We start from the raw sequence: 114,671 nt of genomic DNA, 5'->3' as shown, positions 1-114,671 counted from the left end.
GGGCTCTTCGCCCACCGACGCACCATCGACCTGCTCGAGGGCGGCTACGCCTCGGTGCACCACGGGCGCAGCCACGACTTCGACGACCTCAGGGCCTACGTCCCGGGCGACGAGGTCAAAGACATCGACTGGAAGGCCACGGCCCGTCACGGCGAGCCCCTGGTCAAGCGGTACATCGCCAGCCGGCGGCAGAACCTCGTCCTGGTGATGGACACCGGTCGCAACATGGCGGCGACGGCCACGAGCGGCGAGTCCAAGAAAGACATCGCGCTGATGGCGGCGGGCGCCCTCGCCTACATCGCCGCGAAGCACGGCGACGTCGTGTCCCTGGTGGCGGGCGACTCGTCCGGTACTCGCGCGCACCCGGCCGGCGCGACCGAGGCCCACCTCGAGACCCTCCTGCGGCAGGTCGACCGACGGGTCGACCTCGACGCCCCGACCAGCGACCTCGCCTCGGTGCTCGAGTGGGTCGCCCGCGGCATCCGACGCCGCTCGATGCTGCTGGTGGTCACCGACGACGTCGCGATCGACGAGCGCATCACCCGCTTGCTCCGACGTCTGCGCGCCCAGCACGAGGTCGTCTGGCTGACGATCGGCGACGCCGACCTGATGACCCGCGCCGGGCACGCCGGTGAGGTCTTCGACGTGCGAGAGATGTCCGGGCTGCCGGCCTACCTCCGCGAGAACGCGCAGCTCCGGCGCGAGTTCGACGAGTCGTCCCTCCGCCGCATGGGCGACACCGAGCGCGAACTCCTGGCCCTCGGCATCAGCAGCCAGCGACTCGGCAGCCAGGCCGAGGTCGTGCCGGGCCTGTTCGCCCTGATCGAGAAGCACCGTCGTGTCGGGCGCTGACGACTTCTTCGGGCCCTACCAGTACCCGCTCTGGGTGCTCTGGCTCGTGCTCGGCCTGATCGGGCTGGCCCTCGTGGTCGCCTGGTACGTCTTCGTGTTCCGTTTCTCGGCACGGCGACTTCCCCCGGCCCAGCGAGCGGCCCAGGCGGCGTCCCGACCGGCTGCCCTCGCCGACACCAAGGCGAAGTACCTCGCCCTGATCGACGAGGTCGAGACGGCCGCGACCTCGGGGCGGCTGAACGACCGCGGGGTGCACTCCCGGCTCAGCCTGCTGTTGCGGTTCTTCGCGCACGAGACGAACGGCGTCGACACGCACGTGATGACCCTCGCCGATCTGCGCGAGTCGAACCTGCCCCGGCTCGCCGGGGCGGTCGAGCAGTACTACCCGCCGGCCTTCCGACTCGAAGAGCCCGGCGACACCGCGCGTGCCGTCGCCACCGCGAGAGACCTGGTGTCGTCATGGGGCTGATCTTCTGGTGGTTGCCGCTGGTCGCACTGGCGGTCGTGGCGGTGGCGGCGTGGCTCTACGTCCGGTGGAGGCGCCGAGACAGGGCGCGCCTCCGTCGTCTCGGCGTCCCGGTCGCGCACGGCGAGCGACTTACCGCGCTGCCCGCCTACCAGCGCGTCGTCCGGCGCTATCGTGCCGCCCTCGCGGTCGTGCTCGTCGCCATGGTGGCGCTGACCGGCCTCAGCGTCCTGCTCGCGGCCCGCGTCTCGAGCACCGACGTCGTCGAACCGCAGTCGTACAAGCGCGACATCATGCTCTGCCTCGACGTGTCGGGCTCCATGACCGAGGTCGACTCCCAGATCGTCGACACGTTCTCGACCCTCTCGCAGGGGCTCGACGGCGAACGCGTCGGCCTCTACCTCTTCGACAGCTCGGCCGTGCAGGCGTTCCCGCTCACCGACGACTACGACTTCGTCCGCACGCAACTCGAGCAGTACCGCGACTCGTTCGACACCATGGGCGAGAACGGCACCCGCTACTGGACGGGCACCGACCTCGGTGACGGTGCCTCGTTGATCGGTGACGGGCTGGCCTCGTGCGTCCTCGGGTTCGGCGACGACGACAGCACGCGACCCAAGTCGGTCGTGCTCGCCACCGACAACTACGTCAACGGCAAGGCCCTGCTCACGCTCACCGAGGCAGCCGACCTGGCGACCGAGCGCGACGTCCGCGTGTACGCGGTGAACCCCGCCGACCATGCCACGGACGCCGTGGCCGACCAGGTCGCGGCCGAACTGCGCACCGCGGCCGAGTCGACCGACGGCGGCTACTACGCCCTCGACGATTCGACGACCGTGCCGCAGATCGTCGACGAGATCGACGCCCGCGAGGCGGGGCTGTTCACGGGGGCTCGACGGCTCGTGGTGACCGATCACCCGCAGGCTCTGGCGATCGCCGCCTTGCTCGTCGCGATGGGCGGGCTCGTGATGCTCTGGCGGGTGCGGCTGTGATCGCCGGCGCGCTGGTCTTCCAGCCCGTGCTGCCCTGGTGGCTCCTCGGCGTGGCCGCCGTCGCCCTGCTCGGGTTCACCGGCTGGCGCGTCGTGGCCGAGCGGGGCCGACGACGGGCCCTGCTCACCTGGGTGCGACGACTGGTGATCGTCGCCCTGCTCCTCGTCGTCGCGGTGCGACCGAGCCTCCCCGGCGGGTCGGCCCAGGCGTCGGTCGCCCAGCTCAACGTCTTCTTCGTGGTCGACACGACCTCGAGCATCGCGGCGGAGGACTGGGGCGACGGCCAGCGTCGTCTCGACGGGGTGCGGTCCGACATCGCCGAGGTCACCTCGCAGCTGGCGGGCGCACGGTTCTCGTTGCTGTCCTTCGACAGCACGGCCGTCCTGCGGACGCCGCTGACCGACGACGCCTCCGCCGTGGTCGCCGCGGCGGACGCCATGAACCAAGAGGTCACCTACTATTCGAGCGGCAGCTCCGTCAGCGAGGCGAACGACCTGCTGGCCGAGCGGTTGACCGAGGCGCGGCAGAGCGCCCCCGAACGAGCCAACGTCGTCTACTACCTCGGCGATGGCGAGCAGACCAGCGGCACCGAGCCCGAGAGCTTCGCGGCCTCGGCCGGTGACGTCGACGGCGGTGCCGTCTTCGGCTACGGCACCGAGCAGGGGGGCAAGATGCGCGTCTTCGACGGCTACGGCGACGAGTACTCGACCAAGGAGTACATCCAGGACCGCACGCAGCCCGGCGATCCCGACGCCGTCTCGACGATCGACGAGGACGCCCTCCGGCGCATCGCCGATCAGCTCGGCGTGCCGTACGTGCACCGCACGGCCGACACGTCCGTGGACGCCGCCGTCGCGGACGCCCGTGACGGGGCCGTCGCCTCGGACGAGGGGCGGGCCGACAGCCTGATCGACCTCTACTGGATCGCCGCCATCCCCGCGTTCCTCCTGCTGTTGATCGACGTCGCCCTCGTGGCCAGGGCCCTGGGCGAGGTCCGCCCGACACGGCCCCAGCGCGACGAGAGTGGGCCGGGCCGGGGGCGTGGCCGTGCTGCGACGTCGGCCCTCGACGCCGCCCGACCCGACAGGGGAGCACGCCCGTGACCGACACCCTCGTCCCGCCGCCCGTCGACGAGATCCGCCGCGCCCGCGAGGCCGAGGCCGGGCCCACCGTCGAGCAGTACCGCAAGCGTCTCCGGCGTCGGCTGCTGCTCTGGTCGGCACCGGTCGTCCTCGTGGTCCTGCTCGTCGCGCTCAAGCTGCTCAGCCTGCCCACGTTCGCCGCCCTGACGCAGTGGTCGTACGGCGACCAGCGGTTCGAACGCAGTGCCTCCCTCTCCGAGCCGCTCGGCGTCGCCAACGTGGTCGAGCCGTGGGTGCACCACTTCGACCGGGGCACCGCCTACGCCCAGATCGGCGTGCTCGACGTGGCTCGGCAAGAGTTCGTCACGGCGCTCGACCTCGCTCCCGACGACGCGACGATCTCGTGCGTCATCCGGGTCAACCTGGTGCTCACGATCGAGGCGCAGGGCGACGCGGCCCTGCTCGAACTGCGCTACGCCGACGCCGAGGCGCTGTACGAACTCGGGCAGAAGACCGTCGACGAGGCGCCCGAGGGCTGTTTCCAGCCGCCGGAGGACCCCCAACAGCCCGACACCTCCCAGCCGCTCGACGACGCCCAGCAGCGCCTCGACGAGAAGGGGCAGCAGGCCCAGGGGGGCGAGGGCGACGAGCAGCAGCCCGGGGGCGACGACGGCAGCGATCCCGGTGCCGGGGGAGACGAGCCCGGCGAGGGCGAGGGGCAGGCCGAGTCCGACGACCCCCTCGACCAACTGCAGCAGCAGGGCGAGCAGAGTCAGCAGCAGCAACAACAAGACACCGACCGCGACCGCTACTACGAGCAGAACCCGGGCGACTACGACGGCAAGCCGTGGTGACCCGGGCACGCCCCTAAGCTGGACGGGTGTCCACTCGTCTCTCCCAGCTCTTCGTCCGCACCCTCCGAGAAGACCCCTCCGACGCCGAGGTGACCAGCCACCGGCTGCTCGTCCGGGCCGGGTACATCCGGCGTCAGGCGCCGGGCGTCTTCGCCTGGCTGCCTCTCGGCCTGCGCGTCAAGGCGAAGATCGAGGCGATCATCCGCGACGAGATGCAGGCCGCCGGTGCCCAAGAGGTGCACTTCCCCGCGTTGCTGCCCCGTGAGCCCTACGAGGCCACCGGCCGCTGGACCGAGTACGGCGACGGCATGTTCCGGCTCAAAGACCGCAAGGACGCCGACTACCTGCTGGCCCCCACGCACGAAGAGGCCTTCACCCTGCTGGTGAAAGACCTCTACTCGTCCTACAAAGACCTTCCCCTGACGCTGTTCCAGATCCAGGACAAGTACCGCGACGAGGCACGGCCCCGGGCCGGCCTGCTGCGTGGCCGCGAGTTCACGATGAAGGACGCCTACTCGTTCGACGCGTCCGACGCCGGGCTCGACGAGAGCTACCAGAAGCAGCGCGACGCCTACGAGCGCATCTTCACCCGTCTCGGCCTCGAGTACGTCATCGTCAAGGCGGACGCCGGGGCCATGGGTGGCTCGCGCAGCGAGGAGTTCCTGCACCCGACCGTCATCGGCGAGGACACCTTCGTCCGCTCGGCCGGCGGCTACACCGCGAACGTCGAGGCCTTCACGACGATCGTGCCCGACACGGTCCCGCTCGAGGGCCTGGCCCCCGCCCGTCGTCTGGCACCCGCCGACACGCCGACCATCGACTCGCTCGTGGCCCAGCTCAACGCCGACGAGGCCCGGGACTCCGGCCCCTGGACGGCCGCCGACACGCTGAAGAACGTCGTCGTCGCGCTCAGCCACCTCGACGGACGCCGTGAGCTCGTCGTCGTCGGCCTGCCCGGCGACCGCGAGGTCGACATGAAGCGGCTCGAGGTCGCCTTCGCGCCGGCCGAGGTCGAGGCCGCCGGCGACGCCGACTTCGTGAAGAACCCCGTCCTGGTCCGCGGCTACCTCGGCCCCCAGGTGCTCGGCGGCGAGTCCGATTCGGGCATCAGGTACTTCGTCGACCCTCGCGTGGTCGAGGGCTCGGCCTGGGTCACCGGGGCGAACGAGAAGGGCGTGCACGTCGCCGACCTGGTCATGGGTCGCGACTTCACCGCGGACGGCACCATCGAGGCCGCACAGGTCCGCGAGGGCGACCCCGCCCCCGACGGCTCCGGCCCGATCGAGACCGCCCGCGGCATGGAGATCGGCCACGTCTTCCAGCTCGGTCGCAAGTACGCCGAGGCGCTCGGCCTCAAGGTGCTCGACGAGAACGGCAAGCAGGTCACGGTCACGATGGGGTCGTACGGCATCGGCGTCACCCGCATCCTCGCGGTGATCGCCGAGGCGAACAACGACGCCAAGGGCCTGATCTGGCCCACGAACGTCGCCCCCTTCGACGTGCACGTCGTGGCCACGGGCAAGGACCCCGTGGTCTACGAGGTCGCCGAGAAGCTCACCGCCGACCTCGAGGCCCACCGCCTTGACGTCCTCTACGACGACCGTCCCAAGGTCTCTCCCGGGGTCAAGTTCGGCGACGCCGAACTGCTCGGCGTGCCGCAGATCGTCGTCGTCGGCCGCTCGGCCGGCGAGGGCGTCGTCGAACTCTGGGACCGCCGCACGGGCGAGCGCACCCCGGTCCCCGTGGCCGAGGCCGTCGCGACCCTCACGGCTCCGCGGGCGTCCTGAGCGCCGGCACCGCGCCTCCTCGTCCCGGTCGGGACGACCCCGAGGAGGCGCGGTGCCGACCCCGGCGAACGGTCCGCCGGGCACCCCGCTCTCGGGTACCGTAGAGCCATGCTGTGCGCGCCATCGTGCGTGCAGCCTGCAGATCTGAATAGTGGAGGCCCTCAGTGGACATCGACCTGAGCGTGCTGCGTCTCATGGAGCGCGAGCGTGAAATCCCCTTCGACGAACTCGTGCGCATCATCGAGCAGGCCATCCTGACGGCCTACCTCAAGCACACGAACCAGCCCGAGAGCCGCATCCCGGCTGCTCGCGTCGAACTCGACCGCAAGACCGGGCACGTCTCGGTCTTCGCCATCGAACGCGACGACGAGGGCGAGGTCGTCGGCGAGTCCGTCGACAGCCCCAGCGACTTCGGCCGCATCGCCGCCTTCGCGGCCAAGCAGGTCATCAACCAGCGCCTGCGCGACATCGGCGACGACAAGGTGCTCGGCCAGTTCAAGGGCCGAGAGGGCGACATCGTCGCGGGCGTGATCCAGCAGGGGCCCAACCCCCGCATGATCCACGTCGACCTCGGCACGGTCGAGGCGATCCTGCCGCCCGAAGAGCAGGTGCCGGGTGAGAAGTACACCCACGGCTCGCGCATCCGCGTGTACGTCACGGGCGTCAGCAAGGGCACGAAGGGGCCGCAGATCACGGTCTCGCGCACCCACCCGTCGCTCGTGCGCAAGCTCTTCGCCCTCGAGGTGCCCGAGATCGCCAGCGGTGTCGTCGAGATCGTCTCGCTGGCCCGCGAAGCCGGTCACCGCACCAAGATGGCCGTCCGCGCGACCGAGCCCGGCGTCAATGCCAAGGGGGCCTGCATCGGCGAGATGGGGCAGCGCGTGCGTGCGGTCACCACCGAGCTGAACGACGAGAAGATCGACATCGTCGACTACTCGAGCGACCTGCCCACCTTCGTCGCGAGTGCGCTGTCGCCGGCCAAAGTCTCGTCGGCCTTCGTGATCGACGCGTCCACCAAGGCCGTTCGGGCCCTCGTGCCCGACTACCAGCTGTCGCTCGCGATCGGCAAAGAGGGGCAGAACGCCCGCCTCGCCGCCAAGCTCACGGGCGCGCGGATCGACATCCAGCCGGACAGCATCCTCGAAGACGACTGAGCGCTCCGACACGACCGTGACACGACGAGGGCGACCGGCCCACCACGCCGTTCGCCTCCGGCGTCTCCCGTCCGACGACCCGAGGGGGTAAGGTGGAACCCGTCAGAACGTGCATCGGTACTCGAGCGCGCGCTCCGCGATCCGCACTCGTGCGGGTCGTCGCCCGAAACGGACGTCTCGTGGTCGATCCGACCGCGACCCTTCCCGGGCGGGGTGCGTGGTTGACGCCGTCGATCGACGCGTTCGAGTCGGCAGTGAAGCGCAGGGCTTTCCGCCGTGCACTCCGCCTCGACTCCGAACCCGACGTCGACGAGCTCCGCGCCTACCTCACGCGGATCACCACTTCACGACCCATCGCCACGACAGAACAGGCTGAACGGCACATGGACAACTAATGAGCAACCACTAATGAGCGGCTCGAAATGAGACCCGTCCAGAACTGAAGGCTCTTCCCGTCTCGGGAAGGGCCCGAGACAGGAGAACTGTGGCTAAACCACGCGTACACGAGATCGCCAGCGAGCTGGGGATCGACAGCAAGACCGCACTAGAGAAGCTCAAAGAGATGGGCGAGTTCGTCAAGGGACCGTCGTCCAGCGTCGAGCCTCCCGTCGCCCGCAAGCTGCGCCAGGCCTTCGCCGGCGCCGCGAAGCCCGCGACCCCCGCTGCCAAGGCCCCCTCGGCCGGTGCCGCCGCGAAGCCCGCGAGCTCGGCACCCAAGCCCGGCGGTCCCCGTCCGGCAGCTCCCAAGCCCCCCGTCGCCGAGCCGACGCCCGCCCCCGTGGCGGCCGAGCCCGACGTCGACGCGGCACCCGCACCCGTCGCCCCGCTGACGGTCGCCGAGCGACAGGCCCAGGCCGAGGCGCAGCGTGCCGCGGCAGCGGCAGCCGCCAAGGACGACGCGGCGGCTCCGGCCGACGACGCCGCCAAGCCCGGTGCCGCCGGTCCCAAGCCCGGCGGCCCCCGCCCCGGTGCTCCGCGTCCCGGCAACAACCCCTTCGCCAGCAACCAGGGCATGGGTCGCCCCAGCGCGCCCCGTCCCGGCGGCTCCGGTGCGGCCAGCAGCATGCCGCGTCCCGGTGGCGCCGCAGGCCCCCGTCCGATGGCCCCGCGTCCCGGTGCTCCCCGTCCGGGCGCCCCGCGTCCCGGTGTGGGTGCCGGTCCCCGTCCCAACGGCTTCGGCCAGCGTCCCGCCGGTGGCGGCGCAGGTCGTCCCGGTGGTGCCGGTGGTGGCTTCCAGCGTCCCGGTGCCGGTGCTCCCGGTGCGGCCGGTGGCTTCCGCCCGGGCTTCAGCGGTCCCCGTCCCTCCGGTGGCGGCGGTCGCGGCCGTGGCCCCGGTGGCGGCACGGCCGGTGCGTTCGGTCGCGGTGGCGGCAAGAGCAAGGCGCGCAAGTCGAAGCGGACGAAGAGGGCCGAGTTCGAGATGCGCTCGGCTCCGTCGCTGGGTGGCGTCAGCGTCCCCCGTGGCGACGGCAGCACCATCGTCCGCCTCCGTCGCGGTGCCTCGATCAGCGACTTCGCCGACAAGATCGACGCGAGCCCCGGCAACCTGGTGACCGTCCTCTTCCACCTCGGTGAGATGGCGACGGCGACCGAGTCGCTCGACGAGGCGACCTTCCAGGTCCTCGGCGAAGAGCTCGGCTACAACATCCAGGTCGTCTCGCCCGAAGACGAGGACAAAGAGCTGCTCGAGGGCTTCGACATCGACCTCGAGCAAGAGCTCGAGGACGAGGATGAGTCCGTCCTGCAGATCCGTCCTCCCGTCGTCACCGTCATGGGTCACGTCGACCACGGCAAGACGCGCCTCCTCGACGCGATCCGCAACGCCAACGTGGTCGCCGGCGAAGCCGGTGGCATCACGCAGCACATCGGTGCCTACCAGGTGTGGGCTCCGCACGAGGGCGTCGAGCGCGCCATCACCTTCATCGACACCCCCGGTCACGAGGCGTTCACCGCCATGCGTGCCCGTGGTGCCCAGGTGACCGACATCGCGATCCTCGTGGTCGCGGCCGACGACGGCATCATGCCGCAGACGGTCGAGGCGTTGAACCACGCCCAGGCGGCCGGCGTGCCGATCGTGGTCGCGGTCAACAAGATCGACAAAGAGGGTGCGAACCCGGCGAAGGTGCGTCAGCAGCTCACCGAATACGGCCTCGTCGCCGAGGAGTACGGCGGAGACGTCATGTTCGTCGACGTGTCGGCCCGTGACAACAAGAACATCGACGCCCTCCTCGAGGCCGTCCTGCTCACGGCCGACGCCGGTCTCGACCTGCGTGCCAACCCCGACAAGGACGCCCGCGGTGTCGCCATCGAGGCCCGCCTCGACAAGGGCCGCGGTGCCGTCGCGACGGTGCTGATCCAGTCGGGAACGCTGCGCGTCGGTGACGCCATCGTCGCCGGCACGGCGTACGGCCGCGTCCGCGCCATGGTCGACGAGAACGGCGACTCGGTCGACGAGGCCTACCCGAGCCGGCCCGTGCTGGTCCAGGGTCTGTCGAGCGTTCCTCGAGCCGGCGATACCTTCCTCGTCACTGAGGAGGACCGCACGGCTCGTCAGATCGCCGAGAAGCGTGAAGCCGTCGAGCGCAACGCGTCGCTGGCCAAGGCCCGCAAGCGCATCTCGCTCGAGGACTTCACCCGTGCTCTCGAAGAGGGCAAGGTCGAGGCTCTCAACATCATCATCAAGGGTGACGTGTCCGGTGCCGTCGAGGCGCTCGAAGAGTCCCTGCTCAAGATCGAGGTGGACGACAGCGTGCAGCTGCGCATCATCCACCGCGGTGTGGGTGCGGTCACCGAGAGCGACGTCAACCTGGCGACGGTCGACAACGCGGTCATCATCGGGTTCAACGTGCGTCCCGACACGAAGGCTCGTGAGCGTGCTGCTCGCGAGGGTGTCGACGTGCGGTTCTACTCGGTCATCTACGCGGCGCTCGAGGACATCGAGAACTCGCTCAAGGGCATGCTCAAGCCCGAGTTCGAGGAGAAGCAGTCCGGTGTCGCCGAGATCCGCGAGATCTTCCGCTCGTCGAAGGTCGGCAACATCGCCGGTGTCATCGTGCGATCCGGAACGATCACCCGCAACGCTCGTGCCCGTGTCATCCGCGAGGGCGTCGTCGTCGGCGACAACCTGGCGATCGACTCGCTGCGTCGTTTCAAGGACGACGTCACCGAGGTGCGGACGGACTTCGAGGCCGGCATCGGTCTCGGCAAGTTCAACGACATCCAGATCGGCGACGAGATCGAGACCATCGAGATGGTCGAGAAGCCCCGGGTCTGACCCGGCGTCATCGCAGTACACGAGGCCCCGCTCCGACTACGGTCGGGGCGGGGCCTCACCCCTCTCGCCACGGCGGCGAGCAGCACGAACAGGAGTGAACAATGGTTGACGCGCAACGCGCCCGCAAGATGGCCGACCGCATCCACGAGATCATCGCGCGGCGTCTCGAACGCGGCATCAAGGACCCCCGCCTCGGCTTCGTCACGATCACCGACGTCAAGGTGACCGGCGACCTGCAGCACGCCTCGGTCTTCTACACGGTCTACGGCACCGACGACGAGCGACGTGACACGGGTGCCGCCCTCAAGTCGGCGACCGGCATGCTGCGCAGCGAGGTGGGCAAGAACATCACCGCGCGGCTCACGCCGAGTCTCGAGTTCATCCTCGACGCCCTGCCCGAGAACGCGGCCTCGATCGACCGCCTGCTGCAAGAGGCCCGTCAGCGCGACCACGAGAGCCAGACCATGGCCTCGTCGGCCGAGTACGCCGGCGACGCCGACCCGTACGTCAAGCCTCGCGACCTCGACGCGGACGACGACCTCGACGACGCCGAGGACGACCTCGACGACGATCTCGCGATGGACGACGAACTCGAGGCCCCGGCCGCGGGCGGCTCGACGGAGCCCGACGGCTCCACCCGCTGACCGGAGCGTCCGTCAGGACGCCCGCCCGCCCGTCTCAGTCGGGCAGGCGATAGCCCTCGTCGGGCGACCCCGTGGCCAGACCGTCGCGGAGCAACCCGGCGAGGGCTCTCGCGCGTTGCGCGTCGTCCGGCCAGATCGTCTCGATCTCGGCCGGGCTGACGGGCACGTCGACTGCCCGCAACTCGGCCATGATCATGCCCCGCACCTGGCGGTCCGACCCCTCGAAACGGGCCTGGGTCCGGAGGCGCGGCCCGGTGTGCGCAGGACGACCCGCCAGCACCCACGCGCACTGCTCGACCAGCGGGCAGACGTCGCACTTCGGCGAACGTGCCGTGCAGACCAGTGCACCCAACTCCATGACGCCCGCGTTCGTGACCCGCGCCTCCTCGAGGTCGTCGGGCAACTGTGACTCCATCAGGGGCAGGTCGCGCGAGGCCTTGGGCGCCCACGGCTCGGCCAGCCCCTCGACGGCACGGGCCAGGACGCGGCGGACGTTCGTGTCGACGACGGGGTGACGACGGCCGTAGGCGAAGACGGCGACGGCACGGGAGGTGTAGTCGCCGATGCCGGGCAGCGCCAGGAGCGACGGGACGTCCTCGGGCACGACCCCGTCGTGTCTCTCGGTGATGGCCACGGCGGCGGCGTGGAGGGCGAGGGCCCGACGCGGGTAGCCGAGGCGTTCCCAGGCCCGCACGGCCTCGGAGGCCGGCGAGGCGGCCAGGTCGGCCGGTGTGGGCCAGCGGTCGAGCCACTGCTCGAGGCGCGGCACGACGCGGGCCACGGGGGTCTGCTGCAGCATGATCTCGCTGACCAGCGTGCCCCAGGCCGTGAAGCCGGGACGCCGCCACGGGAGGTCGCGACCGTTCTCGCGGAACCAGGCGTTCACGGCGGGGGAGATGCTCACCGTAGGAGCCTACGGCGCGTCGACGACGTCCCCGGCGTCGTGTCGGTCGTCGGGCGTACGGTGTCGGCATGACCACCCGATGGGCCCCTGCCAAGAAAGACACGCTGCGCGAACTCGCCACCGAGATCGTCCACAACTACGGCCGCGGCCGCGTGCTCGTCGCTATCGACAGCGACGGAGGCGCGGGTGCGGCCGATCTCGCCGACGACCTCCTCGAGGCCTTCCGCGAGCAGGGGCACGCGGCGTTCCGCGCCTCGCTCGACGGCTTCGAGAAGCGTCCCGGCGGGGCTCCGCTCGACTCCGCTCCCGTCCTGGACGAGAGCCTGTTCCGGCGTGTGCTCGTCGAGCCGTTCCGGCTCGGCGGCAGCACGGGCTGGGTCGACCGGGCCTGGGACGCCGACGCCGACCGTGCCGTCGAGTCCGCCTGGGTCACGGGTCCGGCCGACGCGGTCCTGCTGGTCGACGGCACGGACCTCGCCCGCGCCGGCCTCGCGGGGCTGTGGCACTACCGGGTCTGGGTCACGGCCGACGACTCGCGACTCGACGCCCGGGCCAGGGCCTCGGCCGTCGTCGACAACTCCGACCGCGAGCACCCCCGTCGACGCTTCGACGACGCGTGCTGAGCGCGTCCCCGGCCTCCTCGTGCTCCCGCTGCGCTAACGTCGTCGGGTGAACAGCGGCCTCCTCCTCGTCGACAAGCCGCAGGGCATCACCAGCCACGACGTCGTCTCGCGCGTGCGCAAGGCCGCGGGAACGCGCAAGGTCGGCCACGCCGGCACGCTCGATCCGCTGGCCACCGGACTGCTGGTGCTCGGCCTGAACTCGTCGACGCGACTCCTGACCTTCCTGGTCGGCCTCGACAAGGGCTACGACGCCACCATCCGTCTCGGCGTGTCCACGACCAGCGACGACAGCGACGGCGAGGTCGTCTCGACGACCTCGGCGGGCGACGTCACCGACGACGCGATCGACGCCGGCATCGCCCGGCTGACCGGTCCGATCAGCCAGGTGCCCACCACGGTGAGCGCGATCAAGGTCGACGGCCGGCGCGCCTACGACCTCGCCCGTGCCGGGGTCGAGGTCGAGCTGAAGGCCCGCGACGTGACGATCGCCGAGTTCACCGTGCTCGATCGACGCGACGCCGTCGTCGACGGGGTGCCCGTGCGCGACCTCGACGTGCGGGTCTCGTGCTCGTCCGGCACCTACGTCCGAGCTCTCGCCCGTGACCTCGGAGCCGACCTCGACGTCGGGGGACACCTGACCGCGCTGCGTAGGACGCGGGTCGGGCCGTTCGACGTGACCCGCGCCTCCGTCCTCGAGGGCATCGACGTCGCCCCCGCGCTGCTGCCTCCCGTCGACGTCGCCCGGACGCTCTTTCCGGAGTGGTCCATGACAACGGCCGAGGCCGTCGACCTCGGGCACGGCAAGCGCGTGGCCGTCGAACTCGACGACACCCCCGGGCCGGTCGCCGCCGTCACGCCCACGGGCAGGCTCGCGGGCCTGGTCTCGGTGCGCGCGGGTGCCGCGAAGCCCATCGTGAACTTCCCGACCGACGAGGTGCAGGCATGATCGAATGGTTCACCTGGGTCCAGGTCGTGGTGGCCGTGGTGGCGGGCATCGTCTGCGTGGTCGCCTGTTTCGCGAAGCGTCAGCCCGACGACATCACCGTCGGCACGGGGGCCGTCGTGCTGCTGCTCCTGCTCGTGCAGCTCGTCGTCGCGATCGTGGCGCCGTTCGTCGGCAACGCGCCGACGGGCAACCTCGTCGAGTTCTACATCTACCTGGTCTCGGCCATCCTGCTGCCGCCGCTCGCGACCGTCTGGGCGCTCGTCGACCGCACCCGGTGGAGCAACCTCGTGCTGGCCACCTCGTCGTTCGCGATCGCCGTGATGGTCTACCGCATGTTCCAGATCTGGACCGTCCAGGGCCTCTGACACACCCGGTCGGCGGCGGGCCCGTCGGAGTCCTATCCTTGACGGGATGGTCACTCAGAAGTCAACGCGCGCGGTCGGCCTCGGCCGGGTCCTCATCGCCGTGTACGCCCTCCTCGCCCTCGCCGCCACCGGTCGGTCGGTCTTCCAGATCACGACCCAGTTCTCCGAGGCGCCGCTGGCCTACACCCTGAGCGCGTTGTCGGCCGTCGTCTACATCGTCGCCACCGTGGCCCTGATCGCGCCCGGCCAGGGCTGGTACGCCGTGGCCTGGGCGACCATCAGCTTCGAGCTCGTCGGCGTCCTGATCATCGGCCTCGTCACCGTGCTCGACCCCGAACTCTTCCCGCACGACACCGTGTGGTCGTTCTTCGGGCGCGGGTACGGCTTCGTGCCGCTCGTCCTGCCCGTGCTCGGCATCCTGTGGCTGCGGCGGCAGGGGCGCGCGACCCGGGCCGCGGGTGGCACCGGTGCCGAGGGCGCGGGGGCCGGCGGGTCTCCTCGCGACCCGGGCACGACGAGGTAGCGCGCGTGCAGTTCTACGACCTGGTCGGCGACGTGCCGCCCGACTTCGGGCCGAGCGCCGTCACCATCGGCAAGTTCGACGGGGTCCACGTCGGGCACCGCGCCGTGATCGACATGCTCGAGGGGGTGGCGCGCGACGAGGGTCTCGTCTCTACCGTGGTCACCTTCGACCGGCACCCGTTGGCGGTCCTGCGACCCGACGACGTGCCCACGGCCCTCGTGAGCAACCGGCAGAAGCGCGAGCTGCTCGACGAGGCCGGTGTCGCCGCCACCCTCATGCTCACCTTCGACGCCGAGCTGCGGGCGCTGACGCCGGACGAGTTCGTCGACCGCATCCTGGTCGGGGCCCTGCACGCCCGGGTCGTGTTCGTCGGCGACGACTTCCGCTTCGGCGTGCGCGGCAGTGGCACCGTCGACACCCTGCGCGAACTCGGTGCCTCCCGCGGGTTCCGGGTCGTCTCGATCGACGACGTGCGACCGAGCGGTGGCCGTCGGGCGTCCTCGACCTGGATCCGTGAACTGATGGACGCCGGTGACGTCCGCGAGGCCGGCGTCCTGCTCGGTCGCGAGCCGTCGGTGCGCGGCATCGTCGTGCACGGAGAACAGCGCGGCCGTGAACTGGGCTTCCCGACGGCCAACCTGGCCCGCGACAGCGAGGGTTTCGTCCCCGCCGACGGCGTCTACGCCGCCCGCGTGATGGTCGGCGACACGCTCTACCCGGCGGCGGTCTCGGTCGGCAACAACCCGACCTTCGAGGGGGTGCCGGCCAAGCAGGTCGAGGCGCACCTGCTCGACGTCTCACTCGACCTCTACGGGCTCGAGGTCACCGTCCACTTCGTCGACTGGGTGCGGGGCAACGTGCGCTTCGACGGGCTCGAGGCCTTGATCGCGCACATCCGGGCCGACGTCGTCCGCACGCGCGAGATCCTGGGGCTGCCGACCGCCTGAGGCCCCGCGGGTCTGCTCGGCGGTGACCGGCTGGCGTGCGGTGGCCCGTCGATCGCGAGCCCCTCGAGGAGGCGCGGGTCACGTCGTCGACGCGCCCCGCGCCTCCTCGGCTCGTCAGGTCAGTACGACGTCGCGTCGTCGCCCGCGCCCGAGGCGCGGCCCGTCTCGAGGCGGTGCGCCAGGTCGGCGAGGATCGTGCCACTGGCGCTCGTGCCGAAGCGCGTGACTCCGAGGTCGAGCATCTCGAGCACCGTGTCGAGGCCGCGCACGCCGCCCGAGGCCTTCACCTGGACGGAGTCGGAGACGGCCTCGCGCATGAGGCGCAGGTGGGGGAGCGTCGCACCGCCGCCCGCGAAACCGGTGGACGTCTTGACGAAGGCGGCCCCGGCGCGCTCGGCGGCCTTCGAGCCCGCGACGATCTGGTCGTCGTCGAGGTAGGCCGTCTCGAGGATGACCTTGACGATCGTGTCGCCGGCCGCCTCGACCACGCCGCGCACGTCGGCCTCGACCTCGTCGGTCAGGCCGCTGCGCAGCCAGCCGATGTTGACGACCATGTCGAGTTCGGCGGCGCCGTCGGCGATCGCCTGACGCGATTCGGCGGCCTTCGCGGCCGTCGAGGTCGTGCCGTGGGGGAAGCCGATGACGGTGCCGACGAGCACGCCGGTGCCTTCGAGGCGCTCGACGGCGTGCGCGATGTCGGAGGGGCGCACGCAGACGCTGAAGACGTGGTTCGCGGCGGCGTCGTCGAGGGCGCCGTCGACCTCGGCGCGGGTGAGTTCGGGCTTGAGGATCGCGTGGTCGATCATGCCGGCGACGGCGGAGACGGTGGGGAGCTGCTGGGTAGTCATGATGGGGTCCAGCGTAGCTTGGGCCCATGTCTGCGAACACTCCCGACGGCGTGCCGTCGAGCACCCCCGTCACCAGCGACACCGACCACGCCGTGGCCTCCCGCCGGGTGCTGGTGACCGGGGCGACCGGGTACATCGGCGGGCGGTTGACGCCGCGGCTCGTGGCCGCCGGAGCGGACGTGCGGGTGCTCGTGCGCTCGCCCGAGAAGCTGCGAGACGTGCCCTGGTCGGGCGACGTCGAGGTCGTGCAGGGCGACCTGACCGACCCCGAGACGGTACGTCCCGCCATGGAGGGCGTCGACGTCGTCTACTACCTCGCCCACGCGATGGGTGGCAGAGGCGACTTCGAACGCGCCGAGGCCGACGCGGCTCACACCGTCGCCGACGCCGCGCGCGACGCGGGCGTCAGCCGCATCGTCTACCTCGGCGGACTCCACCCCGAGGGCGACCTGTCGAAGCACCTGCAGTCGCGCAAGGACGTCGGCGACGTGCTGTTGGCGAGCGGCGTCCCGACCGTCGCCCTGCAGGCCGGCGTCGTCATCGGCTCGGGCAGCGCCTCGTTCGAGATGGTCCGCCACCTGACGGACGTCCTGCCCTACATGCCGGCGCCGAAGTGGGTGCGCAACTTCATCCAGCCGATCGCCGTCCGCGACGTGCTGCACTACCTGCTCGGCGCGGCCGACGTTCCCGACGACGTCAACCGCACCTTCGACATCGGCGGCCCCGACGTGCTCCGCTACGGGCAGATGATGAACGGCTACGCGCTCGAGGCCGGCCTCAAGCAACGTCCGATCGCGTCGCTCCCCGTCTTCACGCCGTGGCTCGCCTCGCAGTGGGTCAACCTCGTCACGCCCGTGCCCCGCGCCCTCGCCGTCCCGATCATCGCGTCCCTGCAGTACGACTGCGTCGTGCGCGAGCACGACATCGACGCCGTCGTGCCCCCGCCCGCCGAAGGACTGCTGCCCTACCGCCGGGCCGTGCGCCTCGCCCTGCAGCGTGAGCAGGACGGCGACGTCGAGACCAGCTGGCAGGACTCGTCGGTCGCGGGGGCGCCGAGCGACCTGCTGCCGAGCGACCCCGACTGGTCCGGGCACACCGTCTACACCGACGACCGGCAGACCGACACGAGCGCACCGCCCGCCGAGCTCTGGAAGGTGCTCGAGAGCATCGGCGGCGAGAACGGCTGGTACTCGTTCCCGCTGGCCTGGTCGGCTCGCGGCTGGATGGACCGCATGGTCGGTGGAGTGGGCCTCCGGCGCGGCCGCCGCAGCGCGACGAGCCTGCGCGTCGGCGACGCCCTCGACTGGTGGCGGGTCGAGAAGCTCGAACGCGGCCACCTGCTGCGCTTGCGGGCCGAGATGAAGGTCCCGGGAGGCGCGTGGCTGGAACTCACGGTCGAGCCGCGTCCCGAGGGCGGCTCGCACTACCGCCAACGCGCCGTGTTCTTCCCGCAGGGCCTCGGCGGGCGGCTCTACTGGTTCGCGATCCTGCCGTTCCACGGCGTCATCTTCTCGGGCATGCTGCGGCGCATCACCGCGACGGCCGAGCGGGAGGCGGCCGAGCGGGAGGCGGCCGGTCGGACGGCCGGCGACCGAGCGGCCGGTGCCGGGGGCGGGGCGGCGACCGACGCGACGGCCGTCGCGTGACCGACCCGCGCCTCCTCGTCCTGATGTCGACGCCGGCGCCGCTGTACCCGACGGGCGACGAGGCCATGTCGCCGGTGCCGTTGTGGCTCGGGGTGCTGTTCGGGGTGCTCGTCGTCGTGTCGTCGTTCGTCGTGCTGCTGCCGCGCGTCCGCCACGCGCTCGACCGCGTGTGGTCGAAGAGGCCGCGACGCTTCCGTCAGTGAGGTGCGGGCGGCGGGCACGAGCGCGCCGGTTCGCGGCTCCCAGCGGGTGATGGCACGATGGGGGCACTTCAGCAGACCACCAGGAGGTCGTGATGACACAACGAGAGACCGTCGCCTTCGTCGGCGACAGCTTGACCGAGAACGGCGACTGGGCGGCCTGGCTGCCCGACGAGCAGGTCGTCAACCTGGGTGTCGGGGGCGACACGATCGCCGGCCTGACCGAACGGCTCCACGACGTCGTGGCCGCGAACCCCGACTCGGTGGTGCTGATGATCGGCACCAACGACTTCACCGCGCGACGCTCGGTCGAACAGGTGGTGCGCGGCATCGAGAACCTCATGGTGGCCATGCGCCGCGAACTGCCGGGGACGCGTCTGCTCTTGCAGTCGATCGCGCCGCGGGGGCCTGAGTTCGCGCCTCGCCTCAAGGACGCCAACCGGCACCTCCGCCAGTTCTCGTCAACTGTCCGGGCGCAGTGGCTCGACCTCTGGCCCGCACTGGCCGACGAGTCGGGTGACGCCCTGCGACCCGAGTTCGCGGCCGACCACGTCCACCTCACCGACGCCGGCTACCAGGCCTGGTTGGGCGAGCTGCAGCCCGCCCTCGAGCGCCTGCGCGACGAGCCGCCGATGAGCCGCCCGATCAGCGTGCTCGACGTCGCCTACGACATCGAGTAGGCGGTGCCCACCCCCACCGCCCCCGCGTTCACGCGTCCGGCCCTGGCGCCCGGCTTGATCGCGGCCATCGCGTTGCTCGCCGGGACCGCGTTGCTCGCCTCCGACGTCTTCACCGTGTTCCGGTACGTCGTGTCGATCTTCGCCCTCATCATCCTCGTGTTCGCCTACCGGGGGCGGCTCTGGTGGGCGTTGCCGTTGCTCGCCGCCGTGGCCGTCCTCTGGAACCCGGTGTTCGTGGTGCCCCTCCCGGCCGAGCTCTGGCAGGGGTTGCAGTTCGTGGCCGCCGCGCTCATGATCGCGGTCGGTGTGCTCGTGAAGGTGCCGACCGAGGCCGCGACGACCACGAAGTCCGCCTCGGTCCGGGGTCGCCGCTGAGCGTCAGGGGCAGTGGACACTCCGGGGTGCCGCCGACCCCGTAAAATGCCGAGGGTGCGCCCGCCCGCCCGAGGCCCGCACGGAAGGTTGAGTCTGCATGGCCACGGAGATCCCCGGTACGTCAGAGATGGTCGGCACGTCCGAGAGCCCTCTGCTGACCCCTCGTCACCGAGCCGGTGGTCTCGACCGAGAGGACGTCGTGGTCCGCAAGGGGCAGTTCACGCTCCTGAACGGTCACCTCACGCCCCAGCAGTCGATGATCGAGGACCTCCTCTACATCCGTCGGGTGCTCGACGCCGCCCAGGTGCCCTTCCTGCTCGTGCGCGGCAACGACATCCGCCCCGTGATCGCCGTCGACACGGTGCACCGTGACCGCTTCACCGCCGCCATGGTCGCGGCCTCGGCCACCGAGCCCTTCTACGCCAAGCCCCGCAAGGGTCAGGCGTCCCTCGTCGTCGAGGGCGGGCTCGAGCTCGAGACCGAGCGGGTCTTCCGCGTCTACCGGCCCCGGGTCGAGCCCATCGGCCGCCTCCGCTACGGTGCGGGCACGGCCGTGCAGGTCGAGTTCTGGATCATCACCGACGACGAGATCCTCGCCCCGACCGAGAACGCGCTGATGCGCACCGAACTGCCCCGTGCCGAGGCCGTCGAAGAGACGGTCGAGCGGTACGGCATCGAGTGGCCCACCCTCGAGCACATGTTCGACGACCACGCCACCGACATCACCTTCGACATCGACATCGTCTTCTCCTGGGTCGACGGCAACTCGATCGAGTACCAGCGTGCCCGCGCCGCGCAGGCCAAGCGCCACGTGGTCGGCGAGGGTGACGACTCGGCAGCCCGGTTCCGTCAGATCGACGAGCTCAAGTACGCCCTGCGGTCGGTCTACATGTTCGCGCCGTGGGTCCGCAACATCTACATCGCGACCGACTCGCCCGTGCCCGAGTGGCTGGGCGAGCACCCCCGTGTGCGCGTCGTCCGCAGCGAGGAGTTCTTCAGCGACCTCTCGATGCTGCCGACGCACAACTCACAGGCCGTCGAGTCGCAGCTGCACCACATCGAGGGGCTCAGCGAGCACTTCCTGTACTCGAACGACGACATGTTCTTCGGGCGTCCCGTCGCGCCGAGCATGTTCTTCTCGCCGGGCTCCGTCACGAAGTTCATCGAGGCCGACACGCGCATCGGGCTCGGGCACAACAACATCGACCGCAGTGGGTTCGAGAACGCCGCCCGGGTCAACCGACGTCTGCTGCAGCAGCGTTTCGGGCGCGTCCTCACCCGCCACCTCGAGCACACCGCCGCGCCGCTGCGCCGCAGCGTCCTCTTCGAGATGGAGCACGAGTTCGCCGACGAGTTCGCCGCCACGGCCGGCAGCCCCTTCCGCGCGAAGGAGAACATCTCGGTCACGAACTCGCTCTACCACTACTACTCGCTGATGACGGGCCGGGCGATCGTGCAGGAGAACGCCAAGGTCAGCTACATCGACACCACGATGGTGTCGGGGCTGGCGTCGTTGTCCGAGGTGCTGAAGAAACGAGCGTTCGACTTCTTCTGCCTCAACGACGGCAGCTTCCCCGAGGTCACCGACGAAGAACGGACCGCCTCGGTCACGGACTTCCTCGAGCGGTACTACCCGTTCCCCGCACCGTGGGAGAAGGACGAGATGCAGCGCGTCGCCCTCGAGAACGCCGAGCAAGACCGACGGGCACTCGGTGCCGAGGCGGCTCAGTCGGGCGAGGCGACCGGATCGTCGTCGAACCGGGGGCTCGAAGGCTCGGACTGACACAGGTCGTGCCCGCAGGCGCAGCCCGTTCGGCCCTCGGGGTCGGCGCGGACCAGGGCGGCGCGGCCCATGGTCGGTGTGGCCCGTGGACTCCGTGCGGTCCGTGCCGTCCGTCAGGCCGTCGAGGTGCCGAAGCGGGCCGCCTGTTCGCCCGAGAGGGCTGCGTCGAGACGGCCGAGCATGTCGGCCCCCATCGTCGGCAGGTCGTCCAGCCGGAACCACCGGGCCTCGGTGTTCTCGCCGTCCGCGGGGGAGGGCTCGCCCGAGACGTAGCGCATGACGAAGGTGTGGTCGAGGTACTGCGCGCGGTCGCCGTTCGGGTAGACGACCTCGCCGGTCACCCCGATCGACGCCAGCCGCTCGGGGACGACCTGCAGGTCGGCTTCCTCGAGGGTCTCGCGGACGGCCGCGTCGGCAGGGTGCTCGCCCGGGTCGACGATGCCCGTCACCGGCGTCCAGGCGCCGGTGTCGGCTCGGCGCACCAGCAGCGTCCGGTCACCGTGGACGACCACTGCGGTCACACCGGCCAGCCACAGCGGCGCCGTGCCGATCTTCTCGCGCAGGGACAGGACGAAGTCGGGGGTGGCCATGTCAGCACCCTATCGACGGCCCGCCGTAGGCTGACCGCATGCGACTGCCCTGGACCCTTCACGGCTCGGACGTGCGGCGCATCTCCGACATGGCGGGGGAGTCGGTGCTGTTGGCCGGTGGGGGCAGGGCGATCCTGCTGCAACTGGCGAACCCCGGGGTGGGGCACGGCGTCGCCGAGCACAGCGACTTCGTCGAGCGTCCGTTGTCGCGACTTCACGGCACCATGACGTACCTCTACGCCATCGTCTTCGGCACCCCGTCCGAGGTGGCCCACGTCCGCCGGGTCGTCGGTCGGGCGCACCGTCCGGTACACGGCGGCGAGTCCTCGTCGGTGCGGTACGACGCGTTCGACCCCGGGCTGCAGCTCTGGGTCGCGGCGACCCTCTACGACTCGGCCATGCAGCTGTTCGAGCGGGTGCACGGGCCGATCGACCCGGCCCACTCCGAGACCGTCTACCAGGACTACGCCCTCGTGGGCACGTCGCTGCAGATGCCGCGAGAGCTGTGGCCGGCCGACGTGGCCTCGTTCCGGCGGTACTGGGACGACGCCGTCGAGCAGCTCGTGGTGGACGACGTCACCCGTCGGGTCGCGCACGAGCTGTTGCACCCGACGACGGGGCCGTGGTGGCTGAGAGCGGTGATGCCGCTCGCCAGGCTCGTCACCGCGGGGTCCCTGCCGAGCAGCGTCCGAGCCGACTTCGGGCTGGCGTGGTCGACCGGCGCCCAGCGTCGCTACGACCGCGTGATGCGCGTCACGGCCGTCGTCGTCCCGCATCTGCCCCCGCGCCTCCGTCATGTGCTCCGCGACGGGTACCTGCGGCGGCTGCGTTCGGCGATGGCCGCCGAGGCGCGCACGCCCGCCCGCGGCTGACCCGACCCGTCGCCGGCGTCCGGGTCGGCACCTCCCACCTCCTGTCTCGGTGTTCTCGTCCCTGTCGGCAACGCCTGCCTCCCGTCACGGTGTCTTCGTCCCTGTCGGCAACTCCTGCCTCCTGTCACGGCGATCGCAGGCGGGGGCGTGTCGGCGTCGCCCGAGCGACGTGAAGCAGGAATTGGCGACTCGGTCGGGCCGTGTTCGGGGCGGTCGGTCGTGGTCGGCGTGGTTGCACCGGGACGCGCGTGGGTCGACGGCACCGAGCGGGGGTCGGCAATTCCTGCTCCGTGCTGCACGACGGGCCATGGAAGGCGGCGCAGGAGGTCGCACGCAGCGGGAAGCAGGAATTGCCGACGGTGCGCGAGGCCGGCCACGGCGGGCGGCACCTGGACGGCAGGCGGAACCTGCACGGCAGGCTGGACGGCAGGCGGGACCTGCACGGCGGGCGGGACCTGCACGGCAGGCGGGACCTGGACGGCATGCAGAACCCACCCAGCGGGCGAGTGCAGCGCGGCAGGGCCGGGGCGGTGGCGGGAGGACCCGCGCCGTCAGAGCGTGTCGATCGGCCCCGTCAGCGTGAGGTCTCGCGGCACGACGGGCACCGGGGCCGTGTCGGTCGCCCGGTGGCGAGGGGCGGCCGGGGCGATGCGCACGCCGGCGACCGCGAGCCGTTCGGCCACGACGTCCGCGGGCACGTACTCGCCCACGGTCTCGTAGGTGCCGATCGGCACGACCGAGTGCACGACCGTGCCCTCGTAGACGTGCACCAGGTTGAACGCCTGGGCGCCGTCTCGGCCGCGGGTGCCGCCGCCGGCCACGTTCAGGTCTTGTGTGTAGCAAGTGGCCGACGCGACCGAGACGGGCACGCCCGCGAAGGTGGCGTTCGTCGAGTAGTGCAGGTGCCCGGCGATGATGGAGCGGACGTCGCTGCCCTCGATCACCTCGGCCAGTGCCGCCTGGTCGCGCAGCTCGACGAGCGCCGTCAGGTCTTGCACGCTCGGCACCGGCGGGTGGTGCATGGCGATGATGGTGCCGTCGGGGGCGTCGGTCGAGAGCTCTTCGGCCAGCCAGTCGAGCTGGTCGCCGGACAGTCGGCCGAAGTGGTGGCCCGGAACGGTCGTGTCGAGGGTGATGACGCGCAGGCCGTTGACGTCGTAGACGAGATCGACCGGTCGCTGCGAGGGCAGCTGACCGAAGAGCTCGGATCGGAACGCGCTGCGGTCGTCGTGGTTGCCCATGGCCCAGATCACCTGGGCGCCGAGCCGCTCGGCCACGGGCTCGATCAGGGCGCGGAGCTTGCGGTACGCGTCGGGCTCGCCCTTGTCGGCGAGGTCGCCGGTGAAGACGATGGCCTCGGGTCGCCCGTCGGACGCCTCGATCTCGTCCATGATCTGACGCAGTCGGGCCTCGCTGTCGACCGCGCCGTAGAGGTCGCGGTCGCCGCCGACGAGGTGCGTGTCGCTGAGGTGCAGGATGAAGTGGTTCGGCCTGGGGTGTTCGGCCGTCCGGAGATCCATGGTTCTCTCATTCGATGTCGCCGACGCGGGCTCGGGACGAGACCCTCGTTGTTGATTCGTCACCAGTCCATCACCCGTTTGCCATGAGTGGGGTGAACGTGCGTGCGCGTCTCGGTGAACGGTCGACGAACGGACCGCATTCCCGAGCGACGACGCTAGCCCGGCACACGGGACGACGCGACCCCCAGGAGGCGGGGGTCGCGTCGTCGGCGCAGCGAACGGTCCGAGGCGTCAGGGCTTGAGGACGACCTTGATGCAGCCGTCCTCCTTGTTCTTGAAGACGTCGTACATGGCGGCGGCTTCGGACAGCGGCACCGGGTGGGTGACGAGGTCCTCGGTGCCGAGCGGGTCGGTGGGGTCCTCGACGAGGGGCATCAGCGTGTCCATCCACTTCTGGACGTTGCATTGGCCCATCTTGATGGTGATCTGCTTGTCGAACAGCGTGAGGAAGGGCGTGGGGTCGGCGGTGCCGCCGTAGACCCCGCTGAGCGAGACGGTGCCGCCGCGGCGGACGATCTCGAAGGCGAGGTGCATGGCACCCAGGCTGTCGATGCCGGCCTTCTGCATGACGGCCTGGCCGATGGTGTCGGGCAGGGCGGCGGCGAACTTCTGCACGAGGCCGATGCCGGCGTGCTCGTGGGCCTCCATGCCGACGGCGTCCACGACGGAGTCGGGGCCACGGTCGTCGGTCATGCTCTTGACGACGTCGGCGACGTCCTTCGTCAGGTCGAGGACCTCGATGCCGTGGCGCTCGGCCATGGCACGACGCTCCGGCACCGGGTCGATGCCGATGACGCGGTAGCCGCGGTACTTGCCGATGCGCGAGGCGAACTGTCCGACGGGGCCGAGGCCCAGCACGACGAGGGTGCCACCTTCAGGCACCTGGGCGTACTCGACGCCCTGCCACGCGGTGGGCAGGATGTCGCTGAGGAACAGGTAGCGCTCGTCGGGCAGGTCGGCACCGACCTTGACGAGGTTGAAGTCGGCACGCGAGATGCGCAGCTGCTCGGCCTGCCCACCGGGGACCTGGCCGTAGAGCTTGCTGAAGCCGTAGAGGGTCGCGCCCGAGTCGTATTCGGTGACCTGCGTGGTCTCGCACTGCGAGAAGAGGCCGCGGTCGCACATGAAGCAGTGCCCGCAGGCGATGACGAACGGCACGACGACGCGGTCGCCGACCTTGATGCGGCTGACGTCGGGGCCGACCTGGGTGACGACGCCCATGGTCTCGTGGCCGAGCACGTCGCCCTTGTCGAGGAACGCGCCGAGCGCGTCGTAGAGGTGCAGGTCGCTTCCGCAGATCGCCGCCGAGGTGACCTTGATGACCGCGTCGCCGGGTTCGATGATCGTGGGGTCGGGGACGTCTTCGACGGAGACGTTGGTGACGGACTGGTACGTGAGTGCCTTCATGTGTCCCGTCTACGCCCCTCGGTGCCGTGCCTCCTGAACGAGGGGTACGGGGGCACGGAAAAGCCTCGGGGCGGCCGGGCTTGGGCCCGACCGCCCCGAGGCGGATGCTGCGTGTGGTGTCGCCTAGGCGACGGCCGTCGCGGAGGCGACGATGTTGACGACCTTGCGGCCGCCCTTGTTGCCGAACTCGACCGAGCCGGGGGCGAGGGCGAAGAGGGTGTCGTCGCCGCCGCGGCCGACGTTGACGCCGGGGTGGAAGTGGGTGCCGCGCTGGCGGACGATGATCTCGCCGGCGAGGACGACCTGGCCGCCGAAGCGCTTCACGCCGAGGCGCTGTGCGTTCGAGTCACGACCGTTGCGGGTGGACGATGCGCCCTTTTTGTGTGCCATGTGTTGTCAGCCCCTTAGTTGGTGGTGATCGAGGTGATCTTGACGCGGGTCAGGTCGGCACGGAAGCCCATGCGACGCTTGTAACCGGTCTTGTTCTTGTAGTTCTGGATGACGATCTTGGGTCCGCGCAGGTCGTTGAGGACCTCGCCCTCGACCGTGACCTTCGCCAGGTCGTCGCCCGAGAGGATGGTGTCGCCGTCGACGTGCAGGACGGGGACGAACGAGACGGTGTCGGCGGTCGCGGCCTTGAGGCGGTCGACGGTCAGGATCGTGCCGACCTCGACCTTCTCCTGACGGCCACCGGCGCGCACGATTGCGAAAGCCATGGGAACTCCAAAAAAGTGGGGGATGTGACGCCCGGACTGCCGGACGACGTCGTGGTGCCACGAGGACAACTTGGATAGTCTTTCACAAATGTCACGACCGATCAAACTTCGCCGCCCGCCGCAGTTCACGGCCGAGATCGTCGACGACGCCCGCGAACGCCTGCTCGACCTGCTCGACGACCTGAAGACGCTCACCACCGACCACGCCGACGACATCGAGGTCTGGGGCTCGGCCGTCACGGCGGCCGGCTGGGAGATCGCGAGCCTCGGCCAGTGGCTCGGCCTCGAGGGCGAGGCGGTGCTGCTGCTGGGCGGCGCGTCGTACCCCGAGATCGCCGAGCACCAGGGCACGAGCGCGTCGGCCGTGTACGCCCGGGTCGGCCGGTCGCTCACGCTCGCTCCGTACGCGCACGCCTCGGGCGCCGACGGCGCGACCACCCGCGTCTCGGCCGAGGGTCTCGACCAGGCCCGTGCCGAGTACGACCAGGAGGCGCGGGCCGGCGACCCGACGGACGTCGCCCCGGCGACCGCCCCCGTCGGCGACTCGCTGGCCGACCGCGTGCCCGAGGTGCTGCGGACCGGCGCCCGGCGGACGACCGAGATCGTCGCCGCCCTGCCGGACTACCGACGCAGCAGCGTGCTGTCGACGCTAAGCGTCCTCGCCCGGCAGGGAGTGGTCGAACGGGTGGGGCACGGCGTCTACGCCCTGCCCCACCCGCCGACCGACTGACCCCTCCGGCGTGGGCGTCGCCCTATCGGTCCGGGGCGACGACCACCGCCTCGTGGAGTCCGAACGCCCGCAGCTCGGCGTCGTCGAGCATGCGCGATCGGATCAGGAACCGCTTCCCCTCCGGGCTCTCCACCGAGAACCCGGCCCCGCGGCCGGGGACGACGTCGATCGTCAGGTGCGTGTACTTCCAATACTCGAACTGACTGCGGGACATGTAGACCTCGATCGGGTCGATCCCGTCGACGTGCAGGTCGCCGAGGTGGACGTCGACGGCCCCCACCCGGAAGAAGCCGACGGGGTAGCACATCGGCGACGAGCCGTCGCAGCAGCCTCCCGACTGGTGGAACATCAGCGGGCCGTGCTGGGCCGTCAGGGCGACGAGGAAGGTCGCGGCCTCGGGTGAGACGTCGACCCGGGAGGGGGTGGAGGCGACCGCCCCGGAGGCGGGGGCCGGCGTGACCTCGCCGACCCGCGCCTCCTCGACTGCTGCCGCTGCTGGCGCCCTAGCGGCCGTCTGCTCGGGCGTCATCAGAAGAAGCCCATCGGACCGTCCGCGTAGCTGACCAGCAGGTTCTTCGTCTGCTGGTAGTGGTCGAGCATCATCTTGTGGTTCTCGCGACCGATGCCGGACTGCTTGTAGCCGCCGAACGCCGCCCCGGCCGGGTACTGGTGGTACGTGTTCGACCAGACGCGACCGGCCTGGATGTCTCGGCCGGCCCGGTAGAGCTGCGCGCCGTTGCGGCTCCAGACCCCGGCGCCGAGGCCGTAGAGGGTGTCGTTGGCGATCTTGATGGCGTCGTCGTAGTCGCTGAAGCTCGTCAGGGACAGGACGGGGCCGAAGATCTCCTCCTGGAAGATCCGCATCGAGTTGCGGCCCTCGAAGATCGTCGGGTTGACGTAGTAGCCCTCGGTCAGGTCGCCGCCGAGGTCGGCACGGTCGCCGCCGAGCAGGAGCTTCGCGCCTTCCTGCTTGCCGATGTCCATGTAGCTGAGGATCTTCTCGAGCTGGTCGTTCGACGCCTGTGCGCCGATCATCGTGTCCATCGAGAGCGGGTTGCCCTGCTTCACCTTCTTCACACGCTCGACGCCGTCGGCGGTGAACTGGTCGTAGATCGACTGCTGCACGAGCGCCCGGCTCGGGCAGGTGCACACCTCACCCGAGTTCAGGTTGAAGAACGAGAAGCCCTCGAGCGCCTTGTCGTAGAAGTCGTCGCGTTCGTCGGCGACGTCGGCGAAGAAGACGTTCGGGCTCTTCCCGCCGAGCTCGAGCGTGACCGGGATCAGGTTCTCGCTCGCCATCTGCATGATCAGGCGCCCGGTCGTGGTCTCGCCCGTGAACGCGATCTTGCGGATGTTCGGGTGGCTCGCCAGGGGGGCGCCGGCCTCGACGCCGAAGCCGTTGACGATGTTGAGGACGCCGGCGGGCAGGAGGTCCTTGATCAGGTCCATGAAGACGTGGATCGACGCAGGGGTCTGCTCGGCCGGCTTCAGGACGACGCAGTTGCCGGCCGCGAGCGCGGGGGCGAGCTTCCACACGGCCATCAGCAGCGGGAAGTTCCAGGGGATGATCTGACCGACCACGCCGAGCGGCTCGTGGAAGTGGTACGCGACGGTGTCGGCGTCGATCTCACCCGTCGACCCCTCTTGCGCCCGGATGGCCCCGGCGAAGTAGCGGAAGTGGTCGATCGCGAGCGGCACGTCGGCGGCGAGGGCCTCGCGGATGGGCTTGCCGTTGTCCCAGGTCTCGGCGACGGCGAGCATCTCGAGGTTCGCCTCCATGATGTCGGCGATCCTGTTGAGGATCAGCGCGCGCTGGGCGATCGAGGTCTTCTTCCACGAGTCGAAGGCCCGCCACGCGGCTTCGACGGCCCGGTCGACGTCGGCCGCGTTGCCCCGGGCGACCTCGGTGAAGACCTTGCCGTTCACGGGGCTCGGGTTCTCGAAGTACTGCCCGCTCGCCGGGGCGACGTACTCGCCGCCGATGAAGTGGTCGTAGCGGGCCTCGAAGACCACCTTCGCGTCGGGCTGTCCCGGGGCGGCGTAGGTGTTCGGAGGAGTGGTGACGGTCATGACGGTCCCTTTCGACGACGGTGTCGGGTCGGCGGCGGGGGTCGCCCGCCGGTGGCGGCAGGCTACGTCGGGGGAGGTTGCATCGGGTTGCACGGCGTGGGTCGCGGGCGGCGCGGCCGCGGGGGTCGGGAGGTGCGGGGGTGCTCGTGAGGAGGCGCGGGTCGCGGTGCCGCGTCAGCTCCGGTTCTCGAGGGCCTCGAGGTGCGCGACCAGGTGCGTCCGCCGGGGCGATCCCGGGGGCAGCCGACGCAGCAGCTCGAGCAGCACGCGCACGTCGTCGCGACCCGTGGTCGACTCGGAGTACGTCAGCAGGGTGTCGATCGAGCCCCCCGTGAGGAGCGCGTCCCGGACGGTCGCGGCGACCTCGGCCCGGAGGGCGACGACGCCGGGTGCCGTGGACGAGGGAAGGGCCGGGCCCGTGTCGGCCCGCACGGCCGCGCGGTGGGCGCCGCGGTCGACGAGCCCGACGAGCGTGTCGAGGTCGAGCGTCACCGGGCGGGGCAGTCGGTACGGGCGCGACAGGGGGACCAGCGTCGGGTCGAGAGCCTCGACGACGTGGCGGAGGCGGACCATCTCGGGCCGCAGGGTGGACACGGCGTCGACGTCGCCGTAGACCGCGTCGGCCAACTCGTGGGCCGTGTAGCCGGCGGGGCGGTGGGCGAGCAGGGCCATGATCTCGGAGTGACGGGCACCCAGCGCGATCCGGCCGTCCCCGACCGTGAGGACCGCCTCGTCGCGACCGAGGGTCGTCAGGCCGGCGGGGGAGTCGGGCACGGGGTGGACCGGGAACTGCGCGGTGCGGGCCGGCACGCGACCGACCGCGGCGAACCCCAGGAGCGCGAGATGCGCCTCCACGGCCGCGACCGTCGCCGTGACCAGGGGCAGCGTCAGCGAGCCGGCCGCCCGCTCGTCGCCCGTGATGTCGACGACGCCGATCAGGCGCCCGTCGACCGGGTCGTGGACCGGGACGGCCGTGCAGCTCCAGGCCCGCACGCGGTGGTTCCAGTGTTCGTCGCCACGGATCTGCACGCCCCGGTCGAGCACGAGGGCCGTACCCGGGGCCGAGGTGCCGACCTGCGCCTCCGACCATCCGGCGCCGGCGACGAACAGCATGTCCTCGGCCCGGCGGCGGGCCGTGTGATCGCCCTCGACCCAGAGCAGGCGCCCGTGCTCGTCGCCGATCGCCACGAGCAGTCCCGAGCCCGCGACGTCGTCCACCAGCAGACGGCGCACCACGGGGAGGGCCGGGGCCAACGGGTGGTCGCGGCGCCGGTCGTCGAGGTCGTCCTCGGGCAGCTCGAGCCGGGGCAGGCCGTCGGGATCGAGCCGGCCTCGGGAGGCGCGGTTCCACGAGTCGCGCACCACCCGGCGCTGCGGCCCGGCGTCGCGGGGCGGACGGCTCGCGGTCAGGGGCATCGAGCACCAATCGTCGTCGATCGGGGCGAGGCGGCCGTCGTGCGGCGTCGTCGCCGGGGTGCTGTCAGCGTACGACGGCGCGCGGCCCCGGGGAAGGCCGCCGCGTGGGTGTCTGCTGTGACCTCACGGTCGACGAGCGGCGTCGCGGGTGGCCGCGATCGTCGCGTCCAGCGCCTCGGGCCACGGGGTCGGTCCGATGCCGAGCAGGCGTTCGCTCTCGGACGAGTCCACGACGAAGGGCGAGTCGAACTGGTACTGCATCGCCCTCACCTCGCGGAGGAACGGCACCGTGCGGGTCAGGCCGGCCCACAGCAGCGGGTTCCACGGTCGGACGCGACCGGTCAGGCCGTACCGGCGCCGCGCCTCCTCGGCGATCTCGACCCGGGAGGCGTGGGTGGCGTGCGGTGTGAGCCAGGCGCGACCCCACTCGTCGTGGTCGATCGCCGCCACGAGGGTCGAGACGACGTCGGGCAGGTACGCCCAGGCGTGCGGCTGGGTCACGTCGCCGACCGCGTGGGCGGTGCGGCCCGCGACGAGCGGCCCGAAGAAGTCGCAGCCGAGGTGGGCGTTGCGCCCGGCGCCCGGCCCGAAGTAGTCGCTCGCGCGCACCTCGACGGCCCGGACGCCCCGGTCGGCCGCGGCGAGGAGGCGCTTCCAGCTGTCGGCGCGCACGCTGCCCTTCTTCTCGGCGGAGGCGAGGGGCGTGTGCTCGGTCATCGGCTCGGACACCGGCCCGTGGCCGTAGAGGTTGCCCATCAGCACGATGCCCGCCCCCGTGGCGGCGGCCGTGTCGATCAGGGCCGTGGTGAGGGCGGGCCACTCCGTGCCCCAGGCGGGGTAGGGCGGGTTCGAGCAGACGACGATCGTGTCGGCGCCGTCGGCCGCGCTCGTCAGGGCGGCGGCGTCCTTCGCGTCGAGCGTGAGCGCGGCGGCACCGGCGACCTCGGTGCCGCGGCGGGTGGCGACGCGCACGGTGTCGCCGCGCTCGGCGAGGCGGCGGACGAGGGGAGTGCCGATGGCTCCGGCTCCGACGACGAGATGGGTGGGCATGGGTCCTCCTGGGGATGGCCGACGAGAGCGGTGCTCTCGGATCTGACCCTAGAGCCGGGTGGTCCAATGTGCAAGAGCGGTGCTCTCGTTTGCGTACCGTGCTCTCGGACGACAGGATCGGGCCATGACCACGAACGCAGGGGACGACGATCGTGCCCGGCCCACCGGCGGCGTCCGCGAGCGGGCACGGACCGAGATCGTCGAACGCGCCCTCGCCTCGGCCCACCGGCAGCTGGCCGAGGTGGGCGCGGCCGCCCTCTCGGTGCGGGCCGTCGCGCGCGACCTGGGCATGGCCTCGTCGGCGATCTACCGGTATTTCCCGAGCCGCGACGCCCTGCTGACCCGCCTGATCACCGACGCCTACGTCGACCTCGCCGACGCCGCCCGACGGGCCGAGCAGGCGGTCGACCGCGCCGACCACCAGGAGCGGTTCCGCGCCACGGCCCGCGCGACCCGCCGCTGGGCGATCGCCGACCCGCACCGCTACGCACTGCTCTACGGGTCGCCCGTCCCGGGGTACGCGGCCCCGGTCGACACCGTCGAACCGGCGATCGCGGTGGGTCTGCTGTTGCTCGGGGCGGTCGACGACGCGGCGGCGACCGGAGCCTCGCTGCGGGCGGTGCCCGTGCGGGCCGGCCTGGCCGACGAGTTCGCGCAGCTCGCCCAGGGCCTGGGGGCCTCTGTCGCCCCCGGTGTGCTGGCCGCGGGCATCACCGCCTGGACCTCCCTCTACGGGCACCTCAGCTTCGAGCTCTTCGGTCACCTCACCGACGTGGTCACCGATCGTGACGCCTGGTTCGAGACCTTCCTCGACGAGCAGATCGCGCGGATCTGGGGCTGACGCCCCGGCGACGGCAGGAGGCGCGGGTCACGGCAGAAAACGCGTCGACGGCAGGAGGCGCGGGTCAGCTCGCGCAGTCGATGCAGAGCCGGGCGGTGGGTCGCGCCTCGAGCCGGGCCTCGCCGATCCGGGCCGAGCAGCGCTCGCAACGGCCGAAGGTGCCGTCGGCGAGTCGGGCCAGGGCGGCCTCGGCGTCTGCGGCACGTTCGAGGGCCGACCGTCGGACGGCGTCGAGCTGCGATCGCTCGTAGGCGATGGTCGATCCCTCGGGGTCGTGCTCGTCGTCGACGTTGGCTCCCTCGCGGGCCGCGGCCACCGCCTCCATGTCTCCGAGCAGTCGCGCTGCCAGCGCCTGCGCCTCGTCGCGCGTGACGCGCAACCGGTCGGAGGGATCGATCATGCGGCGGCGCCTCAGGCCGCGACGAGCGGCGGCACCTCTTCGCCCGCACGAGGCGGTGCCGGGGGAGTCCCGTCGCCGAACGGACGGCCGCCGAGCTGCTCGCGCCCGTGCTCGGTGAGCCACCCCGAGGCGTCCGGCCCGACCGGGACGATGCCCGTCGGGTTGATGTCGGAGTGCACGACGTAGTAGTGCGCCTTGATCTGGTCGAAGTCGATCGTGTCGCCGAACCCGGGGGTCTGGAACAGGTCGCGGGCGTAGGCCCAGAGCACCGGCATCTCGGCCAGCTTGTTCCGGTTGCACTTGAAGTGCCCGTGGTAGACCGCGTCGAACCGGGCGAGCGTCGTGAACAGCCGGATGTCGGCCTCGGTGATGGTGTCACCGACCAGGTATCGCTGCCCGGCGAGCCGCTCGGACAACCAGTCGAGCCGCTCGAACAGGGTGCGGTAGGCCCGCTCGTAGCTCTTCTGCGACCCGGCGAAACCGGCTCGGTAGACGCCGTTGTTGACGTCGCGGAAGACCACGGCGTTCACCTCGTCGATCTCGCCGCGCAGGGCCTCGGGGTAGAGGTCGGGGGCGCCCTCACGGTGGAAGGCGGTCCACTCGGTCGCGAAGTCGAGCGTGATCTGCGGGAAGTCGTTCGTGACGACCTTGCCGCTCGGCACGTCGACGATCGCCGGAACGGTGATGCCGCGCGGGTAGTCGGGGGTGCGGGCGAAGAAGGCCTCTTGAAGGCGCTCGATGCCCAGGACGGGGTCGCGACCGTCGGGGTCGAGGTCGAAGGTCCAGCTGCGGGCGTCGTGCGTGGGGCCGGGCAGGCCGAGCGAGATCGCGTCCTCGAGCCCCAGCAGACGTCGCGAGATCACGCTGCGGTTCGCCCACGGGCACGCCCGGGCGGCCACGAGGCGGTAGCGACCGGACTCGACCGGCCAACCGTCGACGGCGTCGCGCGTGATGCGGTCCTCGATGTAGTTGGTGTCGCGGGTGTACTCCTGGCCCGGCTCGACGTAGCTTCCCTTGGCCTGCTGATCGCTCATGGCGCCACCCTACGCACGGGGCGTCGACTATTCCTGGCCGCTGCGACGCGTGCGGGCGATCGGCGGCCCCGGCGGGCGGGGTGGCGACAGGGGTCAGGAGTTGCCGACGGCCAGGGACGAGGAGGCGCGGGTCGCGTTCCAGTCGCGCCACATCGCCTTGAGGTCCCATGCGTTCTCGGCCTCGAGCGAGATGCCGCGCTCGCCGGTGCGACGCGTGCGCCCCTGGATCACCATCAGCTGGGTGCCGAACAGCAGGGAGCCGGCGCGGGCCTGCGCCTCTTCGAAGAAGGTTGAGTCGGAGCAGCCGCTCCCGTCGTCGAGGCTGATGAAGACCACGCGCTTGCCGCTGCGCATCGGCGGGGTCTGGGTCGCGATGCGGATGCCCGCCACGAGCACGGTCGTGCCGTTCCAGTGGTCGCGCAGGTCGGCGGCGCGCACCACGCCCAGGTCGTCGAGCATGGGCCGGTAGCTCTCGATCACGTGCTCGCTGACCTCCATCGACAGGATGTCGAGCTCGTCGGCGACCCGCTGTCGGGCGTCGACGTCGGGCGTGCCGGTCGGCACCGTGTCGGAGTCGTCGATCGAGAAGTCGAGCTGGTTCTCGACGTCGGTGGCCTTGGGGCGGGACGACCGGCCGGTGAGCGTCCGCACCCGGGCCAGGACGTCGCCGCGGGTGCGGCCCGGCCCGGCGACCGAGTCGAGTGCTCCGACCTGCGCCAGGCGCTCGAACAGCGACCGGGACGGCGTCGCCCGCTGCCAGAAGTCGGTGATCGAGTCGTAGGGACGGTTCACGACCACCCGGGCCAGCTCGGCGTCGCTGATGCCGTGCACGTCGGCCAGCGACAGCCGCAGCCCGAGGTCGCCCACCCGGGTCGGCGCGATCGGGGTCGCCGGCGGTCGCAGGCGCTCGACCCGGTAGACGTCGGTCGAGGCGTTGACGTCGAGCGGCAGCACGGGGACGCCCATGCGTCGCGCCTCGGTCAGCAGCAGCCGTTTCGGGTACATGCCGGGATCGTGGGTGAGGATGCCGGCCAGGAACTCGGCCGGGTAGTGGGTCTTCAGCCAGGCGCTCTGGTAGGTCGGCAGGGCGAACGCGGCCCCGTGGGCCTTGCAGAAGCCGAACGACCCGAACCCCTTGAGCGCGGCCCAGATGCGGTCGACCGCGGCGTCGTCGAAGCGTCGCCTCCCGGTCGCGGGGTCGAGGTTGCCCCGGGTGCGCTCGCGGAAGGTGGCTTCGAGCGCGTCGTCGTCGCCCTTGCCCATGTGTCGCCGGATCTCGTCGGCCTCGGCGAGCGACACCTGCATCGTCGCCTCGAGGATGCGCAGCACGTGCTCGTGGTAGATGACCACCCCGTAGCTGTCGTCGAGGAACGACGCGAAGCTCGGGTGCAGGTAGTCGGGCTGCTGGAACCCGTGCTTGGTGTCGAGGAACGGCGCGATCATGTTGCCCTTCATCGGGCCGGGGCGGAACAGCGAGATGTCGGCGATCAGGTCTTCGTAGCGGTCGGGCTGCATCTTGCCGATCAGCTCGCGCTGCCCGGGGCTCTCGATCTGGAACATGCCGAGCGTGTGCGTGGTGCGGATCGCCTCGAAGGTGGGTTCGTCGTCGTGGGGGATCTCGTCGAGCTCGATGCGGCCCTGACGGTTCACGTAGGGGACGTCGACCGGCAGGGCGCCGGCCAGGGCGGCACGCGGGCCGTTCACGCGTTCGATCTCGTCGAGGGCGTAGGCGAGCGAGCTCTGCATGCGGACGCCGAGGACGTCGAGCTTGAGCAGGCCGGCGTCGTTCATGTCGTACTTGTCGAACTGGCTCATCGGCAGGCCGATGCCGCTCGGTTGGACGGGGGTCGTGCTGAGCAGGTCGGAGTCGCCGAGGATCACCCCGCACGGGTGCATCGAGATGTGCCGGGGCAGACGGTCGAGCCGTTCGCTGAGGTCGACGAGCAGGTCGATCTGGTCGTTGCTGCGGGCGAGCTCGGCGATCTCGCGCAGTTCGGGTTTCTCGGCCATCGCGGTGCGCAGGTCGCGGGCGTTCGACCGCCAGACGTTCTTGGCCACGAGGTCGATCTGCTCGTCGTCGAGCCCCAGTGCGAGACCGGCGTCGCGCACCGCACCGCGCCCGCGGTAGGTGGACTGCATCGACATGAGCGTGACCCGGTTGCTGCCGTACCGGTCGAAGATCGCCCGGTAGACCTCGTGCCGCCGGGCCGCCTCGACGTCGATGTCGATGTCGGGCAGGGTCTCGCGCTTGTTGCCGAGGAACCGTTCGAACAGCAGGTCGTGCTCGATCGGGTCGACGTTCGAGATGCGCAGCAGGTAGGTGACGAGGCTGCCGGCACCGGAACCCCGCGCCGCGTTGCGCACCCGCAGGTCGCGCATCAGTGCCGAGACGTCGGCCACGGTGAGGAAGTACCCGGCGAAGCCGAACCCGGTGATGATGCCGAGTTCGTAGCGCATGCGGTCCTCGACCTTGTCGCGCAGGGCCCGGTCGGCGTCGCCGAAGCGTTCGGTGACACCGGCCTGGGCCTGCCGGAACAGCGCCTGGTCGGGGTCGCCGTCGACGCCGATCGCGCTGAGCTCGGGCACCTTCGGGCGGCCCCAGCCGAGGTCGGCGACGGGGTCGAGCCGGCACCGGTCGGCCAGGCGCTCGGTCGCGGCGAGCATCTCGTCGCCGGCGCTGCGGGGCAACGACGAGGCGTCGCTCACCAGACGGGCCAGCCGGCGCATCTCGGCAGGGGCCTTGAGGTACGCCTGGGCGTTCGGCTGCGGCCGGAACGAGCCGAGCGCGGCCAGGTGGCCGGCCGAGTCGAGCACGTCGGCCGTGACGGCCTCGTCGGGGTCGAGGTACCGCACGGCGTTCGTGAGCACGGCGGGCACCCCGACGTGGTCCGCGAGCTCGAGCATGCGTGCCGCGTGCCGGATGCTGCGGCTCTCGCCCGGCTCGGTCAGATGGCAGACCACCTCGACCACCACCCCGCCCGGCAGCGTCGCCGCCCAGTCGGCGAGGGACGCCGCGGCCTCGGTGTGCCGACCCGCCTGGACCAGCCGACCCACGTCGGAGTCGGGCCCCAGCAGCACGGTCGCCGCCGGCTCGGTCTCGCCCTGGACGAAGCCCCGTACCCGGGACCGGGCGATGGTCGCCACGCTGTTGGCACTTCCGCTGGCGCGACGGGTGGCCCGACCGTGCGACGCGCTGATCAGCCGACACAGCGCCGCCCACCCCGCCTTCGCCGGCCCGCCGCCCCGCGCCCCGTGCGCGAGCACCACGATGCGGTCGACCCCGCCGGCAGCACCCCCGCCTCCGTCGGGACCCCCGCCGTCCGCACCACCGCCCACGACCCCCTCGCGGTCGTCCCGGCAGCCCAGCTCGACCCCGACGATCGGGTCGACGCCAGCCGTCCGACAGGCCCCGACGTGCCGGATCGCCCCGTACAGCCCGTCACGGTCGGTGATCGCCGCCGCGTCGGCACCCGCCGCGACGGCGGCGTCGACGAGCGCCTTCGGGTGCGCCGTGCCGTGGTGGGCGCTGAACGCCGACGCGACGCGCAGGTGGGTGAAGCTCATGGTCGGTACCTCGGGCTGCTGAACCCCCGGCCGGGTCGTTCGAACAGGTGTTCGACCAGTGTACGTCGCTCCGATCGTGCCGTCCCACCGCCGGGCCCACCCGCGGCGTCGCGTGGCCTGTCATCATCGGGGCATGCCCGATCGACGCCCCACTCCGCCCGATCGCCGGGCCGCCCTGCGTCGTGACGCCCGCACCGCGACCCACTGGACACGCGTCCTGCTGGCCCAGCCGCGCCTCCTGCTCGCCGTGAAAACGGCGCTCGCCGCGGCCCTCGCCTACTGGATCGCGCCGCGGGTGCCCGGCGTCGCGGCCGACTACCCCTACTACGCGCCGCTCGGCGCCGTGATCGCGATGTACCCGACGATCAAGAGCTCGCTCCGCCAGGGGCTCCAGGTGCTCCTCGGCCTGGTCGTCGGCATCGGCCTCGCCACGGCAGTCTTCGCGCTGCAGGACGGACAGCCCGGGGTGCTCGCCGTGGCACTCGTCGTCGGGGTCGGCGTGCTCGTGGCGGGCATCCGCTGGCTCGGTGCCGGACGCGACTGGGTGCTGACCGCCGGGCTCTTCGTCCTGCTGCTCGGCGGCGCGAACGCCGAGGCGTACTCGCTGGGCTACATCGTCCAGATCGGGGTCGGCGTCGTCATCGGCGTCGTGGTCAACCTGGTGCTCGTGCCGCCGCTCTACGCCTCGCGCGCCGAGGCCCGCCTCACCCGGGTGAAGGACTCCCTCGCCGACCGGGCCGACGAGATCGCCGGCGTCTTCGAGACGCCCTGGCCCCTCGAGGACGACGAGTGGGAGCGACGCGTGGGCGTCCTGCCGAGCACCCTCCGCCGCGTGCGCGAGACCGTCGCGTACGCGGACGAGTCCCGGCACATGAACCCGCGGTGGATGCTCCGCCGCCGCGACCTCGGGCAGGAGTACGCCGACCTCGCCACGTACGAGCGCGTCTCGTTCCACCTGCAGGACGTCGCCGAGGTCTCGGGCATCCTCGGCCGTCGGATCGGCCGCCAGATCGGCATGCCCGACGACCTCGCGCCCGACGTCGCCCACGCCGTGCACGGCGTCGCCACCGTGATCCGGCGCCACGGGACCGAGGACGTCGACGCGTTCACCGACGCCCGGCGCCGCGTCGCCGATCTCTGGGACGCCGTCGACCACCATCGCGACCGCCCGACCACCGACACGAGCGGCGGAGTCTCCATCGCCGTCTCGCTCGGGCGCATCATCGCCGCGCTTGACCCCGACGACACCACGGCACCCCGCCCCGAGGACGACGCCGCCGAGGAGGCGCGCGCGGCGGACGACGACGACACCGGCGGCCGGGTGGGCGGCACCGACAGCACGGGGCCGGTCGACGACGACAGCGCGCCCCGCGACACCGCCCCGCACGACACCGTGCAGGACGGCGACGCCGACCCTGCCCGCTGACCCCGATACGGCGCTCACCCCTGGGGAGCAGTACGGTTGACCGGGCACCGGCGCCGAGACGCGACCCGTGCCCTCCGCGGCCGGGGCGGTCGACGGGAATGCCCGTCCCCCCTGTGCGTTGACACCCGTGGCCCCGAGAACCCCCGCCGCCTGATCGACCAGCGACGACACGATCGCCGCCCTCCCACGAAAGCTGCACTGTGACAGACACCACCACCCTCATCATCCTCGGAGCCAGCGGAGACCTCACCGAGCGTCTGCTGCTCCCCGGCCTCGCGAGCCTGCTCAAGAGCGACCGCGGCGTCGACGTCCAGCTCATCGGCACCGGCCGCAGCGAGCGCAGCCCCGAAGAATGGGACGACGTCGTCAAGACCGCCTTCAACGGCGACGCCGGCAGCGACCTCGCCAAGAAGACGCTGGCGTCGAGCCGGTACATCCAGGGCGACCCGACCACGGTCGAGCACCTGAAGGCCCTGTTCGAGGCCAGCGAGGGCACTCCGGTGATGTACTTCGCCCTGCCGCCCGCGATCAGCACCAAGGTGATCCAGGCGCTCGCCGAGATCGACCTGCCCGACGGCCTGCGTCTCGCGCTCGAGAAGCCGTTCGGCTCGGACGAAGAGAGCGCTCGCGAGCTGAACGCCGAGCTGCTCAAGATCGTCCCCGAAGAGCGCATCCACCGCACCGACCACTTCCTCGGTCGCGCCACGGTCCTCAACATGATCGGCCTGCGCTTCGCCAACCGCCTGTTCGAGCCGGTCTGGAACAGCGAGAACATCGAGAAGGTCGAGATCTTCTACGACGAGGTCCTCGGCCTCGAGGGTCGCGCCCAGTACTACGACAAGGCCGGCGCGCTGATCGACATGATCCAGAGCCACCTGCTCCAGGTGCTCGCCGTCATCGCGATGGACGCCCCGTCGAGCATCGACTCGGTCGAGCTGCGCAGCGAGATCGCGCGCGTCCTGCGGGCCACGTGGGTCAAGGACGCCGACCCGGTCGCCTCGAGCCGTCGTGCCCAGTACGCGGCCGGCACCATCGACGGCAAGGACGTCCCCGCGTACGCCGACGAGGACGGTGTCGACAACGACCGTCAGACCGAGACCCTCGCCGAGGTCGAGTTCGAGGTCAAGACCCGCCGCTGGGCCGGCGTCCCGTTCATCCTGCGCTCGGGCAAGGGCATGACCAAGATCCGCAAAGAGGTGCTCATCACCTTCAAGCCGGTCCCGGCGCTGCCCGAGGGTCTCAACGGCTCGTCGACGCCCGACACGCTGCGCATCGAAATCAGCCCCGAGACGATGGAGCTCGGCGTCACGACCAACGGCTCGGGCAACCCCTTCGACCTCGAGAAGTCGACGATGTCGGTCACCCTGGGCAAGCCCGAGCTCACGCCCTACGGCGAGGTGCTGAGCGGCATCTTCCACGACGACCCGACGCTCTCGATCCGTGGCGACGTGGCCGAGCGCTGCTGGGCGATCGTCGCTCCGGTCATCGAGGCCTGGAAGGCCGACCAGGTGCCCCTCGACACCTACGCCGCCGGTTCGACCGGCCCGAAGGACTGGCCCGCCTGATCCTCCGCCTCACCGTCCACGGCCGCCCCGCTCGTCAGAGCAGGGCGGCCGTCGTCGTGTCGGGCGCCTACGCCGTCGTCGTCGCGGCCTTCGCGCGCGAGATCGCGTCCGCGGCGCGCACCAGGGCCAGGTGCGAGAGCGCCTGCGGGGTGTTGCCGACGTGGCGTCCCGTGGCGACCTCGATCTCCTCCGAGAGCATGCCGACGTCGTTGCAGTATCCGACCAGCCGGTCCATCAAGGTGACGGCGTCGTCGACGCGTCCCGAGGCGGCGTACTGCTCGGCCAGCCAGAACGAGCAGGTCAGGAAGGGGTTCTCGGCCCCGTCGAGGCCGTCGACGCCGCTCTCGGTGCGGTAGCGCATGAGCAGGCCGTCCTGCAGCAGGTCGTGCTCGACGGCGGCGACGGTGCCGAGCATGCGGGGGTCGTCGGCGGCGACGAACCCGACCTGCGACAGCTGCAGCAGGGACGCGTCGACCTCGGTCGTGCCGTAGTGCTGGGTGAAGGAGGCGCGGTCGGCGTTCCAGCCGTGGGTCTCGATCTCGGCGCGCAGCTCGTCGCGCAGACTGCGCCAGCGGTCGAGCGGGCCGTCGAGGTCGAACTGCTCGACCCCCTGGATCGCACGGTCGAGGGCGGCCCAGATCATCACCCGCGAGTGCGTGAAGTGCTGCAGCTCGCCCCGGATCTCCCAGATGCCGTTGTCGGGCCGGGTCCAGTTGTCCTCGACGTACTGCATGAGGGCACGCTGCAGGGGCCACGAGTATTCGCTCTCCTCGACGCCGAGCAGACGGGCCTCGTGCAGGGCGACCATCACCTCGCCGAAGATGTCGCCCTGGTACTGCTTGTACGCGGCGTTCCCGATGCGCACCGGCGAGGCGCCGTCGTAGCCGGTGAGCTGCTCGAGTTCGCTCTCGTGCAGGTACCGTTCGCCGGCCAGGCCGTACATGATCTGCACGTCCGCGGGGTCTCCGGCGATGGCGCGCAGCAGCCAGCCGCGCCACCGGTCGGCCTCCTCCGCGTAGCCGTGCAGGATGAGCGCCTGCAGCGTCATCGACGCGTCGCGCAGCCACACGTAGCGGTAGTCCCAGTTGCGCGAGCCGCCGAACTGCTCGGGCAGGCTCGTGGTCGCGGCGGCGACGATGCCTCCGGTGTCCTCGTTGGTCAGGGCCCGCAGGATCAGCAGCGATCGGCGCACCTCGCGGGTGTAGACCTCGGGTGCCGAGCACCGTGACGACCAGTCCTGCCACCAGGTGACGGTCTCGTCGATGCGCGCGGACACGTCCACGGCGGTCGGCGGTTCGCGGTGCGACGGGTACCAGGTGAGGCTGAGGTCGACCGTCTCGCCGGCGGGGACGTCGAACGTGGCCTCGTGCGTGTGGTCGGTGGCCGTGAGCCGGGGGCCCCGGACGACGACGGCGTCGGGCCCTGCCGTGGCGACGAGTGCGGTGCCGTCGCCCTCGGGGACCTGCCGCACCCAGGGGACGGCCGTGCCGTAGCCGAAGCGGATCGCGAGGTCGACGTGCATCGAGACGGTGCCCGAGACGCCGGTCACCCGGCGGACGACGTCGGCCCGCCGATCGCCGTAGGGCATGAGGTCGGTGACCTCGACCACGCCGGTGGGCGTCGTCCAGCGGGTGACGAGCACGAAGGTGTCGTCCACGTAGCGGCGGGTCGAGGTGGCGTCGGCGTCGGCGGGGGCCACGAGCCACCGCCCGGCGTCGTGGTCGCCGAGCAGGGCGCCGAAGGTCGACGCGGAGTCGAAGCGGGGGAGGCAGAGCCAGTCGATGCTGCCGTCGGAGCCCACGAGGCATCCGGTGTGCAGGTCGCCGATCAGTGCGTAGTTCTCGATGGGCAGGGGCATGCGCTCATCAAACCAGCGCGCCCCCGGTCGGGGTCGGCGTCGCAGGGCCCAGGGGTCAGGGCCCAGGGGTCAGCGTTGCAGCGTCGGGTCGGGCCAGAGCGTCTCGACCTTGGGCTTCTGTCGCCGGGTGCGAGCCCAGACGACGAACCCCGCGAGGGTGAAGGCGCCGTAGAAGACGTACATGAACGCCGACGCGTAGTAGCCGGCGCTGAACAACAGGGGAGTGCCGACGAGGTCGACCGCGACCCAGATCAACCAGAACTCGACCCAGCCCTTGGCCATGCCGTAGGTGGCGAGGAGCGACCCCGTGAAGATCCAGGCGTCGGCCCAGACGGGCTCGTACGACCCCAGCAGGCGGAAGACGGGAGTCAGCAGGGCGGTGCCGCCGACCAGGCCGACGACGATCAGCACCCGGTTCTTCCACCCCGCCCAGCGGGGCTCGACGGCCACGCCGCCGGTGTCGCCGGCGTGCTTCCAGCGGTACCAGCCGTAGATCGACACGACGATTAACATCACCTGGCGTGCGGCCTGCCCGAGCAGGTTCACCGGGTTCGGGGTGTCGAACACCGCGCCGAGGAAGACGGTGAACAGCAGCGCGTTGCCCACGATGCCGATCGGCCAGGCCCAGACCTTGCGTCGCATGCCGCCGAGGGCGCTGAGCAGACCGAAGACGTTGCCCACCACCTCGCGCCAGAGGATCGTCTGGTCGCCGATGTGCAACTGGGCGTCGAACAACCACAGCAACGGATTCATCGGGAGGCTCTCTTCGGTCGGGGAGGCGGGTGGTGCGGGACCACGGCGTCCCCGAGGCGCAGGGCGCCTGGTGCTGCAACGAGTGTGGCACGAGGGCCATTCCCGGGTGGCACAGTCCCGGATGGCACAGCCCCGATCGCACAGCCCCGGTGCCGCCGCCGGGGTCAGGCGAAGAGCTGTTGCTCGACCCGGTCGTCGAACACCCCGAGCAGCAACCACGAGTCGCCTCGGCCGTCGAGCGCCAGGTCGAAGGTGCCGTCGACCCGGTGGGCGCCGTCGGTGAGCGGCACCGCGTCGACCCGCCAGACCGTCATCTCGAGCAGGTGTGCGCTCGCCCCGCGCGGTGCCCGGGTCGCCGACCGCCACCAGTCGGTGCGCGTGACCCAGAGCTCGGGCGAGCTGACGACGCCGTACACGACCCCCCGCCACTCGAAGCGCAGGGGCGCCCCGTCGGCGGTCGTCTCGACCGGGACCTTCTCGTCCACCCTCATCTGCCGACCTCTCGTTCGAATGTGTGTTCGAACGGAGTCTACGAATCCCCACCGACATCGGCCACCCCCTCTGTGGGCGGGGAGCCGAGGCGCCGGGGTCGCACGCGGTCTCACCAGCCGGGCAGCGCCTCCTCGACGTGGGCGACCGCCTCGCGGGGCAGGCCGGCCACGTCGGCGAAGGACCGCCACCGCCGCACCGCGTCACGCACCTCGTCGACGATGCCCGACGCGTCCCGCACCAGGAAGCGGTCGGCCAGGCGCATCACGTCGGCCCGCGAGACGTCGCGGTACGCGCCGTCCACCCCCATGAGGTGCTGGTACGTCCACCGCCCGGTCGGGTTGTGCGCGAACGTCACGTCGTACGCGGGCGACAGCCCCCACGACGCCCCGGGCCCCGCCAGCAGGAACGACGAGTTCTTCGTGTGGTCGTCGTTGTTGGCCGCCAGCACGTTGAAGACCATCCGGCGGAACGCCTGCGCCATCGCCTCGTCGCCCAGCCCCAGGCGACGGACCACGTCGAACAGCTGCCCGTAGTCGTGCGCCTGTCGCTGCCGGAAGTCGAGATGGGCCGCCCCGCACAGCGTCAGGACGTGCGCCTTGCCCTCGACCCGACGGTCGAACCGACGCGTCATGAAGTGCGAGCGCCCGTTCTCGTCGAGCAACCGGCACTCGGCCATGTCGATCCCCGCCGCCCCCGCCATCAGCGAGTACGCGTACTCGACCCGACCGGCGAGGCCGCCCGACCCCAACTCGGAGTCCAGGCCCAACCCGTCCAACTTGATCAACCAGTGCTCGAACCCGTCCGGAGCCGCCAACTGACCCGACCGGATCTCGCCCGTCCCACGGTTCCACGCGACCACCGCCTTCGCCCGCGCCCCACCCGCCGACGTCCCCACCTGGATCAAGGACCGGATCGCCGACTCGGTCTCGTGGTCGTCGCTGAAGCTGGCGTCCAGCACGCTGCGCGCCCCCTCGACGAGCGCGCTCAACTCGAGCGCGCTCGTCGTCCGCTGACGCGGCCCCCTCGAGGGTCGGAACTCCAACGCCCCCATGGCCCGGTCCGCCATGTACGCCAACCGGTCCAGCGGGCTCACCTGCTGCCGCGACACCCCCTGCCGCACCAACCAGGCGTCGATCACCGCGTTGCCGAAGTCGTCCGGCATCGCGTCCGCCAGCACGGCAGGAAGCCGGTGGAACGTCGCCTCGGGCAGCTGCGGGAAGACGTGTCGTCGGGTACGGACCGGCATCGTCAGCGGCGCCAGCTCGATGCCCCGAGCCACCCAGTCCGGGTAGTACTCGAAGACGTACGCCCCGAGACCCGGGTCGAGCGCCACGGCCCCCACCCGCAGGCCCCACGCCGTCACCTCGACCGCCCGGACCGGGACCCAGCTCACGAGCCGTCGCCCGACGATCGTGCGCCCCGCGGGCGGTACACCCGACGTCGCGGCTCGTCGCCCGACGACCGCAGTACGTCGAGCGGGCTGACGGCGCTCGCCGGGGCGATGTTCCCGAGGGCGTCGTCGGCACCCAGGGCCCGCAGGACTCGGACGAGCGAGCGCAGGGTGCTGCCCCGCCCGGCCTCGAGGGACTGCACCGTGCTGGGGGACAGGTCGGCTCGTCGAGCGAGCTCGACCTGGTCGAGCCCCTGGTCGAGCCTCAGGCGACGGACCTGTTCGCCGACCTGACGTTCACGCTCGTCGGTCGAGACGAGCGAGGGTGCGCTCGCGGATGGTGCCTGGTCGTCGTCGAACACGATGCTCCAATCACGGGATGAATCACGATAACAGCAAATATCACCCAGAAGACGGGACTATTCCACTATTCCGGGAACGCCACGACCGGTCAGGGTCGGTCGATCACGCCGTTGTCGAGGAGTTGCTCCCACAGGCCGGCGCCGTCGGGTGCCGACACCCAGACCACGTCGCTGCCCTCGGCGTGCTCCGACCGCGACCGGCCACCGGCCAGCACGGCCTCGCTGGGTGAGAGCTGGCGGATGGCCACGGCGGCGACGTTCTCGGGGTGGTCGTGCAAGAACGTCCCGTACAGCTCTTCGTCGTGCTGCCCGTCGTCGCCGACGAGCAGCCACTTGAGTTCGGGGAACTCGTCGGCCAGGCGGCGCAGGGACTCCTGTTTGTGCTGACGTCCGCTGCGGAAGATCCGGTCGTGGGTGGGGCCCCAGTCGGTCAACAGCAGCGCGCCGCTCGGGTACAGGTTGCGGGACAGGAAGCGGGACAGCGTCGGCGCCACGTTCCAGGCTCCCGTCGACAGGTAGATGACGGGGCACCCGGGGTTCGCCGCGTTCAGGCGTTCGTACAGCACGGCCATGCCGGGCACGGGGCGCCGGGCGTGCTCGTTGAGGACGAAGGTGTTCCAGGCGGCGAGCAGCGGCCGGGGCAACGAGGTGACCATCACGGTGTCGTCGATGTCCGAGACGATGCCGAACCGCGCCTCCGGATCGATGACGAAGATCGGCGCCTCGACCGGCACGGACCCTTCGGTGGTCAGGGTCGCGACGTGCCAGCCGGGTTCGAGGTCGACGGCGATGCGAGCGTCGAGCACGCCGCCGCGGTCGGCCTGGACGCGCTGGACGCGACCGCCGAGCGAGATCTCGACCAGGGCCTTCTCGACGGGCACGCTCGTGAAGCTGCGCCACCCCCGGACGTTGAGGCGGTCGACGCCCGACAGCGTGCCCGTCCGGGTGAGAAGGACGCGCGACAGCACCCGAGCCCATCCCGGGGCGCCGTAGCCGGTGTACGGCACGACCGTGGGGAGGAGTCCACGACGCCGGGCCCGCTTCTCGCGGAAGCGGTGGACCGAGTTCTCGATGCGGGCCGCTCGGTGGAGGAAGGGCTCGACGGCGGCGGGCGGTGCCTTGCGGGTGTCGGGCATCCGCTCAGTCTCGCACGACGGGTCGTCGAACGGGCGGGTCAGTCGACGGGAGCGAGCAGACCGGGGTGGTCGACCGACGACGAACCGACCTCAGGGCCGACCTCGTGGTGCAGCAGGCGCTCGGCGATCTCGTCGCTGAGGCCCGCGATGCCCTGCACCAGGTCGTCGTCGCCCTCGGTCTCGGGGTCGAGCCAGTCGTCCATGACGTCGGTGCCGACGAGCACCGGCATGCGGTCGTGCACCTCGGACACCGGACCCGAGGAGGCGCGGGTCAGCACGGTCGTCGACAGCAGCCACCGAGACGGGGCGCCGACCTCGGCCGACGGGTCGCGCCACCACTCGTAGAGCGCACCGAACAGGACCACCTCATCGTCGGGCAGCCGCACGAGGACGGGGCGTTTCGAGCCGTCGGGCAGGGTCTGCCACTCGTACCAGCCCGTCGCCGGGACCAGGCCACGGCGCGAGACCACGGCGTCGCGGAAGGACGGCTTCTCGGCGGCCGACTCGGATCGCGCGTTGAAGAGTGGGGGACCGGAGTCGGGGCCCGCCGAGCCACCGGGCACGAGACCCCAGCGGGCCGCCGCGAGTCGTCGGACGGGCGGGCCCCCGGCGTCGGCACCTCGAGGTGCCGCGTCGACCAGGAGACTCACCGGCCGAGTCGGAGCGATATTCCAGGAAGGCTCTGGGAGAGTGTCTCCTGATACATCGACGTCGAACAGGGCCACCAGGTCGCTCGAGGCGCGTGCCATCACGAATCGTCCGCACATGCGCTCCATTCTGGTGGCAGCCGCCGACATCCGGTGACCGACACCTCGGTCCCCTTCCGACGTCATCGCACCGTGCCCGACCCCGTCGAGGCATCGCCACGAAACGGAGAAACGTTGCTCGTCACCGACGTCAATGACGCACTGCCCGGGGGTTCACCGCTGCTCAGGAACGAGCCCGTCCAGGCTCGCAGTTCCGCGCGCCTCACCGGACTGCTCGACGCGGCCGCGGCCATCATCGACGAGATCGGCTACGAGCGTCTGACCACGGCCATGGTCGCCGAGCGGGCAGGTGCCTCGATCGGCACGGTCTACCGCTACTTCCCCGACCGCATCGCGGTCGTCGACGCCCTCGCCCTGCGGTCCGTCCAGCGCCTGACCGTCCGGGTCGGCGAGGCCGTGTCCGACGACGCCGTCACCGACTGGCGTCGCGCCGTCGACCTCTTCGTCGACGCCAAGGCCGAGATGTACCGCAGCGAGCCCGGCTTCCGCGCCATCCGCTTCGCCGACGCGCCCGACGTGCGCACGCCCGAGACGCGCCAGTACGCGAGCCCGTTGGCCGAGCAGTTGCTCGCGGTCTTCGTCGAGCACTGCGCGGTCCCGCGCACCGACGAACTCGAGCTCGGCCTCCAGGTGGCGGTCGAGATCGCGAACGCCTTGCTGGCGCGAGCCTTCATCGACGACGCCGAGGGTGACGACCGCTTCGTCGGCCAGTGCCGCACGGTGCTGACGGGCTACCTCGAGCCCCTCGTCGGCACGCACTGACCTCGCGGGCCGTGTGACGGCCGGCGTCAGGGGCCCCGGCGGGGTCGATGACACATCGTCGAGATCTGTGGTTGGGTGAACGCCCTGGCAAGTGTCGATTCGTGCTGCCCACGAGGAATGAGCCACCCATGATCGAGTTCCGTTCCGTGACGAAGCAGTACCCCGACGGCACCCTGGCGGTCGACGACTTCAGCCTCGTGATCCCGTCGCGCAAGACCACGGTCTTCGTCGGGTCCAGTGGGTGCGGCAAGACGACGATCCTGCGGATGATCAACCGCATGGTCGACCCGACGTCCGGCGTCATCGAGATCGACGGCGAGTCCATCGGCGATCTCGAGCCGGTGCGACTGCGCCGCAGCATCGGCTACGTCATGCAGAACTCGGGCCTGTTGCCGCACCGCAAGGTCGTCGACAACATCGCCACCGTCCCGGTGCTCAAGGGCACGTCCAAGAAGGCCGCCCGCGACCGTGCCCTCGAGCTGATGGACACGGTCGGGCTCGACCGCGACCTGGCCCAGCGCTACCCGAGCCAACTGTCCGGTGGGCAGCAACAGCGCGTCGGCGTCGCCCGCGGCCTCGCCGTCGACCCGAACATCCTGCTGATGGACGAGCCCTTCGGTGCCGTCGACCCGCTCGTCCGGTCCGACCTGCAGCAAGAGCTCATCCGGTTGCAGCGCGAACTCGACAAGACCGTCGTCTTCGTCACGCACGACATCGACGAGGCCTTCTACCTGGGCGACCAGGTCGTCATCCTCGAGAAGGGCGGCCAGATCGCCCAGCAGGGCACTCCCGCCGAGATCCTCTCGGCTCCGGCGACCGACTTCGTCGCCGAGTTCATCGGTGCCAACCGGGGCAAGCGAGCGTTGCACGTCGAACAGACCCCGACCGGTCAGGTGGTGGTCGACGGCGACGGACGCACCGCCGGTGTGCTGACCGAACCGGTCCGAGGTGGGCGGACGTCGTGAACTGGATCTGGTCCAACAGCGACTACATCCTCGACAAGACGATCGTGCACCTGGGCCTGAGCGTGCCGCCGGTCATCCTGGCGTTCGTCATCTCGCTGCCGATCGGCTGGTTCGCGAACCGGTACCGGGTGTCGCGGGGCATCCTCACGGTCGCCGGTCTCTTCTACGCGATCCCGTCGCTGCCTCTCCTCATCGCCCTGCCGGTGGTCTTTGGCACCTCGTTGCGCAGTCCCGTCAACATCGTCATCGGGCTCACCCTCTACGGCATCGCACTCATGGTGCGATCGGTGGCCGACGCCCTCGCCGCCGTCGAGGCGGATGTCACGCAGTCGGCGACGGCCGTGGGCTACTCGTCCTGGCAACGGTTCTGGCGGGTCGAGTTCCCCCTTGCGGGTCCGGTCATGCTCGCCGGCTTGCGGGTCGTGGTGGTGAGCACGGTGAGCCTGGCCACCGTCGGCGGCGTGCTCGGCGTGAACGGTCTCGGGCTCCTCTTCATCGACGGTTTCCAGCGCGACATCACCGCCGAGATCGTGGCGGGGATTGTGCTGACCATCGTCATGGCCCTCGTGCTGGACTTCCTGCTCGTGCTCCTCGGGCGCGTCCTCATGCCCTGGAGCCGCAAGGACGCCCGGCTCAAGCCGGTGGCTCCCTCGCGGACCCGCCAGAAGGTCGTGCTGCCGTGAACTTCTTCGTCGAGGCGTTCGCCTGGCTCGCTGACCCGGTCCACTGGACCGGTGCCGACGGCATCCCCACGAGACTGGGCCAACACCTCTGGTACAGCGCTCTCTCGGTGGTGATCGCCTCGGTGATCGCGATCCCCGTCGGTTACCTCATCGGACACACCGGCCGTGGTCGGTCGATCGCGGTCTCGATCTCGGGTGGCGCGCGAGCCCTGCCCTCCTTCGGCGTCATCACCCTGATCGCCCTGTCCGTCGGCATCGGCCTCACCGCGCCGATCATCTCGTTCGTCATCCTGGCGATCCCGTCCGTGCTCGCCGGTGCCTACTCGGGGTTCGAGGCCGTCGACCGCAAGACCGTCGACGCGGCGCGGGCTGTCGGCATGACCGAGTGGCAGATCATGGCGAAGGTCGAGGTGCCCCTGGGGCTGCCCCTCCTGATCGGCGGCATCCGGTCGGCCGTCCTCCAGGTCGTCGCGACGGCGACCCTCGCGACCTTCGTCGGCGCAGGTGGTCTCGGCAGCTACATCATCACGGGCCTGCGGGCGAACGACTACCCGAAGATGCTGGCGGGCTCCATCCTCGTCATCGCCCTCGCGGTCGTCCTCGAGATCCTCTTCTCGATCGTCCAGCGCCTGGTCGTCCCCGCCGGGGTCACGGCCGGACGTCCCTCCGACACCCGTTCCAAGGCCGTCCGGCCCGGGGCGGTCACGGCAACACCCCTCACGAAAGGCACACAGTGATCACAGCGAACAAGAAGGGCCGGCTCACCGTTCTCGGCGCAGTCGCGATCGGGGCCATGGTGGCCCTGGCAGGGTGCGCGTCGAGCGACCCGCTGAGCTCCGGCGACTCGTCCGCGTCGGGCGACGGCGACACGCTCGTCATCGGCTCGCAGCAGTACTACTCGAACGAGATCATCGCCGAGCTCTACGCCCAGGCGCTCGAGGCCAAGGGCTACAAGGTCGACCGTCAGTACCAGATCGGTCAGCGCGAGGTCTATCTGCCCGAGCTCGAGTCGGGCAAGATCGACGTCTTCCCCGAGTACACCGGCAACCTGCTGCAGTACTACGACAAAGAAGAGACCGCGAAGTCGCCCGAAGAGGTCGAGACGGCCCTCGCCGCCGCCCTGCCCGACGGTCTGACCGCGTTGAAGGCCGCCGCGGCGTCCGACCAGGACAGCTACAACGTGACGAAGGAGTTCTCCGAGGACAACGACATCTCGAGCCTGGCCGACCTCAAGAACTACTCGGGCACGCTGACTCTGGGTGCTCCGCCCGAGAACGCCGAGCGCCCCTACGGCCCTCCCGGCCTGAAGAGCATCTACGGCGTCGACGTCACCTCGACCCCGATCGACGACGGCGGTGGCCCGTTGACGGTCAAGGCCCTCACCGACGGCAGCGTCCAGCTCGCCGACATCTACACGGCCAGCCCGTTGATCGCCGAGAACGACCTCGTCACCCTCGAGGACCCCGAGAACATGATCCTGCCGCAGAACGTGGTCCCGATCGTGTCCGACAAGGTCGACTCGGACGCGCAGGACGTCATCGACAGCGTCGACGCGGTCCTGAGCGCCTCCGACCTGCAAGAGCTTAACTCGAAGAGCCAGACCGACAAGGAGTCCTCGGCCACCATCGCTAAGGACTACCTGACCGAGAAGGGCCTGCTCGACAGCTAGGCACCCTCGTCGAAGAGCCCCGTTCCGTCCGCGGAGCGGGGCTCTTCGTCGTCCTGGGCCCCGCCCCGAGGGCGAGCACGAGGAGGCGCGGGTCAGGACGCGTCGTCGCTCGCGTCCCCGGCGGGGTGCGCCATGTGGCGCTCCTCCCGGCGGTGCAGGACCTTCTTCACGACGACGACGAGCAGGACGAACACGGCGATGATGCCGACGAAGACGTAGCCGGCCTGGTGGAGGCCGTCCGCGAGCTCACGGTAGCTGCCCGCGGCCGCCGCGCCGACGGAGACGTAGGCGAGCGCCCAGAGGATGCAGGCGGGGGCCGTCCAGGTGAGGAACGTCCGGTAGCGCATCGGACTCGTACCGACGGTCAGCGGGATCAGCGAGTGCAGCACCGGCAGGAACCTCGACACGAAGACGGCGATGCCTCCCCGTCGGGCGAGGTAGTTCTCGGCCCGGACCCAGTTCGCCTCGCCGAGGCGTCGGCCGAGCGCGCTCGCCCGGATCTTCGGTCCGAAGAAGCGGCCGAGGGCGAACCCGACGCTCTCGCCCACCAGGGCGCCCAGGACGAGGGCGACCACGAGCGCCCCGAACTCGAACGGTGACGCCACCGCCGTCGCCGACACGATCGCCACCGTGTCGCCCGGCACGATCAGGCCGAGGAGCACCGACGTCTCGAGCACCATGGCGATGCCGGCCAGCACCGTCCTCAGCACGGGGTCGACGGACTGCACCAGGTCGAGCAGGGTCGTCAGCACGTCGTTCACCCGGCCGAGCCTATTCACAGCGAGTGCACGGCGCCCGGATGCCATAAACGACAGGTGTCGTGTATCTACGGATCTATGCTCGTCACGTCCCGACGGTGCGACGCACGACCACCACCACCACCATCCGAGGGAGAAGGCGCATCCCGATGAACGAGCTGCTCGACCCGCTGCTGTTGTCCCGCTGGCAGTTCGGGCTCACCACGATCTACCACTTCCTGTTCGTGCCCCTCACGATCGGCATGGCGTTCACGGTGGCGGTCTTCCAGACGGCGTGGGTGCGCACCGGCCGCATCCACTACCTGCAGCTGACCCAGTTCTTCGGCAAGATCTTCCTGATCAACTTCGCCATGGGCGTCGTGACCGGCATCGTGCAGGAGTTCCAGTTCGGCATGAACTGGTCCGACTACTCGCGCTTCGTCGGCGACGTGTTCGGCGCCCCGCTCGCCCTCGAGGGCCTGCTCGCGTTCTTCCTCGAGGCGACCTTCATCGGCATCTGGATCTTCGGCTGGGACAAGGTGCCGCCGAAACTGCACCTGCTGAGCATCTGGGGCGCCACCGTCGGCAGCATCCTCTCGGCGTACTTCATCATCGCCGCGAACGCCTTCATGCAGAACCCGGTCGGCTACGACATCAACGAGGAGAAGGGTCGGGCCGAGCTCACCAGCATCTGGGAGGTGCTGACCAACAAGGTGGCCCTCGCCGCGTTCCCGCACACGATCTTTGCCTGCTTCATGGTCTCGGCCGCGGTCATCGTCGCGGTCGCCGCCTGGCACCTGTCCCGCAACCAGCACCTCGAGACGATGCGTCCGGCCCTGCGCTTCGGCCTCTGGACGATGGTCGCCGCCGGCGCGCTCACCTTCATCACGGGCGACCAGCTGGGTCTCGCCATGGTCGAGACCCAGCCCATGAAGATGGCGGCCGCAGAGGCGCTGTACAAGACCAGCACCGGCGCCGACGCCTCGTTCTCGATCTTCACCCTGGGCACGCCCGACGGGGTGCACGAGCTCTTCAGCATCCGCGTGCCGTACCTGCTGTCGTTCCTGTCGACGCACACGTTCGACGGCACGGTCGAGGGGATCAACGACCTCCAGGAGCAGTACGTGCAGCTCTACGGTCCGGGCGACTACACCCCGATCATCTGGGTCACCTACTGGTCCTTCCGCTGGATGATGGGCCTCGGCATGGTCAGCGTCCTCGTCTCGCTCGTCGGCCTCTGGATCACCCGCAAGGGGCGCCTGCCGCAGAACAAGTGGGTGTGGCGGGCCGCGGTCTTCAGCTACCCGATGCCCCTCCTCGCGATGATCGTCGGCTGGGTCTTCACCGAGATGGGTCGGCAGCCCTGGCTCGTCTTCGGGCTGCTCAAGACCGAGGACGGCGTCTCGCCCGGGGTCACCGGCCTGACGGTGCTCATCTCGCTCGTCGCCTTCACCCTGATCTACGGCACGCTCGCGGTCGTCGAGTTCAAGCTCATCGTCAAGGCCGCCCAGCAGGGGCCGGCCGACGCCCCCGAGCCCGACCCCGTGTCGGGCGAGATCCGCCACGAGGCGACGGTCTACTGATGCCCACGACCCCCACCGAACCGACGCGAGAAAGGCTCTGACCATGGACCTCCCCACCCTGTGGTTCGTCATCCTCGGCTTCTTCTTCGTCGGCTACTTCGTGCTCGACGGCTTCGACTTCGGGGTCGGCATGTCGCTGCCCTTCCTCGGGCGCGACGACACCGACCGGCGAGTGCTGATCAACACGATCGGGCCGGTCTGGGACCTTAACGAGACCTGGGTCATCGTCGCCGGCGCGTTCCTGTTCGCCGCCTTCCCCGAGTGGTACGCCACGCTGTTCAGCGGCTTCTACCTCCTGATGCTGCTCATCCTGCTGGCCCTGATCGCGCGGGGCGTCTCGTTCGAGTACCGCCACCAGCGCCCCGAGTCCTCGTGGAAGCGCCGTTTCGACCTCATGATCGTCGTCGGCTCGGCCGTGCCGGCGTTCGTCTGGGGCCTCGTCTTCGCCAACGTCGTGCAGGGCGTGCCGCTCGACGAGGGGCACAACTACACCGGGACGTTGCTCGACCTGCTCAACCCCTACGCCCTGCTGGGCGGCCTCACGACCCTGCTGCTCTTCTTCACGCACGGCGTGGTGTTCGTCACGCTCAAGACCGAGGGCGAGATCCGCGGTCGGGCCCGGCGTCTCGCCACCCGAGCCGGGGTCGTCACGATCGTCGTCGCCGCGGCCTTCCTGGCCCTGACGTCGCTGATGCACGGGACCCTCGTGTCGGTCGCCCTCTCGGCCGTGGCCGCCGTCACGTTGATCGCGTCGTTCGTGGCGAACCTGCGCGGGCGGGAGGGGCGGTCCTTCGGTCTCATGGCCGTCACGATCGCCCTGGCGGTGTCGAGCCTGTTCGCGGCGCTCTTCCCCGGGGTGATGCCGGCGAGCAACGATCCGGCGAACAGCCTCACGATCGCCAACGCGTCGAGCTCGACCTACACCCTGACGATCATGAGCTGGGTCGCCCTCGTCTTCGTCCCGCTCATCCTCGGCTACCAGGGCTTCACCTACTGGATCTTCCGCAAACGGATCACCCGTGCGGCGATCCCGGCCGCGCACTGAGCCGGCGACCGTGAAGCCGCTCGACCCGCGCCTCCTGCGCTACGCCTCCGCCGCTCGGGTGTTCCTCGGGCTCGGCGCCGTGCTCGGCCTCGCGCAGACGGTCGCGATCGTCGGCGTGGCCTGGTTCACGACGACGGCCGTGGTCCAGGTCGTCGAGGGGAGCACCTCCGGGCTCTCGACCGCCCTGCTGGGGCTCGGCGTCTCGGTGGCGGCGCGGTCGCTCGTGGCGTGGGCGCTCGAGGTGACGGCCGCGCGGGCCGCGGCGCAGGTCAAGAGCCAGCTGCGGGGCCGGGTCGTCCGGGCGGTCGCCGACCGGGGGCGCGCCTGGGTCGACCGGCACTCCTCGGCGCGCGTCGCGACCCTGGTCGGCCCGGGGCTCGACGCCCTCGACGAGTACTTCGCGCGCTACCTGCCCCAACTGGTGCTCACGGCCTTCGCGACGCCGCTGCTGATCGTCGTCATGGCGCTGCACGACTGGTTGTCGGCCCTGATCGTCGTGCTGACGTTGCCCTTGATCCCCGTCTTCATGGTGTTGGTCGGGTGGACGACCCGTGCCGCCCAGAACCGGCAGTGGGACCGTCTGACGCACCTCGCCTCGTCGTTCGCCGACGCCGTGGGCGGGGCGTCGACCCTCAAGGCGTTCGGTCGTGAGCGGCGCCAGGTCGAGCGGATCGGCCGCCTCACCGACGACTACCGGGTCGAGACGGTCAAGGTGCTGCGCGTGTCGTTCCTCAGCGGCTTCGTGCTCGAGCTCGCGGCGTCGTTGTCGGTCGCGCTCGTCGCCGTGTCGATCGGCATCCGGCTCGTCGAGGGCTCGATGGGGCTGACCGCCGGGCTGTTCGTGCTGCTGCTCACCCCCGAGGCCTATTTGCCCCTCCGCCAGGTCGGTGCGAACTACCACGCCGCGGCCGACGGGGTCGCGGCGGCGGAGGACGTCTTCGAGCTGCTGGACGACGAGCCGGGCGACGTCGCGCCCCGGGCGACCGGGTCGACCGGGTCGACTGGGTCGACCGGGTCGACGACCGTCGCCGATCGGGCCGAGCCCCGCGTCGAGGCCGACGCGCTCGTCGTCGACCGGGTCTCGGTGAGCCGAGGAGGCGCGGTGCGGCTGGCCGAGACCTCGTTCGTCGCCGAGACGGGTCGCGTCACCGCAGTCGTCGGCCCGAGCGGCGCCGGGAAGTCCACCCTGCTCGACGCGGTGCTGGGGCTGGAACCGTGCGAGGGCCGGGTGGTCTGGCGTTCGTCGGGCCGTGCCCCCGCCCGCCACGAGATCGCCTGGTCGGGCCAGTCGCCGATGCTGTCGTCCGGCACCGTCGCCGAGAACGTTGCCTTGGGCGACGCGGGTGAGCCCGACACCGAGGCCGTCGTGCGCGCTCTCGACCTGGCCGGCGCGGCCGGCCTCGACCCGGCGCTCGTGCTCGGGGCCGGCGGCCAGGGGGTGTCCGGCGGCCAGGCGCAGCGGGTGTCGGTGGCCCGGGCGCTGTACCGGCTCGACCGCGTCGGGGCGCGCCTCCTGCTGGTCGACGAACCCTCGTCGGCGCTCGACCGCGTCACCGAGGCCCGGGTCGTCGAGGGCCTCCGTCGCATCGCGGCCTCGGGCGTGGCCGTGGTGGTCGTCACGCACCGCCGCGCCGTGAGCGACGCCGCCGACGTCGTCGTCCCGATCGGAGGCCTCTCGTGACCCGCTCGTTGCTCCGCACCGCCCAACCCGGTCGGCGCCGGGCCGCCCCCGGCATCGTCTTCGGGTCGCTCAGTGCCTTGTCGGCGGTGGCGTTGCTCGCGGCGTCGGCGTACCTGATCACGCGGGCCGCCGAGCAGCCGCCGATCCTCTACCTCTCGCTCGCCGTCGTCGGCGTCCGCGCCTTCGCCCTGACCCGGGCGGTCTTCCGCTACCTCGAACGGTTGTCGAGCCACGACGCGGCCTTCCGCCAGCTGGCGGTGGTCCGCACCGAGCTCTACCGGCGACTGATCCGCGTGGCCCCGGCGGGTCTGGGCCGCACGGATCGCGGCGACCTGCTGGCGCGCGTCGTCGGCGACGTCGACGCCCTGCAAGACCTTCCCCTGCGGGTCGTGCAGCCGCTCGTGGTGTCGGGTCTGACCTCCGTCGTGGCGGTCGTCGGCGTCGCCCTCGTGTCCCCGGCGGCGGCGGTCGTCCTGGCGGGCGCACTCGTCGTCGCGTTCGTCGTCGGCTGCGTCGCCGCCGACCGGCTCGCCCGCCGCAGTGAGCGCACCCTCGCCGACCGGCGCGGGGCGCTCTCGGCCGCCGTGGTCGACCTCGTGCAGAACCTCGACGTGCTCGTCGCCTTCGAGGCGGTGGACCGCCAGCTCGGCCGGGTCGCGGGGCTCGACGACGACCTGCGCCGCGCCTCCTCGCGTCGGGCCCTGACCGGGGGCGTCGTCGCCGCCGTGCTCTCGGCGCTGTCGGGTGCCGCCGTGCTCGCGACGATCCCCGTCGTCGCGCCCGACGTCGCCTCGGGCGGGCTGACCGGCCCGGCCTTCGCGTTGGTCGCCCTCGTGCCCCTCGCCGTCTTCGAGGTCGTCGGAGCCGTCCCGACGGCCGTGCTGGCCTGGCGTCGCGTCCGGGCGAGCGGCGACCGCGTCGAGTCGGCGGTGCCGGTCGAGGTGCCGGCCGGCGTCGTCGACGACGAGGCCGTCGGGGGGTCGGACGTCGGCACCCTCGAGCTCGCCCGGTCGGACGGCTCCGCCGTGTCGGCCCCCGCGCCCGCCCTGCGTCTGCGCGGCGTCTCGGCGACGTGGCCGGGGGCGGCCGGCCCCGCGCTCCGCCGCGTCGACCTCGACGTGGCCGTGGGCGACCGCCTCGTGGTCGAGGGCCCGAGCGGCGCCGGCAAGACCACCCTGGCCTCGGTGCTGGCCCGGTTCGTCGAGCACACGGGTCGCTACGAGGTCGGGGGAGTCGACACCGCCACCCTCGCCCCGGCCGCCGTCCGGGCCACGGTCGGCCTGATCGAGCAGACGCCCTACCTCTTCGACGAGTCCCTGCGCCAGAACCTGCTCTTCGCCCGCGACACGGCCACCGACGACGACCTCCGCGCGGTGCTGGACCGCGTCGGACTGGGTCGCTGGGCCGCCGAGCGCGGCGGGCTCGACGCGCCGGTGGGCGAGCGGGGCGTCCTCGTCTCGGGCGGCCAGGCCCAGCGCATCTCACTGGCCCGTGCCCTCCTGCGGGGGTTCCCGGTGCTCGTGCTCGACGAGCCCACCGCCGGACTCGACCCCGAGACCGCCCGTCGGCTCGTGCGTGACGTCCTCACGACGGCCCGCGACGACGGCTCGACGGTCATCGTGATCTCGCACGTCGAGGTGCCGGCCGAGCTGGTGACGCGTCGCGTGCGCATCGAGGCGGGCCGGCTGAGCGAGGTCGAGGTCGAGCCCGACCTCGAGTCCGGCGTCTCCCTCGACGACGACGCCTGACGGCTCGACGTCGCCGCTCGACGTCGCCGCGGGCGTCGGGCCGCCGTCGTCGGGCTGCGGTCAGACGCCGATCGGTCGTCGCAGGCGGTCGAGTCGGCCGCGCCAGAGCGCGAGGCGCCCGGGTTCCTCGGCCGGGGCCGGGCCGTCCACCCAGCCGGTGACGATGCGGATGCCGTGCAGTGCGCTGAGGCTCCACACCTCGAACCCGTCGAGCTCGTCCGGCCGCGTGTGGTCGTGCAGCACGTCGACGCCGAGGACGGCGGCCAGCGTCGTCAGGCTGCGGACCGTCACACCCGGAAGGCGGGGCAGGTCGTCCGCCGGCAGGCAGAGGGCGTCGCCGCGCCACCAGACGATCGAGCTCCAGGCGCCCTCGACGACGTGCCCCTCGGGCGAGAGCAGCACGGCCTCGTCGGCCCCTCGGGACCGGGCGTCGGCGACGAGCGATCCGAGGGCCGCGAGGTCGGGGCCCTTGACCGTGGGCTGCGTGCGGGGGTCACGATCGGCCGTCGCAAGGACGACCGATCGGCGGCGCGGGGGAGCGGGCCGGAGGCGCAGCCGCAGCCGTGCCCGTCCGTCGTCGTCGGTTCCGTCGTCGGTGCCGTCGCCGGCGACGAGCTCGGCGCGCGGGAACCAGGCACCCGACCGGGGCAGGGCCCCCACGGCCGCCGTCCAGAACGCCGAGACCTCGTCCGCGTCGGGCCCCCCGGCCACCTCGGCGACCGAGCCGGCGAACCGGTCGCGGTGCACGTCGAGCGCGAGCGTCGAGCCGTCGTCGACCAGCCACGAGTCGGCCACGAGGAGGCGCGGGTCGGCCTCACCCGTCGCTCCGTCCCGGCGCGTCGTCAGCTCGTCGCCCTGCCAAACGTGCAGCACGTCGCCTCCCGGCCGCTCGGCACTCATCGGGTCGGGGCTCCACTCATAGGATCAAGGGTATGCGCCCTGCGGTCGTCCGATCTTCCCTGCCGTGGCGCGACCCCGAGGCCGTCGTCCGGCACCTGGCCGCGACCGGCGACGTCGTCTGGCGCGACGCCGGGGTGGACGCCACCCGGGGCCGGTCCGTCGTCGGGTGGGGCCCGGCCCGGACGGGCGACGTCCGCGACGGTGGCGCCGACCGGCTCTGGCACGAGGTCCGCGACGACCTGGCCGACGTCGAGCCCGACAGCCACCCGCTCGGCTGGGCCGGCTGGCTCGGCTACGGTTTCGGCTGTCGACTGCTGGACCGTGACGCCACCGAGGGGCACCGCCCGGCGGCCACCGCCTCGACCGTCGCCGCCGAGGGAGACCCCGCCGACCTCGCCCTGCTCGACGTCGACCGCGCCCTGGTCTTCGACCACGCCGCACGCTCGGTCGAGGCCGTCGCGCGGGCCGGCGACCCGTGGCCCCTCTCGGTGGCCGAGGCCTGGGCCGACGTGCCGCCGGAGCCCCCGGTGCCCGGGGCGACCCGCGCCTCCTCGGTGGGCTCCGCCCCGCCCTCCGTCCGCTGGCGGCACAGGCCCGACGAGTACCTCGCCCTGATCGAGGGCTGTCGGCGGGCCATCGCGGCCGGCGAGGCGTACCAGCTCTGCCTGACGACGGCGGTGGACGTCGACGGGCCGGTGGACGCGCTCGAGGCCTTCGCGCGCCTCCGTCGGTCCTCGCCGGCTCCGCACGCCTCGTTCGTGCGGATCGGCGAGGTGGCCGTCGTCGGGGCGTCGCCCGAGTCGTTCGTCGAGGTGACGATCGACGGCCGGGTGTCGTCGTCGCCGATCAAGGGCACGCGACGCCGCGGGTCAGGCGCCGACGACACGGTGCTCGCGCGCGAGCTCGTCGAGAGCGAGAAGGAGCGCGCCGAGAACGTCATGATCGTCGACCTGGTCCGCAACGACCTCGCCCGGGTGGCCCGCCTCGGCACGGTCGAAGTGTCCGAGCTGCTCGCCGTGCACTCGTTCGAGCACGTCCATCAGCTCGTCAGCACGGTCCGGGCCCGACTCGGGGCGGGGTGCACCGCGGCCGACGTCGTCGAGGCGGCCTTCCCGGCCGGGTCGATGACCGGCGCGCCGAAACGTCGGGCCGTCGAACTGCTCGCCGACCTCGAGGGGGCACCCCGGGGGGTCTACTCGGGCGCGACGGGCTGGCTCGGACGGGACGGCTCGGCGAGCCTCGCGATGACCATCCGCTCGATCGTGGTGCACGGCGCCCGGGCGGCGAGTGCGGGACGGCCCGCGCGACCGGCGGGTGCGCGCGTCGGCGTGGGCGGCGGCATCACCATCTCGTCGGTGCCGGTCGACGAACGCGACGAGGTCGAGCTGAAGGCGTCGGCCCTGCTCGCCGTGCTCGGCGTCCGTGCCGCCGACGGGGCTCCGGTGCGCATGTCGTGACGGGGCGCGCCGTTCGGTAGCCTTGGCGAGGATCGCTGAGCCCAGCGCACGTCGCCGTGCCCTCGCGCGGGCGATCCGCACCCACCGCACCGACTGCCAGCAGTGAATGAGAGCCCCGTGGCACACGAGCACGACACGACCGCGACCGACGCCTCCTCGGCCACCCCGCCCCACGACGGTGTGCCCGAACGCGAGTACGACGTCGCCCGCCTGCAAGAGAAGTGGCAGGCCCGGTGGGACGCCGAGCAGCCGTTCGTCGTCGACCCCGACGACAAGCGCCCCCGCAAGTACATCCTCGACATGTTCCCGTACCCCTCGGGCGACCTGCACATGGGTCACGCCGAGCAGTACGCGCTCGGCGACATGGTGACGCGGTACTGGCGCCAGCAGGGCTTCAACGTGCTGCACCCGATCGGCTGGGACAGTTTCGGCCTGCCCGCCGAGAACGCGGCCATCAAGCGCGGCGTCGACCCCCGCGAGTGGACCTACGCCAACATCGCGCAGCAGAAGCAGAGCATGAAGCTCTACGCCCCCTCCTTCGACTGGAGCCGGGTGCTGCACACGAGCGACCCCGAGTACTACAAGTGGAACCAGTGGTTGTTCCTCGAGATGTACAAGAAGGGTCTGGCCTACCGAAAAGACAGCTGGGTCAACTGGGACCCGGTCGACCAGACCGTGCTCGCCAACGAGCAGGTGCTGCCCGACGGCACGAGCGACCGGTCGGGTGCCGTCGTGGTCAAGAAGAAGCTGACGCAGTGGTACTTCAAGATCACCGACTACGCCGACCGCCTGCTCGACGACCTCAACCAGCTCGAGGGCCGCTGGCCGACCAAGGTCCTCAACATGCAGCGCAACTGGATCGGCCGCTCGATCGGTGCCGACGTGCACTTCACGATCGAGGGCCGTGACGAGAAGGTCACGGTCTTCACCACGCGTCCCGACACCCTGTACGGCGCGACCTTCATGGTCGTCGCCCCCGACTCCGACCTCGCGGCCGAGCTCGTGGCCGACGCGACGGACGACGTCAAGGCGACCTTCGCCGAGTACCTCGTCGAGGTGCAGAAGGCGACCGAGATCGAGCGCCAGTCGAGCGAGCGCCCCAAGACCGGCGTGCCGCTCGGCCGGGTCGCGGTCAACCCGCTCACCGGTGACCCGATGCCGGTCTGGGCCGCCGACTACGTGCTGGCCGACTACGGCCACGGCGCGGTCATGGCCGTGCCCGCGCACGACCAGCGCGACCTCGACTTCGCCCGCAAGTACGACCTGCCGGTGCGCGTCGTGGTCGACACGAACGCGCCCGTCACGGGTGTGATCCCCAAGCTCGAGCTCGACGAGGACGGCCAGGCGATCCTGCCCGACGACCTGCCCGACCTGAACCCCCGCGAGACCGGCGTGGCCCTCACCGGCGACGGCCGACTGATGAACTCGGGCGCCCTGACCGGCCTCAGCAAGTCGAACGCGATCAAGCGCGTCGTCGAGCTGCTCGAAGCGTCCGGCGACGGCAAGGCGGCCAAGACGTACCGCCTGCGCGACTGGCTGATCTCGCGCCAGCGTTTCTGGGGCACGCCCATCCCGATCGTGCACGGCGCCGACGGCGTCGAGGTGCCGGTGCCCTACGACGAGCTGCCGGTCCGGCTGCCGTCGACCGAGGGGCTCGACCTCAAGCCCAAGGGCAGCTCGCCGCTCGGTGCCGCCGAGGACTGGGTGAACGTGCCCGACCCGCGCGACGGGTCGCCGGCGCGCCGCGACGCCGACACGATGGACACGTTCGTCGACAGCTCGTGGTACTTCCTGCGGTTCCTCGACCCGACCGACTCCGACCGGGCCTTCGACCCGGCACAGGCCAGCAAGTGGGCCCCGGTCGACCAGTACGTCGGAGGCGTCGAGCACGCCATCCTGCACCTGCTCTACGCGCGCTTCATCACCAAGGTGCTCTTCGACCTCGGCCACGTCGACTTCACCGAGCCCTTCAGCGCGCTGCTGAACCAGGGCATGGTGCTGCAGGACGGCGCGAAGATGAGCAAGAGCAAGGGCAACGTCGTCAGCCTCTCCGACGAGATCGACAAGCACGGCGTCGACGCCATCCGCCTGACGATGGCCTTCGCCGGCCCGCCCGAGGACGACATCGACTGGGCCGACGTCTCGCCCGCCGGCTCGGCCAAGTTCCTGGCTCGGGCGTTCCGTCTCGCGAGTGACGTCGACAGCTCGCGCGACGTGGTGTGGGCCGACGGCGACCAGGCCCTGCGCCGCGTGACGCACCGGTTCCTCGCCGAGGCCCCGGGGCTCAGCGAGGCGTTCAAGTACAACGTCGTCGTCGCGCGCCTGATGGAGCTCACCAACGCCGTTCGCAAGGCGATCGACTCGGGTCCCGGCGCGTCCGACCCGGCCGTGCGCGAGGCGACCGAGACCGTCGCGCTGGGGCTGTCGTTGTTCGCTCCCTACACCGCCTCCGAGATGTGGGAGAAGCTCGGCTACGACGGCGGTGCCCTCGCCACGTACGGCTGGCGGAAGGCCGATCCGACGCTGCTCGTCGAGACGAGCGTCACCGCGGTCGTCCAGGTCAACGGCAAGGTGCGCGACCGGCTCGAGGTGTCGCCCAAGATCGGCTCCGACGAGCTCGAGGCGATGTCGCGCGAGTCCGCGGCCGTGCAGCGCGCGATCGGTGACAAGCAGATCGTCAACGTCATCGTGCGGGCGCCGCGCCTCGTGAACATCGCGGTGAAGTAGCCGTCCGGGGGCGCGTCTCGTCCCCACCCCGCAGACGGCCGTCCTGGTTCCCCAGGGCGGCCGTCGTCGTCCGTGCCGGCGGTCGCGCGCTCGTACCGTGACGGGTCATGACCGTCAGCTTCCGCACCGCCGTCGACCCGTCCGAGCCGGGTGGTCCGCGATGGCGCGTGGGGCTCGGCGCGGTCGTCGTCCTGCTCTTCGTCGTGCTGGCGGTGAGCGTCGCCGTGTCGGCGTTCGCCACCCGAGGAGGCGCGGCGGACGAGCTCGTGACCGTCGAGCCGAGCACCGGGGCCGAAGCCGGCGCAGGGGCCGGCACCGCGCCTCCCGGGGGTGCCTCGGTCGTCTTCGTGCACGTGCACGGCCGGGTGGCGGCGCCCGGCCTCTACGAGCTGCCGCACGGCGCCCGCGTGGTCGACGTGGTCGCCGCGGCCGGCGGGTTCACGGCCGAGGCCGACCAGGCGGCCGTCAACCTCGCGCGGGTGCTCGTCGACGGCGAGCAGCTCCGGGTGCCGGCCGTGGGCGAGAGCGTGGACGACGGGGTGGCGGGCGGTGGTGACGCGGCGGCGGGTGGACCGGCGGCCGGGGGTGGGGCGGCACCCGGTGGTGGGGGAGCGGTCGATCTCAACCTCGCGGACGACGCGGCGTTGCAGACCTTGCCCGGGGTGGGCCCGGCGACGGCGGCGGCCATCCTGGCGTGGCGCGACGAGAACGGGCGCTTCCGCAGCGTCGACGACCTGCTCGGCGTGCCGGGCATCGGTCCGAAGACGCTCGAGACGCTGCGCGACCGGGTGCGGGTGTGACACCCGGTCGCGTCCTCGACCTGCGGCTCGGGGTGCCCGTGGCCGTGGCGTGGGTGGGGCTCGCGGTCGGCTCGACCCGGCCCGGGCTGCTGCCCGTCGTGACGGCGGTCGCCCTCGTCGTCTGCGTCGTCTCGGTCGGACTCGTGGTCGTGGCGCGGGTGGGCGTCCTGGCCGCCGGGCAGGTGCTGCTGGTGGTCGCCCTGAGTGCCGGGGCGTGCGCCGGACTCACCGGCCAGGCGGCGGTGCGCGACGACCGCCGCCACCCGTCGGGGCTCACGACCTCGGTCGGGCACGCGGTCACCGTCGAGGGGCGACTGCTCGACCGGATCGAGGGGCGGGCCGACGTCCTGACCATGTCGGTCGACCGCCTCGACGTCGGCGCGGGGACCGTGGCGCTCGGGGCTCGTGTGCCGGTGCGGGTGTTCGGGGCGCGACTCGACGGTGGCGGCTCGGTCGAGATCGGGGCCGGCGTCTCGGCCCGGCTCGTGCTGGCCCCGGTGAGGTACGGCGAGTCGGTCGCGTTCGAGGGGCGTGCGGTCGAGCCGCTCGGCGTCCACGCCGAGCCCGGACGGGCGTCGTCCTGGTCGAACGGGCTCCGGTCGGCCTTCCGCGCCGTGGCCGCGGGTCTGCCGGGCGACGGCGGGGCCCTGCTGCCCGGGCTCGCCATCGGCGACACGTCGGGTGTGCCCGACGACCTCGACGACGACATGAAGCAGGCGTCGCTCAGTCACCTGACGGCCGTGTCCGGGTCGAACTGCGCGGTGCTCGTCGCGCTCGTGGTGCTCGTCGGGTCGTTGCTGAAGGTCCCGCGGTTGTTGCGGCTCGGGGCGGCCGTCGTCGTGCTCGTCGCGTTCGTCGTGCTCGTCACGCCCGAGCCGAGCATCGTCCGGGCCACCGTCATGGCGGTGCTCGTCCTCGTGCACCTCGCCGTCGCCCGACCGATCGCCGGCGTGCCCGTCGTCGCGCTGGCGGTCGCCGGGCTGCTGTTCACCGACCCGTGGTTGGCCCGCGACCTCGCCTTCGTCCTGTCGGTCCTCGCGACGTCGGGGCTGGTCGTGCTCGGCGGGCCGCTGACCGCCCTGCTGGCGCGCCTCGTGCCCGAGCCGGTGGCGGCGGCCCTCGCCGTGCCCACGGCCGCGCAGCTCGCCTGCCAGCCCGTGCTGCTCGCCCTCGAACCGAGCATCGCCCTACACGGCGTCGTCGCGAACGTGCTCGCCGGCCCGGCGGCTCCGGTGGCGACCGTGGGCGGGCTCGTCGTCTGCGTGCTCGCGCCCTGGGTGCCCGGGGCGGCCACGGCCGTCGCCTGGGCCTCGTGGCTGCCGTCGTCCTGGGTGGCGGCCGTCGCCCGGTCGGCGGCGAGCTGGCCGGGCACGCGACTCGGGTGGGACGCCTCGGCGCTCGGCGTCGCCTCTCTGGTCGGCCTCACGGCCCTCGTCGTCGTCGCCGTGGTGGCCCGGGCCCGGGGGCGCACGCGAGCCGTGGCGGCGACGCTGCTGGTGGGCGTCCTGGTGGCGACCGTCGGTGTGGTGGGTGGGCGCACCGTGGTGACCCGCGCCTCCGTGCCCGACGACTGGGTCGTGGCCCAGTGCGACGTGGGACAGGGCGACGCCGTGCTCGTGCGCAGCGGACCGGCCGTCGCCCTGATCGACGTGGGCGACGACGAGGCCGCCCTCGACCGATGCCTCTCGACGTTCGGCGTCCCGCACGTCGACCTGCTCGTGCTCACCCACTTCGACCGCGACCACGTCGGGGCGATCGACTCCGTGGTCGGTCGGGTCGGCACGGCTCTCGTCGGGCCCGTGGGGCGCTCGGACGACGCCGGGGTCGTGACGGCGCTGCGCGACGGTGGTGCCGAGGTCCAGGAGGCGCGGGTCGGCACCCGAGGGCGTCTCGGCCAACACACGTGGCGGCTGCTCTGGCCGCCGGCCGACATCCCCGCCGGCAACGACGCGAGCCTCGTGCTGCGCGTCGACCCCGGCGCGGCCTGCCGGGTCGGATGCCTCTCGCTGCTGGCCCTGGGCGATCTCGGCGAGACGGCGCAACGCCGCCTGGCCTCGTCGCCCGACGGTGAGGAGGGGCTCGGGAGAGTCGACGTCGTGAAGGTCTCGCACCACGGGTCGGCGGACCAGCACGCCGAGCTGTACGAGCGGGTGGCGGCCCGCGTCGGGCTGATCGGCGTCGGGGCCGACAACTCGTACGGGCACCCGACCGACGTCGCGCTCGACCTGGTCCGGCACGGCCGGGGAGTCGTGGTCCGCAGCGACGAGGCCGGTCAGGCCGCGGTCACGCCCGTCGACCGTGGGGACGGCGACGTCGCCCTGCGGATCTGGCGGGAGCACGCGGGGCCCCGGGACCGTGACGACACGTCGGGCACGTCGGTGGCGTCCTCTAGCATCGGAGGTGGCGCGGCGGGCCCCGCGTCCGTGGGACGACGTCCGAGAGGCAGCATGGCAGCGCGAGCGAGTGGCAAGACGGCGAAGAAGGCCTCGGTCGCGATCGACCAGGTGGGGTGGGACAGAATCCGACCCGCGGCCGTCGTGCTGGTGAGCGGGCCCGAGCAGTTCCTCGCCGATCGTGCCTCGCGCCAGCTTCGCGACCAGCTCGCCGCCGAAGACCCCAGCCTCGAGGTGCACGACCTCGAGGCCGACCACTACCAACCCGGCGAACTCGTGACACTGGCGAGTCCGTCGCTCTTCGCCGAGCCGCGTCTCATCCGCGTCTCGAACGTGGAGAAGTGCACCGATGCGTTCCTCACCGAGACGCTGCGCTACCTCGAGACGCCCGCCGACGACACGACGCTGGTGTTGCGCCACGGGGGCGGGGTCCGCGGCAAGAAGCTGCTGGACGCCGTCCGGGGCGGCACCGGCGGCGGCCTCGAGGTCGTCTGCGCCGAGCTCAAGAAAGACACCGAGAAGCTCGCGTTCGCGGCCGCCGAGTTCGCCGCCGAGCGACGACGCATCTCGCAGGGGGCCCTGCGGGCACTGGTCACGGCCTTCAACGACGACCTGGCCGAGCTCGCCAGCGCCTGCCAGCAGCTGATCAGCGACGCCGCGGCCGAGATCACCGAGGCCACCGTCGAGAAGTACTACTCGGGCCGGGTCGAGACGAACGCCTTCAAGGTGGCCGACGCGGCCATCGCCGGTCAGCAGGGCGAGGCGCTCGTGCTGCTCCGCCACGCGTTGTCGACCGGGGCCGACCCCGTGCCCGTGGTGGCGGCGTTCGCGATGAAGATCCGCACGATGGCCAAGCTGCAGGGTTCCTACGGCGGCTCGGGTCAACTCGCCTCACGCTTCGGGCTCGCCCCGTGGCAGGTCGAGCGGGCGCAACGAGACCTCCGTGGCTGGTCCGAGGACGGGCTGGGTCGGTGCATCGAGCTGCTCGCCGAGACCGACGCGGCCGTCAAGGGCGCCGAACGCGATCCGGTGTACGCACTCGAGCGGATGGTGACCATGATCTCGACGCGCGGTGCCCTGCTGTCGTGAACCGCGCCTCCTGACCGTCCGGGCGTCGATCCCGCCGGCGTCCGGGTACGACGAAGGCCCCGTCTCGATCGAGACGGGGCCTTCGTCGTCGAGCCCGGGGGCTCGGGGGAGGGGAGCCTAGAGGGCGCCGACCTGCTTCGCGATGGACGACTTGCGGTTCGCGGCCTGGTTCTGGTGGATGACGCCCTTGCTGGCGGCCTTGTCGAGCTTCTTCGACGCGAGGAGCAGAGCCGAGGTGGCCTTGTCCTTGTCGCCGGCGGCGATGGCCTCGCGGGTGGCGCGGACGGCGGTCTTGAGCTCGCTCTTGACGGCGCGGTTGCGGTCCTGGGCCTTCTTGTTGGTGCCGATGCGCTTGATCTGCGACTTGATGTTTGCCACGTGAACTACTTTCTGGATTCTGTGTCTCGGACGGGTGTGCGCCAGCCGAGCGTCCGACCGACGTGAATCGGTGGACCCGGTGCTGCCGCCGGTGATGGCCACCGGAGCGGCTCTCGGCTGCGATCGCGTTCCGCCACTGCAGACGTAACGCGCAAGCCAACAGGCAACGTTACCAGCAGCAGGCCCGACTCTCAACGAGCGTCGGCCCGACGGCGTGCCGTGTCGTGCGTAGTACCGTGCCATCATGCCCCAGCTCGCGCCCCACATGACCACCGTGCCCGCGTCCGGAATCCGTCGGGTGTTCGAGCTGGCGGCGCAGCTCGACGGTGTCGACATGCTCGTGGTGGGCGAGCCCGACGTTCCCGTCGCCCGCCACATCGCCGACGCCGCGCGCCGCGCCTGGGCCGACGACCGCACCGACTACACGCCGAACGGTGGCATCCCCGCCCTGCGCGAGGCGCTCGTGGCCAAACTCGCCCGCGAGAACGACGTGCACGTGGACCTCGAGCAGGTCTGGGTCACCGTCGGCGGGACGCAGGCCCTGCACCAGACGATGGGACTCCTGCTCGCGGCGGGTGACGAGGTCCTCGTGCCGGACCCCGGCTACACGACCTTCACGATGAACGCCCACATGCTCGACGCCGTGCCCGTGCCCTACACGCTGGCGCCCGACCTCGACTTCCGCCCCGACCTCGACGAGCTCGAGAACCTCGTCGGGGACCGCACTCGCGCCCTGATCGTCAACAGCCCGTCGAACCCGCTCGGCGTCGTCTACCCCGAAGAGACGCTGCGGCGCCTGCTGGACTTCGCCCGCCGACACGACCTCTGGGTGATCAGCGACGAGGTCTACGAGTACTTCACCTACGGGCTTAAGCACGTCAGCCTCGCCTCGCTCGACACCGACGACCGGGTGTTCAGCGTCTTCTCGATGAGCAAGACCTACGCCATGACGGGCGTACGGGTCGGCTACCTCGTGACGCCGAAGGGCCTCGCCGAGACGATGCGCACGGTCCAGGAAGCGGCCATCAGCTGCGTCGCCGAGCCCGACCAGCACGCCGCCCTCGCCGCCGTCACGGGGGATCATCAGCCCGTGGCCGACGCCCGCGAGCACTACCGGAGCAACCTCGACCTCGCCACGGCGCTGCTCGCCGAGCGGGGCATCCGGTACCTCGAACCCAGCGGCGCCTTCTACCTCTGGATCGACGTGAGCCACGCCTCGCAGGGCGACGTCGCCGGGTGGGCCGAGCGGTTCCTGCTCTCGGAGCGCGTTGCGGTCGCACCGGGCAGCGCGTTCGGCCGCAGCGGCGAGGGGTGGATCCGCGTGTGCCTCGCGTCGTCGCCCGAGGTGATCACCCGCGGTCTCGGCAAACTGCCCGCGCCGGGCGACCCCCGCTGAGATCCGGGGGTCAGCCCCCTGGGGTCGCGGTGAGGGGCTTCCTAGGCTCGGAACATGACGAACCAACCCGTACACACCACCGTCTCCGCCTCCACCACCGGCGTCCGCTCGCCCCTCGCCGTCTGGAGCCTCGTCCTCGGCCTCGCCTCGATCGGCTTCGGCTTCACCTTCGTCGTCCCGATCGCCGGCCTCGTCCTCGGCATCCTGTCCCGCCGTCGTGAGCCCGAGCGTCGCACCATGGCGCTCGTCGGCATCATCTCGTCCGCCGTCATGCTCGTCGGCACGCTGATCGCCCTGTTCATCGGCCTGGCCGTCGTCGGCGGCGCGGGCGTCATCGCACTCCTCCCCGGCACCGCCGCCTGACCCGCGGCCCCGCCGACCGGTCCGCTCCGCCCCCGCCGACTCCGCAGCCCGGCCCGCCCCTCCCGCGTCGGCAACTCCTGCCCGCCGTCGCAGCCCGAGCGGCGGATCGGGGAGGCGCGGTGTCGTCCGCGGCACCGGGCAGGAGTTGCCGAGGGGCGGGCTCCGCGCGGCCCGACGCCCGATCCGTCGCCCGGGCGTGGGAGAATCGTGCGGTACCCCCGCCCACCACCCCCAGAGGATCGTGTGAGTCCCCAAGCAACCCGCGCACTCGAGCCGGCGTCGACCGAGCCCGAGTCCCTCCGCAACTTCTGCATCATCGCGCACATCGACCACGGCAAGTCGACCCTGGCCGACCGCATGCTCGGCATCACCGGCGTGGTCGAGTCGCGCGCGATGCGTGCCCAGTACCTCGACCGCATGGACATCGAGCGCGAGCGCGGCATCACGATCAAGAGCCAGGCCGTGCGCATGCCGTGGGAGCGCAACGGCGAGACGTTCGCGCTCAACATGATCGACACCCCCGGCCACGTCGACTTCAGCTACGAGGTCTCCCGCTCGCTGGCCGCCTGCGAAGGCGCGATCCTGCTGGTCGACGCGGCGCAGGGCATCGAGGCCCAGACCTTGGCGAACCTCTACCTGGCACTCGAGAACGACCTCGAGATCATCCCGGTGCTCAATAAGATCGACCTCCCGGCGGCCGACCCCGACAAGTACGCCGCCGAGCTGGCGGGCCTGATCGGCGGCGACCCCGCCGACGTCCTGCGGGTGAGCGGCAAGACCGGCATGGGCGTCGAGGAGCTCCTCGACCGCGTGGTCGATCGCATCCCCTCGCCCGTCGGCGTCAAGGACGCACCGCCCCGCGCGATGATCTTCGACTCGGTCTACGACAGCTACCGCGGCGTGGTCACCTACATCCGCATGATCGACGGCACCCTGCACCCGCGCGAGAAGGTGCAGATGATGTCGACGAAGTCGACGCACGACATCCTCGAGATCGGCGTCTCGTCGCCCGAGCCCGTCCCCAGCCAGGGTCTGTCGGTCGGCGAGGTCGGCTACCTCATCACCGGCGTGAAGGACGTCCGCCTCTCGAAGGTGGGCGACACCGTCACGACGTCGGCCAAGCCCGCGACCGAGGCCCTCAGCGGCTACACCGAGCCGCTGCCCATGGTCTTCTCGGGGCTGTACCCGATCGACGGCAGCGACTACCCCCTCCTGCGCGAGGCGCTCGACAAGCTCAAGCTGTCCGACGCCGCGCTGGTCTACGAGCCCGAGACCTCGGTGGCCCTCGGCTTCGGCTTCCGATGCGGGTTCCTCGGCCTGCTGCACCTCGAGATCGTCACCGAACGCCTCGACCGCGAGTTCGGCCTCGACCTGATCACGACAGCGCCGAGCGTCATCTACGAGGTCACCACCGAAGACAAGAAGACCGTCACGGTCACCAACCCCAGCGAGTTCCCGGGGGGCAAGATCGCCAGCGTCAGCGAGCCCATGGTCAAGGCGGGCATCCTCGCGCCCAAGGACTACGTCGGCGTGATCATGGAACTCTGCCAGCAGCGCCGCGGCACCCTGCTCGGCATGGAGTACCTCGGTGAGGACAGGGTCGAGATCCGCTACGCGATGCCCCTCGGCGAGATCGTGTTCGACTTCTTCGACAGCCTCAAGTCGAAGACCGCGGGCTACGCCAGCCTCGACTACGAACCCATCGGCGACCAAGAGGCCGACCTGGTCAAGGTCGACATCCTGCTGCAGGGCGAACAGGTCGACGCGTTCAGCGCGATCGTGCACCGCGACAAGGCCTACGCCTACGGGGTCCTCATGACGGGTCGGCTGCGCGAGCTCATCCCGAGGCAGCAGTTCGAGGTGCCCATCCAGGCCGCCATCGGTGCCCGGATCATCGCCCGCGAGAGCATCCGCGCCATGCGCAAGGACGTCCTGGCCAAGTGCTACGGCGGCGACATCTCGCGCAAGCGCAAGCTCCTCGAGAAGCAGAAAGAGGGCAAGAAGCGCATGAAGACCATCGGTCGGGTCGACGTGCCCCAAGAGGCCTTCATCGCCGCCCTCAGCGGCGACGTCGAGAAGAAAGACAAGAAGTAGGGCGCATGCGTCGAGCCACCCACACCGAGACCCGCACGACCTACGGCGAGGTCGGGGCGACGCAGGCCCCCGACCTCATGCAGTACCCGCCGAAGGGCTTCAAGCCGGCCGAGTACCGTGCCCGCGTCGGCCACGGCGACGCCCGCTTCGCCGCGGCCTGGATCGCCACCATGACCTGGCAGATCCAGGAGCGCAGCGGCATCCGCGTCCGGGTCGACAGCGTGCCGCCGGCCGACGAGAGCGAGTACACGCCCGTCCAGTTCGACGAGCACGGACAACCGGTCGACGCGGCCGAGTGGGCGACCGCGCGCGACGAGTCGCGGTACTCGCCCGACGGCACGCCCTTCCTCACGGCGGGCACGACGGCCACGCTCAGCATCGAGGCCTACGGGCGCACGGTCGAGGCGCCGGTCCGCGTCGTCTACGTGATCGACGAACCGAAGCGCAAGGGCTTCGCGTACGGAACCCTCGACGGCCACCCCGAGAGCGGCGAGGAGTCCTGGATCGTCGACCAGACCGACGACGGTTCGGTCTGGCTGTCCATCCGGTCGTTCTCGAAGCCGTCGAGCGCGAAGTGGCGCCTCGTGGCCCCCTTCCTGCGGCGCACGCAGGCGCAGTACACGAAGCGGTACCTGCGGGCCCTGAGCCTCAACGACAAGGGCGAGCAGACCGACGAGGTCGTCGTCGTCGAGGACACCGAGGCCGGGGTCGGCGATCCCCGCGGTGACGACCGGCCCCCGACCGGCCCGCGCGGCGACGCTTCGGGAACCGGCGCCTGACGGTGCCCGGAGCCCTTCCCCTCGGCGATCCCGCCCCCGCCGACGGCCGTCTGCCCGAGACCGTCGCGGTCGGCGCGCACGACCGCAACTTCGGGGTCTACCTGCACGTCCCGTTCTGCCGCGTGCGCTGCGGGTACTGCGACTTCAACACGTACACGGGCGACGAACTGCGGGGCGCACGCCGGGACGATTACGCCGGGCAGGCCGTCGCCGAGATCGAGCTCGGGGGCCGGGTGCTGCGCGAGGCGGGGCTGCCGCCGCGCCGCGCCTCCTCGGTGTTCTTCGGCGGGGGCACACCGACGATGCTGCCCTCGGGCGACCTCACGTCGATGCTGCACGCGATGGTCGACACCTGGGGTCTCGAGCCGGGTGCCGAGGTGACGACCGAGGCGAACCCCGACTCGGTCGACGCCGTGTACCTGCAGCAGCTCGCCGACGCCGGGTTCACGCGCGTCAGCTTCGGCATGCAGTCGGCCGTGCCGAGCGTGCTCGCCACCCTCGAGCGCACGCACGATCCCGAGCGCATCCCGTTCGTGGTGCGCTGGGCCCGCGACGCCGGGCTGGACGTCAGCCTCGACCTCATCTACGGCACGCCCGGCGAGACCCTCGACGACTGGAGGCGTTCGCTCGACGTCGCCCTGGAGCAGCAGCCCGACCACCTCTCGGCCTACTCGCTGATCGTCGAGGACGGCACGAAGCTCGCCCGCCAGATCAAGCGCGGCGAGGTACCGATGCCCGACGACGACACGGCGGCCGACATGTACGAGATCGCGGACGACCGGCTCGCCGCGGCCGGGTACGACTGGTACGAGGTGAGCAACTGGTCCCGTGGTCTCGAACACCGCTCCCGACACAACCTGGCCTACTGGCAGGGCCACGACTGGTGGGGCGTCGGCCCGGGCGCGCACAGCCACGTCGGCGGCGTCCGCTGGTGGAACGTCAAGCACCCGGCCGCGTACCAGCAGCGCATGGCCGCGGGTGAGTCGCCGGCCGCCGGTCGCGAGACCCTCGACGACGAGACCCGTCGGGTCGAGCGTGTCCTGCTCGGGGTGCGCATCCGCGAGGGGCTGCCGACCTCCGAGCTCGACGACGACGGTCGCCAGGCGGTCGCCGGACTCATCGCCGACGGCTGGGTCGAGGGGCGCCCGGCCCTGCAGGGTCGCGTGGTGCTCACCCGCGAGGGTCGCCTGATGGCCGACGCCGTCGTGCGACGCCTGCTGCCCGACTGACCGCGCGCTCTGATCGAGTCGCGCTCTCGATCGGCGTCCCGAGGTGGCGGACCGAGGAGGCGCGGGCCGGGAACGCCGGAGGCGCGGCTCCCGGGGGAGTCGCGCCTCGCGTCGTGCCCGTCCGGGCCGGTCGACCGTCTACTTGATGAACTCGATGGTCAGCGGGTACTTGTACCACTGGCCCTTGTTGGCCGCGACGGCGGCGATGATCGAGAAGATGATGACGAGGATGCCGGCGACGAGTGCCAGCACGCCTCCGATGACGATGACCGACAGGATCGCCGAGATCACGTAGACGATGGCCATGGTGATCTGGAAGTTCAGCGCCGTCTTGGTGTGCTCCCGGATGAACGGGCCGCGGTCCTTCAGCACCAGGTAGCCGACGAGAGCCGGGACGAACGCGAAGATGATGCCGCCGAGGTGGATGAGCGTGGCCCAGAGCTTCTCGTCCTCGGGGCGCATCGCCTGCACGGGCTGCGGCTGGTAGCCGGGCTGCTGGCCGTAGCCGGCGCCGGGCTGCTGGCCCTGACCGTAGGGCTGACCGGGCTGCTGGCCCTGGCCGTAGGGCTGGCCGGGCTGCCCGTTCTGGCCGGGTCGACCGTTCTGCGGGCCGTTCGGCTGGGCGGGAGGGGTCTCGGTCATGGCTGCACCTGTTCGTGAGTGTCCTGCGGATGTCCCCGCCACCCTAGGGCAGCCGGGCGCGGCGCGAGTAGGCCTCGCGACGGAGGTGTCGTACGATTGGCAGTCCGGCACGTCGAGTGCCAGGCCCGGTCGCCCGGCGTGCGGACGACCCGGGGGGCGTCGAGCGAAGAGAGGTGCGACATGGTCTCCGAACGCGGTCTCGAAGTGCTGCGCGTCATCGTGCATGACTACGTCGCGTCCCGCGAGCCGGTGGGGTCGAAGTCCATCGTCGAGCGACACCAGTTCGGCGTCTCGGCGGCGACGATCCGCAACGACATGGCGCTGCTCGAAGAAGAAGAGCTCATCGCGGCCCCGCACACCTCGTCGGGTCGCGTGCCGACCGACAAGGGCTACCGGCTCTTCGTCAACCAGCTCGCCGACCTGCGACCGCTCAGCGCCGCCCAGCGTCAGGCCATCGAGACCTTCCTCGGCGACTCCACCGACCTCGACGAGGTGCTGGGGCGGACGGTCCGACTGCTGTCGCAGCTCACCAACCAGGTGGCGCTGGTGCAGTACCCCACCTTCTCCCGGGCCCGCGTGCGTCACGTCGAGCTGGTCAGCCTGGGCGACGACCGCGTCATGACGGTGCTCATCACCGACAGCGGCCAGGTCGAACAGCGGGTCGTCGACATCCGAACCGCCGTCGACGAGTCCTTCCTGTCCGAGTTGCGGGCCGCCATCAACGCCGCGGTCGGCGGACGGCCCCTGGGCGAGGCCTCCACGGCCCTCACCGACCTGCCGACGCGCTTCCGCCCCGACCTCGCGGCGATCGTCGGCGTCGTCGTCGCGAGCCTCACCGAGCAGATCGCCGCCGGACGCCAGGACCGCCTGGTCATGGCCGGCGCGGCGAACCTGGTGCGCACGGGCGACGACTTCAGCGGCGACCTCTTCCCGGTGCTCGAGGCGATCGAAGAGCAGGTCGCCCTGCTGCGGTTGTTCGGCGAGATGCAACTCGACGCCGTCGACGTGGCCGCGAGCATCGGGCGCGAGAACGCCTCGTTCGGGTTGTCGCAGGCGTCGGTCCTGGCCAGCGGGTACTCGACGCAGGGCAGCGAGATCGCGAGGCTCGGCGTCCTCGGGCCCATGCGCATGGACTACTCGACCAACATGGCGGCCGTGCGTGCCGTCGCCCGCTACCTGTCGTCGCTGCTCGCCGAGCGGTAGCCGACCCCGACGGCCCCGGCCGTCCCACGACCCCCATCCCCGTCCCGGTCCGCCGGGCCCGGCCCCGCCGGGAAGACCACCACACCACACCAGAGGCAGACGAGAACCAGTGGCAGATCATTACGACGTCCTCGGAGTCGACCGTCAGGCGACCCCGGAAGAGATCAAGAAGGCGTACCGCAAGCTCGCCCGCGAGCTGCACCCCGACGTCAACCCCAGCCCCGACGCGTCCGAACGCTTCAAGGACGTCACGCACGCCTACGACGTGCTCAGCGACCCGCAGCAGCGTGAACGCTACGACCTCGGCCCGCAGCCCGGTTTCGGCGGCGGGGGAGGCGGGGCCGCCGGCTTCGGCGACATCTTCGACGCGTTCTTCGGCGGCGGCGGCCAGGGTCAGCGCCAGGGCCCTCGGTCCCGGCGCGAGCGCGGGCAGGACGCCCTGCTGCGCCTCGAGGTCGACCTCGAGGACATCGTCTTCGGCACCCAGCGCGACATCGAGGTCGACACGGCCGTCCTCTGCGACACCTGCAGCGGCTCGTGCTGCGCACCCGGCACCTCGCCGCAGACCTGTGACATCTGCGGTGGTTCCGGGCAGATCCAGCGCACCGTGCGCTCCCTGCTCGGCAACGTCATGACGTCGAGCCCGTGCGGCACCTGCCGGGGCTACGGCACCGTCATCCCGAACCCCTGCCCGACCTGTCAGGGGCAGGGCCGCGTGCGGGCCCGTCGCTCGATCCCGATCGACATCCCCGCGGGCGTCGACACGGGCCTCAGGCTCCAGCTGCCCGGTCAGGGCGAGGTCGGCCAGGCCGGCGGCCCGAACGGCGACCTCTACCTCGAGGTCAAGGTGCGCCACCACGACACCTACAGCCGCAACGGCGACGACCTGCTGGCGACGCTCGAGGTGCAGATGGCCGACGCCATCCTCGGCACGTCGACGACGCTCACCGGGCTCGACGGCGAGATCGAGGTCGAGATCAGGCCCGGCACCCAGAGCGCCGACATCATCACCGTGAAGGACCGCGGGATCACGCGTCTGCGCGGAACGGGTCGCGGCGACCTCAAGATCGGCGTGCAGGTGGTCACCCCGACCAAGCTCAGCCACAAGGAGCGCGAGCTGATCGAGAAGTTCGCCTCCGGCAGGCGCTCCCCGGCTCCCGAGCTGTCGCACTTCCAGCAAGGCCTGTTCGGCAAGTTGCGCGACCGCTTCCTGAACTTCTGATCGTGGCGCACTTCTACCTGGTCGACGACCTGGTCGCCGCCGAGGTCGGTTCGACCGTCGAGCTGACCGGTTCCGAGGCGCGGCACGCGGTCACGGTCAGCCGCGTGCGGGTGGGCGAGGCGCTCACCCTCGGCAACGGTCGGGGCTTGGTCGTCCAGGGTGAGGTGACCGAGGCGGCTCCCGAGCGCTTGGTGCTGCTCGCGACGCGGGTGGTGCGGCACGAGCCGCCGACGACGCGGCTGGTCCTCGCCCAGGCCCTCGCCAAGGGCGACCGCGACGAGCTCGCGGTGCAGGCCGCGACCGAGCTCGGCGTCGACGAGATCGTGCCGTGGGCCGCGGCCCGCAGCATCTCCCGGTGGGAGGGCCCCAAGGTCGCCAAGGGGCTCACCCGCTGGTCGACGATCGTGCGCGAGGCGACCAAGCAGTCCATCCGTCCCTGGGCACCCGAGGTGTCCGGGCTCGCGACGACGCGGCAGCTGGCCGAGCGCGCCTCCCGCGATCTCGTGCTCGTGCTCGAGCCGTCGGCCGAGCAGGCGCTCACGGCGGTCGACCTGACCGCAGGAGGCGCGGTGCCCGACCGTGTCGTCGTGGTCGTCGGTCCCGAGGGCGGGGTGTCGCCCGCCGAACTGCAGCAGCTCGCCGAGGCGGGTGCCCGCGCCGTGCGCCTCGGGGACGCCGTCCTGCGCACCTCCACGGCCGGCCCCGCCGCGCTCTCCGTCCTGAGCGCGCGTCTCGGCCGCTGGTGACCTCGACGCCCCCGTGGGCCGTGTCGGCGGTCGTCGCTACGATGGGCAGCATGTCCGAGACCTCCGACGAGCCCACCGTCTTCAGCCGCATCGTCGCGCGCGAGATCCCCGCCGACATCGTGTTCGAGAGCGACACGGTCATCGCCTTCCGCGACATCGCGCCCCAGGCACCCGTCCACCTGCTCGTGGTGCCCAAGACCCAGGCGTACCGCGACGTAGTCGAACTCGCCGCGGGCGACCCGGCGCTGCTCGCCGAGCTGGTGGCGACCGCCTCCCGGCTCGCGGCCGACCCGGCAGCGTTCGGGGAACACTCCGGGTCCGAGTTCCGTTTGATCTTCAACACCGGCGCATCCGCCGGGCAGACCGTGTTCCACGTGCACGCCCATGTGCTCGGCGGACCCCTGGAGGAAGGCACCCTTGCCCACTAGCGACACGAACGCCACCGGCCCCTCGACACCGACGACGGGCGACGACGTCCGGCGCGTCGACGTCACCGTCGACGGCGTCGCCATGGTCCAGCTGCTGGGCCCGCAAGACCGCCTGCTCCGCGCGGTCGAGAAGCAGTACCCCGAGGTCCGCGTGCTCGTGCGCGGCAACGAGGTCACCCTCGAGGGGCCCTCGTCCGCCGTCGGCCGGGCCGAGGGGCTCGTCGACGAGCTCGTCTCGATGGTCCGGGGCGGCCACGACCTCGGCCCGGCCGAGGTCGCGACGTCGGCCCGTCTGCTCGACTCGGGGCAGGGCAGCCCGTCCGAGGTCTTCGGTCAGCCCATCGTCACCAGCCGCGGCAAGGGCGTCCGGGCGAAGACACCGGGTCAGAAAGAGTACGTCGACGCGATCGACCAGCACACCATCACGTTCGGCATCGGCCCGGCCGGTACGGGCAAGACGTACCTGGCCATGGCCAAGGCCGTCCAGGCGCTGCAGCGCCGCGAGGTCCAGCGGATCATCCTGACGCGTCCCGCGGTCGAGGCCGGCGAGCGGTTGGGGTTCCTGCCGGGCACGCTCACCGACAAGATCGACCCGTACCTCCGCCCGCTCTACGACGCGCTCAACGAGATGATGGACCCCGAGATCGTGCCCAAGCTGCTCGCGGCCGGCACCGTCGAGGTGGCCCCTCTCGCCTACATGCGCGGTCGCACCCTCAACGACGCGTTCGTCGTCCTCGACGAGGCGCAGAACACGACGCCCGAGCAGATGAAGATGTTCCTCACCCGTCTCGGCTTCGGCTCGCGCATGGTCGTGACGGGCGACGTCACCCAGGTCGACCTGCCCACCGGGGCCAGCGGCCTGCAGCTCGTCACGACGGTGCTCGACGGGATCGACGACATCCACTTCGCCCGTCTCACCAGCGACGACGTCGTGCGACACACGCTCGTCGGCCGCATCGTCGACGCGTACACGACCTACGACGCCGAGCGTCAGGCCCAGCAGCACCGCCGTCACGAGGCGGCCCACGACCAGGCCGAGTCGGGCAACCGCGCCGAGCGCCGAGCCGACACCCGCGACCGCCTGCCGAAGAGAGGAACCCGGTGAGCATCGAGGTCGCCAACGAATCCGCCGTCGAGGTCGACGAGGCGACGATCCAACGTCTGGCCACCTTCGCGCTCGACCAGATGCACGTGCACCCCGAGGCCGAGCTCGCGATCGTGTTCGTCGACGAAGCCGCGATGGAGCAACTCCACGTCCAGTGGATGGACGAACCCGGCCCGACCGACGTGCTGAGCTTCCCGATGGACGAACTGCGTCCGGGGACCGAGGACGAGCCGACGCCGGCCGGCCTGCTCGGCGACATCGTCGTGTGTCCCCAGGTGGCCGTCGCCCAGGCCGCCACGGCGGGGCACACCCCTCTCGACGAGATGCTGCTGCTCACCTGTCACGGCATCCTGCACCTCCTCGGGTTCGACCACGCCGAGCCCGACGACGAGCGCGAGATGTTCGGTCTGCAGCGCGAGATCCTCGCGGCCTTCGCCGCGGCCGACACGAGTCGGTGACGCCGTGATGGTCACGGTCTTCGTCGTCGTGGCGGTCTTCCTGGTGGTCTTCGGCGGTCTGTTGGCCGCGGCCGACTCGGCACTCGGCGTGCTCAGCCGCCAGGACCTCCTCGACGAGGCCGACGACGATCCGCGTCACGCGACGGCGCTGACCGCCATCGCGGCCGACGTGGGGGCGCACGTGAACGCCGTCAACTTCGTGCGCATCCTGGCCGAGACGTCGGCGGCCGTCCTCGTGTCGTTGTCGTTCGCGTTCTCGGTCGAGCCCTGGTGGCTGGCCCTGCTGCTCTCGGCACTCATCATGACGGTCGTGTCCTTCGTCCTCGTCGGCTCCAGCCCGCGGAGCGTCGGTCGCGCCCACGCCCGTGGTCTCGTGCGGCTCACCTCGGGGCTCGTGCGGTTCGTCCGGGTCGTCCTCGGGCCCCTGGCCGACGCCCTGGTGGCCGTCGGCAACCGGGTGACCCCCGGCCGTCCGCGCAGTGCGTCGTTCTCGTCCGAAGAGCAGTTGCTCAGCATGGTCGACGAGGCGACCGAGCTCGACGTCCTCGAAGAGGACGACCGCGAGCTCATCCACTCGATCTTCGAATTCAGCGACACCGTGGTCCGCGAGGTCATGGTGCCCCGCACCGACATGGTCACCCTCGACGCCACCGCCTCGGTCGGATCGGCGATGAGCCTCTTCCTCGGCCGGGGCGTGTCCCGGGTGCCCGTCGTCGGCCGCGATTCCGACGACGTCCTCGGCATCGTCTACCTGCGCGACCTCGCCCGACGGTTGCACGAGCACAGCGGCGACGACTCCGCTCCCGTCACGACCCTCGCCCGCCCGGCGGTCTTCGTGCCCGAGTCCAAGAAGGCCGACGACGCGCTGCGACAGATGCAGGTCGACAAGAACCACCTCGCGATGGTCGTCGACGAGTACGGCGGCATCGCCGGCCTCGTCACGCTCGAGGACCTCATCGAAGAACTCGTCGGGGACATCAGCGACGAGTACGACCGTGAGGTCGCCCCGCAGCGCGAGGTCTCTGCGGGTGTCTTCCGGGTGAGTGCCCGTCTCCCCGTCGACGAGCTCGGCGACCTCTTCGGCCTCGAGCTCGACGACGACGACGTGGACTCGGTGGGCGGGTTGCTCACCAAGGTCCTGGGGCGACTGCCCGAGCAGGGGTCGGTCGTCCGCGTGTCGGGCCTCGTCCTCACGGCCGATCGCACCGAGGGTCGTCGGCACGATCTGCAGACGGTGCTGGTCGAGCGTGATGCCGACCTCGCGGACGCCCAGGCCGCGTTCGCCGACGCCGCTCGCGACGACTGAACGCCGGGTCGTCGCGACCCTCCACCTCCCACCCGTTCCACCACGTTCACGAAAGGCCCCCATGTCGACCACCGGAGACGACCTCACCCCCTCGGCCGCGCCTCCTCGGGGGTCGACCTACCGAGCCGGGTTCGTCTCGTTCGTCGGGCGGCCCAACGTCGGCAAGTCGACGCTGACCAACGCCCTCGTGGGCCAGAAGGTGGCCATCACCTCGTCGAAGCCGCAGACGACCCGCCGGGCCATCCGGGGCATCGTGCACCAGGCGTCCGGTCAGCTGGTCCTGGTCGACACCCCGGGCATGCACCGTCCGCGCACGCTGCTCGGCGAGCGGCTCAACGACATCGTCCAGACCACGCTCGGCGACGTCGACGTGATCGGGTTCTGCGTTCCGGCCGACGAGAAGCTGGGCCCGGGCGACCGGTTCATCAACGAACAGCTCGACCAGTACCCGCGGGCCAAGAAGGTCGCGATCGTGACCAAGACCGACGCGACGTCACGGCCCGCGGTCGCCGAGCAGCTGCTCGCGGTCAGCCGACTGCGCGACTGGGAGGCCATCATCCCGTTGTCGGCCGTCAGCGACGTGCAGCTCGACGTGCTCACCGCCGAGCTCATCAAGCTCATGCCGGTGTCCCAGCCGCTCTACCCGTCCGACGCGGTCACCGAAGAGGGCCTGACCGACCGGGTGGCCGAGTACGTCCGCGAGGCCGCGCTCGAGGGAGTGCAGGACGAGCTGCCGCACTCGCTCGCCGTGACGATCGACGACATGGTCGAGCGTGACGACAAGGACCTCCTCGAGATCTACGCCAACCTCTTCGTCGAGCGGGACAGCCAGAAGGCCATCGTCATCGGCAAGGGCGGTCAGCGCCTGCGCGAGGTCGGCGAGCGGGCCCGGGCGCAGATCGAGCCGCTCGTCGGCAAGCAGGTGTTCCTGTCGATCCGCGTGAAGGTCGCCAAAGACTGGCAGCGCGATCCGAAGCAGCTCGGACGGCTGGGGTTCTGACCCGTTCTCCCGGTCGTCCGGCCTCGTCCCTCTCGGGCGGGTCGGTCTCGTCCCTGCGGATGATCGTGATGGTCCCGAGGTCGTTCGCGTCCGCCGGCCGGCCCGGACGGGCCGCCGTAGGTCGTACGGTGGTCGGGTGATCTTCCGACGCCTCGCGCCCTACCAGGTCGCCGTCGACCTGTCGGCGGCGTTCCTGCTCGGTGTGGTCGGCCTGGTGTTGAGCGACGGCGTCACGACGACCCCGTTCGTCGTGCTGGGCATGACGGTCACGTTCGCCCTGCGTCGACTGTCGCCCGGGCTCGCCCTGACCCTCGCCTGGCTGGTCGCCGCGTCCCAGATGATCACGGGCAGCACGCCCGGTGTCACGAACCTCGCGATCTGCGCGGTCCTGTACTCCACGGCCGCGTACGGCACCGACCGGGTCAAGTGGTCGGGCTTGATCTCCGTGGGCGTGGGTGCCTTCCTGGGCACGTTCTACCTCTCGTTCGTGCAGCAGAGCCTGTTCGGCGTCGACTACGACATCTACGCGGTGACCGACGTCGTCCGCATCCTGCTGCAACTGGGGATCAGCCTCCTCGGGTTCCTCGCCCTGCTCGGCCTTCCCTGGGCCGGGGGACTGCTGGCCCGAGCGCGATGGTCCGAGCGGCTCAGCCGTGAGGCGCGGCTCATCGCCGAGCGCGAGACCGCCCGTGCCGAGAACGATGCCGCCCGGGCCGAACGCGAGGCCGCCCGAGCCGAGCGTGACATCGCCGTCGAGCAAGAACGCAACCGGATCGCCCGGGACATGCACGACGTCGTCGCCCACTCGCTGGCCGTCGTGATCGCCCAGGCCGACGGGGCCCGTTACGCCGCCCGGGTCGACCCGACCTCGGTCGACGGGGCGCTCACCACCATCGCCACGACGGCTCGAGAGGCCCTCGGCGACGTCCGCGTGCTCCTCGGTCAGCTGCGGCACAGCCAGGGCGAGGCGCCGCAGCCCGCCCTCGGTGATCTCGACCGTCTGCTCGACCAGATGCGCGGCTCGGGCCTCACGATCGACCTGCGCGTGACGGGCGAACCCCAGGTGCTCGGGACCAATCGGCAGCTCGCCGTGTTCCGCATCGTGCAGGAGAGCCTGACCAACGTCCTCCGGCACGGTGCCGTCGACCAGCCCGTCGGCCTCCACTTCGACTGGCGCTACGAGGCGCTGCACCTGGTGATCTCGAACGTCGTGCGGCCGCCGACACGTCCGGTCGACACGACCGGCGACGAGCGGCGGGGCGGCCACGGGCTCGACGGCATGCGAGAGCGTGCCACCCTGGCGGGCGGCTCGCTCACCACCCAGAACGCCGACGGACGCTTCGTCGTCCACGCCATCGTGCCGACCCTGGCACTGACCCAAGAGGTACGCATCCGATGATCGACATGCCCGGCCGCTCGACGGCTCCCATCCGCGTCGCGCTGGTCGACGACCAGGCCCTGTTCCGTGCGGGCATCAAGATGCTGGTCGGCTCGCAGCCCGACCTCGAGTTCGTGGGCGAGGCCAGCAACGGCGACGAGGGCGTGGCCATGGTCGCGCGCACCACGCCCGACGTCGTCCTGATGGACATCCGCATGCCCGTCATGGACGGCATCGCCGCCACCACCGCCGTCCTGGCTCAGGCCGAGGCGGACTCCCGTCGTCCGCCGCGCATCATCGTGCTGACGACGTTCGACCTCGACGAGGCCGCCACCCGGGCCATCCGAGGAGGCGCGAGCGGTTTCGTCCTCAAGGACGCCGACCCCGAGTTCCTCCTCGCCGCCATCCGCACCGTGCACGCGGGCAACGCCGTGATCGCGGCGTCCGCCACCCGTGAGCTCTTCGAGCACTTCGACGGACGCGCCTCCCGCGCCCGGGCCGTCCCCGAGTCGTTCGGCACCCTCACCACCCGAGAGCGCGACATCTTCGACCTCGCGGCGCGGGGCCTCAGCAACTCCGAGATCGCGTCGCGGGAGTTCCTCAGCGAGGCGACCGTCAAGACCCACATCAGTCGTGTGCTGTCGAAGCTGTCCCTGCGCGACCGGGTGCAGCTCGTGGTCTACGCCTACGAACACGGGCTCGCCGAGTAGGCCCGGGCCGGCGACGGGACACGGTCGGTCGTCGACGGTGCGTCGTGCGATCGACCTGCGGGTGCCGTGTGGACGCTGACCGCACCTGATGAGACTGCTGTGATCGAGCGGCACGGCTCGTGTCGACCGGCTTCGTGGCAGCAGAGTGTCACCTGGGTGGTCACCACCCCGACACTCCGCTGAAAGAAGCCCTCGCATGAACTGGTTGCTGTCGGTCCCGTTGCTGTCGTCGACGGTGCTGCTGGTGGTCGACGTCGTCGCCGCCCTGGTCGCGATCGGACTCCTCGTCCGTCCGCGGACCCGCCGGACGTGGTGGCGGTGGATCGCCCTCGCAGTCCTCGTCGGAGCCGCCCTGGGCGCCGTCCTCACGTGGTGGCTCGGCGACGTGCGCGACGTGCTGGGCCTGTCGCCGACCTGGGTGGACCGCCTCTGGGTCGCCGCGGTGGTCGCCGGCCTCGGGGTCGTCGTCGTCAACCTGTTCCGCACCCGCTGGTGGCGGAAGGTCGTGGCCGTGCTGGCGGTCCTGGTGTTCGCCCTGGCCGGGGGCCTGGCGCTGAACCGCGACGGCAGCGTGTACCAGAACCTGCCGCAGGCGCTCGGCCAGGACGAGGTGCCGGCTCTCCCGGCGACCGCCACCGCGCCTCCGTCCGCGGCCCCTGGCTCGACGGAGTTCGACCCGACCCTCTGGTCGACCTGGAAGGCGCCGGCCGACCTGCCGGCCACGGGCCGGTACGGCAGCGTGTCCATCCCCGGGACGGTGTCGCACTTCCCGGCACGCGACGCCGTCGTCTACCTGCCTCCGGCGGCCCTCGTGGCGAACGCCCCCGCCCTCCCGGTGATGATCATGATGTCGGGGCAACCGGCCGAACCGAGCTCGGTGGTCACGGCCGGCCACCTCGTCGAGACGCTCGACGCCTTCGCGGCGAAGAACCACGGTCTCGCGCCGATCGTCGTCGTGCCCGACCAGCTGAGTGCCGACGCGCACAACCCGATGTGCGTGGACGGCGCCCTGGGTAACAGCGCCACGTACATCACCACCGACGTGGTCGACTACATGACGAGCCACTTCCACGTGGCCTCCGGCCCGAGGGCGTGGACGATCGGCGGGTTCTCGCAGGGGGGCACCTGCTCGATCCAGTTCGCCGCGGCGCGACCCGACCTGTTCGCGACCTTCATCGACGTGTCGGGTGAGCTCGGCCCGTCGATCGGCGACGAGAAGACCACGATCACCCAGGGCTTCGCCGGGAACCGAGCCGCGTACGAGGCCGCCCAACCCCAGGCGATCATGGCGGAGCACGCGCCCTACGCGGACACCGCGGCGTTCTTCGCCGTCGGTTCCACCGACGCTCGGTACGGTCAGTTCATGACGGCGAACTCGGCGGCGGCGGCGAAGGCGGGCATGTCGGTGACGCGGTACGTGTCACCCGGCAGCGGACACGACTGGACGACCGCGACCAACGGCTTCGCCCACGGCATCGGGCAGTTCTACCCTCGCCTCGGCCTGAGCGCGGCGGTGCAGACCCCGTGAGCGCCGACGTGACCGTGGCCGGCCCGGACGCACCGACTCCGCCCGACCCCCACGAGCCGGGGCGGGCGCGACAGGTCGCCGAAGGCATCGGCACCCGTGTGGTGGCGTTCGTCCGCGTCCGTCCCGTGAGTCTCGCGCTCGCGCTGCTGCTCGTCGTGCTGGCCCTCGCCTCGGGCAGCCTGACGCACGCTCCGAGCGAGCGACTCCGGGACCTCGTCGGCGCGGGTCTCGACCCGTTCGAGGACCGCACCTCGTGGCTGCTCGTCTTCGGCTCGGTGTTCTTCGCCGGCGGTCCCGCCCAACTCGTCCTGGCCGTGGTCGGCGTCCTCGTGCTCGTGGGCGCCGCCGAGCGCCGCATGGGCTGGCGCCGCACGGTCGCGGCCTACCTCGTGACGGCCGTCGTGGCGACCGGCGTCGGCGTCGCGGTGCAGGCCCTGGGGCAGGCGGTCGGCGAGACCTGGGCCCTCGAGGTGGCCGCCGAGTCCACCCTCCACCCGCTCACGCCCGCCCTCGGCACGATCATGACCGCCAGCGCGTTCTTCGGGCCGCTCTGGCGCCGCCGCATCCGGCTGGTCGGCTTCTCGTTCGTGTTCGCCTTCGTGCTGTACGACGGGCATCCCTCGGGTCTCTACGCGCTCCTCGGCGCCCTCGTCGGGCTCGTGTTCGGGGTGGTGTCGGCCGGCCCTCCCGCCGAGCGCGGATGGCTGCGCAGCTCGCACCACGAGGTGCGCCGCCTCGCGTCGACCATCGTCGCGGTGACGGCGGTCGGTCCCGTCCTGACCCTGCTCACCCGCAGCCCCATCGGGGCGCTCTCGCCCCTCGGCATACTGTTCCGTGACGTCCTGCCGGGGCGGTCGCTCTCGGCCGCCTGCGCGGCCGCGGGACAGGGCGCACCCGACCGGCACGCGCCTCCGATCGGGGCCTGCGCGCGGGCCGCGGCCCTCGCGGGCATCGACGGCGTGCCGACCGTCCTGCTCAGCCTGCTGCCGCTGGCCGTCCTGCTCGTGTGCGCCTGGTACCTGCGGCGGGGTCGTCGCCTCGCCCTCGACGTGGCCGTCGCGGTCAACGGACTCCTCGCCGTCTTCGCCGGCCTCTACTACGTGGTGCTGCCCGTCACGACCGACCCGGTTGTCGACCAGCCCCGTCACGTGGTCGAGAGGGTGGTGCTCGCCGTGGTGGCGGTCGCCGTTCCGGCCGCGGTCGCCGTCGGGCTGTTCTTCCTCCGCCGTCACTTCGGAGTCGGGGCCGAGGGGACGCGACGGCCGCGGTTCGCCCTCGTCGTCGTGCTGTCGGGTCTCGTGCTGGCCGTGACGTTCGCCGTCCTCGCGTGGCTGGGACGCGCCTCCTTCGTCCCGGCGATCGAACCGTGGACGCTGCTGCTCGACGTGCCCGAACGCTTCGTGCCGGTCGGGTTCGTCGGGCTCACCCGCATCGGGCCGGTGCCCGACGGCGGGGTCGTCCGGGCCGCGTTCGAGTGGGTGGGGCCGCTCTGGTGGCTCGTCGTGCTGGTCGGGCTCGTGGTGGGTGCGACACGGCCGGGTGACGTCCGCCCCGACGCGGCGCGTGCCCAGGTGCGCGAGATCGTCCACCGGGGGACGCCGGGCACGCTGTCGCACATGGCGCTGTGGGAGGGCAACCGATACTGGTTCACGGCCGACGGTCGCGCTGCGGTCGCCTACCGCGTCGTCACGGACATCGCCATCACCACGGGTGAGCCGCTGTGCCCGGCCGACCGGCTCCCCGAGGTGACCCGCGAGTTCGCCCGCTGGTGCGACGACCAGGGCCTCACCCCGGTCTTCTACAGCGTGCGGGGCGAGCTCTCGCCCCTCTACGCCGAGATGGGCTGGGCGACGCTGCCCGTCGGCGAAGAGACCGTGCTCCACCCGGCCACCTTCGCCATGACGGGCAAGAAGTGGCAGGACGTCCGGTCGAGCATCAACCGCGCCACGAAGAACGGGGTCCGCGCCGAGTGGACCCGCTACGCCGACCTCCGTCCCGCGGTCGCCCGCCAGATCGGCGAGATCAGCGAGCAGTGGGTCGCCGAGAAGAACCTGCCCGAGATGGGCTTCACCCTCGGCGGCGTGGACGAGTTGCGCGACCCCGACGTGGCGCTGATGCTCGCCCTGGACGAGGACGACTCGGTCCAGGCCGTGACGAGCTGGTTGCCCTCCTGGCGCGACGGCGAGGTCGTCGGCTGGACGCTCGACTTCATGCGCCGTCGACCGGACAGCATGAACGGCGTGATGGAGTTCGTCATCGCCTCGTCGGCCCTGGCCATGAAAGAACAGGGCGTCGAGTTCCTCAGCCTCTCGGCGGCACCCCTCGCGACCAGTGCGCCGTCGGACGGCCCGGCGACGCAGACCGAGCGCGTGCTGACCTTCCTCGGGCGCGTGCTCGAGCCCGCCTACGGATTCCGGACCCTGCTGACCTTCAAGAAGAAGTTCCAGCCCGAGTTCGTGCCGCTCGTCATGGCGTTCCCCGATCCCGTGCAGCTGCCGGCCATCGGCACGGCCCTCGGCCGCGCCTACCTGCCCGACCTCTCGGTCGGAGCCGTCGTGCGGCTCGTCCGCACGGTGGTCTGATCGGGCGGGGGAGCCGAGGAGGCGCGGTGCCGGTCCGCGACGACCCGCGCCTCCTCGGTCGGTGCTAGCCTCGACACGTGTTCACCGGCCTGCTCCTCCTTAGCTGCCGCGGCGAGTCCTGAACCAGGCCCCCCTCGTCGCGGAGTTCGTCGTCGGCCGACACCCCCGCGAAGAGCAGCCCCTCGAGGGCGAGAGAGACCACAGGACATGAAGAACGCACAGCAGCCGTCGGCCATGCCGATCCACAAGTACCGGCCCTTCCACGAGCAGATCGCGGTCGACCTGCCCGACCGCACCTGGCCCTCGAAGCGCATCACCGAGGCACCGCGCTGGTGCGCCGTCGACCTGCGCGACGGCAACCAGGCGCTGATCGACCCGATGAGCCCCGAGCGCAAGCGCATCATGTTCGACCTGCTGGTCGGCATGGGCTACAAAGAGATCGAGGTCGGCTTCCCGAGCGCCTCGCAGACCGACTTCGACTTCGTGCGCAGCCTCATCGACGAGGGCGCCATCCCGGACGACGTGACGATCCAGGTGCTGACCCAGGCGCGCGAGCACCTGATCGCGCGCACCTACGAGTCGATCGCCGGCGCCAAGCAGGCCATCGTGCACCTGTACAACTCGACGAGCGTGCTGCAGCGCGACGTCGTGTTCCGCACCGACCGTCAGGGCATCGTCGACATCGCGCTCGAGGGCGTCCGGCTGTGCCTCGAGGCCGAGAAGACCATCCCCGAGACGGCCGTCTTCTACGAGTACTCGCCCGAGAGCTACACCGGCACCGAGCTCGACTTCGCGCTCGACATCTGCAACCAGGTGATCGAGGCCTTCGACGCGACGCCCGAGCGTCCCGTGATCGTCAACCTGCCGGCGACCGTCGAGATGGCGACCCCCAACGTCTACGCCGACTCGATCGAGTGGATGCACCGTCACCTGGCCCGTCGCGACAGCGTCATCCTGTCGCTGCACCCTCACAACGACCGGGGCACCGGCATCGCCGCCGCCGAGCTGGGCTACCTGGCCGGCGCCGACCGCATCGAGGGCTGCCTCTTCGGCAACGGCGAGCGGACCGGCAACGTCGACCTCGTCGCGCTGGGCATCAACCTGTTCACTCAGGGCATCGACCCGCAGATCGACTTCAGCGACCTCGACATGGTCAAGCGCACGGCCGAGCACTGCAACCAGCTGCCCGTGCACGAGCGCAGCCCGTGGGCCGGCGACCTCGTCTACACGGCGTTCTCCGGTTCGCACCAGGACGCCATCAAGAAGGGCTTCGAGGCCATGGCCGCCACCGCGGCATCGCGCGGCGTCGACGTCGACGCCCTCGAGTGGGCGGTGCCGTACCTGCCGGTCGACCCCAAAGACCTGGGACGCAGCTACGAGGCGGTCATCCGTGTCAACTCGCAGTCGGGCAAGGGCGGCGTGGCCTACCTGCTCAAGGCCGACCACGCGATCGACCTGCCGCGCAAGCTGCAGATCGAGTTCAGCGGCGTCGTCCAGTCACGCACCGACGAAGAGGGCGGCGAGATGACGAGCGCCCACATCTGGTCGATCTTCCAGGACGAGTACCTGCCCGCCGACGAGGCCGACGACAAGTGGGGTCGCTTCGAGCTGACCCGGACGAGCACCTCGAGCGACATGTCGGGCGAGACCGTGCTCGACGTCGACCTGCGGGTCGGCGAGACCGTCGAGTCGACCTCGGCCCGAGGCACCGGGCCCATCGCGGCGTTCATCGCCGTGCTCGCCGAGCAGGGCGTCCAGGTCAAGCTGTACGACTACGTCGAGCACACCCTCAGCGCGTCGGGCGACGCGCAGGCCGCTGCCTACGTCGAGCTCGACGTCGACGGCACCCGGCTCTGGGGCGTCGGCATCGACGCCGACATCTCGACGGCCTCGCTCAAGGCCATCGTCTCGGCCGTGAACCGCGCCATCCGCACGACGACCGACGTGCGCGAGCTCGCCTCGGTCTAGTCGGCCTGCCCCGACCCGCCGGTCTCGACCCGCCCCCGGTGCCCTCGGCGCCGGGGGCGTCGTCGTGCCGCCAGAGGTGTCGGTAAATCCTGCCTGCGGTTGTGCGCGGGTGCGGGTGTGCGGCGTGTCGGGGTCCGCTGGCGCAGGGAGCAGGAGTTGCCGACACGGGCGGTGCGCCCGACGTCAGCGGGGCCGACGCCAGCGGGGGAGCCGGCTGAGGGCGCGCTGCTCGGGCAGGGTCCAGCCGAACCGGACCGCCAGCATGCGGATGACCAGCGTGATCGACGTGCCCGCGATGGCGGAGACGGCCACGGGTGCCCCGAGCGACACGGCCACGACCAGCACGACGGTGCCCCCGGCCGCCGCCACGGCGTAGAGCGACCCCACGTGCATCATCGCGATGGTGAGGTTCATCAGCAGGTCGCGGAGCACCGAGCCGCCGACGGCGGCGATGACCCCGACGAACACGGCGGGGATCTCGGGCAGTCCGAGCGAGAGCGCCTTGGTCGACCCGATCGCGCCGAGCAGGCCGATCGTCAGCGCGTCGAGCACGGTGATGACCCCGGCCAGGCGGGTGAAGACCCGTTGCAGAGCCATGCCGACGATCGCGGCCGCGACGGCGACGAGCAGGTACCAGTTGCTCGTCATGGCCCGGGGCACCTCGCCGAGCAGGACGTCGCGCAGCACGCCGCCGCCGAGTCCCGTGGCGATGCCGATGATGGCGATGCCGAGCAGGTCGAGACGGCGGTCCTTGTACTCGGAGGCGAACATCGCCCCCTGCAGGCTGCCGATGCCGACGGCGAGGAGGTCCACCCACAGGGGTACGGCGAAGGCTGTGGCGTGCACCTGACGTTTGTACCACGCGTGCGATGCTTGGTCGGTGCCCGTCTACCGTGATGAATGCGTCGTGTTGCGCACCCACAAGCTGGGTGAGGCCGACCGCATCCTCACGATGCTCAGTCGCAACCACGGCAAGATCCGAGCCGTGGCCAAGGGCGTCCGACGGACGGCCTCGAAGTTCGGCGCGCGCCTCGAGCCGATGATGGTCGCCGACCTGCAGCTCTACGAGGGCCGTTCGCTCGACATCGTGCAGCAGGCCGAGTCGCTCGGCTCGTACGGTGCCGTGATCGCGGCCGACTACGAGAGCTACACGGCCGGCAGCGTGATGGTCGAGACGGCCGACAAGCTGACCGAGGCCGAGGCGGGTCTGCAGCAGTACCTCCTGCTCGTCGGGGCCCTCCGCTCGCTCGCGCGCCACGAGCACGCCCCCCAGCTCACGCTCGATTCGTACCTCCTGCGTGCGCTCAGCATCGCGGGCTGGTCGCCGAGCTTCGGCGACTGCGCCGTCACCGGTGCACCCGGGCCGCACTCGGCCTTCGTCGTGCAGCTGGGTGGCGTGGTGGCCGACTCGCACGCGCCTCCCGGCGCTCCGCGGTTGACGCAGGAGGCGCTGGCCCTGTTGGGCGCGCTGCTCACGGGGGACTGGGGCCACGCCGAGGACGCGCCCGACGCGACCCGCAACCAGGCGAGCGGCGTCGTCGCCGCCTACACGCAGTGGCACCTCGAACGGGGACTGCGATCGCTGCAGCACGTCGACCGGGTGCCCGGAAAAGAGAGACCGTGAAGAAGACCCACCGCGACGCCGCCGACTTCCGCCCGCTCGACTGGACCGGCGTCCACCCGCCGGCGATGCCGAGGGGCGCCGTGCCCGAGCACGTCGCGATCGTCATGGACGGCAACGGGCGCTGGGCCAACGGGCGTGGGCTCACCCGCGTCGAAGGGCACAAGGCGGGTGAGATGTCGCTGCTCGACGTGGTCGCCGGGGCGATCCAGATCGGCGTCAAGCACCTGAGCGTCTACGCGTTCTCGACCGAGAACTGGAAGCGCTCGCCCGACGAGGTGCGATTCCTGATGGGCTTCAACCGTGACGTGCTGCACCGCCGTCGCGACCAGCTGAACGCCTGGGGAGTGCGGGTCCGCTGGGCCGGGCGCAAACCGCGGCTGTGGGGGTCGGTCATCAACGAGCTTCAGTTCGCCGAAGAGCTGACGAAGGGCAACGACGTCCTGACGCTGACGATGTGCGTCAACTACGGCGGGCGGACCGAGATCGCCGACGCGGTGCGGTCGATCGCCGACGACGTCGCGGCCGGGCGACTCAAGCCCTCGGCCGTCGGTGAGAAGCTGATCCAGAAGCGGTTGTACGCTCCCGAGCTGCCCGACGTCGACCTGTTCGTGCGCAGTTCGGGCGAGCAGCGCACGAGCAACTTCATGCTCTGGCAGTCCGCCTACGCCGAGATGGTGTTCCTGGATCGGCTGTGGCCCGACTTCACCCGCACCGACCTGTGGGAGGCCGTCGAGACGTACGCCTCGCGCACCCGACGATTCGGGGGAGCGGTGGACACCCCGACCCCGGCCTGATCGGACGCCCGTCAGAACTGGATGTTCGCGCCCAGGAAGATCCGCTCGGCCGGCCACAGGAACTGCAGCGTCAGCGGGCCGTCGCTCGCCCGGTGGAACCAGGCGTTGGCGAAGACGGTCGACTCGCCGGGCAGCAGGTACCAGTTCGCGCTGTCGGCCGGGAACTTCGACTCGAGCGAGGTCTCGTAACCCATCTGGGTCAACAGGTCCTGCCCGGCGAAGACGTCCTGCGTGGCGAGGTCGTTGCCGTACGACGAGTAGTCGGCGCTCAGGTCGGTCAGGTCGAGCCGACGCTGCGAGTTGTTCGTCAGGACGTAGGCCGTGACCTCGACGTCGGTGCCCGCCGGGTAGGGGTCGGTGCCGTCGGGGCGGGCGTAGATCGAGGGTGCCGTGGTCGTCAGCTCGCCGACGCCGTAGACGTAGATGGTGAGGTCCTTGTAGTTGACCTGGCCGAGCAGCGTGCCGCCGGGGGCGAGGGCGTCGGGTTGCGACCCCCCGCCGCCTCCGGTGCCGGGGGCGCCGGTCACCTGGGGTTGCGGCGCGCCGCTGGCGCCCGGGCCCGAGGTCGCCGCCGACCCGTCCGCACCGACGGGCGTGAGGTCGTCCAGGCTCGGGAAGCAGCCGGTCAGCCCGACGAGGGCCAGCACCGAGACGGCGATGCCGACGGTCAGTCTTCTGCGCACGACCTGCACCTCTCCTGGTTCGTCGGACCAGCCTAACGCGGCGCCACCGACGGCTCGCCCCGTCGGACCGGCACGAGGCCCAGCGCGTCGCCGTCCACCTGCTCGAAGGCGTCCAGGACCGCACGCACGCTCGGTACGCGGTCGCCGCCGCGCCCGTGGACGACGTGCACCACCCGGGCGAGGCCCTCGTCCAGGCCGACCACGCGCACCCCGGGAGGCACGGCGGCCGACACCAACGACAGCCCCGGCAGCAGCGCGACGCCGAGCCCCGCCGCGACGAGACCGAGCACGGCCAGGGCGTTGTCCGTCTCGAGCACGATCTCGGGCTCGAACCCGGACGCGGCGCAGGTCGCGAGCAGATGGCCTCGGCAGCGCGGGCAGCCGCCGATCCACCTCTCGTCCGCCAGGCCGGCGAAGTCGTCGCCGCGGGCGAACGGGTGCGCCGTCGGCAGGACCAGCACCGTGCGATCGACGAAGGAGGCGCGGTGCAGCAGCCCGTCGAGGTCGCGTTCGCCCCCGGATTCGGCGCCGTGGCGGAAGGTGACCGCGACGTCCGCCGAGCCGTCCCGGAGTCGTGCCAGCGCCTCCGGGGGTTCCGCCTCGACGTAGTCGACCGTCAGGCCGGGGTGCCGGTCGCGCAGGCGTGACAGCACGTCGGGGACGATCGTGGACGATGCGCTGGGGAAACCGGCCAGCGTGACGCGGCCCGTGGCGACGCCGCCCAGGGCGTCGAGGTCCTGCCGGGCGGCGTCGAGGGCCGCCTGCACGTGGACGGCGTGGGCCGCGAGCCTCTGCCCGGCCTCGGTCAGGGCGACGCCGCGTCCCGCACGCAGCACGAGCGGCTGACCGACCTGGCGTTCGGCCCGCCGGAGTTGCTGGCTGACGGCGGGTTGGCTGTAGCCGAGCTGGGCGGCGGCCGCCGTGATCGTGCCGGTGTCCGCAACGGCACGGACGACACGCAGTGACGCGAGGTCGAGATCGTCGGTCATGCTCGAATCATAAGCCGGGGTGATGGATGACCTCAGACACTGGCGGTTGTCCTGCGATCTCGACGGGAGGAGCCTGAGGGCATGACCGAGCCCCGTCCCGACCTCTTCGTCCCCGCCCCGGGCTACCTCGCGGCCTGCACCATGGGCCTGCCGATGCGGTCGACGGTCGAGGCCGTGCGAGCCGACCTCGACCGGTGGTCGTCCGGTCAGGCCGGTCCCGTCGCCTACGGCGCCGTCGTCGAGGAGGCGCGCGCGGCCTTCGCCCGGCTGGCCCGGGTCGACGTCGGCCGCGTCGCCATCGCGTCCCAGACGTCGGCGATGGTCGCGGTGATCGCGGCCTCGGTCCCGGACGGTGCCGAGGTGCTCGTGCCCACGGGCGACTTCAGCTCGATCGTCTACCCCTTCGTGGTGCAGGAGGCGCGGGGCGTCCGGGTGCGGAGCGTCCCGCTCGACGAGGTGGCCGGCTCCGTCGGGCCCGACACGCACCTCGTGGCCTGGTCGGCGGTCCAGTCCGCCACGGGCGAGGTCGCCGACGACGCGGCCATCGTCGCCGCGGCGGCCCGTCACGGGTCACTGACGCTGTGCGACCTGACCCAGGCCGCCGGCGTGCGACCCGTCGACGCCTCGCGGTACGACGCCAGCGTCACGCACGCCTACAAGTGGTTGTGCTGCCCGCGGGGCGTGGCGTTCCTCACCCTGGGGGAGCGGCTGCAGCGCGTCATGGTGCCCGCACAGGCCGGCTGGTACGCCGGCGACGACGTGTGGGGCTCGTGCTACGGCCCCGAGATGCGGCTCGCCGCGGACGCCCGCGCCTTCGACGTCTCGCCCGCCTGGCAGGCCTGGGCCGGGGCGCTGCCCGCGCTCCGAACGTTCGCCGGGCTCGACGCCGACGAGACCTGGGCGCACGCCGCCGGGACGGGCGACGCCCTCTGCTCGCGGCTCGGGATCGAGGCGCAGGGCCGCGCGATCGTGACCTGGGCCGATCCCGACGGACGCGACCAGCGCCTCCTCGGCGACGCCGGTCTCGTGGTGTCGGGGCGCGCCGGTCGCGTCCGCGTGGCGTTCCACCTCTGGAACGACGAGAGCGACGTCGAGGCCGTCGCCGCCGCGCTCGGCCGGTGACGCACCGCCGCTAGAGTTGCCGGGTACCTCGACCGACCGGGCACCCAGCTCGGGCCTCAACTCATCGGAGCATCACACGTGGCAGCACCCAACCGTCTCGATTCCGTCATCGCCTTGGCCAAGCGCCGCGGCTTCGTCTTCCAGTCGGGAGAGATCTACGGCGGTTCGCGCTCGGCCTGGGACTACGGGCCCCTCGGCGTCGCCCTGAAGGAGAACATCAAGCGCCAGTGGTGGCAGACCATGGTGCAGGGCCGCGACGACGTCGTCGGCCTCGACTCGGCGGTCATCCTGCCGCGTCAGGTGTGGGAGGCCTCGGGCCACGTCGAGGTCTTCAGCGACCCGCTGGTCGAGTCGCTGCACACCCACAAGCGCTACCGCGCCGATCACCTGCTCGAGGCGTACGAGGCCAAGCACGGCCACCCGCCCGAGAACGGCCTGGCCGACGTCCGCGACCCCGACACCGGGCAGCCCGGCTCGTGGACCGAACCGCAGAACTTCTCGGGCCTGCTCAAGACCTTCCTCGGTCCGGTCGACAACGAGCAGGGCATGGCCTACCTGCGACCCGAGACCGCGCAGGGCATCTTCACCAACTTCGACAACATCCTGCAGTCGTCGCGCATCAAGCCCCCGTTCGGCATCGGCCAGATCGGCAAGAGCTTCCGCAACGAGATCACGCCCGGCAACTTCATCTTCCGCACGCGCGAGTTCGAGCAGATGGAGATGGAGTTCTTCGTCGAGCCCGGCACCGACGAAGAGTGGCACCAGTACTGGATCGACCAGCGGTTCCAGTGGTACGTCGACCTCGGCATCGACCCCGACAACCTGCGCCTCTACGAGCACGCCGCCGAGAAGCTCTCGCACTACTCGAAGCGCACCGTCGACATCGAGTACCGCTTCCGCTTCGCCGGCGGCGAGTTCGGCGAACTCGAAGGCATCGCGAACCGCACCGACTACGACCTCAAGACCCACGCCGCCGCCTCGGGCAAGGACCTGACCTACTTCGACCAGGCCAAGAACGAGCGCTGGACGCCTTACGTCATCGAGCCCGCGGCCGGCCTGACCCGCTCGCTCATGGCGTTCCTCGTCGACGCGTACACCGAAGACGAGGCACCGAACGCCAAGGGCGGCGTCGACAAGCGCACCGTCCTGAAGCTCGACCGGCGCCTGGCCCCGATCAAGGTCGCCGTCCTGCCGCTCAGCCGCAACGAGCAGCTGTCGCCCATGGCCCGGGGGCTCGCCTCGGACCTCCGCAAGTACTGGAACATCGACTTCGACGACGCGGGGGCCATCGGCCGCCGCTACCGCCGCCAGGACGAGATCGGCACGCCGTTCTGCGTCACCGTCGACTTCGACTCGCTCGAGGACGACGCCGTGACCGTGCGCGAGCGCGACACCATGGCCCAGCAGCGCATCCCGCTGGCCGGGCTGCGGGCCTACCTGGCCGAGCAGCTGCTCGGCGCGTAGGCGTACGGATCGACGCCCCCGACGGGCCCTCCTCGTGCACCCGCTGCACGACGAGGGCCCGTCTCTCGTCGTGCGTCGGCCCCACGTCGTTCCGTCACGTGTCTGCAACTCCTGCCTGCCGCGCGTGCTCGGGCCGCGGGGCCGCAGGAACTGGCGGCTCGCCGCACCGGGCCGACGCGGGAGGCAGGAGTTGCCTACAGGGGCAGGCGGGTGAGGGCGACGCGCGAGGGGGCGCCGGGGCGACGGGGCGAAGCGCGACGGGGCGCCGGGGCGACGGGGCGACGGGGCGACGGGGCGACGCGCGAGGGGCGCCGGGAATGGGAAGGCCCGGGCGCGAGTTGGGCCTGCCGTGACCGCAGACTCCGCCATCCCGTCCGCGACCGTCAAGGTCGACATCTGGTCCGACATCGCCTGCCCGTGGTGCTTCATCGGCAAGCGCAAGTTCGAGGAGGCCGTGCGACGCTTCGACGGCCCCGTCGAGGTCGAGTACCACTCGTTCGAGCTCTCTCCCGACACCCCGGTCGACTTCGAGGGTGACGAGGTCGACTTCCTCTCGAAGCACAAAGGCATGCCCGCCGACCAGGTCCGCGGCATGCTCGACACCGTCGCCGGCATCGCGTCCGAGGTCGGCCTCGCCTACGACTTCGAACACCTGCAGCACACCAACACGGTCAAGGCGCACGAGCTGCTGCACTTCGCGAAGGCGAACGGTCGTCAGACCGAGATGAAGGAGCGCCTCCTCCACGCCTACTTCGAGGAGGGCCGCCATGTGGGCCGCGTGGACGATCTCGTCGCGCTGGCCGGCGAGGTCGGCCTCGACGAGCAGGAGGCGCGCGAGGCCCTCGCGACCGGACGTCACCTCGACGACGTGCGGGCCGACCAGGCCCAGGCGCAGGCCTTCGGCATCACCGGAGTCCCGTTCTTCGTCCTCGACGGCAAGTACGGAATCTCGGGCGCGCAGGCTCCCGAGACCTTCGTGCAGGCTCTCGAGCAGGTCGCCTCCGAGGTGGCCCGATGACCGAGCCCGTCGAGGTCGGGACGCCGTCCGTGCCCTTCACCATGCTCGGCGCACCGGACGCCGCCGCCTGCGAGGGCGACTCCTGCCTCGTCGTCCCGCCGAGCACCGCCCGTGCGTCCTCCGACCGGACCTCGGACGACGAGCCCGGGAGGCGCGGCGTCAGTCGCTGATGTCGGCCACGGTCGCGTCGTACCCGGCGATCAGGTCGTCGGCCTCGACGAAGGCGCTGAAGCCGTGGGCTCCGGCACCCAGGGCGACGCGCCTCCCCACGATGCGGGAGTCCGCGACGACCGGCCACGCGGTCGAGCTGCCCAGGGGAGTGATCGTGCCCCGCTCGTACCCGGTGGCTTCGAGGGCGACGTCCGCGCTCGGCATCGACAGCTTGTTGACGCCGACGACCGCTCGGAGCTTCGCCCACGAGATCTGCCGCTCGCCCGGGACGAGCGCGAACAAGAACGAGCCGTCGTGCCGCTTGACCACCAGGCTCTTCACGATGTCGGAGGGCTGCAGTCCGAGCGACGCCGCAGCGGCCTCGAGCGAGTCGGCCGCCGGACGCGCCACGATCTCGACCGCGAGACCGTGTGCCGCCGCGTCCGTGCGCACCCGCCCCGTGCCGTCGACCCGCCCCGGGTCGACCCCGACGTCCGCGTCGTCCACACCACTCGTCAGCCCGCCGTCGCTCATGGGAGAATCGTAACGATGTCCACCACCACCCTGCCCTCGCGCGGCCTCTCGATCGGTCCGATCGACGTGGCCTCGCCGGTCGTGCTCGCCCCCATGGCCGGCATCACCAACACGGCCTACCGTCGCCTCTGCCGCGAGTACGGTGCCGGCCTCTACGTCAGCGAGATGATCACGAGCCGGGCGCTGGTCGAGCGCACGCCCGAGTCGATGCGCCTCATCCAGCACCACGAGTCAGAGACCCCCCGCAGCATCCAGCTCTACGGCGTCGAGCCCAACACGGTGGCCGAGGCGGTCACCCTGCTCGTCGCCGAGGACCGCGCCGACCACATCGACCTCAACTTCGGCTGCCCGGTCCCCAAGGTCACCCGCAAGGGCGGCGGTTCGGCCCTCCCCTGGAAGATCGGCCTCTTCCGCGAGATCGTCGAGGGTGCGGTCAAGGCCGCCGGTGACATCCCGGTGACCGTCAAAATGCGCAAGGGCATCGACGACGACCACCTCACCTACCTCGAAGCCGGTCGTGCCGCGCAGGGCGCAGGCGTGGCGAGCATCGCCTTGCACGCGCGCACGGCGGCCGACTTCTACTCGGGCACCGCCGACTGGTCGGCCATCGCGACCCTGAAGCAGACGATCACCGACGTGCCGGTCCTCGGCAACGGCGACATCTGGTCGGCGGCCGACGCGCTGCGCATGGTCGACGAGACCGGCTGCGACGGCGTGGTCGTCGGCCGGGGCTGCCTCGGCCGCCCGTGGTTGTTCGGTGACCTCGCCGCGGCTTTCCGCGGTGAAGACCTCAAGGCCGAGCCGACCCTCGGCGAGGTGGGCCGCGCCTTCCGCCGTCACGCCGAGCTCATGGTCGAGTTCTGGTCGGGCGACGAGGGGCGGGCCTGCCGAGACATGCGCAAGCACGTCGCCTGGTACTTCAAGGGCTACCCCGTGGGCGGTGAGGTCCGGGCGGCTCTCGCGCTGGCCGACTCGTTGCAGCAGATCGACGACCTGCTCGCCACGATGGACCCCGACGAGCAGTACCCGGGCGAGGCGGCCGAGGGGCCGCGGGGTCGTGCCGGCAGCCCCAAGCGTCCTGCCCTGCCCGACCGGTGGCTCGAGAGCCGAGACCTCGACGAGGCCTTCAAGGCCGAGCTCGCCGCCGCCGAACTGCACCACAGCGGCGGCTAGGCACGCCCGTCCGCGACATCCCTTCCCGTCCCGACCGAGAGGCCCCGGTGTCCACCGAAGCCCTGCCGAGTGCTGCCCCCGGGTACGACCCCGCCGACTCCGAGCGTTGGTTGCCCGAGCAGCACTCCAACCGGCGCAGCGACTTCGCCCGCGATCGGGCCCGTCTGTTGCACTCGAGTGCGCTGCGTCGCCTGGCGGCGAAGACGCAGGTGCTGAGTCCGACCGCCGGCCTCGACTTCGCCCGCAACCGGCTGACGCACTCGCTCGAGGTCGCGCAGGTCGGTCGTGAGCTCGCGACGAGCCTGGGCCTCGACCCCGACGTCGTCGACACGGCCTGCCTCGCGCACGACCTCGGCCACCCGCCGTTCGGGCACAACGGCGAGCGGGCCCTGAACGAGTGGTCGTCCGACATCGGCGGCTTCGAGGGCAACGCGCAGACCCTCCGGCTGCTGACCCGCATCGAACCGAAGGTGATCGACGCGACCGGGCGGAGTTTCGGGCTGAACCTGACCCGCGCGAGCCTCGACGCCAGTTGCAAGTACCCGTGGCCGGCAGCCCAGGGCATCCCGGACCCGGGCGGTCGGATGAAGTTCGGCTTCTACGACGACGACACGGCCGCCTTCGAGTGGCTGCGCCGGGGCGCCCCGCGACGGCGACGGTGCGTCGAGGCCCAGGTGATGGACCTCAGCGACGACATCGCGTACTCCGTCCACGACTTCGAGGACGCCGTCGTCAACGGGTACGTCGACGTCGCGGCCCTGGGGGCCCGGGTCGACCACGACTCGCTCGTCACGGCCATGCACGCGTGGGTCGGCGGCGAGCTCAGCCGCGACGAGCTGACCGAGGCCTTCGACCGGTTGCAGGCACTGCCGTTCTGGCTCGAGTCGTACGACGGCAGCCGGTTCGCGCAGGCCCGCCTCAAGAACCTCACGAGCCAGCTGATCGGCCGGTTCGCCGGCTCGGCCACGCAGGCGACCCGCGACTCGTATCCCGGTGACGCCCTGATGCGCTTCGGGGCTTCGGTCGTGGTCGCCCCCGACGTGATCGGCGAGATCGCCGTGCTCAAGGGCATCGTCGCGGCCTTCGTCATGACGAGTGACGACCGGCAGCCGATCTACCTGCGGCAGCGCGAGGTGCTCACCGGCCTCGCCGACGCCCTCTGGCAGGCGGGCCCTTCCGAACTCGACCGGGGCTTCGCGGCCGACTGGGCCTCGGCCGACGACGACGCCGCGAGGCGTCGGGTCGTGGTCGACCAGGTCGCCTCGCTGACCGACCAGAGCGCCATGGCCTGGCATGACCGGCTGACCGCCGGCCGCTAGGGGCGACCCCCCCCGAGGAGGCGCGGGTCCTCCCCAGCCCCACCGCGCCTCCTCGTCCTCCCGCGGTCGGCCCACCGGGTCGGTGCGGTCGGTGGCGCGATCTAGAATCGACACGTGCCCGGCCTGATCAAACGCAACGACATCGACGAGGTCCGGTCGCGCACCAACATCGCCGACATCGTCGGCGACCACGTCACGCTCAAGGGTGCCGGCGTGGGGTCGCTCAAGGGCCTCTGCCCGTTCCACGACGAGCGCAGCCCGAGCTTCCACGTGCGGCCCCAGGTGGGTCGATACCACTGCTTCGGCTGCGGTGAGGACGGCGATGTCTTCAGCTTCGTGATGAAGACCGACCACACGACCTTCCAAGAGGCGGTCGAGCGCATGGCGGCGCGCATCGGCTTCGAGCTGCACTACGAAGACGGCGGTCAGGCCAGCGACCACGGCAACCGGGCGCGACTGATCTCTGCGAACGAGGCCGCCCGCGAGTTCTTCGTGGACCACCTGACGGCCGCCGACGCCGAGCCCGCCCGGCGCTTCCTCGGCGAACGGGGTTTCGACCCGGCCGCGGCCGAGAGGTTCGGCGTCGGCTTCGCTCCGAAATCGTTCGACGCCCTGCGGTCTCACCTCAAGGGGCTCGGCTACCGCGACGAAGAACTCGTCACCGCGGGGCTGCTGAGCCAGGGCGACCGCAGCCCCTACGACCGCTTCCGGGGGCGGCTCGTGTGGCCGATCCGCGACGTCACGGGGTCGACCATCGGGTTCGGCGCCCGTCGACTGCTCGAGGACGACAAGGGCCCGAAGTACCTCAACACCCCCGAGACGCCGATCTACCACAAGTCCCAGGTGCTCTACGGGCTCGACCTGGCCCGTCGTGACATCTCGAAGGGCAAGCAGGTCGTCATCGTCGAGGGCTACACCGATGTCATGGCGTGCCACCTGGCCGGGGTGACGACGGCCGTGGCGACGTGCGGGACGTCGTTCGGCGTCGACCACATCAAGCTGCTGCGTCCGATGCTCGGTGACGTCAGCGGGGCCGACACGTCGACCGGCGGCGAGGTGGTGTTCACCTTCGACCCCGACGAGGCGGGCCAGAAGGCGGCGTCCCGCGCGTTCGCCGAAGAGCAGCGGTTCGCCGCACAGACCTTCGTCGCCGTCGCTCCCGACGGGCTCGACCCGTGCGACCTCAGGCTGAACCGTGGCGACGACGCCGTGCGTCGGCTGATCTCGACCAAACGTCCGATGTTCGAGTTCATGATCCGTCGGCTCATCGACGGGCACGACCTCGAGACGGTCGAGGGTCGCGTGTCGGCGCTCCGGGCGGCCTCCCCGGTGGTGGCCGGCATCCGTGACCGGTCGATGACGCAGGGCTACGTGCGGTCGCTGGCGGGTTGGCTGGGGCTCGACCCGGCCGACGTGGCGCGGTCCGTCGACGACGCAGGTCGCGCCTCCTCGGCCCAGAACGCGCTCGAGCGGTCGCAGCCCAAGAGCGTCACCGACGGCCGGCAGTCGATCACGAGCCTGCCGCCGGTGCCCGACGAACCGGCCGGCCCGAGCCTGCTGACGCTGCCGGGCGACCTGACCACCCGGACCGAGCGCGACGCGCTCATGGCGATGCTGCAGCACCCGGCGACGGTCGGCTTCGAGCTCATGCAGCGGGCGGCCCGGGCACGCATCGAGAACAGCGCCCTGGCGGTCGTCCGCGACGCGATCGGGGCGAGCCTCGACCGCTTCGACTCGGCCGACTGGCTCGACGTCGTCCTCGGCCAGACCCCGTCGCCGTTCGACGCCCTCGCCAAAGAGCTCGCCGTCGCCCCCATCCCCGAGCGTGAGGGGCGCGAGATCACGACCTACTGTCGCGGCATCGTCGTCTCGATCGTCGAACGCGACCTGATCCGTGAGAAGTCCGAACTGCTCGGGCAGTCCTTCCGCACCGACGTGAAGTCCGAGCCCGAACGCTGGCGCGAGATCCAGGTGCGCATCGCCGCGGTGGAGGCCGAGCGCCGGTCCATCCGTCAAGAGTGACGCCGTCGGCCGTGTCTCCGGTCTCGGTTTCTGAACGCGCATACATCGCGTGCGCCCACCAGCGGGCCCGACCGGACCAGCTGGCAAGGGTTCGTTGCGGGCCTGTAAACAGTTGCGCGATGAGTCCGTCTCAGGCTCACGTGTGTGTTACCAATGGACGTTCCCTGAAACGGCCGCGTCCACAGCACGGCCCGGGGCTCCTTGCACACAGAGAAAGAGGTAACCGGATATGACATCCGACTCCACGCTCGCCCGACGCGCTCTCGCCGTCGTCGGTGGCGCCGCTGCCACCGCACTCGTCCTCTCGGGCTGCGCCTCCGGTGGTGACGCGACCGACGCCCTCGACGGTCTCAGCATCGGCACGACCGACGTCATCACGTCGCTCGACCCGGCCGGTTCGTACGACAACGGCTCGTTCGCCGTGCAGAACCAGGTGTTCGGCTTCCTGACGAACGCCCCGTACGGCAGCCCCGACGTCGAGCCCGACCTGGCCGAGTCCGCCGACTTCACCAGCCCGACCGAGTACACGGTCAAGCTGAAGGACGGACTGACCTTCGCGAACGGCAACGCGCTCACCTCGAGCGACGTCAAGTTCAGCTTCGACCGCCAGCTGGCCATCGCCGACCCCAACGGCCCGTCGTCGTTGCTCGGCAACCTGGCGAGCACCGACGCCCCGGACGACACGACCGTCGTCTTCACGCTCAAGTCGGCCGACCAGACCTGGCCCCAGGTGCTCTCGAGCCCCGCCGGGCCCATCGTCGACGAGGACGTCTTCTCGGCCACCGGGCTGACCGACGCCGACGACATCGTCAAGGGCAACGCCTTCTCGGGCCAGTACACGATCACCGACTACTCGCAGAACGAGACGATCGCCTACGCGGCGAACGACGCCTACGACGGCGTGCTCGGTGCTCCGAAGACCGACTCGGTCACGGCGACGTACTACACCGAAGAGACCGACCTGAAGCTCGCCGTCCAGAACGGCGACGTCGACGTCGCGAACCGCAGCCTGAGCCCGACCGACCTGGCCGACCTGGCCAAGGACGACGCACTCACCGTGCACAACGGCCCCGGCGGCGAGATCCGCTACCTGGTGTTCAACTTCAACACCATGCCCTACGGCGCCACGCAGCCCGACGCCGACCCGGCCAAGGCCCTGGCCGTGCGTCAGTCGGTGGCCGACACGGTCGACCGTGCCGCCCTCGCCAAGGACGTCTACAACGACACCTACACGCCGCTCTACTCGGTCGTCCCCGACGGCCTGACCGGCGCGACCAAGCCCCTCGAGAGCCTCTACGGCGACGGCCAGGGCGGCCCCGACGTCGACAAGGCCGCCGCGGCCCTGTCGGCCGCCGGCGTCAGCACCCCGGTGTCGATCGACCTGCAGTACAGCCCCGACCACTACGGTGCGTCGAGCGACGAAGAGTACGCACTGATCAAGTCGCAGCTCGAGGCGAGCGGCCTGTTCACCGTGAACCTGCAGTCGACCCTCTGGGACACCTACAGCACCGAGCGCCGCGAGGACGCCTACCCCGTGTACCAGCTGGGTTGGTTCCCGGACTTCTCGGACGCCGACAACTACCTGACGCCGTTCTTCAGCGCGGACAACTTCGTCGGCAACCACTACGACAGCCCGACCGTCCAGGGTCTGCTGACGCAGGAGATCGGCGAGCAGGACGCCTCGGCCCGTGAGGCGACCATCGGCCAGATCCAGGACGCCGTCGCGGCCGACCTGCCGACGCTGCCGCTGTTGCAGGGCACGCAGGTCGTCGTCTCGCAGTCCGACGTGAAGGGCGTGGACGACACGCTCGACGCGTCGTTCAAGTTCCGTTACGGTGCGCTGAGCCGCTGACGCGCCTCCCCGTCTCCTGAGCCCCGCCGGTCCGCCGGTCGGTCTCGGGGGCCGGGGGACTCCGCACCACGGCCGTACGCCGAGGGGGCGACCCGCGACACCGCGGGGCGCCCCCTCCGGTCTGCGACCGGCACCACACCATCGAAAGGCCCAACGACGTGACCCTGATCACCGACGGCTCCCTCACGGCGCCGCCCACCTCCAGCCCCGGGAAGTCCCGAAGTTCCGGGGGCGGCGGCCTCGGACGCTACATCGTGATCCGCGCGATCCTGATCGTGCCCACCGTGTTCATCCTCGTCACGCTCGTGTTCTTCCTGATGCGCGTGGTCGGCAACCCGATCACGGCCTCCGTCGGCGGCCGTCTCACCGAGGCGCAGCTGCAGGAGCGTCTCGCCGCCGCCGGCTACGACCGCCCGGTGATCGTCCAGTACCTCGAGTACCTCGGCCAGATCGTCCGGGGCGACTTCGGCACCACCGCGACCGACAACCGCGAGATCAGCGGCATCCTGCTCCAGTACGGCAGCGCCACCATCGAGCTCGTCTTCTACGCGTTGATCGTCGCGCTCGTGCTGGGCATCCCCCTCGGCATGCTCGCCGCCTACGTCCGCGACCGCTGGCCCGACGCCATCCTGCGCGTGCTGGCGATCCTGGCCTACGCGACCCCGGTCTTCTTCGCCGGCCTGCTGCTCAAGCTGACCTTCTCGGTCTGGCTCGGCTGGCTGCCCCTCGGCGGTCGTGCCAGCACGCGCGTCGCGATCGCGCTGGGTCGCATCGACAACCCCACGGGCATCTACATCGTGGACGCCCTGCGCACCGGCAACTCGACGATCATCGTCGACGTCCTCTCGCACGCCGTGCTGCCCGCCCTCGCGCTCGGCGTCCTGACCGCCGGCATCTTCCTGCGCCTCGTGCGCACCAACGTCATCGGCACGCTCGGGTCCGAGTACGTCGACGCGGCCCGGTCGCGGGGCGTCAGCGAGTTCCGGCTCGTCCGGGCGCATGCGCTCAAGCCCGCCCTCATCCCGATCATCACCGTCATGGGCCTCCAGATCGCGATGCTGCTCGGCGGCTCGGTGCTGACCGAGACGACCTTCGGCTGGCGCGGGCTCGGCTTCCAGCTGCAGCAGTACCTGTCGGCCCGCGACTTCATCGCCGTGCAGGGCATCGTCGCCGTGCTCGCCGTGATCGTCGCCGTGACCAACTTCGTGGTCGACGTGATCGCCGCCCTGATCGACCCCCGCGTGAGGTACTGACCATGACCGATGCAGCCGTCGCGGCCGACCGCCGCGAACCCCTCTACAAGCGCCTCCCCGTCGTCGCCCAGATCCGCCGCTCGGTGGGACTGCAGCGCGGCATGCTGCTGACCGGCGTCGTCATCGTCGCCGTGTTCGTGCTGCTGGCGATCTTCGCCCCGCTCATCGCCCCCTACGGCTTCGGCCAGCTGCGCGGTGCCACCGAGGCCTTCCCGCGCCAGGCGCCGCCCTCGGCCGAGCACCTGTGGGGCACCACGGTCGGCGGCTACGACGTGTTCAGCCGTGTCATGTGGGGCACCCGCACCGCCGTGGCCGTGGTCATCGTGGCCGTGGTGCTGTCGATCACGATCGGCGTGACGCTGGGCCTGATCTCGGGCTACCTCGGCGGGTGGCTCGACCGGGTGCTCGTCGTCATCGCCGACGCGGTCTACGCGTTCCCGTCGCTGCTGCTCGCCATCGTCGTCTCGATCGTCATCAGCGGCGGCCAGTCGAGCCTCTGGGGCGGCATCGTCTCGGCGGGCATCTCGATCACCGTGGTCTACGTCCCGCAGTACTTCCGGGTCGTCCGCGCCGAGGCCACGAGGCTCAAGGCCGAGGCGTTCGTCGAGTCCGCCAAGGTGAACGGCAGCAGCACGGGCCGCATCATGTTCAAGCACGTCCTGCGCAACGCCACGCGCAGCCTGCCCCTGATCCTCACGCTCAACGCGTCCGAGGCGATCCTGACCCTGGCGGCCCTCGGCTTCCTGGGCTTCGGCATCGGCCCGACCGCGGCCGCCGAGTGGGGCTACGACCTGAACCGCGCCCTGTCCGACACGGCCAGCGGCATCTGGTGGACCGGCGTGTTCCCCGGTGCGGCGATCGTGCTGATGGTGCTCGGCATCACGCTGATGGGCGAGAGCCTGAACGACCTGGCCGACCCGCGCCTCCGGACCCGCCGTCGCGCGAAGCGCAAGACGAAGGCCACCCGAGGTGCCGAGCAGGCCCCGACCACGACGAACGACGAGGTGACCGCATGACCGCCGACACGACCACGACCGGCCGACCGGCGGCTCCGCGCGACGAGCGCCCCGTCGCCGTCGGCATCACCGACCTCGAGGTGACCTTCGCGACCGACGGTGGCGACGTCGCCGCCGTGCAGGGCGTCACGCTCGACGTCCGCGCCGGCGAGGTGCTGGCGATCGTCGGCGAGTCCGGCAGCGGCAAGACCGTAACCGCCAAGACGATCCTGGGCCTGTTGCCCGAGACGGCGGTCGCCACCGGTGCGGTGCTGCTCTCGGGGCAGAACGTCCTCGAGGTCGGCCCGAAGAAGGTCCGCGAGCTGCGCGGCACCGACGTCGCCATGGTCTTCCAGGAGCCGTCGACCGCGCTCAACCCCGTCTACACGGTGGGCTGGCAGATCGCCGAGGGCCTGCGGGCCCACGGCAAGGTCGGACGCAAGGAGGCGCGGGTCAAGGCGATCGACATCCTGCGTCGCGTGGGCATCCCCGACCCCGAGACCCGCGTGGACTACTACCCGCACCAGTTCTCGGGCGGGCAGAAGCAGCGCGTGGTCATCGCGATGGCGCTCGTGCTCGACCCGTCGGTGATCGTCGCGGACGAGCCCACCACGGCCCTCGACGTGACCGTGCAGGCCGAGATCCTCGACCTGCTGCGCCGCTGCCGCGACGAGTTCGGCACGGCCATCGTCCTGATCACGCACAACATGGGCGTCGTCGCCGACCTCGCCGACCGGGTCGCGGTCATGTACCTCGGCAAGGTCGTCGAGCAGGCCCCGGCCGTCGAGCTGTTCGCGAACCCGCAGGACGACTACACCAAGCGCCTCCTCGGCTCGGTGCCGAAGCTCGAGGCCCGCGGTCACACGCAACAGGAGCAGCCCGCCGACAGCGAGGTCGTCGTCCGCGCCCGCGGACTCGAGATCGAGTACCCGGGCCGCCTCGGCCGCGGCGGCTTCCGGGCCGTCAAGGGCGTCGACTTCACGATCGCCCGCGGCGAGGTCCTCGGCCTGGTCGGCGAGAGCGGTTCGGGCAAGACCACGATCGGGCGGGCCATCGCCGGGCTGACGAAGGTCACCGGCGGGTCGCTCGAGGTGCTCGGCATCGAGATGAACGGGGTGCACGAGCGTGACTTCAAGCCGAAGCGCGCCGACATCGGCTTCGTCTTCCAGGACCCCGCGTCGAGCTTCAACCCGCTGCTGACGATCGCCGAGTGCGTGGCCGAGCCGCTCATCGTGCACGGTCGTGCGAAGGACGCCCGGGCCGCCCGTCCGCGTGTGGACGAACTGCTCGAGGCGGTGCAGCTGCCGAAGTCGTTCGCCGACCGCTACCCCCACGAGCTCAGTGGCGGGCAGCGCCAGCGGGCGAGCCTCGCCCGGTCGCTCGCCCTCGACCCGACGTTGCTGATCGCGGACGAGCCCACCAGCGCCCTCGACGTGTCGGTGCAGGCCCGTGTGCTCGAGCTCTTCACCGAGCTGCAGGCACAGCTGGGCTTCGCCGCCCTCTTCATCAGTCACGACCTCGCCGTCGTCAACATGCTGGCCGACCGGATCGGCGTGCTGTTCCACGGTGACCTGATCGAGAGCGGACCGAACGACCAGGTCCTCGGCGCACCCGAGCACCCCTACACGCAGCGCCTGCTGGCGTCGTTGCCGGTGCCCGATCCGATCGAGCAGGCCTCGCGTCGTGAGCGGTTGGCCGCCCTGGACCGCCGGGCGGCGGACGACGCCGCCCTCGGCACCGCCACCGACGGGGCGGCCTGACGGTGTCGGGTCGCGAGCTCGACCTCGACCAGCCGGTCGTCACCGACGACCTGTCGTTGCTCTACCCGGCGCGGGCGGGCCACCCGGCCGTGCGAGCCGTCGACGGTGTGACCCTGCGGGTCGAGCCGGGAGAGATCGTCGCCGTGCTCGGCGAGAGCGGCTCGGGCAAGTCGACGCTCGCGATGGCCCTGGCCGGACTGACCGGCACGGGACGCGTCGACGAGGGGCGCCCGCGTCTGGTCGGCGGTACCGCGCGCGTCTTCGGCCAGGACGTCGGCAAGCTCTCGGGCCGACGGCGCGACCGGCTCTCGGCCATGGTCGGCTACCTGGCGCAGGACGACGGCGAGCGGCTGAGCCCCGACCTGACCGTCGGCGAGGCCATCGCCGAGCCGATCTACCTGCGCGACCGGAAGTTCGACCGCACCGAGGCCGGGCGCATCGTCGCCACGCTCGTCGACGGCGTGCACCTGCCGCTCGGCACCATGCTCAAGCAGACCTGGGAGCTCAGCTCGGGTCAGCGCCAGCGCGTCGCCCTGGCGCGCAGCCTCGTCCTCGAGCCGCCCCTGCTGATCGCCGACGAGCCCGCTCGCGGCGTCGACGTGCTCGTCCGCCAGGCCGTCCTCGACGTGATCAAGAACCTGCACGAAGGGCGTCAGTTCTCGGCGCTCGTGGTCACCTCGTCGGTCGCCGAGGCGCGGGCGATCACCGACCGAGTCGCCGTCATGCGGGGCGGTCGTCTGGTCGGGCTGGGCGACATCGACGACGTGCTCCGGACCGGCATCGACCCGTACGTCAAGGTGCTCTCGCAGACCACGCCGATCGACATCATCCGCCCCGAAGAACGCGAGTCCGGGCGTCCCCTCGACCCCGACGCCGAGCGCCGCGGCGACCAGGCGCCGTGACCACCGAGCCGGCCTCCGGCCCCGCCCTTGCGGACGACGCCCCCGCCGCGGCGGACGACGCCCGCGAGACGAGCCCAGGAGGCGCGCGCGGCCACCGTGCGGTCGTCACCCCGGGCCCCGTCCTCGCGCCGGGGCGTCGCCCGACCCCGGGCGCCGTCTCGGTGGCCCCCCGCCCGACCCCGGTCTTCGTCGACGCCGTGCGCGCCGGGGGAGCGGAGATCGTCCCGCTCGGCCCGGACACCCGTGGACTGGTCTGGCTCTCGTACCGCGACCCCGACGGCCTCGCGCGGGCCCTGGACGAGAACCCGGGCGTCGAGTGGGTGCAGCTGCCCTACGCCGGGGTCGACGCCTTCGCCGAGGTCATCGCCGCGCGCTCCGATCGCCCGCTGCCGCTCTGGACCAGCGCCAAGGGGGCGTTCGCCGAGCCCGTGGCCGAACACGCCCTCATGCTGGTGCTGTCGTTGCTGAGGGTCGTGCCCCAGCGTGTGCGCGCGACGTCCTGGGCCACCGAACAGCAGGGCCGCTCGCTCTACGGTCGGCACGTCGTCGTCGTCGGCGCCGGCGGCATCGCGATCGAGTTGATGCGCCTCCTGGCCCCGTTCGACGTCCGCGTGACGATCGTGCGCCGGTCGATCGAGCCCGTGCCCGGGGCCGACCGCACGCTCCCCGTCGAACGCCTGGACGAGGTGCTGCCCACCGCCGACGTCCTCGTCCTCGCCGCTGCGGCCACGCCCGGCACGTCGGGCCTCCTCGACGCCCGTCGGCTCGCCCTGCTGCCCGAGACGGCCGTGCTCGTGAACGTCGCGCGGGGCAGCTTGGTCGACACGGACGCCCTGGTCGACGCGGTCCGCGCCGAGCGCCTCTGGGGAGCCGGGGTCGACGTCACGACGCCCGAGCCGCTCCCCGACGGTCACCCGCTCTTCGGCGAGCCGCGCGTCATCGTCACGCCGCACCAGGCGGACACCCCCGAGATGACGGCCCCGTTGCTGGCCGAACGCATCCGGCACAACGTCCGGGCGTTCCTCGGCGACGGCGAGTTCGTCGGGGTCGTCGACCCGCACGACGGGTACTGACGTCGGGGTCGCAGGCGTCCGACGCGCCGCCTCGCCACCGTGGTCCGTCGGGGCCTCAGATCTTTGCTAGAGTTGTATCCGCTGTCACGGACGAAAGTCCGGGGCGGTTGCCATTCCTCGATAGCTCAATTGGCAGAGCAGCCGGCTGTTAACCGGCAGGTTGTTGGTTCGAGTCCAACTCGGGGAGCGAAGGCCCAGAGGCTCCACCCTCTGGGCCTTTTCTCTTTCCCGGTCCGTCGCAGGCTTTCTTCTCTCGCCCGTTCCGTCCCAGGGCCGAACGCGACGGAGGCGCGTCCTGCGGTTCGCAGGACGCGCCTCCTTCGTCTCGGGTCGGCTCGGTCCGAGGTCAGTCCTCGAGGTGGTCGACGCCCGGCAACCAGGTGCTGCCCGGCTGGCCCCAGCCCTTCTTGCGGACGGCCTTGGCGGCCGCCTTGTGGAACGGGTGCTCGAGCCGGTCCGCGTAGAGGATGCCGTCGAGGTGGTCGTACTCGTGCTGGAAGATGCGGGCGAGCCAGCCCCAGGCCTCGATCTCGACCTCGTCGCCGTCGAGGTCGGTGGCCCGCAGCACGACGCCGTCGGCGCGGCGCAGCGGGAACCTCTCGCCCGGCAGCGACAGGCAGCCCTCGGACTCGGAGTCGTCGTCGAGCGGCTCGATCGAGAGCGGGCTCTGCCAGAGCGTCGGGTTGATCGCGACGCCCCGCCACAGCTCGCCGTCGTCGTCGGTCCACGAAAAGACGAACAGGCGCTTGCCGACGCCCACCTGAGGGCCCGCGAGGCCGACGCCCGGGGCGGCGTCCATCGTCTCGAACATGTCGGCGACGAGCGCGCGCAGCTCGTCGTCGACGGCGGTCACCTCGGAGGCGGGGGAGTGGAGCACGGGGTCACCCGTGATGGAAATGGGTCGAACGGCCATTCGTCCAGACTATCCAGCGCCACGGCGCTAGCGTGGACGCCGTGACGACGGACATCGGGGAGCTCACCCAGCAGGTATCCCTGACCCCCTACCAGGCGCTCGGTATCCCCATCGCCCTGATCGGCGCCGTGTTCCTCTCGATCGGTGCGCAGCTGCAACACCAGGGCGTCGCCAAGGTCGAGCGGCGGATCGGTGCGGCCAAGAGCGGCATGAACGTGCGCCAGGTGCTCGCCCTGGTCGGCCGCCCCTCGTGGGTGCTGGGCACGCTGATGCTCGGCCTCGCGATCCTGTTCCAGCTGACCAGCCTGCGCATCGCCCCGTTGCTCGTCGTGCAGCCGCTCGGTGCGGTGGCGCTCGTGATCACGGCGGTCCTCAACTCCCGGTCCACCGGGCGACGGCTCGACCGTCGCGCCAAACGGGCGATCCTCTTCTGCGTCGGCGGGGTCGGGCTCTTCGTCACCGTGGCGGCCTTCACGGCCATCGAACCCGAGATCACGACCCGGCAACTCGTCACCGTGCTCGTCGTCCTCGCCGTCGTCGGAGCCGTGCTGGGCGTCGCCTTCGCCCTGCTGCGTCGCCGCCGCAGCGCGCTGTTCTACATCATCGCGGCGGGAGTGCTCTACGGCTTCGTCGCCACCCTCGCGAAGGTCGTCCTCAACCGCGTCTTCGCCGGCAACTTCGACTGGTTGACGATCGTCTGCATCGTCTTCCTGCTCGCCGCGGGCCTGCTCGGCGGGTACTTCGTGCAGAACGCCTACTCGTCCGGGCCGCCCGACCTCGTCATCGCCGGCCTCACCGTCGTCGACCCGCTCATCGCGGTCGGCATCGGCATCGTCGTGCTGGGCGAGGCGCAGAACGCCCCCGCGATCGCCGGGGTCTTCTTCGTCATCGCAGCCGCGATCGCGGTCTACGGCGTGTTCCAACTCGCCAAATACCATCCCCAGACCCGAGCCTGAGCTACCGTGGGGTCGTCTCGTCCGTCGGTCTCCCGACCGTTCGGATGCCTGACGCGACGCACACCTCACCGAGCACGAGAAGGACGCCACGACCCGTGACACCTGCCCCGACGCCCTCGGAACCCGGCCGACCCGACGACGCGACGTCGGACGCCGACGCGACCCGCGCCTCCTCGGGGCCGTCCGACCGGCTGACCGTCCTGATCGCGGGCGACACGTTCCCGCCCGACGTCAACGGCGCTGCCAACTTCACCGAGCGGCTCGCCGTGGGCCTGGCCCAGCGCGGCCACGACGTGCACCTCATGGTGCCGGCGGCCAGCCGCCACCACGGCACCTTCCTCGAGCAGCACGGCGGCGTCACGTTGACCGTCCACCGGCTGTACTCGACCCGCTGGCCGCTGCACGACTGGTTGCGCTTCGCGACCCCGTGGCGGGTGCAGGAGCACGCCGAGAAGATCTTCGACGAGATCCACCCCGACGTCGTGCACATCCAGTCGCACATCGTGATGGGCCGAGGCGTGGCCCAGGTCGCCGAGCGCCGGGGCGTGCGCATCGTCGCGACGAACCACTTCATGCCCGAGAACCTGCTCGAGCACACCGGCCTGCCCAAGGGCCTCCGGGCGAAGGCGACCCAGATGGCGTGGAACGACGCGAGCAAGACGTTCCGCAAGGCCGCGGCGATCACGACGCCCACGCAGAAGGCCGCGACGTTCCTCGAGAAGTCGGTCGCGGTCACCGGTGTGCTCGCCGTCTCGTGCGGCATCGAGGCCGGCCACTACACCGCCCTCGACACCCGTCCCGAAGAGAACCGCATCGTGTTCGTCGGCCGGGTCACGGCCGAGAAGCAGATCGACGTGCTGCTCAAGGCCATGACGTTGCTCGACCCGGCCCTCGGTGCGACGCTCACGATCGTCGGTGGCGGCGACCTCTTCAAGCAGCTGCAGGCGACCAGCCGTGACCTGGGTCTGGCCGACGTCGTGACCTTCGTCGGGTACCTGTCCGACGACGAGTTGCGCCACACGCTCACCGAGTCGACGGTGTTCGCGATGCCGTCGATCGCCGAGCTGCAGAGCATCGCCAGCCTCGAGGCCATGGCCTCGGGCCTGCCGATCGTGGTGGCCGACGCGATGGCCCTGCCGCACCTGGTCGACGAGGGCGAGAACGGCTACCTCTTCCGTCCGGGTGACAGCCGCGACCTCGCCGACAAGCTCACGACGGTGCTGACCGCACCCGACGACGAGTACCTCGCCATGCGCCGGGCCAGCCTGAAGATGATCGAGGGGCACGACATCGAGCGCACGCTGAGCGTGTTCGAGAGCCTGTATCGTGGTCAGCCGGTGGTCCCCTCCACCGACGCGGCGTCCGACCGCGCGCACTGACGGTCGACCGCGGCACCGCCCCGGCCGACCCCGGTTCGCACCGATGGGCCGTCGCGAGGGGCGGTAGCTCAGCCGGTTAGAGCAGTCGACTCATAATCGATCGGTCACGGGTTCAAGTCCCGTCCGCCCTACTCGGCGTCTTCGGGCGCGATTCGTCACCGCCCTGTCGGCCCTACCGGCTCGTGCGGGCGCCGAAGCACACGGCTTGCCCCGCCGGCGCCGGCTCGGTCAGCCCCTCGCAGGGCACGGGCCTCCGGGCCTGCTGTGAGCGCGGCCGCGTCGTCGCGTGGTGCGCGCCGTGCGTGGCACGATGTCGTCCATGTTCACCAAGCGGCCCCGACGGCCGGAACCCGAACCCGACGCCTGGGGCGGCGATTCCTCCGACGACGAGGGTCGATCCGGTCCGGCGCGCATGGGGGTGGGGGCGCAGGTGTACGTGCTCGACTCGGACGAAGACCCGGCGACGCCGTTCCCGTACGGCCCGACCGGCATCGTGGTCCGGGCCGGCGGCAGCGCGTGGCAAGGTGTGTCGGCGATCGGCGGATCGGCCCGCACCTGGTGGGTCGAGTTCGACTCGCCCCAGATCGACCGCGACGGCGACGGACCCGTCTCGCAGGCGCAGGTCGCGGAGCGCTGGCTGCGCCTCGCCCCCCTCGCCTGACCGCCGCCCCCGCCGCACCCCTGCGCCGTCGGACCCCCGCACCGCCGGACCGCCCTCCGCTCCGCACGGCCGCCCGGCTCGCACGGCCTCTCGTCCCCCGCCAGCCTCACCCGTCCTTCCCGCACGACCTTCCCTCCCGCGCACCCCAGCCCTCCGGCCCCTCCCGCTTCGGACCCCGTCGGGTGGTCGGCAACTCCTGTCTCCTGTGGCACCGGTCGCCGTGGGTCCTGTGTTTCCGGGCCTGGGCTTTGTCGGTGCAGCGCGAGTCCGGAGTTGCCGACACGGGCCGGTAACTCCTGTCTCCTGCGGCACCGGCCGGCGCAGGGCCCGAGTTTCCGGGCCAGGGTGTTGGCGGTGCAGCACCCGTCCGGAGTTGC

104 protein-coding genes, 2 tRNA genes and 1 pseudogene (1 of these 107 cut by a window edge) are annotated in these 114,671 nt (G+C 71.4%); 77 read left to right on the top strand and 30 right to left on the bottom strand.

The genetic code is table 11. The features are described 5' to 3' along the window. From BIV04_RS02655 to rbfA, 10 genes are all read left to right on the top strand, one after another. On the top strand, window positions 1-852 hold the 3' portion of the coding sequence (locus BIV04_RS02655; protein WP_071253882.1) for a DUF58 domain-containing protein. 36 nt of this gene lie to the left of the window's left edge; the window shows 852 of its 888 coding nt (coding positions 37-888); its start codon lies beyond the left edge, outside the window; it ends in the stop codon at window positions 850-852. Further along, window positions 839-1,321, top strand: coding sequence for a hypothetical protein (locus BIV04_RS02650; RefSeq protein WP_071253880.1), 483 nt, complete (start codon window positions 839-841; stop codon window positions 1,319-1,321). Before BIV04_RS02655 ends, BIV04_RS02650 begins: the two co-directional genes overlap by 14 nt. Further along, window positions 1,312-2,310 carry a VWA domain-containing protein gene (locus BIV04_RS02645; protein ID WP_054145764.1) on the top strand — a complete coding sequence of 333 codons (999 nt, stop codon included), beginning with the start codon at window positions 1,312-1,314 and terminating at the stop codon, window positions 2,308-2,310. Before BIV04_RS02650 ends, BIV04_RS02645 begins: the two co-directional genes overlap by 10 nt. After that, the gene (locus tag BIV04_RS02640) at window positions 2,307-3,413 is read left to right on the top strand and encodes a VWA domain-containing protein (RefSeq protein ID WP_255364120.1); all 1,107 of its coding nucleotides are present in this window, start codon (window positions 2,307-2,309) and stop codon (window positions 3,411-3,413) included. Before BIV04_RS02645 ends, BIV04_RS02640 begins: the two co-directional genes overlap by 4 nt. Next, window positions 3,410-4,246, top strand: a complete 837-nt coding sequence (locus BIV04_RS02635) for a hypothetical protein (RefSeq protein WP_071253878.1) — start codon at window positions 3,410-3,412, stop codon at window positions 4,244-4,246. Before BIV04_RS02640 ends, BIV04_RS02635 begins: the two co-directional genes overlap by 4 nt. 26 nt (window positions 4,247-4,272) lie before the next feature. After that, entirely contained in the window at window positions 4,273-6,033 is a 1,761-nt protein-coding gene (locus tag BIV04_RS02630) for a proline--tRNA ligase (protein WP_071253876.1), read from the top strand. Window positions 6,034-6,197: 164 nt separating this feature from the next. Then, complete coding sequence (gene nusA / locus BIV04_RS02625) at window positions 6,198-7,187, top strand: transcription termination factor NusA (RefSeq protein ID WP_054145760.1); 990 nt, start codon at window positions 6,198-6,200, stop codon at window positions 7,185-7,187. Window positions 7,188-7,279: 92 nt separating this feature from the next. After that, window positions 7,280-7,582 (top strand): YlxR family protein, encoded by a 303-nt coding sequence (locus tag BIV04_RS02620; protein ID WP_071253874.1) that lies wholly within the window; start codon window positions 7,280-7,282, stop codon window positions 7,580-7,582. Window positions 7,583-7,671: 89 nt separating this feature from the next. After that, a complete protein-coding gene (gene infB / locus BIV04_RS02615) occupies window positions 7,672-10,461 on the top strand; it encodes a translation initiation factor IF-2 (protein WP_071253872.1) in 2,790 nt (929 codons plus the stop codon). Window positions 10,462-10,562: 101 nt separating this feature from the next. Further along, window positions 10,563-11,105 (top strand): 30S ribosome-binding factor RbfA, encoded by a 543-nt coding sequence (gene rbfA / locus BIV04_RS02610; protein WP_071253871.1) that lies wholly within the window; start codon window positions 10,563-10,565, stop codon window positions 11,103-11,105. A gap of 34 nt (window positions 11,106-11,139) precedes the next feature. On the opposite strand, the gene BIV04_RS02605 is transcribed toward rbfA, so the two are convergent. Beyond that, window positions 11,140-12,009, bottom strand: coding sequence for an A/G-specific adenine glycosylase (locus tag BIV04_RS02605; RefSeq protein ID WP_071253869.1), 870 nt, complete (start codon window positions 12,007-12,009; stop codon window positions 11,140-11,142). 68 nt (window positions 12,010-12,077) lie between these two features. On the opposite strand from BIV04_RS02605, the gene BIV04_RS02600 reads away from it, so the two are divergent. The 5 genes from BIV04_RS02600 to BIV04_RS02580 are packed head-to-tail and all read left to right on the top strand — an operon-like array spanning window position 12,078 to window position 15,413. Further along, on the top strand, window positions 12,078-12,632 hold the full coding sequence (locus BIV04_RS02600) for a hypothetical protein (protein WP_071253867.1): 555 nt from the start codon (window positions 12,078-12,080) through the stop codon (window positions 12,630-12,632). A 46-nt stretch (window positions 12,633-12,678) separates the two neighbouring features. After that, complete coding sequence (gene truB, locus BIV04_RS02595; protein WP_071253865.1) at window positions 12,679-13,578, top strand: tRNA pseudouridine(55) synthase TruB; 900 nt, start codon at window positions 12,679-12,681, stop codon at window positions 13,576-13,578. Further along, window positions 13,575-13,943, top strand: a complete 369-nt coding sequence (locus BIV04_RS02590) for a hypothetical protein (RefSeq protein ID WP_043596125.1) — start codon at window positions 13,575-13,577, stop codon at window positions 13,941-13,943. The genes truB and BIV04_RS02590 overlap by 4 nt, the downstream gene beginning before the upstream one ends. Before the next feature lie 46 nt (window positions 13,944-13,989). After that, window positions 13,990-14,466, top strand: a complete 477-nt coding sequence (locus BIV04_RS02585; RefSeq protein ID WP_071253863.1) for a hypothetical protein — start codon at window positions 13,990-13,992, stop codon at window positions 14,464-14,466. Between the two features lie 5 nt (window positions 14,467-14,471). After that, entirely contained in the window at window positions 14,472-15,413 is a 942-nt protein-coding gene (locus BIV04_RS02580) for a bifunctional riboflavin kinase/FAD synthetase (protein ID WP_071253861.1), read from the top strand. A gap of 119 nt (window positions 15,414-15,532) precedes the next feature. On the opposite strand, the gene deoC is transcribed toward BIV04_RS02580, so the two are convergent. Next, window positions 15,533-16,261, bottom strand: a complete 729-nt coding sequence (deoC, locus tag BIV04_RS02575) for a deoxyribose-phosphate aldolase (protein ID WP_071253859.1) — start codon at window positions 16,259-16,261, stop codon at window positions 15,533-15,535. A gap of 26 nt (window positions 16,262-16,287) precedes the next feature. Between deoC and BIV04_RS02570 the strand changes: the two genes are divergently transcribed. From BIV04_RS02570 to BIV04_RS02550, 5 genes are all read left to right on the top strand, one after another. Beyond that, entirely contained in the window at window positions 16,288-17,907 is a 1,620-nt protein-coding gene (locus BIV04_RS02570) for an SDR family oxidoreductase (RefSeq protein WP_083396072.1), read from the top strand. Continuing rightward, a complete protein-coding gene (locus tag BIV04_RS02565; protein ID WP_071253855.1) occupies window positions 17,904-18,110 on the top strand; it encodes a hypothetical protein in 207 nt (68 codons plus the stop codon). The genes BIV04_RS02570 and BIV04_RS02565 overlap by 4 nt, the downstream gene beginning before the upstream one ends. 92 nt (window positions 18,111-18,202) lie before the next feature. Then, complete coding sequence (locus BIV04_RS02560; RefSeq protein ID WP_071253853.1) at window positions 18,203-18,787, top strand: GDSL-type esterase/lipase family protein; 585 nt, start codon at window positions 18,203-18,205, stop codon at window positions 18,785-18,787. A gap of 3 nt (window positions 18,788-18,790) precedes the next feature. Further along, entirely contained in the window at window positions 18,791-19,162 is a 372-nt protein-coding gene (locus BIV04_RS02555; RefSeq protein ID WP_071253851.1) for a DUF6804 family protein, read from the top strand. Between the two features lie 127 nt (window positions 19,163-19,289). Continuing rightward, window positions 19,290-20,945 carry a stealth family protein gene (locus tag BIV04_RS02550; RefSeq protein ID WP_255364151.1) on the top strand — a complete coding sequence of 552 codons (1,656 nt, stop codon included), beginning with the start codon at window positions 19,290-19,292 and terminating at the stop codon, window positions 20,943-20,945. A gap of 113 nt (window positions 20,946-21,058) precedes the next feature. On the opposite strand, the gene BIV04_RS02545 is transcribed toward BIV04_RS02550, so the two are convergent. Continuing rightward, window positions 21,059-21,535: an NUDIX domain-containing protein gene (locus tag BIV04_RS02545; protein WP_071253849.1), complete on the bottom strand. Its 477-nt coding sequence runs from the start codon at window positions 21,533-21,535 to the stop codon at window positions 21,059-21,061. Between the two features lie 38 nt (window positions 21,536-21,573). On the opposite strand from BIV04_RS02545, the gene BIV04_RS02540 reads away from it, so the two are divergent. Then, window positions 21,574-22,407 carry an oxygenase MpaB family protein gene (locus BIV04_RS02540; protein ID WP_071253847.1) on the top strand — a complete coding sequence of 278 codons (834 nt, stop codon included), beginning with the start codon at window positions 21,574-21,576 and terminating at the stop codon, window positions 22,405-22,407. Between the two features lie 551 nt (window positions 22,408-22,958). On the opposite strand, the gene BIV04_RS02535 is transcribed toward BIV04_RS02540, so the two are convergent. The 4 genes from BIV04_RS02535 to rplU form a co-directional block, all read right to left on the bottom strand. After that, on the bottom strand, window positions 22,959-23,927 hold the full coding sequence (locus BIV04_RS02535; protein ID WP_043596140.1) for a phosphodiesterase: 969 nt from the start codon (window positions 23,925-23,927) through the stop codon (window positions 22,959-22,961). Between the two features lie 231 nt (window positions 23,928-24,158). Continuing rightward, window positions 24,159-25,334 carry an alcohol dehydrogenase catalytic domain-containing protein gene (locus BIV04_RS02530; RefSeq protein ID WP_071253845.1) on the bottom strand — a complete coding sequence of 392 codons (1,176 nt, stop codon included), beginning with the start codon at window positions 25,332-25,334 and terminating at the stop codon, window positions 24,159-24,161. A gap of 123 nt (window positions 25,335-25,457) precedes the next feature. Further along, window positions 25,458-25,724: a 50S ribosomal protein L27 gene (gene rpmA, locus BIV04_RS02525; RefSeq protein WP_043596143.1), complete on the bottom strand. Its 267-nt coding sequence runs from the start codon at window positions 25,722-25,724 to the stop codon at window positions 25,458-25,460. A 14-nt stretch (window positions 25,725-25,738) separates the two neighbouring features. Beyond that, window positions 25,739-26,050, bottom strand: coding sequence for a 50S ribosomal protein L21 (rplU, locus tag BIV04_RS02520; RefSeq protein WP_054144935.1), 312 nt, complete (start codon window positions 26,048-26,050; stop codon window positions 25,739-25,741). Between the two features lie 88 nt (window positions 26,051-26,138). On the opposite strand from rplU, the gene BIV04_RS02515 reads away from it, so the two are divergent. Then, the gene (locus BIV04_RS02515; protein WP_071253843.1) at window positions 26,139-26,780 is read left to right on the top strand and encodes a hypothetical protein; all 642 of its coding nucleotides are present in this window, start codon (window positions 26,139-26,141) and stop codon (window positions 26,778-26,780) included. A 22-nt stretch (window positions 26,781-26,802) separates the two neighbouring features. Here the strand turns inward: BIV04_RS02515 and BIV04_RS02510 are convergent, their stop codons facing one another. From BIV04_RS02510 to BIV04_RS02495, 4 genes are all read right to left on the bottom strand, one after another. Then, a complete protein-coding gene (locus BIV04_RS02510) occupies window positions 26,803-27,309 on the bottom strand; it encodes a DUF779 domain-containing protein (protein WP_083396070.1) in 507 nt (168 codons plus the stop codon). Next, complete coding sequence (locus BIV04_RS02505) at window positions 27,309-28,850, bottom strand: aldehyde dehydrogenase family protein (RefSeq protein WP_071253841.1); 1,542 nt, start codon at window positions 28,848-28,850, stop codon at window positions 27,309-27,311. The genes BIV04_RS02510 and BIV04_RS02505 overlap by 1 nt, the downstream gene beginning before the upstream one ends. A 174-nt stretch (window positions 28,851-29,024) precedes the next feature. Continuing rightward, on the bottom strand, window positions 29,025-30,266 hold the full coding sequence (locus BIV04_RS02500; protein WP_071253839.1) for a GAF domain-containing protein: 1,242 nt from the start codon (window positions 30,264-30,266) through the stop codon (window positions 29,025-29,027). A gap of 123 nt (window positions 30,267-30,389) precedes the next feature. Continuing rightward, window positions 30,390-31,316, bottom strand: a complete 927-nt coding sequence (locus tag BIV04_RS02495) for an NAD-dependent epimerase/dehydratase family protein (RefSeq protein ID WP_071253837.1) — start codon at window positions 31,314-31,316, stop codon at window positions 30,390-30,392. 124 nt (window positions 31,317-31,440) lie between these two features. Here BIV04_RS02495 and BIV04_RS02490 point away from each other — a divergent pair, with 124 nt between their 5' ends. Beyond that, complete coding sequence (locus BIV04_RS02490; RefSeq protein WP_071253836.1) at window positions 31,441-32,157, top strand: TetR/AcrR family transcriptional regulator; 717 nt, start codon at window positions 31,441-31,443, stop codon at window positions 32,155-32,157. Between the two features lie 64 nt (window positions 32,158-32,221). Here BIV04_RS02490 and BIV04_RS02485 read toward each other — a convergent pair whose 3' ends face one another. The 3 genes from BIV04_RS02485 to BIV04_RS02475 all read right to left on the bottom strand — a co-directional run bounded on the left by BIV04_RS02485 (window position 32,222) and on the right by BIV04_RS02475 (window position 37,155). Further along, window positions 32,222-32,557 (bottom strand): TraR/DksA C4-type zinc finger protein, encoded by a 336-nt coding sequence (locus BIV04_RS02485; protein ID WP_143048512.1) that lies wholly within the window; start codon window positions 32,555-32,557, stop codon window positions 32,222-32,224. Between the two features lie 11 nt (window positions 32,558-32,568). Then, window positions 32,569-33,591, bottom strand: coding sequence for a glutathione S-transferase family protein (locus BIV04_RS02480; RefSeq protein ID WP_071253834.1), 1,023 nt, complete (start codon window positions 33,589-33,591; stop codon window positions 32,569-32,571). A gap of 93 nt (window positions 33,592-33,684) precedes the next feature. After that, a complete protein-coding gene (locus tag BIV04_RS02475; RefSeq protein WP_071253832.1) occupies window positions 33,685-37,155 on the bottom strand; it encodes a DNA polymerase III subunit alpha in 3,471 nt (1,156 codons plus the stop codon). A 133-nt stretch (window positions 37,156-37,288) separates the two neighbouring features. Here BIV04_RS02475 and BIV04_RS02470 point away from each other — a divergent pair, with 133 nt between their 5' ends. Both BIV04_RS02470 and BIV04_RS02465 read left to right on the top strand, forming a co-directional pair. Next, complete coding sequence (locus BIV04_RS02470) at window positions 37,289-38,581, top strand: aromatic acid exporter family protein (RefSeq protein ID WP_071253830.1); 1,293 nt, start codon at window positions 37,289-37,291, stop codon at window positions 38,579-38,581. Between the two features lie 200 nt (window positions 38,582-38,781). Continuing rightward, window positions 38,782-40,146, top strand: coding sequence for a glucose-6-phosphate dehydrogenase (locus BIV04_RS02465; RefSeq protein ID WP_071253828.1), 1,365 nt, complete (start codon window positions 38,782-38,784; stop codon window positions 40,144-40,146). A gap of 67 nt (window positions 40,147-40,213) precedes the next feature. On the opposite strand, the gene BIV04_RS02460 is transcribed toward BIV04_RS02465, so the two are convergent. The 7 genes from BIV04_RS02460 to BIV04_RS02430 all read right to left on the bottom strand — a co-directional run bounded on the left by BIV04_RS02460 (window position 40,214) and on the right by BIV04_RS02430 (window position 46,886). Then, window positions 40,214-42,004, bottom strand: a complete 1,791-nt coding sequence (locus BIV04_RS02460; RefSeq protein WP_071253826.1) for a glycoside hydrolase family 15 protein — start codon at window positions 42,002-42,004, stop codon at window positions 40,214-40,216. Between the two features lie 69 nt (window positions 42,005-42,073). Beyond that, complete coding sequence (pnuC, locus tag BIV04_RS02455; protein ID WP_071253824.1) at window positions 42,074-42,757, bottom strand: nicotinamide riboside transporter PnuC; 684 nt, start codon at window positions 42,755-42,757, stop codon at window positions 42,074-42,076. Window positions 42,758-42,921: 164 nt separating this feature from the next. Further along, the gene (locus BIV04_RS02450; RefSeq protein WP_055972315.1) at window positions 42,922-43,248 is read right to left on the bottom strand and encodes a DUF6504 family protein; all 327 of its coding nucleotides are present in this window, start codon (window positions 43,246-43,248) and stop codon (window positions 42,922-42,924) included. 110 nt (window positions 43,249-43,358) lie between these two features. Beyond that, window positions 43,359-44,642, bottom strand: coding sequence for a type II toxin-antitoxin system HipA family toxin (locus BIV04_RS02445; protein WP_071253821.1), 1,284 nt, complete (start codon window positions 44,640-44,642; stop codon window positions 43,359-43,361). Continuing rightward, complete coding sequence (locus BIV04_RS02440) at window positions 44,639-45,001, bottom strand: helix-turn-helix domain-containing protein (protein ID WP_071253820.1); 363 nt, start codon at window positions 44,999-45,001, stop codon at window positions 44,639-44,641. The genes BIV04_RS02445 and BIV04_RS02440 overlap by 4 nt, the downstream gene beginning before the upstream one ends. An 89-nt stretch (window positions 45,002-45,090) precedes the next feature. Continuing rightward, a complete protein-coding gene (locus BIV04_RS02435; protein WP_071253818.1) occupies window positions 45,091-46,137 on the bottom strand; it encodes an App1 family protein in 1,047 nt (348 codons plus the stop codon). Window positions 46,138-46,175: 38 nt separating this feature from the next. Continuing rightward, window positions 46,176-46,886 (bottom strand): SOS response-associated peptidase, encoded by a 711-nt coding sequence (locus BIV04_RS02430; RefSeq protein ID WP_071253816.1) that lies wholly within the window; start codon window positions 46,884-46,886, stop codon window positions 46,176-46,178. 132 nt (window positions 46,887-47,018) lie between these two features. On the opposite strand from BIV04_RS02430, the gene BIV04_RS02425 reads away from it, so the two are divergent. The 5 genes from BIV04_RS02425 to BIV04_RS02405 all read left to right on the top strand — a co-directional run bounded on the left by BIV04_RS02425 (window position 47,019) and on the right by BIV04_RS02405 (window position 50,983). Then, window positions 47,019-47,666, top strand: coding sequence for a TetR/AcrR family transcriptional regulator (locus BIV04_RS02425; protein WP_071254679.1), 648 nt, complete (start codon window positions 47,019-47,021; stop codon window positions 47,664-47,666). Between the two features lie 128 nt (window positions 47,667-47,794). After that, window positions 47,795-48,631 carry an ABC transporter ATP-binding protein gene (locus BIV04_RS02420; RefSeq protein ID WP_071253814.1) on the top strand — a complete coding sequence of 279 codons (837 nt, stop codon included), beginning with the start codon at window positions 47,795-47,797 and terminating at the stop codon, window positions 48,629-48,631. Then, window positions 48,628-49,314 (top strand): ABC transporter permease, encoded by a 687-nt coding sequence (locus BIV04_RS02415; RefSeq protein ID WP_071253812.1) that lies wholly within the window; start codon window positions 48,628-48,630, stop codon window positions 49,312-49,314. Before BIV04_RS02420 ends, BIV04_RS02415 begins: the two co-directional genes overlap by 4 nt. Beyond that, a complete protein-coding gene (locus BIV04_RS02410; RefSeq protein ID WP_071253810.1) occupies window positions 49,311-50,051 on the top strand; it encodes an ABC transporter permease in 741 nt (246 codons plus the stop codon). The genes BIV04_RS02415 and BIV04_RS02410 overlap by 4 nt, the downstream gene beginning before the upstream one ends. Continuing rightward, window positions 50,048-50,983: an ABC transporter substrate-binding protein gene (locus tag BIV04_RS02405; protein ID WP_071253808.1), complete on the top strand. Its 936-nt coding sequence runs from the start codon at window positions 50,048-50,050 to the stop codon at window positions 50,981-50,983. Before BIV04_RS02410 ends, BIV04_RS02405 begins: the two co-directional genes overlap by 4 nt. Window positions 50,984-51,075: 92 nt before the next feature. On the opposite strand, the gene BIV04_RS02400 is transcribed toward BIV04_RS02405, so the two are convergent. After that, window positions 51,076-51,744 carry a DedA family protein gene (locus BIV04_RS02400; RefSeq protein WP_071253806.1) on the bottom strand — a complete coding sequence of 223 codons (669 nt, stop codon included), beginning with the start codon at window positions 51,742-51,744 and terminating at the stop codon, window positions 51,076-51,078. A 146-nt stretch (window positions 51,745-51,890) separates the two neighbouring features. On the opposite strand from BIV04_RS02400, the gene BIV04_RS02395 reads away from it, so the two are divergent. The 4 genes from BIV04_RS02395 to cydC are packed head-to-tail and all read left to right on the top strand — an operon-like array spanning window position 51,891 to window position 57,777. Further along, the gene (locus BIV04_RS02395; RefSeq protein WP_071253804.1) at window positions 51,891-53,303 is read left to right on the top strand and encodes a cytochrome ubiquinol oxidase subunit I; all 1,413 of its coding nucleotides are present in this window, start codon (window positions 51,891-51,893) and stop codon (window positions 53,301-53,303) included. A 43-nt stretch (window positions 53,304-53,346) separates the two neighbouring features. Further along, window positions 53,347-54,348: a cytochrome d ubiquinol oxidase subunit II gene (gene cydB, locus BIV04_RS02390; RefSeq protein ID WP_056226153.1), complete on the top strand. Its 1,002-nt coding sequence runs from the start codon at window positions 53,347-53,349 to the stop codon at window positions 54,346-54,348. Window positions 54,349-54,358: 10 nt separating this feature from the next. After that, complete coding sequence (gene cydD / locus BIV04_RS02385) at window positions 54,359-56,029, top strand: thiol reductant ABC exporter subunit CydD (RefSeq protein ID WP_071253802.1); 1,671 nt, start codon at window positions 54,359-54,361, stop codon at window positions 56,027-56,029. Then, a complete protein-coding gene (gene cydC / locus BIV04_RS02380) occupies window positions 56,026-57,777 on the top strand; it encodes a thiol reductant ABC exporter subunit CydC (protein WP_071253800.1) in 1,752 nt (583 codons plus the stop codon). Before cydD ends, cydC begins: the two co-directional genes overlap by 4 nt. A 60-nt stretch (window positions 57,778-57,837) precedes the next feature. Here cydC and BIV04_RS02375 read toward each other — a convergent pair whose 3' ends face one another. Beyond that, window positions 57,838-58,677 (bottom strand): aminotransferase class IV, encoded by an 840-nt coding sequence (locus BIV04_RS02375; RefSeq protein WP_071253798.1) that lies wholly within the window; start codon window positions 58,675-58,677, stop codon window positions 57,838-57,840. Window positions 58,678-58,709: 32 nt separating this feature from the next. On the opposite strand from BIV04_RS02375, the gene BIV04_RS02370 reads away from it, so the two are divergent. The 5 genes and pseudogenes from BIV04_RS02370 to holA all read left to right on the top strand — a co-directional run bounded on the left by BIV04_RS02370 (window position 58,710) and on the right by holA (window position 67,143). Continuing rightward, window positions 58,710-60,134: an anthranilate synthase component I family protein gene (locus tag BIV04_RS02370; protein ID WP_071253796.1), complete on the top strand. Its 1,425-nt coding sequence runs from the start codon at window positions 58,710-58,712 to the stop codon at window positions 60,132-60,134. Window positions 60,135-60,314: 180 nt separating this feature from the next. Further along, the gene (gene leuS / locus BIV04_RS02365) at window positions 60,315-62,861 is read left to right on the top strand and encodes a leucine--tRNA ligase (RefSeq protein ID WP_255364149.1); all 2,547 of its coding nucleotides are present in this window, start codon (window positions 60,315-60,317) and stop codon (window positions 62,859-62,861) included. Between the two features lie 107 nt (window positions 62,862-62,968). Next, on the top strand, window positions 62,969-63,661 hold the full coding sequence (locus BIV04_RS02360) for a ComEA family DNA-binding protein (protein WP_071253793.1): 693 nt from the start codon (window positions 62,969-62,971) through the stop codon (window positions 63,659-63,661). Between the two features lie 353 nt (window positions 63,662-64,014). Further along, window positions 64,015-65,442: pseudogene (locus BIV04_RS17375) on the top strand (ComEC/Rec2 family competence protein); the annotation flags it as partial. Window positions 65,443-66,108: 666 nt separating this feature from the next. Next, on the top strand, window positions 66,109-67,143 hold the full coding sequence (gene holA, locus BIV04_RS17370) for a DNA polymerase III subunit delta (protein ID WP_071254676.1): 1,035 nt from the start codon (window positions 66,109-66,111) through the stop codon (window positions 67,141-67,143). A 117-nt stretch (window positions 67,144-67,260) separates the two neighbouring features. On the opposite strand, the gene rpsT is transcribed toward holA, so the two are convergent. After that, on the bottom strand, window positions 67,261-67,521 hold the full coding sequence (gene rpsT / locus BIV04_RS02350) for a 30S ribosomal protein S20 (protein ID WP_043596189.1): 261 nt from the start codon (window positions 67,519-67,521) through the stop codon (window positions 67,261-67,263). Between the two features lie 244 nt (window positions 67,522-67,765). Between rpsT and BIV04_RS02345 the strand changes: the two genes are divergently transcribed. The 5 genes from BIV04_RS02345 (at window position 67,766) to hemW (ending at window position 73,382) form a co-directional block, all read left to right on the top strand. Further along, window positions 67,766-68,917, top strand: coding sequence for a pyridoxal phosphate-dependent aminotransferase (locus BIV04_RS02345; protein WP_071253790.1), 1,152 nt, complete (start codon window positions 67,766-67,768; stop codon window positions 68,915-68,917). Window positions 68,918-68,971: 54 nt separating this feature from the next. Continuing rightward, entirely contained in the window at window positions 68,972-69,280 is a 309-nt protein-coding gene (locus BIV04_RS02340) for a DUF4190 domain-containing protein (protein WP_071253788.1), read from the top strand. 243 nt (window positions 69,281-69,523) lie between these two features. Continuing rightward, window positions 69,524-71,374, top strand: a complete 1,851-nt coding sequence (lepA, locus tag BIV04_RS02335; protein ID WP_056045691.1) for a translation elongation factor 4 — start codon at window positions 69,524-69,526, stop codon at window positions 71,372-71,374. Between the two features lie 5 nt (window positions 71,375-71,379). Continuing rightward, window positions 71,380-72,153, top strand: a complete 774-nt coding sequence (locus tag BIV04_RS02330; protein ID WP_071253786.1) for a DUF1990 family protein — start codon at window positions 71,380-71,382, stop codon at window positions 72,151-72,153. A 2-nt stretch (window positions 72,154-72,155) separates the two neighbouring features. Further along, window positions 72,156-73,382, top strand: coding sequence for a radical SAM family heme chaperone HemW (gene hemW / locus BIV04_RS02325; RefSeq protein ID WP_071253784.1), 1,227 nt, complete (start codon window positions 72,156-72,158; stop codon window positions 73,380-73,382). Window positions 73,383-73,520: 138 nt separating this feature from the next. Here hemW and BIV04_RS17365 read toward each other — a convergent pair whose 3' ends face one another. Next, entirely contained in the window at window positions 73,521-74,024 is a 504-nt protein-coding gene (locus tag BIV04_RS17365) for a DUF4870 domain-containing protein (protein ID WP_255364119.1), read from the bottom strand. Between the two features lie 180 nt (window positions 74,025-74,204). Here BIV04_RS17365 and hrcA point away from each other — a divergent pair, with 180 nt between their 5' ends. The 13 genes from hrcA (at window position 74,205) to leuA (ending at window position 89,658) form a co-directional block, all read left to right on the top strand. Next, window positions 74,205-75,227, top strand: a complete 1,023-nt coding sequence (hrcA, locus tag BIV04_RS02315) for a heat-inducible transcriptional repressor HrcA (RefSeq protein WP_071253782.1) — start codon at window positions 74,205-74,207, stop codon at window positions 75,225-75,227. Between the two features lie 109 nt (window positions 75,228-75,336). Continuing rightward, a complete protein-coding gene (gene dnaJ / locus BIV04_RS02310) occupies window positions 75,337-76,449 on the top strand; it encodes a molecular chaperone DnaJ (protein ID WP_071253781.1) in 1,113 nt (370 codons plus the stop codon). 2 nt (window positions 76,450-76,451) lie between these two features. Next, window positions 76,452-77,195, top strand: coding sequence for a 16S rRNA (uracil(1498)-N(3))-methyltransferase (locus tag BIV04_RS02305; protein WP_071253779.1), 744 nt, complete (start codon window positions 76,452-76,454; stop codon window positions 77,193-77,195). Between the two features lie 50 nt (window positions 77,196-77,245). After that, window positions 77,246-77,623, top strand: coding sequence for a histidine triad nucleotide-binding protein (locus BIV04_RS02300; RefSeq protein ID WP_055976874.1), 378 nt, complete (start codon window positions 77,246-77,248; stop codon window positions 77,621-77,623). An 82-nt stretch (window positions 77,624-77,705) separates the two neighbouring features. Further along, complete coding sequence (locus tag BIV04_RS02295) at window positions 77,706-78,728, top strand: PhoH family protein (RefSeq protein ID WP_255364148.1); 1,023 nt, start codon at window positions 77,706-77,708, stop codon at window positions 78,726-78,728. Then, window positions 78,725-79,186: an rRNA maturation RNase YbeY gene (gene ybeY / locus BIV04_RS02290; RefSeq protein WP_071253776.1), complete on the top strand. Its 462-nt coding sequence runs from the start codon at window positions 78,725-78,727 to the stop codon at window positions 79,184-79,186. Before BIV04_RS02295 ends, ybeY begins: the two co-directional genes overlap by 4 nt. A gap of 7 nt (window positions 79,187-79,193) precedes the next feature. Next, window positions 79,194-80,492 (top strand): hemolysin family protein, encoded by a 1,299-nt coding sequence (locus BIV04_RS02285; RefSeq protein ID WP_071253774.1) that lies wholly within the window; start codon window positions 79,194-79,196, stop codon window positions 80,490-80,492. Between the two features lie 61 nt (window positions 80,493-80,553). Then, on the top strand, window positions 80,554-81,492 hold the full coding sequence (gene era / locus BIV04_RS02280; RefSeq protein WP_071253772.1) for a GTPase Era: 939 nt from the start codon (window positions 80,554-80,556) through the stop codon (window positions 81,490-81,492). Between the two features lie 136 nt (window positions 81,493-81,628). Then, a complete protein-coding gene (locus tag BIV04_RS02275) occupies window positions 81,629-82,891 on the top strand; it encodes a sensor histidine kinase (protein ID WP_255364118.1) in 1,263 nt (420 codons plus the stop codon). Continuing rightward, window positions 82,888-83,580: a response regulator gene (locus BIV04_RS02270; protein WP_369825259.1), complete on the top strand. Its 693-nt coding sequence runs from the start codon at window positions 82,888-82,890 to the stop codon at window positions 83,578-83,580. The genes BIV04_RS02275 and BIV04_RS02270 overlap by 4 nt, the downstream gene beginning before the upstream one ends. 196 nt (window positions 83,581-83,776) lie before the next feature. Next, entirely contained in the window at window positions 83,777-85,108 is a 1,332-nt protein-coding gene (locus tag BIV04_RS02265) for an esterase family protein (RefSeq protein WP_071253770.1), read from the top strand. Continuing rightward, complete coding sequence (locus BIV04_RS02260) at window positions 85,105-87,690, top strand: DUF2156 domain-containing protein (protein ID WP_083396064.1); 2,586 nt, start codon at window positions 85,105-85,107, stop codon at window positions 87,688-87,690. Before BIV04_RS02265 ends, BIV04_RS02260 begins: the two co-directional genes overlap by 4 nt. Before the next feature lie 207 nt (window positions 87,691-87,897). Continuing rightward, on the top strand, window positions 87,898-89,658 hold the full coding sequence (leuA, locus tag BIV04_RS02255; protein ID WP_071253768.1) for a 2-isopropylmalate synthase: 1,761 nt from the start codon (window positions 87,898-87,900) through the stop codon (window positions 89,656-89,658). A 183-nt stretch (window positions 89,659-89,841) separates the two neighbouring features. Here leuA and BIV04_RS02250 read toward each other — a convergent pair whose 3' ends face one another. Further along, complete coding sequence (locus tag BIV04_RS02250; protein WP_071253766.1) at window positions 89,842-90,504, bottom strand: trimeric intracellular cation channel family protein; 663 nt, start codon at window positions 90,502-90,504, stop codon at window positions 89,842-89,844. Between the two features lie 34 nt (window positions 90,505-90,538). Here BIV04_RS02250 and recO point away from each other — a divergent pair, with 34 nt between their 5' ends. Both recO and BIV04_RS02240 read left to right on the top strand, forming a co-directional pair. Continuing rightward, complete coding sequence (recO, locus tag BIV04_RS02245) at window positions 90,539-91,282, top strand: DNA repair protein RecO (protein ID WP_071253763.1); 744 nt, start codon at window positions 90,539-90,541, stop codon at window positions 91,280-91,282. Beyond that, the gene (locus tag BIV04_RS02240; RefSeq protein ID WP_071253761.1) at window positions 91,279-92,076 is read left to right on the top strand and encodes an isoprenyl transferase; all 798 of its coding nucleotides are present in this window, start codon (window positions 91,279-91,281) and stop codon (window positions 92,074-92,076) included. The genes recO and BIV04_RS02240 overlap by 4 nt, the downstream gene beginning before the upstream one ends. A gap of 11 nt (window positions 92,077-92,087) precedes the next feature. On the opposite strand, the gene BIV04_RS02235 is transcribed toward BIV04_RS02240, so the two are convergent. Then, complete coding sequence (locus BIV04_RS02235) at window positions 92,088-92,759, bottom strand: hypothetical protein (RefSeq protein WP_143048510.1); 672 nt, start codon at window positions 92,757-92,759, stop codon at window positions 92,088-92,090. 32 nt (window positions 92,760-92,791) lie between these two features. Continuing rightward, entirely contained in the window at window positions 92,792-93,748 is a 957-nt protein-coding gene (locus tag BIV04_RS02230) for a LysR family transcriptional regulator (protein ID WP_071253757.1), read from the bottom strand. Window positions 93,749-93,829: 81 nt separating this feature from the next. On the opposite strand from BIV04_RS02230, the gene BIV04_RS02225 reads away from it, so the two are divergent. The 4 genes from BIV04_RS02225 to BIV04_RS16975 all read left to right on the top strand — a co-directional run bounded on the left by BIV04_RS02225 (window position 93,830) and on the right by BIV04_RS16975 (window position 97,522). Further along, complete coding sequence (locus BIV04_RS02225; protein ID WP_071253754.1) at window positions 93,830-94,870, top strand: aminotransferase class V-fold PLP-dependent enzyme; 1,041 nt, start codon at window positions 93,830-93,832, stop codon at window positions 94,868-94,870. 78 nt (window positions 94,871-94,948) lie between these two features. Further along, window positions 94,949-96,334: a glycine--tRNA ligase gene (locus tag BIV04_RS02220; RefSeq protein ID WP_071253752.1), complete on the top strand. Its 1,386-nt coding sequence runs from the start codon at window positions 94,949-94,951 to the stop codon at window positions 96,332-96,334. A gap of 349 nt (window positions 96,335-96,683) precedes the next feature. Continuing rightward, window positions 96,684-97,352, top strand: coding sequence for a DsbA family protein (locus tag BIV04_RS02215; RefSeq protein WP_255364117.1), 669 nt, complete (start codon window positions 96,684-96,686; stop codon window positions 97,350-97,352). Then, a complete protein-coding gene (locus BIV04_RS16975) occupies window positions 97,349-97,522 on the top strand; it encodes a hypothetical protein (protein ID WP_177174742.1) in 174 nt (57 codons plus the stop codon). The genes BIV04_RS02215 and BIV04_RS16975 overlap by 4 nt, the downstream gene beginning before the upstream one ends. Here BIV04_RS16975 and BIV04_RS02210 read toward each other — a convergent pair. After that, window positions 97,512-98,036, bottom strand: coding sequence for an aminoacyl-tRNA deacylase (locus BIV04_RS02210; protein WP_083396063.1), 525 nt, complete (start codon window positions 98,034-98,036; stop codon window positions 97,512-97,514). The genes BIV04_RS16975 and BIV04_RS02210 overlap by 11 nt on opposite strands. A 15-nt stretch (window positions 98,037-98,051) precedes the next feature. On the opposite strand from BIV04_RS02210, the gene dusB reads away from it, so the two are divergent. The 10 genes from dusB (at window position 98,052) to BIV04_RS02160 (ending at window position 110,572) form a co-directional block, all read left to right on the top strand. Further along, window positions 98,052-99,209 carry a tRNA dihydrouridine synthase DusB gene (dusB, locus tag BIV04_RS02205; protein WP_071253750.1) on the top strand — a complete coding sequence of 386 codons (1,158 nt, stop codon included), beginning with the start codon at window positions 98,052-98,054 and terminating at the stop codon, window positions 99,207-99,209. Window positions 99,210-99,256: 47 nt separating this feature from the next. Further along, entirely contained in the window at window positions 99,257-100,528 is a 1,272-nt protein-coding gene (locus BIV04_RS02200) for a deoxyguanosinetriphosphate triphosphohydrolase (protein ID WP_255364116.1), read from the top strand. Window positions 100,529-100,642: 114 nt separating this feature from the next. Further along, entirely contained in the window at window positions 100,643-102,550 is a 1,908-nt protein-coding gene (gene dnaG / locus BIV04_RS02195) for a DNA primase (RefSeq protein WP_071253748.1), read from the top strand. A gap of 229 nt (window positions 102,551-102,779) precedes the next feature. Next, on the top strand, window positions 102,780-104,402 hold the full coding sequence (locus BIV04_RS02190) for an ABC transporter substrate-binding protein (protein WP_071253746.1): 1,623 nt from the start codon (window positions 102,780-102,782) through the stop codon (window positions 104,400-104,402). A gap of 158 nt (window positions 104,403-104,560) precedes the next feature. After that, window positions 104,561-105,655, top strand: coding sequence for an ABC transporter permease (locus BIV04_RS02185; protein ID WP_055972446.1), 1,095 nt, complete (start codon window positions 104,561-104,563; stop codon window positions 105,653-105,655). Window positions 105,656-105,657: 2 nt separating this feature from the next. Then, entirely contained in the window at window positions 105,658-106,671 is a 1,014-nt protein-coding gene (locus BIV04_RS02180; protein WP_071253744.1) for an ABC transporter permease, read from the top strand. Further along, window positions 106,668-108,410, top strand: a complete 1,743-nt coding sequence (locus BIV04_RS02175; protein WP_083396062.1) for an ABC transporter ATP-binding protein — start codon at window positions 106,668-106,670, stop codon at window positions 108,408-108,410. Before BIV04_RS02180 ends, BIV04_RS02175 begins: the two co-directional genes overlap by 4 nt. Before the next feature lie 2 nt (window positions 108,411-108,412). Next, window positions 108,413-109,312, top strand: coding sequence for an ATP-binding cassette domain-containing protein (locus tag BIV04_RS02170; RefSeq protein WP_143048509.1), 900 nt, complete (start codon window positions 108,413-108,415; stop codon window positions 109,310-109,312). Window positions 109,313-109,473: 161 nt separating this feature from the next. Beyond that, window positions 109,474-110,385 carry an NAD(P)-dependent oxidoreductase gene (locus BIV04_RS02165; RefSeq protein ID WP_071254651.1) on the top strand — a complete coding sequence of 304 codons (912 nt, stop codon included), beginning with the start codon at window positions 109,474-109,476 and terminating at the stop codon, window positions 110,383-110,385. Between the two features lie 114 nt (window positions 110,386-110,499). Next, a tRNA-Asn gene (locus BIV04_RS02160) sits at window positions 110,500-110,572 on the top strand. 159 nt (window positions 110,573-110,731) lie between these two features. On the opposite strand, the gene def is transcribed toward BIV04_RS02160, so the two are convergent. Continuing rightward, window positions 110,732-111,298, bottom strand: a complete 567-nt coding sequence (gene def / locus BIV04_RS02155) for a peptide deformylase (protein WP_071253740.1) — start codon at window positions 111,296-111,298, stop codon at window positions 110,732-110,734. A 41-nt stretch (window positions 111,299-111,339) separates the two neighbouring features. On the opposite strand from def, the gene BIV04_RS02150 reads away from it, so the two are divergent. The 4 genes from BIV04_RS02150 to BIV04_RS02135 all read left to right on the top strand — a co-directional run bounded on the left by BIV04_RS02150 (window position 111,340) and on the right by BIV04_RS02135 (window position 114,294). Then, window positions 111,340-112,254: a DMT family transporter gene (locus tag BIV04_RS02150; RefSeq protein ID WP_071254648.1), complete on the top strand. Its 915-nt coding sequence runs from the start codon at window positions 111,340-111,342 to the stop codon at window positions 112,252-112,254. Between the two features lie 95 nt (window positions 112,255-112,349). Beyond that, a complete protein-coding gene (locus BIV04_RS02145; RefSeq protein WP_255364115.1) occupies window positions 112,350-113,633 on the top strand; it encodes a glycosyltransferase in 1,284 nt (427 codons plus the stop codon). Between the two features lie 57 nt (window positions 113,634-113,690). Then, window positions 113,691-113,764, top strand: a tRNA-Ile gene (locus BIV04_RS02140). Window positions 113,765-113,952: 188 nt separating this feature from the next. After that, window positions 113,953-114,294, top strand: coding sequence for a hypothetical protein (locus BIV04_RS02135; protein WP_143048508.1), 342 nt, complete (start codon window positions 113,953-113,955; stop codon window positions 114,292-114,294). Window positions 114,295-114,671 lie beyond the last annotated feature (377 nt).

It is taken from the genome of Frigoribacterium sp. MCBA15_019 (assembly GCF_001864945.1).
Classification (GTDB): Bacteria; Actinomycetota; Actinomycetes; order Actinomycetales; family Microbacteriaceae; genus Frigoribacterium.
Note: the sequence above shows the minus strand (reverse complement) of the source record. Positions and strands in the feature narration are given on the sequence as shown.

Excerpts from the sequence above, each read along its gene's own strand:
- BIV04_RS02265 (WP_071253770.1), top strand. The coding sequence starts at position 83,777 with ATGAACTGGTTGCTGTCGGTCCCGTTGCTGTCGTCGACGGTGCTGCTG.
- BIV04_RS02285 (WP_071253774.1), top strand. The coding sequence starts at position 79,194 with ATGGTCACGGTCTTCGTCGTCGTGGCGGTCTTCCTGGTGGTCTTCGGC.
- BIV04_RS02360 (WP_071253793.1), top strand. The coding sequence starts at position 62,969 with ATGACCGTCAGCTTCCGCACCGCCGTCGACCCGTCCGAGCCGGGTGGT.
- BIV04_RS02600 (WP_071253867.1), top strand. The coding sequence starts at position 12,078 with ATGACCACCCGATGGGCCCCTGCCAAGAAAGACACGCTGCGCGAACTC.
- BIV04_RS02180 (WP_071253744.1), top strand. The coding sequence starts at position 105,658 with ATGACCGATGCAGCCGTCGCGGCCGACCGCCGCGAACCCCTCTACAAG.
- BIV04_RS02430 (WP_071253816.1), bottom strand. The coding sequence starts at position 46,886 with ATGGCACGCGCCTCGAGCGACCTGGTGGCCCTGTTCGACGTCGATGTA.
- pnuC (WP_071253824.1), bottom strand. The coding sequence starts at position 42,757 with ATGAATCCGTTGCTGTGGTTGTTCGACGCCCAGTTGCACATCGGCGAC.
- BIV04_RS02395 (WP_071253804.1), top strand. The coding sequence starts at position 51,891 with ATGAACGAGCTGCTCGACCCGCTGCTGTTGTCCCGCTGGCAGTTCGGG.
- hrcA (WP_071253782.1), top strand. The coding sequence starts at position 74,205 with ATGGTCTCCGAACGCGGTCTCGAAGTGCTGCGCGTCATCGTGCATGAC.
- BIV04_RS02300 (WP_055976874.1), top strand. The coding sequence starts at position 77,246 with ATGTCCGAGACCTCCGACGAGCCCACCGTCTTCAGCCGCATCGTCGCG.
- BIV04_RS02585 (WP_071253863.1), top strand. The coding sequence starts at position 13,990 with ATGGTCACTCAGAAGTCAACGCGCGCGGTCGGCCTCGGCCGGGTCCTC.
- BIV04_RS02175 (WP_083396062.1), top strand. The coding sequence starts at position 106,668 with ATGACCGCCGACACGACCACGACCGGCCGACCGGCGGCTCCGCGCGAC.
- BIV04_RS02475 (WP_071253832.1), bottom strand. The coding sequence starts at position 37,155 with ATGAGCTTCACCCACCTGCGCGTCGCGTCGGCGTTCAGCGCCCACCAC.
- BIV04_RS02535 (WP_043596140.1), bottom strand. The coding sequence starts at position 23,927 with ATGGATCTCCGGACGGCCGAACACCCCAGGCCGAACCACTTCATCCTG.
- BIV04_RS02510 (WP_083396070.1), bottom strand. The coding sequence starts at position 27,309 with ATGACGCCCGAGCAGACGGCCGCTAGGGCGCCAGCAGCGGCAGCAGTC.
- BIV04_RS02560 (WP_071253853.1), top strand. The coding sequence starts at position 18,203 with ATGACACAACGAGAGACCGTCGCCTTCGTCGGCGACAGCTTGACCGAG.
- BIV04_RS02420 (WP_071253814.1), top strand. The coding sequence starts at position 47,795 with ATGATCGAGTTCCGTTCCGTGACGAAGCAGTACCCCGACGGCACCCTG.
- BIV04_RS02345 (WP_071253790.1), top strand. The coding sequence starts at position 67,766 with ATGCCCCAGCTCGCGCCCCACATGACCACCGTGCCCGCGTCCGGAATC.
- BIV04_RS02515 (WP_071253843.1), top strand. The coding sequence starts at position 26,139 with ATGTCACGACCGATCAAACTTCGCCGCCCGCCGCAGTTCACGGCCGAG.
- BIV04_RS02645 (WP_054145764.1), top strand. The coding sequence starts at position 1,312 with ATGGGGCTGATCTTCTGGTGGTTGCCGCTGGTCGCACTGGCGGTCGTG.
- BIV04_RS02480 (WP_071253834.1), bottom strand. The coding sequence starts at position 33,591 with ATGAGCGATCAGCAGGCCAAGGGAAGCTACGTCGAGCCGGGCCAGGAG.
- BIV04_RS02190 (WP_071253746.1), top strand. The coding sequence starts at position 102,780 with ATGACATCCGACTCCACGCTCGCCCGACGCGCTCTCGCCGTCGTCGGT.
- BIV04_RS02295 (WP_255364148.1), top strand. The coding sequence starts at position 77,706 with ATGGTCCAGCTGCTGGGCCCGCAAGACCGCCTGCTCCGCGCGGTCGAG.
- holA (WP_071254676.1), top strand. The coding sequence starts at position 66,109 with ATGGCAGCGCGAGCGAGTGGCAAGACGGCGAAGAAGGCCTCGGTCGCG.
- rpmA (WP_043596143.1), bottom strand. The coding sequence starts at position 25,724 with ATGGCACACAAAAAGGGCGCATCGTCCACCCGCAACGGTCGTGACTCG.
- BIV04_RS02435 (WP_071253818.1), bottom strand. The coding sequence starts at position 46,137 with ATGCCCGACACCCGCAAGGCACCGCCCGCCGCCGTCGAGCCCTTCCTC.
- BIV04_RS02545 (WP_071253849.1), bottom strand. The coding sequence starts at position 21,535 with ATGGCCACCCCCGACTTCGTCCTGTCCCTGCGCGAGAAGATCGGCACG.
- BIV04_RS16975 (WP_177174742.1), top strand. The coding sequence starts at position 97,349 with ATGACCGAGCCCGTCGAGGTCGGGACGCCGTCCGTGCCCTTCACCATG.
- era (WP_071253772.1), top strand. The coding sequence starts at position 80,554 with ATGTCGACCACCGGAGACGACCTCACCCCCTCGGCCGCGCCTCCTCGG.
- BIV04_RS02540 (WP_071253847.1), top strand. The coding sequence starts at position 21,574 with ATGCGACTGCCCTGGACCCTTCACGGCTCGGACGTGCGGCGCATCTCC.
- BIV04_RS02230 (WP_071253757.1), bottom strand. The coding sequence starts at position 93,748 with ATGACCGACGATCTCGACCTCGCGTCACTGCGTGTCGTCCGTGCCGTT.
- BIV04_RS02225 (WP_071253754.1), top strand. The coding sequence starts at position 93,830 with ATGACCGAGCCCCGTCCCGACCTCTTCGTCCCCGCCCCGGGCTACCTC.
- BIV04_RS02375 (WP_071253798.1), bottom strand. The coding sequence starts at position 58,677 with ATGAGTGCCGAGCGGCCGGGAGGCGACGTGCTGCACGTTTGGCAGGGC.
- BIV04_RS02450 (WP_055972315.1), bottom strand. The coding sequence starts at position 43,248 with ATGAGGGTGGACGAGAAGGTCCCGGTCGAGACGACCGCCGACGGGGCG.
- BIV04_RS17365 (WP_255364119.1), bottom strand. The coding sequence starts at position 74,024 with ATGACCGAGACCCCTCCCGCCCAGCCGAACGGCCCGCAGAACGGTCGA.
- BIV04_RS02460 (WP_071253826.1), bottom strand. The coding sequence starts at position 42,004 with ATGCCCCTGCCCATCGAGAACTACGCACTGATCGGCGACCTGCACACC.
- cydB (WP_056226153.1), top strand. The coding sequence starts at position 53,347 with ATGGACCTCCCCACCCTGTGGTTCGTCATCCTCGGCTTCTTCTTCGTC.
- BIV04_RS02570 (WP_083396072.1), top strand. The coding sequence starts at position 16,288 with ATGTCTGCGAACACTCCCGACGGCGTGCCGTCGAGCACCCCCGTCACC.
- rbfA (WP_071253871.1), top strand. The coding sequence starts at position 10,563 with ATGGTTGACGCGCAACGCGCCCGCAAGATGGCCGACCGCATCCACGAG.
- BIV04_RS02590 (WP_043596125.1), top strand. The coding sequence starts at position 13,575 with ATGATCGAATGGTTCACCTGGGTCCAGGTCGTGGTGGCCGTGGTGGCG.
- BIV04_RS02210 (WP_083396063.1), bottom strand. The coding sequence starts at position 98,036 with ATGAGCGACGGCGGGCTGACGAGTGGTGTGGACGACGCGGACGTCGGG.
- BIV04_RS02485 (WP_143048512.1), bottom strand. The coding sequence starts at position 32,557 with ATGATCGATCCCTCCGACCGGTTGCGCGTCACGCGCGACGAGGCGCAG.
- rplU (WP_054144935.1), bottom strand. The coding sequence starts at position 26,050 with ATGGCTTTCGCAATCGTGCGCGCCGGTGGCCGTCAGGAGAAGGTCGAG.
- BIV04_RS02270 (WP_369825259.1), top strand. The coding sequence starts at position 82,888 with ATGATCGACATGCCCGGCCGCTCGACGGCTCCCATCCGCGTCGCGCTG.
- BIV04_RS02505 (WP_071253841.1), bottom strand. The coding sequence starts at position 28,850 with ATGACCGTCACCACTCCTCCGAACACCTACGCCGCCCCGGGACAGCCC.
- deoC (WP_071253859.1), bottom strand. The coding sequence starts at position 16,261 with ATGACTACCCAGCAGCTCCCCACCGTCTCCGCCGTCGCCGGCATGATC.
- BIV04_RS02330 (WP_071253786.1), top strand. The coding sequence starts at position 71,380 with ATGCGTCGAGCCACCCACACCGAGACCCGCACGACCTACGGCGAGGTC.
- BIV04_RS02550 (WP_255364151.1), top strand. The coding sequence starts at position 19,290 with ATGGTCGGCACGTCCGAGAGCCCTCTGCTGACCCCTCGTCACCGAGCC.
- BIV04_RS02500 (WP_071253839.1), bottom strand. The coding sequence starts at position 30,266 with ATGCCCCTGACCGCGAGCCGTCCGCCCCGCGACGCCGGGCCGCAGCGC.
- BIV04_RS02340 (WP_071253788.1), top strand. The coding sequence starts at position 68,972 with ATGACGAACCAACCCGTACACACCACCGTCTCCGCCTCCACCACCGGC.
- BIV04_RS02135 (WP_143048508.1), top strand. The coding sequence starts at position 113,953 with ATGTTCACCAAGCGGCCCCGACGGCCGGAACCCGAACCCGACGCCTGG.
- BIV04_RS02470 (WP_071253830.1), top strand. The coding sequence starts at position 37,289 with ATGCCCGATCGACGCCCCACTCCGCCCGATCGCCGGGCCGCCCTGCGT.
- dusB (WP_071253750.1), top strand. The coding sequence starts at position 98,052 with ATGTCCACCACCACCCTGCCCTCGCGCGGCCTCTCGATCGGTCCGATC.
- BIV04_RS02530 (WP_071253845.1), bottom strand. The coding sequence starts at position 25,334 with ATGAAGGCACTCACGTACCAGTCCGTCACCAACGTCTCCGTCGAAGAC.
- def (WP_071253740.1), bottom strand. The coding sequence starts at position 111,298 with ATGGCCGTTCGACCCATTTCCATCACGGGTGACCCCGTGCTCCACTCC.
- BIV04_RS02370 (WP_071253796.1), top strand. The coding sequence starts at position 58,710 with ATGCGCCCTGCGGTCGTCCGATCTTCCCTGCCGTGGCGCGACCCCGAG.
- leuA (WP_071253768.1), top strand. The coding sequence starts at position 87,898 with ATGAAGAACGCACAGCAGCCGTCGGCCATGCCGATCCACAAGTACCGG.
- BIV04_RS02490 (WP_071253836.1), top strand. The coding sequence starts at position 31,441 with ATGACCACGAACGCAGGGGACGACGATCGTGCCCGGCCCACCGGCGGC.
- BIV04_RS02495 (WP_071253837.1), bottom strand. The coding sequence starts at position 31,316 with ATGCCCACCCATCTCGTCGTCGGAGCCGGAGCCATCGGCACTCCCCTC.